Genomic DNA, 85,144 nt, shown 5'->3' on the forward strand with positions numbered 1-85,144 from the left:
ATCCTTCTGGATGAGGCATCCCAAAATTACGGCGAATATTTTCTTTCGTATCTTTTCCGCGTTGATGCCCAATTACAGTTACAGGCATCCCTTTATACTTCGCAATGCCGCCGACAATCGCTGCATCATCGCCAAATAGACGATCTCCATGACATTCAAAAAAATCAGTAAATAAGTGCTCAATATAATCGAGCGTTGTCGGTCGTTCCGCATGACGAGCAATTTGAACACGGTCCCATACTTTCATATTGCCGTATATATCTTCCTCTAAATTTTCTAGCTTGTCTTCCAAAATACGAATCTCCTCACTGAAATCCATCTGGCTGTTTTTCGTATAGTCTTTCAGTTCACGAATCTTATTTCTTAGCTCAACAACTGGTTTTTCAAATTCTAGCTCTGCCATACAGCCATTTCCCCTCCTTGATGAACTTCTAAAATCTTGCGAAGCGATTCTCTCATATCATCACGATGCACCACAGCATCTAATTGACCATGTTCTAGTAAGAATTCTGCCGTTTGGAAATCTTCCGGTAGTTTCTCGCGCACAGTTTGTTCAATTACACGTCTACCAGCAAATCCGATTAGTGCCCCTGGTTCTGCAAGATTATAATCACCAAGTGAAGCGAAACTCGCTGAAACCCCGCCCGTCGTTGGGTGAGTCATAACAGAAATAAATAATCCTCCTGCATTACTATGCTTTTTCAAAGCTACGCTTGTTTTTGCCATTTGCATTAAACTTAATATCCCTTCTTGCATACGGGCACCACCCGAAGCAGTAAAGATAATAAATGGAACTTGTAAGTCGTATGCCTTTTCAACCGCACGGGCAATTTTTTCTCCTACAACAGAGCCCATACTCCCCATTCGAAAACGAGAATCCATTACTGCAACAACAACAAGCATGTCATCAATTGTTCCTTCACCAGTTACAACCGCTTCGTTCAATTCAGTCTTCTTACGATCGCTCTCTAGTTTCTCTTCATATCCTGGAAACCCGAGTGGATTTAATGAAACCATTTCTTTGTCATACTCCCGGAATGACCCTTCGTCCAATATACTATCAAGACGTTCCCATGCATTCATAGGATGATGATATCCACAATTCACACATACTTTTAAATTTTTTAGAAGCTCTTTTGTATACATGATTTTTTTACATTTCGGACATTTTGTCATAACGCCATCTGGTACATCTTTTCGTACTTGTTCTGAAGGTATTGCAGCGTACTTTTTCTTTTTCACGAATAAATCTCTTAGCACAATTTGACCCCCTTCGTTGAGAGCTAAGGTTAGCGTAAGAAGAAAATTGGGCTAACACCAAAGTTTGATGTTAGCCTTATCTTCTCAATCTGTCTAATAACCTCACTCTTTACGTTTAACTTTAACCGCTACGCGATAGAATGTTTGTCATAACGTGTCATGGTCATTTCGACAAATTTTATACATTACGAGTGAAACTGTATATTCTCTACTAATTCATCGTAAATTTTTAGTGCATCATTTTCTTGTTTTCCTTCCAAAGTAGCGTAAAGCTTTCTATACATATCGATAGAATCTCCTGAAACTTTACAAGAAAGAGTTGATACGTAATCATTTACGATCATCCAAATGCGATATAGTAAATAATTATCGACTTGTTCAATAAGTGTTTTAAAGAACGTTTGATGAAGCGTCGGAATCGAATTTTCATTTCCTTCAAGCACTTGATGTAATTTACTTAGCACTTTAGAAAACGTTTCTTTCGGTAAATTACATACAATTCGGATCATATCTTTCTCAAGCAATCGTTTTGTTTGTAATAAATCACGAATTGTTTTCTCATCTTGCAGCAAGAACGGAGCAATCAATTGTACAAGACCGTTATCGTAAAAGTTTCGAATAAACGTCCCTTCACCACGTCTCGTTTCAATTAACCCTACCAGTTCTAAAGCACGCAACGCTTCTCTTACAGAGGAACGCCCTACATTTAAACGTGAACTTAACTCACGCTCAGACGGTAAACGATCCCCTGCTACCAATCCATCCTCTTCCATAATGGAACGGATTTTCTTTACAATTTCGAGATATACTTTTGTATTTGATGATGTCAATGGAAATTCCTCGCTTATTCTTTACCAATCAGCGCTAATTGTTTTGTTTTCTCAGCAACTTCATTTGGATCCACTTGACGGCGAGCTACTCCTGTCTCCATCGCAGCTTTCGCAACGTAAGCTGCCACTTGAGGCGCTACACGCGCGTCAAACGGTGCTGGAATGATATAGTCTGCATTTAACTCATCTTCTGCTACAAGCTCAGCAATAGCCTGTACAGCTGCCATCTTCATTTCTTCGTTAATTTGTGTCGCATGTACGTCAAGTGCACCGCGGAAAATACCAGGGAACGCTAGTACATTATTTACTTGGTTTGCGAAGTCAGAACGACCTGTTCCAACAACAGCTGCGCCCGCTGCTTTTGCCAATTCTGGCATAATTTCTGGAACTGGATTCGCCATTGCAAAAATAATTGCGTCGTCATTCATTGTACGAACCATCTCTTCTGTTAATGCACCTTCTGCAGATACACCAATGAATACGTCCGCACCTTGTACAACATCAGCTAAAGAACCTTCGATACGATTCTTATTTGTATATTTTGCAACTTCATCCTTCACCGGATTCATACCTGTAGGACGACCCTCATAGATCGCGCCTTTACGATCACACATAACAATGTCGCGTACACCATAGCGATATAAAAGTTTAATAATTGCAATACCTGCTGCACCTGCGCCATTTGCGACAACTTTAATGTCAGACATTTTCTTTCCAACTAGTTTTAGCGCGTTCACAAGACCTGCTACTGTTACGATAGCTGTTCCGTGTTGATCATCATGGAAGATAGGAATATTTGTTTCTTTTTTCAAACGTTCTTCAATAATGAAGCAGTTTGGTGCTGCGATATCCTCTAAGTTAACGCCGCCAAAAGTTGGCTCCATTAATTTTACAGTTTCAACAATTTTATCTACATCGTTTGTATTTAAGGCAATTGGGAATGCATCTACACCAGCAAAGCTCTTGAATAGTACAGCTTTACCTTCCATTACTGGAAGAGATGCTTCAGGTCCAATGTTACCAAGACCAAGCACAGCCGTTCCATCAGTCACAACTGCTACCATATTTCCCTTCATCGTATATTCATATACCTTACTTTTATCGTCATAAATTTCTTTACAAGGTTCTGCAACCCCTGGAGAATATGCAAGACTTAAATCTTTTGCATTTTCTACTTTTACTTTTGATACAGTTTCTAATTTTCCTTGATGCACTTTATGCATGTGAAGTGCTTCTTCACGAAGTGTTGACAAACTATCCACTCTCCTCAAATTATTCTAGCTGATATCAATTTCTCCAAGTGGTCTGACCACGAACACTACTACTATAATAATCGAAGTGTAGGGAAATTGTCCATTATATTTTCACAACCACATTTTCTTCCCCGACAATTTCACGAAGTGCTCCTAAACATTCTTCACTTGGATGGATCGATAAACTCCGAGATAATTGTACCATTTTATGTTCCTTTTCATAATAAATTAGTACTTTCGCAAAACCCGAATAGTCAAACAATATTTTAGTAACCTGATTTAATAGCTTTTTCTCGTACTGAGACGGCAATTTCACGTAAACAGATGCATCTTTCTTTTCTTCATACACATCCATTTCTTCTAACGGATATAGTCCATTTACAATCCATTGCAACTTATGATTTCTAAGCTCAATCATGCCGTCAACTAAAACAATTGCTCCTTCTTGTAACCTATCTGAGAAATGTATATATGTTTCGGGGAAAAGAACTGCTTCCATTTCATCATTTTGATCACAAAATGTAATAAACGCCATCTTCTGCAACTTTTTCGTACGAATCACTCTTACACTTGTTATATACACGATCGCTCTTTGTACCTTTTTCTTATGCCGCATCGCCTGAGCGAGAGATGGAATTTCTAATTCTTTCGCTAACTTCACATACTGCGCCGTCGGATAGCTCGATAAATAAAAACCTAGTGCTTCCTTTTCTTTATTTAACTGTTCAATAAAAGAAAGCTCTTCTCCTTGTACGTATTTTGATTTTGGAACAGCATCTCCTAAATCACGTGCAAGATTTGCGTATTCTACCGCTCCTTTAAGACTTTTCCACAAATTCGTTCTCGAAACACCAAAATCGTCAAAACATCCAGACCAGACGAACGCCTCTAAATTTCGCTCTGTCACAAATTTTGATGGCATGCGAAGACAAAATTCAAATAAATCTTCAAACATTTTTTTCTCTCGTTCTTCGAGTAATGCTGTCACTGTAGCCATTCCGATGTTTCGAATGGAAAGTAAACTGTAACGTATCGCATTGCCTTCTATTTGAAAATTGTAACCACTTCTCTGAAGAGATGGCGGCAAAACATGAAAACCTTTCCGCTTCGTTTCTCGTATATACTGCACAATCTTATCTTCATTTCCAATTGCACTCGATAATAGTGCCGTCATAAATTCCAGCGGATAATTCGCTTTTAAGTAAGCAAGCTGATATCCAATCATACTGTAGGCTACTGCGTGACTTCGGTTAAAACCGTAATTCGCAAATCTTACAATTAAATCGTAAATTTTCTCAGCAGATGTCTCGTCATAACCATTTTGTAAACAACCTTGCACAAAATGCTTACGTTCCTGATCTAAAATATCACGATTTTTTTTACTCACTGCACGGCGTAATAAATCTGCTTCTCCAAGCGAGAATCCCGCTAACTTCGATGCAATTTGCATAATTTGTTCTTGGTATACAATGACACCGTACGTTCTTTCTAGAATTGGCTTTAAGTCTGGATGTAAATATTCAATTTTTCTTTTTCCGTGCTTTGATTCAATAAAGGTCGGAATTTGTTCCATCGGTCCCGGTCTATATAACGAGTTAACAGCGACAATATCTTCAAATTCATTCGGCTTTAACCCGCGAAGTACATTTCGCATACCACCTGATTCAAGCTGGAATACACCTGTTGTATCCCCTCTACCTAACAATTGGAACGTCTTTTCATCTTGAAGTGGTAAATTTCTTATATCAATCTGTGTTCCCGTTTTTTCCACGATAAACTTTATAATATTTTCAAGTAACGTTAAATTACGTAATCCTAAAAAGTCCATCTTGAGCAACCCAAGTTCTTCTAATGCATCAGCTGGGTATTGCGTAACATACACATCGTTATGCCCTTCTTGAATCGCAACACTTCCGGTTAATGGCTCTTGGCTCATAATAACGCCAGCTGCATGAATAGATGTATGACGTGGTAAGCCTTCTACACGTTTTGCAATTTCAAACACACGCTCATGCAGAAGGTTTCCTTGTATAAACTCACGGAGTGATTGCGATTCCTCATATGCATCTTTTAACGTTATACCAAGCTTTGATGGGATAAGTTTTGAGAATATGTCAATATCTCGCGGCGGAAGCCCCATTACACGCGCAATATCTCTAATTGCCGCTTTCGCTGCCAGCGTCCCGAACGTTACAATTTGAGCAACACGAAGCTGACCATATTTATCTTTCACATATCGAATCATCTCATCACGTCTTATATCCGGAAAATCGATATCAATATCTGGAAGTGTCACACGCTCGGGGTTTAAAAATCGTTCAAATAATAGATCGTATTCAATTGGATCAATATCTGTAATTTCTAATACATAAGAAACGAGTGAGCCAGCCGCGGATCCACGCCCTGGTCCTGTTAAAATATGATTTTCATGCGCATACTTCATAAAATCCCATACGATGAGGAAATAATCACTAAATCCCATACTAGAAATCACATTTAATTCATGGTTCAAACGCTTTATATGCATTTCTTTCGGCGTACCATAACGTTTCTGCAATCCTTCTTCACAAACGCGGCGTAAATACATATCATTCGTCTCGTTAACTGGAACAGGAAATTTCGGTAATTGATTTACATGGAAAGGAATTTCTACTTGGCAAATTTCTGCAATTTTTATTGTATTTTGAATCGCTTCCTCAGCATGCGAAAATAGTGCTTCCATTTCATCCGTTGACTTTAAATAATACTGATCCGTTTTCATTCTCGGCCTATCTGGATCAGTCATTTTCGTTCCACTTTCAACGGATAATAAGCATTCATGAACAAGTGCGTCACTTTGATTGATGTAGCGTACATCGTTCGTTGCAACGACTGGAACATTTATCCTACTCATAAATTCAGGTAATTTCTCTTGCAGAACCAATTCATCTTGAATCGCATGATGCTGCAAACTCATATAAAAATTGCCAAACATGCTTTGATACATGCGAGCTACTTCTTCAGCCTGACTCTCTTTGTCTTCTAATAATAATTGTTCAATTTCCCCATCTTTACCTGGTGAAATGGCAATTAATCCTTTCGCATAATGGGCAAGCCACTTTTTCGGAATACCTTCTTTTGACTTCGTCATAATGCTACTAGAAATCTTTAATAAATTTTGATAACCTATTTCATTTTCCGCAAGTAAAACAAGCGGATAAGATTTTTCTTCTTCTTCACTAAAAATAGCAGCCGTTAAGCCGATAATAGGATGTATGCCATGTTTCTTACATGCTTTATAAAACGGAATAACGCCATACATAACATTTTCATCCGTAATAGCAAGTGATGAAAACCCAAGCTCTTTCGCTCTGACTACAAGCTCATCAATTTTACAAGCACTTTTTAATAAACTAAAAACGGTTTGACATTGTAAATGCACAAACTTCACTGTTGTACCCTCTCTTTACCTATTTGACTACTTTTATTATAGGTGAAGAGGAAAGCGGAAATCAAAACATACTTCTTATACTTTGTCCATATATATGAAGAAGAAAGGAGAATGACGATGGATGTAAGAGAACATACTTTTTTCTCTCTGCTTATTATTAGTTACTTTATTGCCTTTGGGGTTATACTTGGCGGTTCATTAATTGGTGGATTTGGTGCATTTCTTATCGGAAAACCAACTCTAACTTACATTAATCAATTCGCCCAAAATTTAAGAATTTGGGCACTCGTTGCAGCGATTGGCGGCACATTTGATACTTTTTATAGCTTTGAAAGAAGTTTCTTTGGCGGAGATATGAAAGATATCGTAAAACAAATTCTCCTTATTTTTTTCGCAACGGGTGGTATGCAAACGGGTCTTACTATTATTAAATGGCTAACGCAGGAACATGTATGAGAGTACCAAGTGCCAATACAGCAAAAAGATGGTATTTAGTTTTAGCTGGTGCTGCTGTTGGAGGCGTGTTGAGCTGGTTTATTTTTTTGTACATATACGGTGTTTTTCAAGAAGAACAAGCTATTAAAATAGCAGAACAAAAAGAAATTATAGAAAAACAAGAAGCAAAGCTCCACGTCCTTCTCGAAGATCAAGAAAAATTGAATACTGAAAATAAACGGCTCTTAACCATTCAAGAGATTAAAATAAAACTTATAAATCGAGAAAAATACGATTTAGACAACCTTACACTTGAAAATATGACTACATCTATCCATAATGACCTCCAACATCTTTTAACGAAAAACATTCAAAGTATAGCCAAAAATAAAGACCTACTCAAAAAGGTAATCGAAAACAAAACGTACAAACATTACGATCGGCTATACCGTTTCAAAGTCGATACAATATCTTTTGATACAGTGCTTGAAATTAGCATTACGATAGAGAAAGAAAAATAAAGAAGGAGGGCTTTAGCGCCGCTCCTTCTTTTCGTTTTCATATATAATCTCTTATCTACACAGCTCACGTAAATCAGCAAAAAGACGATCCGCTTCTTCCCAAGAAGATGCTTTTGCACCAGAAGCCATCGGATGCCCTCCGCCATTATATTGCATTGCTAATTTATTTATCACTGGTCCTTTTGAGCGAAGACGAACACGAATCACGTCATCTTCCTCTAAAAATAGAACCCACGCCTTTAATCCATCAATATTACCAAGTGCTCCAACAACACCAGATGCCTCAGAAGGAAGTACATCAAACTTTTCTAATACTTCTTTCGTTAATTTAATGTAAGCTGCTCCTTCTTCTACCATCGTAAAGTTTTGTAAAATATAGCCGTTTAAACGAGCAATCTTTTCTTTCGTCTTATACATTTCGTTGTATAAATCTGTGAATTTCACATCCATATCAACAAGCTCACTCACGTAACGAAGTGTTTTTGCTGTTGTATTCGGGAATAAGAAACGACCTGTATCCCCAACAATACCTGCTAAAATAAGACGAGCTGCTTCTTTCGTTATCTGTAATCCTTTATCTTTTCCATAACTGTAAAACTCATAAATCATTTCACTTGTAGAACTTGCTGTCGTATCTACCCACGTAATATCTCCGTACGGATCTTCATTCGGATGATGGTCAATTTTAATTAACATCTTCCCTTTTGCATAGCGTTGATCGTCAACACGTTCTTGGTTCGCAGTATCACATACGATAACAAGTGCATTTTCATATACACTATCTTCAATATCATCCATTACTCGTAAGTATGCTAGTGACGGTTCATTGTACCCAACCGTATAAATATTTTTCTCTGGAAACGATTCTTGTAGAATGGTACTAAGACCGCCCTGTGAACCTAACGCATCTGGATCTGGACGTACATGACGGTGAATAATAATTGTATCAAACTCTTTAATAGCTCCTAAAATTTGCTCATGCATATGTATAATCTCCTTTTTACTCAACTTCTTCACTTTATCTTCCATTATAACGGAAAGTATTTCATACATGCGAACAATTGCTTTATAATAAAAATTAGAAAGTTTAGATATTTCTTTTTTCTCCACTATTATTTTTCATAAAGCGATGGGAGTGTGCATTATGCCAGTATTAGTCTTCTGTATTATCGTCTCATTTATGTTGTACCTCTTCTACAAAACAAAATACTTTCGTACAAACCGCCCAATGGAGAAAGGTTGGCTCTCAGGAAAATCTGCAATGGCACTCGGTTCATTCGTCTTATTCTTCGGGATAAACCAATTCTTTTTAGACCTTTCAACCGCTCGTATTATCGTTGGTGTCTTATTTGTTCTATTTGGTAGTGCAAGTGTATTTAATGGATTTCGCCAATATAAACATTTCTTACCATTAGCAGTGGAAGAAGCTGAATCTGCCTGAAGAAACGTAAAAAAGCATCAACATTGTGATGCTTTTTTACGTCCCCTAACTTTTAAAATCATATATGCAACAAACGCAGAAGGTATATTGAATGGGTTGCCTTGCACATGAAAATGTAATTGTTCTTCCTCAAAAGACATTTTTTCATATAGTTCTCGCTGAGATAATCCTGTTCGTTTCTTTTTTTCATGTAATCCTTGTAAGTATAAATATTGAAACGGTATCATCACAAGAAAGTAAAATAGTGCGATACTACCAAAAAAGAGTACTGTTGATGACATAATGCATACCACCTTCCAGAAATCCATTTTATTACAATTAAATTATACCATAGTCTAGAATCTAAATGAATTAATATTCTGTTTTTTTATCACACAATTGTCTCTCCCCATAATTCTTCTTCAGCATACTGAATATATCGCCGAATAAAACTTCCGGGATTCTTTTTAATCGGTTCAATATCAAGTCTTAATGGTATTTTTCCGGCCATATAAAAGATTCTTGAAGCGGTCCCAAGTCGAATGGCTGCTTCCGAAATATTTTCCCCATATCCCATCATGAAGTTCCCCCATACTTCTTCTAACTGTCTCGAAGCAATTAAATGCAATCTTGGAACACCAATATCAAACTCTTTATACCCAAATCCACATTCATCAAAATCGAGTAAATACCAATCCTCTTTATCTACAAGAACATTGCCAAAATGCATATCGCCATGAACAAATTGTTTTTCTCCTAGTTGAGTTGAATTTGTAAGTTCTTGTATTCTTTCTGCAATTCTCAAGCATTTATTTTTTTCCGCATAAGATAAAAACGAAGTATGTAATAAACGTTGTAAAGGCTCGTGAATTGTCTTTTTCTCGCTATATATAGGCCTTTCATAACCTCTCCAAGTTTGCGGCATTCTTTTGAGCACTCCATTTGTTTTTTCATGAAACATTCGCATTAATGATCCAAGCTTTTCATAATCTTTATCCTTTGGTTCTAAAATTTCACTTCCGTTTATAAACCTAAAGACAACAAAATACTGGATATTTCCTTCATCTTTCATAATAGGTGTGATTAAATCACCACTTTTATTGACAACTACTTCTGGTACTAACATTTGTTTTTGTATCGCTATTAACCAATGTATTTCAGCTTCTATTTGCTCGGCTGTATAACGTCCCTCTCTATACTGCCTCACTACAAATTTATTTTTGTCCGATTCGAATATATATGTTTGATTTTCTCCCCCATGCAATAATGAAACTTCCGTAAGACGATTTAAATTATATTGCTTACATAACTGCTCTTTAGTGTGAAAATCCATTCTTTTCCCCCTAGTTCATATAGTGAAGCATCGTTTCCCTATCCAATTACACGATTGTTATCTCTTAATGATTAGTAGCGTAATCGACTAACAGCTACTTTTCTATCCGTATTGATACATATCCTGCTATTTTTTCACTTCTCTACCTGAACTCTTGCGTAGCTTAAATAATAATTTCAAAACCAAATAAAACAAAATAAAGTTAACAAAAAAGCCTAATGGATTAAAAGAAATTTCCCATCCGTCATAATAAATGAAATTTTCTACTGGTATACCAAAGTAAAGAAAATCGCTCTTATTTTCTCCAGTTATAGGAATAAAGGAACAAATAATAGCGAAAATCAAACTTACTACATACAATTTCTTTTTCTTTGCATCCATTCTTCTATGTGTTAACACATGAAAAGTTATTGCAAATACTACCCCTAAAAAGAGAACTATTACTCCCATTCGACACCTCCACAATTATTGTTCAAGCATCTTCAAGTGATTGCATGCCCATACTTATAAATATGAAACAGAACGTGATAGATTCAGTTGCTAACTAAATTTAAAAACTCCCTACTGTAGCGTTCTTAAAAAAAATGGAACAAACCAAAGCGGCTTGCTCCATTTTTTTATTTATCGATTAACTGCACCATAAGTAATGCTTTCCCGACAACATTACCTTCATGATGTACTTCTACATCCACCTTACCAAATTTACGTCCAATTTCTAATACTTTCGGATGAACCGATACAACATTGTCAATTTGAACTGGTTTTACGAAATAAATTGTTAAGTTCTCAACAATTAAGTCGCTCTTCTTTTGCGCACGAATAACGCGATTCGTTGCTTCCGTCACAATCGTTGCAAATACACCGTACGATAACGTTCCGATCGAGTTCGTCATTTGCGGCGTCACTGAAAATTGATATAGATGTTCATTTTTCGCTTCTTTCGGCGTCATAAATTGATTCGTTACAATATCATCAATTGTTTCGCCGACTTGTGGTTGACGCTGAATCATTTGCAACGCCTGAAGTACATCTTGACGGCTAATAATACCTTGCAACTTATTTCCTTCATCAACAACAGGAAGTAACTCAATACCTTCCCACACCATCATACGTGCCGCAGCCGCGACAGACATTTTTCCATTTACCGTAATTGGATGCCTTGTCATTACTTTATCAATTGGTGTTTCTTTTGCAACACCAATCATATCCTTAGAAGTCACAATACCTAATACCTTTTTATTTTCATCAACAATTGGATACCTTCCGTGCATCGTCTCTTCGTTATATGCATGCCATTGCTGCACTGTATCATTTGGTTTTAAATATAACGTTTCTTCAATTGGCGTTAAAATATCTTCAACGAGTACAATTTCTTTCTTAATAAGCTGATCGTAAATCGCACGGTTAATTAACGTTGCAACTGTAAATGTATCGTAACTACTTGAAATAATCGGCAGTTTTAATTCATCTGCTAATTTCTTCACATGATCTTCCGTATCAAATCCGCCCGTAATTAACACCGCAGCTCCAGTTTCTAACGCTAATTGATGTGCATTCGTACGATTACCGACAATAAGTAAGTTTCCAGCTTCTGTATAGCGCATCATCGCTTCTAATTTCATTGCCCCGATTACGAATTTATTTAACGTTTTATGTAGTCCTTCTCTGCCTCCAAGTACTTGACCATCGACAATGTTAACGACTTCTGCATATGTCAGCTTTTCAATATTTTCTTTCTTCTTTTGTTCAATTCGAATTGTTCCGACACGTTCAATCGTACTAACATACCCTTTATTTTCTGCATCTTTAATTGCACGGTAAGCTGTCCCTTCACTTACACTCAAATCTTTCGCAATTTGCCTTACAGAAATTTTATGCCCTACTGGTAGGCTATTAATATGTTCTAAAATTTGGTTATGCTTGGTAGCCAAATGGTTTCACCATACTTTCTTTTCCCTAAATTCTTCATGTGTTGTATTTTCAGTATACTATATTTTCAAAACTGTTACACTCTCTCTTTGTATATCTGTACTATTTTTTTTATAACAAAATACGTCTTACATTACACTGCTTCTTCTATTACAACAATGTAATGGTATTGTCATCTCGTTCGATAGTTTGTCCAGCCACTTCCATATACAATGAAGACAAGAAATGAAACAAAGGAGCGAATACATGATGAAAAAATTATTAGAAGTTGTAGGTGCTGTATTTTTAGCTTTCGCAGACGGGAAAAAAGTTGCAATGGAATTAAATGAAACACCTGAACAACCACTTCCAAAAAGAAAAGAATCATCAAAACAAGTACAACCTTTAAAAGCTGTTCTACACACATAAAAAACCCTTCACTTGTCTTTTCAAATGAAGGGTTTCTTTTTTATAGTGTAATACTTTCTCCAGCTTCTAATACTTTCCCTGTACCATTTTGTAGCTTTTCTACAAATTGATATGGATCTTGTTCAATTACTGGGAACGTATTGTAATGCATCGGTACAACAGTTTTCGCCTGAACCCATTTTGCTGCTAAAATAGCATCTTCTGGTCCCATTGTGAAATTATCACCAATTGGTAAAAATGCTACATCAATGTTATGTAGTTCCCCAATTAATTTCATATCAGAGAATAGAGCAGTATCTCCTGCATGGTACACAGTTTTTTCTTCTGCTGTAAATAAAATACCTGCTGGCATACCTGTATATGTAATCGTCTTATTTTCTTCATCAATATAACTAGAACCGTGGAATGCTTGTGTAAACTTCACTTTTCCGAAGTCAAATTCATGTGAACCACCAATATGCATCGGATGTGTATTTACACCTTGCCAACTTAAAAAAGTCGCTAGTTCAAACGGTGCCACAACAACTGCGTTATTTTTCTTCGCAAGCTCTACTGTATCTCCAACATGATCACCATGTCCGTGCGATAAAAGAATCGCATCTACTTTTACATCTTCAGCCTTTAAATCTGTTTTCGGATTGCCCGTTAAAAATGGATCAATTAAAATCACTTTTCCATTTGTTTCGATCTTTACAACTGAATGCCCATGATAAGATACTTTCATTATTACATTCCTCCCTATTCACATTCTCACTTTTTATTCTACATGATTTTTCAATTCCCTGTCTTTTCTAACATCTATTTACTTGTCATAACACTTTCCTACGATGTAAAGTTATATTTGTAATTAAATATCTCGGGGGTGCCAATCGATGAATGCTAGATTAGAAAATTTAATGCAATGGCTAAAAGAAAAAAACGTAGAAGCTGCGTTCTTAACTTCTACACCGAACGTCTTCTACATGACAAACTTCCACTGTGAACCACACGAAAGACTTCTTGGTATGTTTGTATTCCAAGAAAAAGAGCCTATTTTAATTTGTCCTAAAATGGAAGAAGGCCAAGCACGTAACGCTGGCTGGGCACATGAGATTATCGGATTTACTGATACTGACAGACCATGGGATATGATTGCAAAAGCAATTAAAGACCGCGGTATCAATGCAAACGCAGTTGCGATTGAAAAAGAACATTTAAACGTAGAGCGCTACGAAGAATTAACAAAACTATTCCCAAATGCAGCTTTCAAATCAGCTGAAGAAAAAGTTCGTGAACTTCGTTTAATTAAAGATGAAAAAGAACTTTCTATTTTACGCGAAGCAGCTAAAATGGCGGACTACGCTGTTGAAGTTGGTGTAAATGCAATTAAAGAAGATCGTAGCGAGCTAGAAGTATTAGCAATTATCGAACACGAATTAAAAACAAAAGGCATACATAAAATGTCATTCGATACGATGGTATTAGCAGGTGCAAACTCTGCTCTTCCACACGGTATTCCAGGTGCAAACAAAATGAAACGCGGCGATTTCGTACTATTTGATTTAGGCGTAATCATTGATGGTTATTGCTCTGACATTACACGTACAGTAGCATTTGGTGACATTTCTGAAGAACAAACTCGTATTTATAACACTGTACTTGCTGGACAACTACAAGCGGTTGAAGCATGTAAACCTGGTGTTACACTTGGCGCAATCGACAACGCTGCTCGCTCTGTTATCGCAGATGCAGGTTACGGCGACTTCTTCCCACACCGCCTTGGTCACGGACTTGGAATTAGCGTACACGAATATCCAGATGTAAAAGCTGGTAACGAGTCTCCATTAAAAGAAGGTATGGTCTTCACAATCGAGCCAGGTATTTACGTACCAAACGTAGGTGGCGTTCGTATTGAAGATGATATTTACATCACAAAAGACGGATCAGAAATTTTAACGAAATTCCCGAAAGAATTACAATTTGTGAAGTAAGAAAAAAGGCAGCGTGATTGCTGCCTTTTTCTATTTCTCTACTATTTCAAATTTCTCTACAATCATTTTCGCTGGATAACTTTCAAGCGTTTGAGAAGACCATACTTTTATTTTATCCCCTGTTTTTAACTGTTTATATGCACCTTTATCTTTAAAACTCAAAACTATATGTGATGGATACTCTTTATTCATTTGTTGTTCTATATAATTTTGCAACTCTATTTTTGTTTCAAACGTTTTATCACTGACGAAAAATACCGTATCATTTCTTACTATGACATACCCTTCTTCAGGTACTTTTTTTACTACTACTTGTTTTGTAGTACACGCTGATAATATGATTAAAAATACACTTAGAAACATAAAGCTTTTCATATGCCTATTCATTTTTAACTCCCTACTCTAGGCTATTTCAAATTTAACACCATCTTCTCCTCATACTTATCATCCCATTTAATCAAAACCTCTATCGGTTCATCTTTAGATAGAGGCGCACAACTGACACAAGATGATTTCATTTCAATCTTTGCTCCTTTATGATTTTCTGACGTTTGTGTCATTGTGCTAAAGGCTCCATTAATAGCAATCTCTAAATTTTTAAATTCTGTATTTCCATCTCCGCCCTTATATTGAAACGTAAACATTCCATCTTCACTGTCATCCTTAATATACCCTTTATATTGTCCCGTCCAACTTTTGCTCTCGCTAGAAAAAGTAACATACGAAATCGAACAACTCCCTAAAAAGAAAATAGTAATAAAAAAGAATAATACTCTCTTCATCATGCCCCTCCATTCAAAAGCACTTATTTATTGTCTATTTCTTTCTCCTATTATATTATAAAAATACAGAATTTTCTAAAATAGGAGGTTTATATGTTACAACAACAGTTAGAAGAAATCCGTAATAATAATTACATACTGGATAACAAAATTAACATTGATTCTTTAAGTTCTAATATGCTTGAGCACATCGGTGTTACTGATAGCTATTTAAGGGATAAACTTATTTACTCTACTTTTTACCATCTCATCAAAAAGGACTATATTTCACACACAAACTTACAGAAACTATTATTAGAAAGCATCAGTGAAAAATATTTATTGTATAAGATTCATTCGGATGACGAAGATGCGGTATTTACCCGTGCATTTACAACATTATTAATTGCACTCATTATTGATGCTGATACAAATCATAATTTCTTATCACAGAATGATATTTTAACTGTAAAAGATCAATTAATTCTATATATGAACAACGAGCATGATTTCCGCGGATATGTGCAAGACCACGGCTGGGCACATAGTATCGCTCACGCTTCTGATACATTTGAAGCGCTTGTTCGTAGTCCTAAACTGGAAACTTTATATTACGAAGAAATATTACAAACTTTATTAAACAAAGTTTGTGTCCATTCTATTTATTACAAATATGAAGAAGACGAGCGCCTCGTTTATCCGATTGTCGCAATGCTACAAAATGGTCTAAAGGAAGAGGTACTCCTATTAGCCCTTCATGAATTAGTAGCTCAATTACCCGTCAAAAAACAGACATTACATACTGAATCGTACGAGTACCTATACGGAAATATAAAATCTTTCTTACGTAGTTTGTTTTTCCGACTACGCACACTGTCTATATGTGAAAAAACCGAATGCAAAATTGAAAAATTGCTGCAAGACCTTCCAAAATATTATTAAAAAAAGAAGGCCACTTAGAAAGTGCCTTCTTCTATTTCACTAATATTTAATTGAAATTTCACGATCCAAACTGAGAAAAGGTGGACAAGAAGCGCAAACGCCATACATGCTCCGCTTAAAAAAGTTAGTATAGGATGCGAATACACGTGCCCTAATCCATAAGATATCGCCACGAAAAACATTGTTATGTAAATATAAATTGCTCCATGTATTTGCCTCATATGAACCTCCTTTTCCCATATTATAACATAAATTTTCTGATTATTCACATTAATAGACTGTAATTAATATTTCTCAACTGTTACACCTCTAACAGCAGCCTTAATATATGGTGCTCCTTGTAAACTTTGTAAATCCTCTGTTTTCCCTGTTACAACTACACCGTATATTGGTAGGTCTTTTGGTTTTGTGTTTTTTATTTCTTTATAGTTTGCCCTAAAAAATTCGTGATATCCCCTTTTATTTTCACTTAAAGATATCCAAATACAGCTTTTCTAAATGTTTATTATAATAAAAAGCACATCTATTTTGATGTGCTCTACACATATACTTTAGTAACATATGAATCATTTTTTGAAACAAAAACTCCCACTCATCTCTCCCCACACTATAGTTATAACTTAGTTGCCATAATAATTGAACGAGGATAAAACCCCACCTTTTCATAAAACGATACAGCTTTATTTCCGTACACTACTGTTAATTCAATTTCATCGATCTTCTTCGCTTTAAACCATTCCACTGCACTATTCATTAATTTTAAACCAAATCCGTTTCTTCGATATTTTTCATCAACGAATAAAACTTCAATCTTTCCGTTTACACTTTTACTATACGCTATACAAAATCCTAATATATTATCTGTTTCCGCCTCAACTAATAATTCAATTCTATATTCTCCATACTTTGAATTCTGTTTATAATTTTCAATACGTTCCTCAAATGTCATTCTTGGATAATCACCAGAAAAATGTTTTGATGTATTGTTATGATATTCATGCAATTTATTTAAAGGTTCTCTTATTATTTCTATTTCATCGAGAGTGATATATTTATTACTAATCATCATCCTACAGCATCTCCAATAATATATATTCCAACCAAAAAGAAGACCATTTTACGGTTATAAAATGCCAATCTATTATTTCATCACGTCCTTCACAACATCTTGAATCATAACGACTTCTGTTTTCATATCAACAGACGGTACTTCCTCATCGATACATTCATACCAAAATTCCAAATGCTTTTTATCAATTTCATGATGAGAATTTTCGACAAGAGCCCCACCTTCTCCTTGCACAGAATACCAATATAAGTACTCTTCTCCATCTCTTATTTCCCGGAAAATTGTCTCAACGTACATCTTTTCGTCGTTTAGTGTCAAAAGCACTTCTTTCATATTGTCATTAAGAAGCCGCATCCATTCGTCTACACGATGACTTTTACCTTGTTTCACTTTAAATCTCGTTAACTCCACATTCATTTTTATTCCCCCGTTTTCTTCCGTACAAACAATCTATATTCTATTGGATTATGAAAACTTAATTTACGAGCTAATTTTTGCGAAGGAATATTATCTACATAACAATCCCAGCACGGTGTAATATCATTTTGCATGCAATGTTCAATAAACCGCGTTGCAACAGCTTGGGCTAATCCTTTCCCTTGATATGCTTCATGCGTCACAATATCAATTTCAGCAAATCCATTCCCATTAAATATCGAAACACATTCAGCTACAATCATCCCATCTTGTTCTATACAAAATCCAAAACCACCGTTCAAAAACGTTTCTTTTGATCCCCAATATTCTTTGTAGTACTCCTCTGTAAATTCATTACTTCGTTCTATATCACTTTTATCAATACGCTTCACTTCATATGTATTTTTATTTGCATCTTGTGTTCGCTCTTCAAAGATTTCTCTTTGGAATTTCATTCGTGGCATATTCCGAAGTACATTACTAAAACGCCCTTCAATCATCATTTCCCACTCTTCACTTGAAGCGAATAGTGTAAATCTCTTCTCTGTTTTTTCAATAGCCATTTTTAAATACATCAATAAATCTTCATTATAATTTTGATCATCCGTATGACCAAATAAATAATAGATACCGTTAACTGTACGAATTAATCCTGCTGTTAACTTCTCGTTGGCAAAAATCTCACCATCTATCATTTGGTCACATACCGCATAAGCAAACGTCGTCGTTCTTGTATTACTTTCCAAAATCGGAATGATTTTTCTATACTCGGCTACAGATAATTTTTTCATAACTGCTCCACTTTAATCGTATCAGCTTCTATATTTTCAAAACAAAGATTTACTGTTCTCTTTAATGCTCTCGTTCTATGAATCGTACACGCTGGAATTAAAATAGAATCATTCGGCTTTAAAACTGCTGTTTCTCCATCTTCAAAATCGATAAGCAATTCTCCCTCTAGCACAATGAATAATTCATCCGAATTAGAATGATAATGCCAATCATATTCGCCAGTAAATACAGCGATTCGTAAGCAATGATTATTTACATTTGAAACGACGAAGTTTTTATGTTGATCTTGAATGTCCTTTGTTAACTCTAATAAATTCACAGTCTCCATATTTCGTCTCATCCTTTCATTAATCGTTCTTCTGAAAAACTAGCTTAGTCTCCACCACCACCGCAATCTCCTCCACTATCACTTGAGCTGCTACAATCGTTGCTACTGTAGTCACCGAATCCACTTGATGAGCTTGCATAATAAGACGAATTTCTTTTCTTTTTTTGTACTTTTTTTCCACTATTCTTATTAGTTGATAGTAATGTTCCAAACACTAAAACATGTACTAAAATAGCTACCATAAAAAAAAGAATAAGTACAAATACATGTAAAGATAAATTTGAAACTGGTAACTTAATTAAGTTAATAAAAATAATACACATGATAATAAAATACATAACATTCGCCGCATCTATTAAACCACTTGCAATTTTAGACCTAGGCTTCTTTTTCGTAACTACTAACTCATGTTTACTCCTTATGACTCCTCTTTGTTTTTTGTGCTTCCTCCGCTTACTTTTTCTTCCCAATCTATTCCCTCCCTCCCAAAATTTATTTAATTCTAAATTATCACAATTACCACTCATTAAGCATAATACATAACAATTTTTTCATAAAAAAAGACCCTCCTCATAAAGGAAGGTCTCAAATGTATTTCTATTATGATAAAGCAGGAGCTTTTTCAAGGAGCTCTTTCGCATCAGCGTATTGTAAGCCGTGCGCTTCTGCAACTGCTTCGAATGTTACATATCCATCTAATGTGTTAATACCTTTTAATAATGCAGTGTTACCTAAGCAAGCATCTTTGTAGCCTTTGTTCGCAATTTGTACTGCATATGGTACTGTTACGTTTGTTAATGCAAGAGTTGATGTACGTGGAACCGCACCTGGCATATTAGCAACTGCATAATGAACAACGCCATGTTTTTCGTAAGTTGGGTTGTCATGAGTTGTAATACGATCAGTTGTTTCGAAAATACCACCTTGGTCAATCGCGATATCTACAACGACAGAACCTGGTTCCATTGATTGAATCATTTCTTCTGTTACAAGTTTTGGCGCTTTTGCACCTGGAATTAATACCGCACCAATTACAAGGTCAGATTCTTTTACAGCTTCTGCAATGTTGTATGGATTAGACATTAACGTTTTTACTTGGTTACCGAAAATATCATCTAGTTGACGAAGACGTTCTGCACTTAAGTCGATGATTGTTACATCTGCACCTAAACCTACTGCAATCTTCGCTGCGTTTGTACCAGCTTGACCACCGCCGATAATTGTTACTTTGCCGCGTTTTACCCCTGGAACGCCTGCAAGTAAAATACCTTTACCGCCTTTGTTTTTCTCAAGGAATTGTGCACCGATTTGAGCAGACATACGACCAGCCACTTCACTCATAGGTGCAAGTAATGGTAGTGAACGATTGTCTAATTGTACTGTTTCGTATGCAATTGATACAACTTTGTTATCAATTAATGCTTTCGTTAATTCTGGTTCTGGAGCTAAGTGTAAGTATGTGAATAAAATTAAACCTTCGCGGAAATAGCCGTATTCACTTGCAACTGGCTCTTTTACCTTCATAACCATATCTTGATTCCATGCTTCTTCAGCAGTTTCAACAAGTTTCGCACCAGCTTGTACGTATTCTTCATCTGTAAAGCCAGATCCTAAACCTGCTCCTTTTTGAACAAAAACTTCATGACCATTTTGTACTAAATGTACTGCTCCCGCTGGCGTCATTGCCACGCGGTTTTCATTGTTTTTAATTTCTGTTGGAATACCGATACGCATGATTAGTTCCCCCTTGAGTTATGAAATGACCCCTGAATCATTTTTTAAAGCGCTTTCTACGCTCTTATATTTTAACATAATATCTCAATATTTGACAAAAAAATAATACAAGTTTTCCGATAGATTTAATCTTACATGAAAGGACAGTATTATCCGCACCTCTTTACATACAGGATAAACTGTCCAATTATTCGAAACTTCACTTTATTTTTCTCTATCGGTGTCTATGAATAACATCTACTGCACCAGTTACTTCAATAATTGTGCCAGTAATCATATCGGAATCGTCTTCACATAAAAACGAAATCGTTCTTGCGATATCTTCACCTGTTCCAGATCTACCAATTGGTGTGTTACGTTCTTTCAACTGACGTGCTTCTTGAATTGTCGCTTCTTTCATATCACCAATAATATCACCAGGACATACCATATTTGCAGTAATACCATATTCTGCTTCTTCATAAGCAACTGTTTTCGTCAATGAAACAAGTCCTACTTTCGCTGCTGCAAAAGCTGAACGATAAATCCATCCTGGTGCGCTATCTGCCCCTTGGAATCCGTAATTAATAATACGGCCAAAGTTCTGTTTTCTCATAATCGGAACGACAAGTTTCAACAAATGAAATACCGCTGTTAAATTACCCTGAATCATTTCATTCCATTCGTCTTCTTCATAATCGACTAACTTTTTTCGTTCAAATACATATGGACCAGCATTATTAATTAAAAAGTCAATTTTGCCAAAACGGCTTACCGCTTCTTCTACCATTTTATGTAAATCTTCTTTTTTCGTGACATCCGCTTGCACGAATTGTAGACGCTCTTCCATATTTTTATATGTTTCTTTCATCGTTTCCATAGCAGCTATATCGCTATGATATGTTACTGTTACTGAATAGCCTTTAGCCAATAATTTTTCTGTTACTTGCTTTCCTAAACCTTTCGTACCGGCTGTAATGAGCGCATGTCTCACAAAACTGCCCCCTTTTAAATTGCTATAGTTCATATGTAACAAGTTCTCGCACCAATTACAACTAAAATGAATTGAAACAGAGTTTTCGAAATTCTGTAACGTTTCCGACAAGCACATTACCAAAATTTGTTTTATAATAAAGTTGTAAACGGTAATAAAAATGATTGGGAGGAATTTACTATGAATAATACATATACAAATATTTTAATCGCGGTGGATGGTTCTAAAGAAGCAGAAAAAGCCTTTAAAAAAGCAATTCAAGTCGCAAAACGCAACAATGCAACATTAACTATTGCTCATATCGTTGATGTAAAAGCATACTCAGCAGTAGAAGCTTATAGCCGTGCAATTGCTGAACGTGCAAATCTATTTGCAGAAGACTTATTAGAAGACTACAAAAAAACTGCGCTTGAAGCTGGCCTTGAAAAAATTGAAACTGTATTAGAATTTGGTAATCCTAAATCAAAAATTTCAAAAGAAATCGCTCCAAATCATAAAGTAGATTTAATTATGTGTGGTGCAACTGGTTTAAATGCTGTTGAACGTTTCCTAATTGGTAGCGTCTCTGAACATATTATTCGCTATGCGAAATGCGATGTCCTTGTTGTTCGTGGTGATGAGGAGCAAGGCGATCTTTAATTTATAAATAAAACACCAAGTCCAGATGGGCTTGGTGTTTTTCATTTCACATACTTCACTATAAACACAAGACAAACCACAACAACAATAACAATTGCCAACACATATGGCGGTAAGAACTTCAAAGACCATAATGCCATCATGATCGTCGCAACGGTTAAATAAGATTGCCTTGCATCTTCTGTCATCTTTTTACGAAGGAAGAATACATACAAATAACCGATTGGCGGTGTGATAAAGCAAAGAACATATATAATTTTAGATTTTAAATACCATTTTTGTTCTCTGAGTTTCTTTATGTCTTTTTCTATTCTCTTATGCTCTCTCGCTTCTTCTACAAGAGGCTCTTCCTCTTCTCCTCGCCTTTCTTTCATATAAGGAAGAAAATGCATGAAAAAATAATATGCAAATACGAACGCTCCAAATCCAATATTTAATCTTTCTAACGGAATATGCTCACTAAAAAAGACAGCAGTAAGCACTAAAGACAAACAGTAAGTCATCATCCAAAAGGAACGTTTTCTCTTTTTTCGTTCCATTTCTTTTTTATCTTGTACATGTTTTCTTTTCGAAAGCCATATTGAAATACAGCAATCTACTATAAATAGAGTAAAGATAAATATCCCAACGTGTACTGTTTCTACATCCTTAAATGAAAACATATTTGGGAATGCTACATGTAATACAATTAATGTGTACAAAATTAGCCCTATAAAATAAATACGTCTCATTTTCCAACCCTTTCTTATTTCCTAACATTACATTAACATACATTTTTTAGAAATAGCCGGACAAAATATATATGTTTAAAAAAGGAGGATGCTATATGGATGATTCTGAACGTATTATTTTAGATGTGAATGGAAAAGAAATTGAAATGTTAGAGACAATCCGTGAACATTTTAAAGAGACACACGGAATTGAACTAAGTAATGGTGCATTACTACGGGATTTAATGGATATTGAATATATTCGAATTACGGAAGATCGACATAAGTATGATTCATTTTAAACTGTAAAAATCACAAAGAAGGTACACTTCCCTCTACTAAGGTTAGCGTACCTTCTTTCCTATCAATCAACTTCCCACAAACTCTCCAACTAATCCTTTCGCCTTCTCCAAAGCTTTTTCAATTTGCTCAAAACCTGTCCCGCCAGCACTATTACGACGCTTTACAGCCGCATATGGTGACAGCACTTCATACAAATCTTCTTCAAATAGCGAGCTCATTTCTTTATATGTTGCAAGTGGTACATCTACTAAATAAATTCCTTTTTGTGTGCAGTGTAGCACTAGCTTCCCAACAATTTCATGAGCTTGACGGAACGGTAGTCCTTTGCTTGCTAAGTAATCAGCAATTTCTGTTGCGTTAGAGAAATCTTGCGTCACAGCTTGCCCCATCTTTTCTTTGTTTACAGTCATCGTTTCTAGCATGCCTGCCATAATATGGAGGCAGCCTTCTACTGTTTTTACTGTATCAAACATTCCTTCTTTATCTTCTTGCAAGTCTTTATTGTATGCGAGCGGTAATCCTTTCATGACTGTAAGTAAACTAAATAAATTACCGTACACTCTGCCTGTTTTACCGCGGATTAGTTCCGCCATATCTGGATTTTTCTTTTGTGGCATAATGCTGCTTCCGGTTGCGTATTGATCGCTCATTTCAATAAACTGAAACTCTTGGCTGCTCCATAAAATAAGTTCTTCGCAAAAGCGTGATAAGTGCATCATGAGGATAGATGAGTTACTTAGGAACTCCAGTATGAAATCACGATCGCTTACTGCATCTAAGCTATTTTCATAGATTCCATTAAATCCAAGAAGCTCCGCGCTATATTCTCGATCAATCGGGAATGTTGTCCCAGCTAACGCTCCTGCTCCTAACGGAGAAATGTTAATACGCTTTAACGAATCTTCATAACGATTCACATCGCGCTCTAGCATCCAAAAGTAAGCGAGAATATGATGAGCGAATGAAATCGGCTGGGCACGCTGTAAATGCGTATAACCAGGCATAATTGTTTCAATATTATTTTCTGCTTGATGAACAAGAACAGTTTGCAATTGTTTTGTAGCTTTTATAATATGTTCTACTTTTTCTTTTAAATATAAATGCATATCAGTCGCTACTTGATCATTACGACTTCGGCCAGTATGAAGTTTCCCGCCTACTTCACCGATTTTTTCAATTAACATCTTTTCGATATTTAAATGAATGTCTTCCGCTTCAACTGAAAAATGCAATTTATTTTGTTTCGCTTCTTCTAATAAATATTGAAGACCTATCTTTATTTTCTCTGCTTCTTCTTCCGTAACGATGCCTTTCTTTGCTAGCATCGTTACGTGTGCAATACTTCCGTTAATATCTTGATTTACTAATTGTTGATCGAAGGAGATGGATGCTCCGAACTCTTCAACCCATGCTTCCGCTTCTTCTGTAAAACGTCCGCCCCAAAGTTTGCTCACGCTTCCACCTTCTTTTGATTCACTTGGCTGTATACTTTTGTTGGTAAACCGAATAATGAAATGAACCCAACAGCTGCATCATGATTAAACTCGTCCTGAGCAGTATATGTTGCTAGTTTTTCATCGTATAAAGAGTACTCAGATTTACGCCCTTCTACAATCGCATGGCCTTTAAATAATTTTACACGCACTGTACCTGTTACATTCTTTTGCGTTTCTTGTAAGAAAGCGTTAAGTGCTTGTTTTAAAGGTGAGAACCATAAACCGTTATAAATAAGTTCTGTTATTTTCTGCTCAATCATCGGTTTAAAGTGCGCTACTTCTTTTACAAGTGTTAAATCTTCAAGTTCCTTATGCGCCGTAATTAATGTCATTGCTGCTGGGCATTCGTATACTTCACGTGATTTAATACCGACAAGACGATTTTCGACGTGATCGATACGTCCAACGCCATGTTTTCCAGCAAGTGCATTTAACGTTTTAATAAGTTCTGAAAGTGGATAGGCAGTACCATTTAAAGTAGTGGGTACGCCTGCTTCAAAACCAATTTCTACAAACTCGGGTTTATTCGGTGTATCTTCTAATGCCAATGTCATCTCATATGCATCTTCTGGCGGCGCTGCCCATGGATCTTCTAAAATGCCACATTCATTGCTACGTCCCCATAAGTTTTGATCGATTGAAAATGGGCTATCTAAATTAATCGGAATTGGTACATTGTTTTCTTTTGCATATGCAATTTCTTCTTCACGTGACCATTTCCATTCACGTACAGGCGCAATCACTTCTAAGTAAGGATTTAACGCTTGAATAGAAACTTCAAAACGAACTTGATCATTCCCTTTCCCTGTACATCCATGTGCAACTGCAGTCGCTCCTTCTTGTTCTGCAATCTCTACTAATTTCTTCGCGATAAGCGGACGTGATAACGCTGAAACGAGAGGGTATTTCCCTTCGTATAACGTGTGCGCTTGCATCGCCATCAATGCATATTCATTTGCAAATTCCTCTTGAACATCAATCATATATGATTTAATTGCACCTACTGAAAGTGCCTTTTCTTTTACAAATGCTAAGTCTTTACCTTCCCCTAAGTCTAAACAAAGCGCGATAATATCATAATTCTTCTCTTGTAACCATTTAATTGCAACGGAAGTATCAAGACCCCCAGAATATGCTAATACAACTTTCTTCTTCTCCATTTTGCATCCCCCTAAAGAATAAATATTCATTTTCTTTTATAATAATTCACACTTTAACACCTTTTACAAAATGTATCAAGAGTCATTTTCAAATTTTTTCAAACAATTTCGTCGAACTTCTTTCTGTTTTTTTGTACAATATAAGCAGGAAAACGGGGGTGAACTTATGGAAAAGTATTTCTTATACGATGATCATCTAGGAATTGAAATTCCGCATTTACGAGAAGATTGGGAAGATATCCCCGAAAAAATGCAGCATGCTATTTTATTGAAATGGGAACAAGTTCGCGGAAAGATTCCGGATCGAATAAAAGAACTCGAGTACTCTATTAATGCAAAACAGCATCATTTAAATAACGAAGAAGACTTCGAAATTTCTTGCAAACTGAATTCAGAAATTGCCGATCTTGCTTCCATCATTAACGATCTTTGGCTTTGGTATCGACTCACTCAAAATGTATCTGAGGGAAAAGCACACCAATAAAAAAAGCATGCCCCTCAATTACTTTGGGTCATGCTTTTTTGTCGTAACACGATTTACAATATACTTCTTGCGCTGTTTTCGCCAAGCACACATCAAACGGGCCAACTAATATACTTCTTTCTTTCGGCAACTTTACAAAAGCGACGAGCTCTTCTTCATATTGAATCTTTTTCTGACATGAAACACATGTTAATTCTTTTCTTTTAAACATGTCTTTTAGCATATTCTCACTTCCCCTTTCATCCATCTATATTAATATACTCTCATAATAGTTAAGACTTGTAAAAAAATGACACATTCCAAAGTGAACGATTCATATACTATGTACAAAAGGAGGTTCAAACTTATGCGTGCTTTCGTTATTATCGCTTTAACTTTTTTAAGTGTAATTAGCTGGGATGCGTTTTTTAAAGATAAAAGTGATGATAAGAATACAACTGAATAAAAACTCTTCTTTTCTTACTTATTGGACAAACTAAAAAAACTGTCCAATTCTGCAAAATAACTTAGGCTTTTCTACAAAAATATTTAAACATAACAATTTTTGTAGATTTCCTCCGTTTATTGTCGGTTTCCATCCGCATACATTTTTTGAAAGTATGATATAATAATATAAATCTTGAAGGAAGGGATTTTGATATCATGATCGCTCGAAGGAGCATGTGGCATCGTATTGACGAATCATACACGTAGCGTATTTTTCAGCTCAGATACTTTAGTCTAGCGAAAAAAATACGAGAGTGGGGAAATTATGATTGCCCGAAGGATAATTTGGCAAAAAAAAGACTCTTCTTACACATAGCGTTTTGTTTAGGGCTTAATTGTTACTAGCTAAACAAAACAAAGAAGAGCAGGATTGCTAAATGAAGAATCCTACTCCACGTTTTGTTTAGTCGTTTTAAGACTTAAACTAAAACGAAAGTAGGGAGAATTGATGGACGAGAGGATTATTCGTTATTTCTTCAGCGACATATAGCGTAGTTAGTTTTTTTCGTAAACTAACTGAAGCTACATGTGAGCTCGTAGTTAGTTTACAACACAAAAAGGACTACTAACTACGGAAAGAAGGAATAACGATGAGGAACATCCAAAGTCGACAAATTATTAAAGAAGTTTTTATGGTTTTAATCGGTTCATTTATTTTAGCAGCAGCGCTATATCACATTCACTTCCAAAACCACTTAACAGAAGGTGGCTTTGTAGGTATCGCACTATTCATCCAAAATTTTTATGATATTTCACCATCTATTTCAACTGTAATGATGGATATCCCAATTATTCTACTATGTGCTTCATTGTTAGGTAGAAAAATGGTTGGCTATTCATTCTTAGGTTCAATTTCATTCGGAGTATTTTATTCTCTTATGGAAAATTATTCTCCATTTACGGTCGATTTATCAAACAATTTATTTATAGCTGCAGTAGTTGGCGGTGCGTTAGCTGGTATTGGACTCGGTTTTATATTGCGATTTGGCGGTGCAACCGGCGGAGACGACATTTTAACAATTGTATTAAGTAAAAAAACACGTTTTACAATTGGGCAAATTTTCTTCGTCTTTGACGCGATTGTTCTTGCGCTTTCATTATATTATTTAAATTGGACAGAAATTGCTTTTACTATTCTTTCGATTGCCGTACAGGCAAAAACATTGGATTTAATTTATTATCCAAAAACAGAAAAAGCAGAAGAAAAGCAACCAGTATCTATTCCAATGTCCAAAAAGCATGCAACAAATTAAAAAGCGAAAGGCTTCGGCCTCTCGCTTTTTTTACGCTCTTTTTTCCTTCTCGACTATATGACGCACTTGATAAAATCTATTTGCAAATTCAGTAACGTTTCTCGTTAAACGATAATTCACTGTAGATCCGATTGCCATTCCAATTACCGGAATACCCTGGAATAATTTACGACGAAGAGCATAAATCGAAAATGTTTTCAAAATTTGTTTTAGCACAACTTCAGTAGAAGCTGGTTGCAACACCGCTTCGTCTCCTTCATAGAAGAACGAATCTTCTTGCTCTAGCTCTTGCAGTAAATTGTACCATGCGTATTGCTGAAGTCTTCCTGGTAGTAAGGATGCATGAAAGACCTTTAATGCAAGCATCATTTCATAAGGCTTGTTCACATCATGCCCAAATGATGTTGCAATAAGTTGGACAGCCTTCACATTTAACGCAATCATAACCGGAAAATCAGCTGTTAATAATAATAAACCTCCAGCACCCGTCGCTCCGCCTTGTACGAATGAATATAAACGATGTCGTGCTGTTTGCTGCTCTGCTATGTATGTTAATTGATCAATAGATAATGCTTTTAAATCCTCTAGTTGCTCAATTGATTCATCGAATAATCTCGACGTTCCTAAAATACGATTACGCGCCTCTAACTGCGATTGAGAACTTTGAATCAATGCATGCAAATGAAAGAGCCATCCATCTGCTTTCGTAAAGAAATCTTTTCGTTTTTTCTCAGGTAATTTCGCAATTGTACTATGCACCCATTTATCAAACACTTTTTGAAAATCAGTCGCTTCTTGCTCAACTAATTGCAATTCCCATTCTTTTATATTGTCTAAAATGGCTTGTTCTCGCTTCGATCGCATCGTAACAACCACCTCGTTCGATTTTTTTCTATTGTAACATATTTCTGCTTATTCTTTGCAAATATGCTTGTCTATCTTTATTCACACACCATTTTTTCATGACATAAAATATTAGCAAAAAGGATGAGATGAATCAGATGAATCTATCCAATATAAAAAAAGAATATAACGCAGTATTTAGCTTAGGACAAAACTGCTGGCCTGCTTGGGCATTATATCAATTCGAATTATCACCATTTTTTGGTGTTATCGATTTTATGCTAAGCCCTTCATTAGAAAAAGTGAATGTATTATTACAAAATCGATTTGACCGTTTTTTACAGTTCGAAAACTTATCCTTCATCTCATTTTGGGATGATGGTGCGAAATTAAGACTCCGTGACAACCTATATGAAATTGACTCTTGCCACGACTTTAAAACAGATGTAAACACACCAACTTCTTGGCCTTCTTATACAGAAATTAAGTTAAACTATGAGCATCGAATTAATCGTTTTCTAACTACAATTGACACAGCACAATCCATATTGTTTATTCGAACTGGAGGAACATACGAAGAAGCACGTTCCTTGGAACACATTTTATCTCAAATCGTTACACATACATTCTCCGTCCTATTATTAATCCCTGAAGATGTACCAACTATCATCCAAGAAGATTGGGGATTACAAAATATTTGTGTTATAAAATGCCCTATTATGGATGTATTTCAGTACAATGAAGCATTTTGGAGCAACTTATTTGATGGGATTACGATTAGACCATATTCTTAAATACATGACACCTTTTACTACAAAACACATTATAATCTTCCTTATACAAAATAAATAAGGAGTGATTGTATATGTATCCACGTGCAAAAGCTTTTGGTCTTGCTATACATCACGGTCGCCTTCTCGTACAAGAATATCATACAGCAGATGAAACGTTTTACCGACCTCTTGGCGGATCAATTGAACTTGGTGAAGAATCAGCACATACCGTTATTCGTGAATTTCAAGAAGAGCTTCATGCAGAAGTAGAAATCACCAATTATTTAGGCTGCTTAGAAAACATCTTTCATCTTAATGGAGAAATTGGTCATGAAATCATTCAGCTATATTCTTTACGCTTATTAGATACATCACTATATGAAATGAAAAAAATGAATATACAAGATGAGCAAACAGTATCATATGCGAAATGGATTCCCATTACTGCATTCATTCAGGGGAAGAAAGTATTATATCCAGATGGAATTTTAAACTATATCCAAAAGAAAAAAGACGAGATCCTGTAGGATCTCGTCTTTCTTTTCATATATTAACCAATGTTTCCAAGACGTAGTACGTCACGAGCGATCATAACTTCTTCGTCAGTTGGAATTACGATAATTTTTACTGGAGAGTGTGGGAAGCTGATGAATGCTTCTTCACCAAATACGTTATTACGTTTTACGTCGAAGTATACGCCCATGTACTCAAGGCCTTCTAATACGCGCTCACGAATAATTGCACTGTTTTCACCTACACCAGCTGTGAAGATGATTGCGTCTACACCTTTCATACGAGCAGTGTAAGAACCGATGTATTTGTGGATACGGCTTACGAATACATCAAGTGCTACTTTCGCACGGTGGTCGCCTTCTTCTTCTTTCGCAATGATGTCACGTAGGTCACTAGAGTAACCAGTAAGACCTAACATACCACTCTTCTTGTTTAATACGCTAACTACTTCTTCTACTGTTTGGCCTGTTTTTTCCATGATGTATGGAATTAACGCAGGGTCAATGTTACCAGAACGTGTACCCATTGTTACACCAGCAAGTGGAGTGAAGCCCATAGAAGTATCGATAGATTTACCGCCTTCTACTGCTGCGATACTTGCACCGTTACCTAAGTGACAAGAAAGTAAGCTTAAGCTTTCAAGTGGACGACCTAATAGCTCAGCCGCACGCTCAGTTACATATTTATGAGAAGTTCCGTGGAAACCGTATTTACGGATGCCGAACTTTTCATAGTACTCATATGGTAAGCTGTATAGGAATGCAGATTCCGGCATTGTTTGGTGGAATGCTGTATCGAATACTGCTACTGCTGGTACGTTTGGTAATACTTCTTGGAATGCTTTAATACCAACAACGTTTGCTGGGTTATGAAGTGGTGCTAAATCGCTTAATTCTTCGATATCTGCTAATACTTCATCAGTAATTAAAACAGAGTCAGCAAATTTTTCGCCGCCGTGAACAACACGGTGACCGATACCGCCAATCTCATCTAGAGATTTAACGATTCCGTTTTCAGTTAATTTGTTAAGAAGCATATTAACTGCTACTGCGTGATCTGGAATATTTGTAACTTCTTTTTGTTTTTCGCCATCTACAGTAATAGTGAAGATACTATCTTCTAAACCGATACGTTCTACTAAACCTTTTGTTAATACTGTTTCACTTGGCATTTCAAATAATTGGAATTTTAAGGAAGAGCTTCCTGCGTTAATCGCGATGATTTTTGACATCTAGTCTTTCGCCCCTTTTTCTCTTGGTAGTTGTGTGGATCTGTCCACAAACCGCTCGATTTTATCTGATCAAATTTACTAAATATGAAAACGTTTCATCATTAGCAAATTTTATACTCACGATTTTAATTTAAACATCGTCCGACATATATTTCAAGTGAAAAAATTGTAACACCAAGAAAAAATATATATTACAGATTTCAAAAAAATTCAGTTTAATCTAGTATATATTTAAAAATATGACATATCATATAAAACTGTACTACATGAATTACTAATCCTGTTACATATACCTAGCCTTATTTATGCGTTGCAAACCAAGTATTTAATTGGTCCATAATGTCCTCCATCGCCTTCATGTTGGAGAATTTAGGTAACTCCACTAATAACGCCTGTTTTGGCATTGTTACACTAGGGCCTTTCTTTTGGAGAACAAATATACTTTTTGCATTTTTCTCGTTTTTAAACATGGAAACAGGTAGCTGTAATAACCCCTGAATAAAGCATGTTTCTTTAATAAATGCATGTAGTTTTGGTGCTTGATCACTTTCAAAAATGAAGTTCGGTACTAAGAAGAATAAGTACCCGCCTTCTTTCGTATGTTTCACACTTTGTTCAATAAATAGGTGATGTGCATACGACATTCCTTCATCTGCTTTTAACTTATATTCACTTGCACCTATTTCATTTGGATAATAACCAATGGGTAAATCTGAAACGACTGCATCAACCGGATCGATATAAAGTGGTGCTAGTCCATCTTGATGGAAGAATTCGATTGCATGCTTTTGTAAATTCGCATTTACTAAAGCAAGTTTAATTAGCACTTCATCCACTTCTACACCAAACCCACTCATTGTTAGTCCTTCTTTGGCGCTATTAAACACTGTAGTCATTAAGTTACCTGTTCCAATTGCAGGGTCTAACACAGTAATTTCATTTTGACATTGCATAAACTTATGGAATAAGTAGCTCATGAACATTCCAACTGCATCAGGCGTCATTTCATGATTCGCTTGTACGCCTTCTTTCATTCCTTTTAAGATGGCTAACTGAAATGCTTTACGAATTTCTTCACTTTTATATGTTTCTTCATTAAACGTACTATATTCACGATTCAGCCTTTCAATTGCTGATTCAGATAATTCCTCTTGTAAAATCGCTCCTTCAAACAAGTTATCACCTGTTTCTACAAGCGCCTCTAAATATGTTACATCTAATTCTTTACGTAAAACTACCGCAGAAGAATCAAAAATAGAAAATAATGTTTCTACTGTCTGACTCACGTACATTCCTCCTTCTCTCTTTTACACATAACTTATATCATACCATAATCTAATTTTTTCCCAAAAGAAAAAGCGACCTCTTTTTAAGAGCTCCCTTTTTAGTGATGTATGATGTAACGTCTTCTCTCGTATATCGATTCCATATAACAATATACGAGAGAAGACGACCTCTTACAAAGAGATCATCTTCCTTCACATTATTTTGCCGATTTTGCTGCTTCTAATGCTGCTTCATAGTTTGGATGGCTTGTACCTTCGCTTACGTACTCTGCGTAAACTACTTTGTCGTTGCTATCTACTACGAATACTGCACGAGCAAGTAAACGAAGCTCTTTCATTACTAAGCCGTAAGCTTCACCGAATGAAAGGTCACGGTGATCAGAAAGTGTTACAACATTTTCTAAACCGTTTGCTGCACACCAGCGTTTTTGAGCGAATGGTAAGTCAGCGCTAATTGTTAATACTTTCGCGTTTTCAATACCTGCTGCATCTTGGTTAAAACGACGTGTTTGTGCATCACACACACCTGTGTCGATTGAAGGTACAACACTAATTAATTTTACTTCACCTTTGTATGTCTCTAAACTTACTGGAGATAAGTCATTTGCTAATACTTGGAAGTTTGGCGCTTGATCGCCAACTTTAACTTCTGTTCCAACTAAAGTCATTGGGTTACCTTTAAAAGTTACGTTTGCCACTTGAAAATCCTCCCTTATTTAAACAAAATATGTACAATGTAAATGATAGTTTGTCCCTATCGATAATGCAAATAAAATCGCTTTATTTACAAAAAAATTAAAGAAGCTAATCCATTGATCAGCTTCTTTATTCGTTAAATTTGAAATTCAGGATCGTCTTCTTTTCGTTTATCCATCATTTCTTTCACTTTATCAACAGCTTGTGGCGCTAATTCAATTATTTTATCGATGACGTGTGTTTGCTTATCTAAATGCAACACTTTTACACCTTCTCCATTTATAACAAGAAAAGCAACAGGATTAATAGAAACTCCTCCTCCACTTCCCCCGCCAAATGGATGACGGCCTGCTTGTTCTTTACCAAATTCACTTCCACCAGCGGCAAAGCCGAAACTAACTTTCGAAACGGTTAGAATTACACTTCCATCAGCAGCTTTAATTGGATCGCCTACAATTGTATTTACATCAGTCATTTGTTTTAAATGCTGCATTGCGGTTGTCATTAAACCTTGAATTGGATGGTCCATTCTATATCCCCCCTATGCTTGAACAGATTTTTCAGTCGTACCAGATCTTTGTCTTCTCATAAATACGAGTAATTTTATTCCTGTTTTTATAGCACGAAATATGCGAAAAGATGCCGTTAATTCACATCTTGATGCAAATCCTTTCCCTTGAAAAACAGGAGTAATTTCAAATTCTGGTACATCGACAATATGCATATATTGTCCTATAACTCCAGCAGCCATTCCTTTTGTCCCCCATGCATATCCAGTGACAATTCCAGTGCTAGCTGCGTCGCCTGCTCCAATTTGTGTGTGCCATTTCCAACCATTGATTTTCACTCGTTTGAGAAAATCTTTAACAATAGTATGAACTTCTTGCAGCTTTTTTATCAGTTCCCCCATACTATCCAGTTGCGCTATAATTTTATTCTCTAATCCGCCGTCCTCTTCAGCTTTCTCAATCTTTTGCCCTGTCTTCTTCTGTTGCTTTTCAATTCTTTCCAACACATCAAATGTATAGCGAATCATCCATATTTTCACTTGAAACAAACATTGCTTTTCCATTTCTGAATATAAAAATGTCACTTTAAGCTTTATTTTCGACAATAGTATAAGCAAAATAAAAAGGAGAAGAATTATTATTCCAATTACGAACCACTTCATACGTATCATCCTTTCACTCCGTACCCATTATCGACAAGTTTATTCATCGTTAAACAGAATTCTATAAGATTGAATATAAAAATTTTTCTAAAAATAAAAAGGTATTTTGACATTTTATATCGAAATATATTATTTGAACATATCGTCAGGGAACGTATTCTGATGATATGTAGCTCGAAGAACAGAAAATTTAACTGCAGTGGAGGGATACATAATGGCAGATCGTCGCAATTTATTTTTCTTTTATGGTGATGACAAAGCAACACTCGTTGAAAAAATGAACCCAATCTATCGTATTTTAGAAGAGAATGGATTTACCATATTAGATCATCCAAAAAATGCAAACGCTATCGTCAGTGTTGGAGATGATGCAACTTTCTTACAAGCCGTTCGTAAAACTGGTTTTAGAGAAGATTGCTTATACGCAGGGATTTCTACGAAAGATGAAACTTCTTTCTACTGCGATTTCCATATTGATCACGTTGATACAGCCCTTCAAGAAATTACAAAAAATGAAATTGAAGTGCGAAAATACCCAACAATTCAAGTAGATGTAGATCACGGTACATCTTTCCATTGTTTAAATGAGTTCTCATTACGTTCTAGCATCATTAAAACATTCGTTGTCGATGTTCACGTTGATAATCTACATTTCGAAACATTTAGAGGGGACGGTTTAGTCGTTTCTACCCCAACAGGAAGTACAGCTTACAATAAATCATTACATGGTGCAGTTGTCGATCCACTGATTCCTTGCTTCCAAGTAAGCGAGCTAGCATCATTAAATAACAACACATACCGTACGCTCGGTTCACCGTTCATTTTAAATCACGAACGTACATTAACTTTAAAACTAAGACCAGACGGTAATGATTATCCTGTTATCGGTTTGGATAATGAAGCGCTTAGCATTAAACAAGTAGAAAAAGCTGTTGTACGCTTAAGCGATAAACAAATTAAAACAGTTAAATTAAAAAACAATTCCTTCTGGGAAAAAGTACAGAGAACGTTTTTATAGCATGAAAAAACCGCTGAATTATGAAATCCCATAATTTGGCGGTTTTTTATTTTTCTCGCTATCGGCCACTATTGTTAGCTTTTGTTGGTAAGTTGATATATTTTCACACGTCTTTCCTATACACAATCTTCCCATCAATTACAGTCATCGCTGCTTGTACTTCTCTTATTTCTTCCGCCTCTATTTCAAAAATATTGCGGTCTAATACCGTAAAGTCCGCTTCATATCCTTTTGTAATTTGTCCTCGCTTCGCTTCTTTTCCGATTGCATAGGCACTTCCTGTCGTAAATAAAGAGATCGCCTCATATACCGTTAATCTTTCTTCCGGCATATAACATACACCGTCAATAAAACTTCTGCGTGTAACAGCGCTATATATGCCTAAAAACGGATTTACTTGTTCAATTGGCGCGTCAGATCCACCGTTGCAGTGTAATCCTGCTTCTAGTAACGTCTTCCACGCGTATGCATAACGAAGACGATGCTCGCCTAGTTTTTCAATAACTGATGGGAAGTCTGATGACAGAAAGACGGGCTGAATATCGATAATAGCCGGCAAATGTTTCATTCTTTCAACCAACTCTTCACGAGCTAGCTGACAGTGAATAATGCGGTCGCGTAATCCTTCTGCTGGTGGATATAATTCAAGTGCATCAATGACATATTCAAGAGATAAGTCACCGATTGTATGAATTGCTACTGGCATATGTAAATCTCGTGCTTTTTTCACTAACTCTGCAAGCTCTTTGCGCGAGAAAATTGCAACTCCATTTGTTTCTTGCGCATCTTCATACGGTTCACTTAATAAAGCTGTTCTTCCGCCAAAAGAACCGTCTGAAAAAATTTTCATCGCACCAAACTCAATATAGTGTTCATTTTCATATTCTTTTCGTTCCTGTGCTACTTCATGGTGAACGAGTAAATGTGCTTTAAATGGCATTTTCTTTATAACATGAGAAAACGCATTGTGCGTTTTTCTAAAGCCACCGTAATAATTTAAATCTTCCGTATGCCCACCAACGAGACCATATTGCCAACAGTCTTTAATTGCTGTTTGCAAAGCCCTTTGTAAATAAGCTTCATCAATTTCAGGCTGCACATGTTTAATTAACTCTTGCCCTTGTTCATATAAAAGCCCGGTTAACATATTTAATGAATCACGGCCAATTTTCCCGCCTTTCGGGTCTTGCGTCGCTTCTGTTATGCTCGCTTCTTGCAATATGTATGAATTCACCCATGTAACGTGACGACAAACTCGCTTTAATAATATTGGATGTTCTTTAGAGATTTCATCTAAATCACGTACATGAACTTGCTTTGTATCTGTAAAATTATTTTCATTCCAGCCTTCTCCAATAATCCAAGAACCTTTTGGAGCTTCTTCTACTCGTTTCCGAACGAGAGTCAGCACTTCGCTGTAAGATGTACAATTTGATAAATCTAGACGAAGTAACCTCTCTCCATGCCCAATAAGATGCATATGACTATCAACGAGACCTGGAATCATTGTTTTCCCTTCTAAGTCACACAACTTCATGTCTGAATATTGACTTTCTAGCTCTTCCTTACTCCCAGCATCAACAATCATACCGTTTTCAACATAAATAGCTTCTACTTTTTCATTCTCTTCTCGCATCGTGTAAATGGTGCCTCCATACCAAATTTCTCCCATATGCTTATCCCCCTTTTCTCTTTAGTCTACGAAATTCGTTCGTATATAAAAAGCACCATTTCGATTAAAAATGGTGCTTTTCCAAAAATTATTTTTGTTCAGTAGTAGACGTTGTAATTTGCCATTCAATGCTAAATTTATCTTTTAGTTGTCCGTATGCTGGGCTCCAGAACGTTTCTTGAAGTGGCATAATAACTTCGCCACCTTCTTGTAACTTTTCGAATACTTCTTTTGCTTTTTCTGCATTACTAATGTGAATTGCAATTGTTACTTGAGATCCGATTGCATGCCCTTGACCTGGGAATGTATCAGAAATCATAAGGTCCGTATTCCCAACTTTTAAAGTGGCATGTAAAACGCGCTCTTTCGCCTCAGCTGGAATCGGATATTCTGGATTTTCAGGCATGTCACCAAAAGTTTGCATGACTTCTACTTTTGCATCTAACGCTTCTTTATAAAACTGTACAGCTTCTTGCCCACTACCATCTAAAACTAAGTACGGATTAATACCTAAAATCATACGGACACCTCTTTTTTTAATTTATAAAATCGAACTTATGTTCGCTTCTATAATACCATACGTTTTACAGTGCATTCAACTATTTTCGAAATTATTTTGAAGGAATCTCCATCTCTTGTTTTCTAAGTTCAATACGGCGAATTTTTCCGGAAATCGTTTTTGGTAGTTCATCTACAAATTCAATTTTACGAGGATATTTATATGGTGCAGTAAGTTCTTTGACGTGTTGTTGGAGTATTGGAATTAATATTTCTTCGTTCTTTTCTATATTCTCTCTTAATACGATAAATGCCTTCACGACACTTCCGCGAATTTCATCAGGGCTTGCGACAACTGCGCACTCTCTTACGTAAGGATGTTTTACAAGCGCGTCTTCTACTTCAAACGGCCCGATTGTATAACCAGAGCTAATAATAATATCATCACCACGCCCTTCAAACCAGAAATAACCGTCTTCATCTTTCTTCGCTTTATCGCCAGTAATATAATAATCACCGCGGAATTGCATCGCTGTGCGCTCATCATCTTTATAATATTGTTTAAAGAGGGCTGGCGTTTCAATGTGAACTGCGATATCACCAACTTCGCCCACTTTTACTGGAATACCTTCTTCATTTACGATATCAACGTGGTTACCTGGCGTTGGTTTTCCCATTGATCCTGGTCTAATATCCATCCCTTTCATTACACCAACAAGCAATGTATTTTCCGTTTGCCCATAGCCGTCTCGTACTGTAATATGAAAGTGCTTTTGGAACGTTTCAATGACTTCTCTATTTAACGGCTCACCTGCTGATACAGCGCTATGTAACGCTTCTAAATTGTACTGGCTTAAATTCTCTACTTTTGCCATTAATCTATACTCAGTCGGCGTACAACAAAGCACATTCACCTTATTATCGTCTAATAAATTTAAATATGTTTTCGGTTCAAATTTACCGTTGTATACAAATCCTGTCGCTCCTGATCCGAGAGTTGCTAAAAACGGGCTCCAAATCCACTTTTGCCAGCCTGGACTAGCCGTCGCCCACACAACATCATCCTCTTCAATTCCGAGCCAATTTGGAGCGCTCGTACGTAAATGTGCGTATGCCCACGCATGCGTATGAACAACACCTTTTGGGTTTCCTGTCGTCCCTGACGTGTAAGATAAAAAGACCATATCTTCTTTATCTGTCTTCGCCATTTCTAGCATATCACTTTCTGTTTCTAACGCTGTTTTTAAATTAATCCATCCATCTACTGACTGCTCGCTCAGAACGAATTTTTGAAGAGATTCCATAGCTTCTATATCATCAAACTGTCCAATGTATGGTTCATAGCTTACGATTGCTTTCACTTCCCCATGTCCAATGCGATATTCGATATCTTTTTTGCGTAACATTTCCGAACTCGGAATTACTACAAATCCTGCTTTAATCGCAGCGATATACGTCATGTACGCTTCAATTAAGCGCGGCATCATAATGAGAAGCTTGTCCCCTTTTTGCAGACCACTCTTTATAAAAGCGTTTCCAATTTTATTCGCACCTTGCATAAGCTCAGCGTATGTAACTTCTCGTCTATTCCCTTTATCATCTTGCCAAATTAAAGCAAGCTTATCTTTATCCCCTATATATTTCTCTATTTCAGAAACTAAATTATAAGACAGCGGCGCCAACAATTCCTCTCTTTTCATAAACATCCTCCTTTTTCTTTATGCCTCCCTTATATAATAAAGAATTTTCTGTCTATTTTGAACCCTCTTCTTTTGACAAATTTTTTATGTCTATGTCGAAATGAATGTATACCGATGCAAACAACAAAAAGAAAGAGCGGGAGAACCCGCTCTTTCTAAGCCATCTTATATGGGATTATTTTTGGAAACCGCCTAATTGTTGCTCAGCTAGTGAAACTAGACGTTTAGTGATTTCACCACCAACAGAACCGTTAGCGCGAGCTGTTGCATCTGCTCCAAGTTGAACACCAAACTCTTGAGCGATTTCGTATTTCATTTGGTCTAATGCTGATTCAGCACCAGGAACCGCTAATTTATTTGTGCTACGTGACATGTTATATCACCTCCTTGTGAGTATAGAGTGTGATAAATAACATGACTTCATACACGATTTAGATATGGTAATTTATGGTTTTAGAAAAGTTCTTCGAATTTTTCTTCTTCCGCCACTACTTCTACCGTTTGTAATACCATTGTTTCTTTGTTCGCTACAGCTTCATCGATTAATGGTGTGAAATCATATTTCGCTTCAAAACGATTTGCTTTTTCACGCTTCGGCTTCGTCGCTGGGCTTGCTGGTGTGAATACTGTACAGCAATCTTCGTACGGACGAATTGAAATATCATATGTGCCAATTTCTTCAGCGATTTTAATAATTTCTAATTTATCCATCGTAATAAGTGGACGAATAACTGGATAATTTGTTACTTCGTTAATCGTGTGCATACTATCTAACGTTTGGCTTGCTACTTGTCCAAGACTTTCACCAGTCGTAATTGCAAGTGCATTACGCTCCTCTGCAATACGCTCTGTAATACGCATCATCATACGGCGCATAACTGTCATTGAATAGCTAGATGGAATTTCTTTATTAATCGTTTTTTGCACTTCTGTAAATGGAACAAGGTGAAGTGTTACACGTTTACAGTATTTCGTTAGCTCTTGTGCTAAATCGATTACTTTTTGTTTCGCACGCTCGCTTGTGAAAGGTGGGCTATGGAAGTGAACTGCTTCCACTGATACGCCGCGTTTCATCGTTAAGTACGCTGCTACTGGGCTATCGATACCACCAGAAAGAAGTACCATTACTTTTCCACCAACGCCAACTGGTAGACCGCCAGCTCCCATACGCTCATCGCACATGATGTAGCTGTAACCACTGCGAATTTCTACACGTACATTTACATCTGGATTATGAACATCTACTGTAATATCTTCAGTATTTTCTAGAATGTGTCCACCAATCTCAGGTAATAATTCCATCGTTCTCATCGGGAAATGCTTATAAGAACGGTGTACAGTAATTTTAAATGTTTTTACATCACCTTTTACTTGTAAGAAAGCTGCTAATGCACCTTTTTTAATATCTTCTAATTCTGACGGTACTTTCATCGCTAAGTTAAACTTATGAATACCAAATACGTCTTTTAATCTTTCAGAAATTGCTTCATGATCTTCACCATTTAATTGGATGTACATACGGTCATGCGTTGCATCGATTTTAATATTTGGGAATTTTTTCAGTTTGAACTTCACATTATCTTTTAATGTGCTTACAAATTTAGAACGGTTCTTACCTTTAGTTGTCATCTCTCCATAACGAACTAAAATATATTCATATGTCATCATATTCCTTTACCTCATCACTTCATATAATTTTGGCATTGTTTCTTTCACAATACCTTCAAATTGTTTTACTTCTTCCATCGTGTTTTCTGGTGCCAAACTAATGCGAATAGCACTTGCAGCAGCCGCATGCGGTACTCCCATTGACACTAACACTCTGCTCACTTCATTTGCTTTTGAAGAACAAGCAGACTTTGTTGATACATATACACCGTGTTCTTCTAAAGCATGAACGACCACTTCTGGTTTTAAACCTACAAATGATACATTTAAAATGTGCGGTGCTGCGTATGCAAGCGACGTATTAATCGTTACATCTTCCATCTCTTTAAAGAAACGAACAAGCTCTGCTTGTAAACTTTGCAAATGAGCTACCTTTTCTTTCACTTGTTCCATTGTCATGCGAAGTGCTTTCACCATCGCTACAATACCAGGTAAATTTTCTGTACCAGAGCGATACTTCAGCTCTTGTTGACCACCTGATAAAATTGGATCTAACCTTACACCATCACGTACATAAAGAAGACCCGTTCCTTTTACACTGTGGAATTTATGTCCAGATATTGAGCAAAGATCAATATGAGAAGCATATAAATTAAGCGGTACTTTTCCTATCCCTTGTACATGGTCCACATGGAATCTTACTTTCGGATAATTCGATAATAACGTTCCAATTTCAGCAACAGGCTGAATTGCTCCAGTCTCGTTGTTCACGTGAATAATTGACACAAGAATCGTATCTTCACGAAGTGCTCGTTTTACATCCTCTACCGATACAACACCATGCTCATTAACCGGTAAATACGTTACATCAAAACCGAGATCTTCTAATTGTTTATATGCTTCAAACACAGACGCGTGTTCAATATTTGTTGTAATGATATGTTTACCGCGCGAACGATTCCTCATCGCTATCCCTTTAATCGCAAGGTTATTCCCTTCCGTTCCACCTGATGTGAAAATAATCTCAGAAGGTTTAACGTGAAGAAGCTGCGCTGCAATTGTTCTTGATTGTGTTAATAGACGCTCTGCCTCTCCTCCAAGCGAATGAATAGAAGAAGGATTCCCAAAATATTTCCCTGCAACCGTTACGTACGATTGAAGAGCTTCTGGATATGGCTTTGTCGTCGCACTATTATCAAAATAGATCATCGTTCTTCCCCTTTCAGCGCTGTCACATCATATAATCATATCACAAATACGTGTCATTACGCTAAGACTACTAAAAGGTTCCGTTATATTTTAAAACGAATAACCTTACTGTATTCCGCTATTCATTATAGCAACATCGTCCTCAAATTTACACAAAAAAACAAACCCTTATGAAAGGGTTTGTTCATTGTCTACATATTCCGCTATTTTTTGAACAACGCCAGGCTCAAGTTGCTCTAGCACAGAAGCCGCTTGTTCTAAAGCTGCATCGTACTGATATTCACGGAATAATTTCTCCGCATAATTTAAGCTCTCTGCAAGGTTCTCATCATGACTGCGGTAACGATTACCGTATTGAATTAATTTTTCAACTAAATACGCTTGTCCAATTAACTCTTCTGTCATTTCAGCTACACCATTAACAGTTGTGTACGCTTCTTCTAAACTGCTATTCACAGCATTCATATTTAACGGCTTCACTTCTAATTGCTCGTATACAGCTTGCATTGCCATTTGTCCTCTTTTTAAATCTTCCATAATACTTTCTGGAAGACCCGGCAAATTCGACTTTTGCATAAAGCGTTTCGTTTCGAAAATAGTATTTCGCATTTCTTGTAACTTCTCGCGCGCTTCAAATTCTTCTTTGCGCATCGTTTGCAACATTTCTTTATATTCTGCATGAAGTACTTTTAACGTTTCACATTGCTCATAAACCTCTTCTAGCTCCTCACGAATGATAGAGAAGGCAATATCTTGTTCCGCAACGCGTAATTGCAGCATTTCAAAACGTTTCATTAAAATGTGCATTTGCTTTTCAATTACTTTTTGAGACTCAATGTCCTTATCTTGTAACTGATAACTTTGTTTCACGAGCTGTGTTTCTGCTTTTGTTTCAATCGTTTCATTACGAATTTCTTCTAAGTCTTCATAAACAGAAAGTGTTTTTTGTTCCACATAATGTCTCGCACGTACTTCTTGTTCCAGTTGATCGTAGAAGCCATCTAAACGAGTTTTTAAGTTTTCTACTTTTTCAGCCGCTTCCGTTATATGAAGCTCCTGTATATCCATTAAACATGTTTGTAGTTGTTTCATCATATCGCGATATTCTTTAGGGATTTCCAAATACTCTAATACATAACCTTGTCTTACCATATCATTATGTCCGTGTAATAAATCTTCCAGCTGAACTGGTAACGTCGCTTGACACTCTACCAATAAATCTGGAATTTGGTGAATAATGATTTCTAAACCTGCTAAACCTTCTTCCAAACTAATAACAATTTCTCTTGCTTTTAAATAGTCACCATTATTTGTTGCTTCTTCAAAGCTTTTAAATTTCTCAGATTCAGCGTCTAGCATCTCTTCAATTTTCTGCTCTGCTGCTCCATACATATGTCTATGAGCAAGAACACTCTTCTTCATACTACGATATGTATCACGTAACTCTTCAATTTCCGAGCTATTCTTTTCATGGCTTTCTAACAATTGCTGTAATTCATTTAAAATGCCTGTAATACGATTATCAGCGTCATCTAAACCACTTATGGATTCATTCATCGCATGCTTTGCTTTTCGGAAGGAGAATTGCGAGGCGAATTTTCGCGCTTGCGCTAAATCTTTGTCAGCTTTCGGAAGGGTTGTTGATACAATTTCATCCCATTCTTCACGCCATTTACCAAACAGTTCTTCTGTTTGACCCGTCATATTTAAATCTTTTACCCGCTTTAGTTCATCTGCCACAGGCTTATCTTTTATCTCTTGTTTCCACTGCTCAAGTGCTTCAATATCTTTATATGAACGATTTCTTATCACAAGCTCTATCATGAGCAGCACTAGAATAGAGCTTACTACAATGATAACGATCGTCAGGATAGAATCCATGCAAAAAAGCCTCCTAGTTATATCTCTTTTTTTGTCCGTTCCGTTTATGAAATGGAAGGCATTATGTATAAAAAGGGAATTCCCCTATATTTAACAACTAACAATGTACTAATCATACCATGTAATGGCTTGTTTTTGACCTAGTTTTTTTTAAAATTTCATGTTTCTTTCAATGCAATTGTAATCTTTCTCAATATTCCGTTTGGATTACCTCTCATCATGAAATGAATGTAATAAAGGGCCTTCTTCCATATGAGATGCGAAATAAATTTTGCGCACAAGTGGTGGTTCAATAGAAATTGCATGCACATTTCCTTGCCTTACCGCTTGCCCTACTGACATTTCTGGAAGTAACGTAATACCAAGTCCAACACCGACCATCGCAAGCATCGGTTCTGTATAAGAAGTTTCAAATGCAATGATCGGTTTCGCACCTATCCCATGAAACGTATTCGTGATCATTTTCCTTACATCACAGATTTCTGGATATACGATTAACTTTTCATTTTGCAAGTCTTCCATCTGGATTACTGTTTTCTCTTTATAAAGATGATCATTTGAAACGACACAAACAATTTTTTCTTCTCGTATTTCTTTTACACACACAGCGCCTTCTACTACTGAATCGATGAACATTGCTTCAATCTTTCGGTCTTTAAAGAGTCCCATTAATACTTTCGTATGCTCAATTCTCCATTCTACTTCGAACCCGTCACCTAATACATCATTACATTTTGATATATAATGTGCTGCTAAACTCGGCAATATGCCGATGGAAATTTTCCGCTTCTCTTGAAAATTCTTCATTTCGGCTTTCACTTCATGTATGCGTTCCAAAATCGGTAACATTCTTGTTATAAATAACTCCCCAGCCTCTGTTAATTCCACTCCTCGCGCGGAACGCTTCAGTAAAGTAACATCTAAATCCGCTTCTAACCTTTGGATTTGTTTACTAAGCGCCGGCTGGGAAATATGTAAAATCTTACTCGCCTTTGATAAACTTCGCGTATTCTTTACTTCAATAAACGATCGTACTGCCTCCAAATCCATCGTACACACCTCTAACAAAAAGTTATAACTGTCATAAAAAATCGATATTTCCTTCTATAAACAATTACTCTTTATACTTATTTCATCAACTTACTATAACGAAATGTAAAGGGGAAAGATACTCTTGGATAAAAAACAAATGCTACTTGGATCCCCCCTATGCTTACTTGCCGTAACTGCTTGGGGATTTATGTTTCCTGTCATGGCAAATGCCCTGCAGTTTATCGATCCGTTCTTCTTCACAACTATCCGGTACGGATCAGCAGCTATTATTTTTCTTATTTTACTACTCATCACTGAAGGGAAAACTTCACTCCGCTTAGAGAAAAGAACACTTTCTTTATTCTTTTACGGAACGGTCGGTTTCGCTGGGTATGGTTTTCTCATTTTTTACGGTCAACAACTTGCCGGACCTGCCGGAGCCATCCATGCCGCGATGATTCAATCTCTTATGCCACTCATCGCTTTATTATTGCAGTGGATAACAAAAAACAAACGCCCACAAAACTATACATTCCTTTGTATGTTCGTTGCATTGCTCGGTGTTATGCTTGTCATTTCAAAGGGAAATATGCACTTATTATTTGGAGCTGCCAGTCACCTCTCAACAAATATACTTATGCTGTGCGGCGTTACTTGCTGGGTCATTTACACGAACGGTGGTGCTCGTTTTCAATCTTGGTCACCACTTAGATACACGACGTTAACTTGTTTATTCGGCTCGATTTCACTCATCGTTATCGTCTCTTTCTTCACTTACACAAACGTCATTACTGTACCGTCACTACGTACAATTATGAACGTTCGTTTTGAACTCTTGTATATGTCGATTATTGCAGGTGTTATCGCTGTATTTTGCTGGAACACAGGAAATCGCTATATTTCATCTATTAACGGCATATTATTTATGAATTTAGTTCCTGTACTTGCACTTATCGGTTCCATCTTTCGAGGTTATACAGTCGACAAAGTTGAAATTGCCGGAGCCTCATTAACAATTATCGCGCTATTATGCAACAATGTATGGCAAAGAAAAGAAAGCACAAAAATCCCCACCTCAGTTCGTTAGGTGGGGATTTCTCACATATGAACAGCTCTTGGCCATTCCTGATACATATTCGTTATACATAATGTTTGTTCCATCCATTGTTCAATTTCTTTCGTGTACATTTCTAAGAAAAATGTCTCAGACGGAAAAGAATGCAGCACTTCTGATATATATTGCGGATATAAAAACGGCATATTCATCATGCCTTTTAATTGCGTCATAAACATTGTAAAAGATACCTTCTTAAACTCCTGTTTCATTTGTCCCTGTCTAATTACTTGCTCTATATAGTATCTTTCTTTAGAAAAATAAACGGTCATCACTTCGCGAATTAATGTCGTATCAAGCGACAGCTCTCGGTAGAAGAAACGTGTCAGTTCCCTATTTTCAAATTGATATCGTAAAATCCCGCGCACTGTTTGCACCATCACATCTTTAGCCGACAAATATTCTCTCTGTTCAAAGGACGTTTCAATCACATGAATATACCCTTCTAAAAAATTAGTAATAAGCTGCTCTAATAGGCCTTGCTTTCCAGCAAAATAATATGAAATATTCGCTACATTCACATCCGCTCGCTTTGCAATGTCTCGCACCGACGTTCCATCATAACCTTTCGTGTTAAACAACGATATTGCCGCATCAATTACTTTTTGTTTCGTCTGTTTCATGCGCTCACTTCCTCTCACTGAACAGCTATAGTTTAAATTTCTTGACTTTTAAGACAAATTCCTTTAATTTTCTATCGACAAAGTCATGTGAAATACATCGTATTTTGCTAATATTTTACACATCTCGATAAAAAAGGAGCTGTTTCCATGTTTACTAAAGAAAGTTACGCAGGATCTCGTGTGCAGCAATATGAGACGGTAATTAAACAACTGGATGCATTATTAACCGGCGAATTAAACGTAGTCGCAAACTTATCAAATGCGTCCGCATTATTAAACCAATTTTTAGACCGTGTGAATTGGGTTGGCTTTTATGTAACAGAAGGAAATCAGCTTGTTCTTGGACCATTCCAAGGAATGCCTGCTTGCGTGCGCATTCCATTTGGACGAGGCGTTTGCGGCGTTGCAGCTGAAACGAAAACAACGCAGCTTGTAGCAGACGTTCATCAATTCCCAGGACACATCGCTTGCGACAGTGCTTCAAATTCAGAAATCGTCGTACCAATCGTGAAAGAAGGAACTGTCATTGGTGTACTTGATATTGATAGCCCTGAAAAAAATCGTTTTGATGAAGTAGATCAGCGCTATTTAGAAAAGTTTGTGGAAACACTCCTAAAACATATTTAAAAAAGAAAAGAGCGAGTTATCGATTGCGTACATCACGTACGAAACCGATAGCTCACTCTTTTTTTATTGATTACTAACTGTAGATATTTTCTTTAACGCTTGCTCTAAATCAGAAACGATATCCTCCCACGATTCTAAACCGACTGATAAACGTATTAAATTATCATAAATACCCATTTCTCGTCTTAACTCAGCTGGAATCGCAGCATGCGTCATCGTTGCCGGATGCTGAATTAACGTTTCTGTATCTCCTAAGCTTACCGCAATTGTAATAAAGTGAAGGTCATTGATAAACGCTTGCGTCTCTTCTTTTCCGCCTTTAATTGAAAAAGAAATTACACCGCCGCCCCGTTTCATTTGGCGAGATGCTAACTCCCCTTCTGGATACCAAACACCTTCTACCGCATCATGATTTTTTAGGAACGATACAATTTTTTCTGCATTATCACAATGACGGTCCATTCTTACCGCTAATGTCTTTAATCCGCGTAACAATAACCACGCATCAAACGGTGCCATAATACCGCCGATATCTTTTCGCATCGGGCGAATTTTTTCAGCTAACGCTTTCGTTTTACAAATCGTTACACCCGCCACAACATCACCGTGACCGCCAATATATTTTGTCGCGCTATGCACAACTGCGTCACAACCAAGTTCAAGCGGTCTTTGTAAATAAGGTGAACAAAACGTATTATCAACAATGACAAGTAATCCATTTCGCTTCGCAACCCGAATTACTTGTTTTAAATCGATTAATTTCATCGTTGGATTAATCGGTGTTTCAACGAAAATAAGCTTTGTATTTGGGCGAATCTTATTTTCAATATCAGCCTCTGTCTCCATATCACAAAACGAATGCGTAATCATAAATTTCTCTTCTAACACTTCTAAAAATCCGTACGTACACCCATATAATCCATTTGAACAAATAATATGATCTCCAGCTTTTAGAAAACCAATTAACGTTGCTGAAATAGCTGCCATACCAGATCCGAAAGCAAGAGCTTCTTCTCCTCCTTCTAACACCGCCATACGTTCTTCAAATAATTTTACAGTTGGATTTCCAAGTCTTGAGTAAATATAAGATGGATCTACTCCCGTAAAACTCGCCTCTCCTTGCTGCGCAGTCTCAAATGTAAATGTAGACGTTTGAAATAACGGTGGTGTTAAACTTCCTTTATGTTCCTCAGATGTATACCCGTGATGAATTAACGCTGTCTCCATATGCTTCTTTTTCATAAAAACATCCCCCTTATGTTTTTATTGCCGCATATTCATCCATAAAAATTTGATGAACGTTTTCCTTCATTTTATGTAAGCGTTTTATTTGTGTTTCTATCTCTTCTTCTATATTGTTTTAAATTCCTTCTTATATTAATTCCCAAAATTTTTATGCATAAAACAAAAACGTACTCGCTTGACGAAACTCTGGGTAAAAGATATAATAGCGTTTGTGTAAAATAAAAAGGCAGCCTTGTAATGTGAGTTTATCGTTTGTATTTTGTTCCTCTACGGAGGTGTATCTCGTAACTCCCTGCTGCTGGAGCGAAGGTACATGAAAACAAAATGCCCGTAAATATCGATTACGTCTGTTTTTATTTTACGTAAATAAAAACATTTTTAAAGGAGGAGTCAACTATGGCTCGTTATACAGGTCCAGCTTGGAAACTGTCTCGTCGTCTTGGAATCTCTCTAAGCGGCACAGGAAAAGAATTAGAAAAACGCCCTTACGCACCAGGTCCTCACGGTCCTAACCAACGTAAGAAACTTTCAGAATACGGTTTACAATTACAAGAGAAACAAAAACTTCGTCACATGTACGGCATGACTGAGCGTCAATTCCGTCGCACATTTGACCAAGCAGGTAAAATGCCTGGTAAGCACGGCGAAAACTTCATGATCCTTCTTGAAGCTCGTCTTGACAACTTAGTTTACCGTATGGGCTTAGCTCGCACTCGTCGTGCAGCTCGCCAATTAGTAAACCACGGTCACATCATGGTTGATGGCGCTCGCGTAGATATCCCATCTTACCGTGTAAAACCTGGTCAAACTATCAGCGTTCGCGAAAAATCTAACAACCTTGTTGTTGTTAAAGAAGCGATCGAAGTTAACAACTTCGTACCAGAATACTTAACTTTCGATGCTGATAAATTAGAAGCTACTTACACTCGTCACGCTGAGCGTTCTGAGTTAGCAGCTGAAATCAACGAAGCATTAATCGTAGAGTTCTACTCTCGTTAATCTCGGTACTCTGAAAAGAGTATTATTAAAAGCCTTAGGAACCTTGTTTATCAAGGGGCCTGGGCTTTTTTTATTAAATATAGCCGGTATATGTATAAAAAAGGAACAATGTAACAAAATAAAACTTAGCCCTCTCTCTAAAATTTCATCCATTTTTATCCACATTAATAAAAACCTACCCCATAATTCATTTTTCTTTGCTGTACTCTCCTTTTGTTAACATTATTTTTACAACGTATTTATTTGTACATAATCTATACCTTCCCTTTTTCTATTCACATTCAACTTAAAAACCTCTTCATCACCAGATATCCGAATGAGATTATAAAACTTAATGAAAGATTACCTTTTTCGCTAAATAATTAGAATATTACATTTACAACCACTTCCTTAAATTGGTATTATTTTTCTTGTAAGGGGAGGGAAAGTCCATGTCTTTAAATATGTATCTCGGTGAAGTACAAGCTCAAACAGAAAGTATGAACGCTTTCTGTAACGCTACTATTCAAGGAATGGAACAAATCATTCATTCTATTGACGCTTTTGCATTGGATACTGTTCTACAGGGACAAACATATAGCAGTGCAAAAGCATATTTCTTACAAACCTTTCGTCCGTTAGCACAAGGAATCATTTTGAAGAATTAATCCTTCAAAATGATGCCTTTCCAAGAGACTTTCAATCACAGGTAGCTTCTACAGATGTTATCGAACAGGAGATAATAGAACAAATTCGAGAAATCGATCGAATGATAGCAAGTACAGAAGCGCTCAACCAAACTATGTCGATCCCAGGTATGGACGCTATGGTAAATCTTTTTACTGTCATGAGGCAAAAACTGCAAGAAAAATTAGAACATCTATATGAATTTAATTATACTTCTAGTAATAATTATGATACTGCACTCCAACTAGCCGCTAGCATTGCGACAGGTTTGGCGGAAGTACAAAGCGGAAAAGGTTTTAGTCCCGCCAGTGGTACATTTAGTACACAAGGGTTGAATATGGAATGGATAACCTCTATTCAAAAAATTGCAGAGGAAAGAGTTCAAGAAGCCGAAATAAAAAAAGAAATTGAAGAAAAAATGGCTTTGCAGGAACAAGAAGCTAATAGACCGTGGTACGAAAAAACAGCTATTGGCGCTTGGGAATTCTTCCAAGGAATTTGTAATTCAGCCGCTGAAAATTTTACAGGCGCAGAATTACCAATGGGCAATGAATTAGAAAACAAAACAACCTTTCAAGCCGGAAATCTTGTGGGTAATTTTGTATCAGGGGTAGGATCTATTTTTGAAATTTTGGGCGGTATAGCTATTGTAACAGGATCAAATGTTGGAACCGTATTGTTAGAAGGAGTAACTTTCGGGGCAGCATCACCAATTGTTATCCCAGCTGATTTAGCTCTTACAACCGCTGGAGCAGGTGTTGCTACACATGGTACATTTGTATGGTATAATACCGTTCAAAATAGTATCGATACTTTGCAAAGGTTCCAGTCTTCTTCTGAGGGTTCCTCTAAAAATCTTTTAAAAGATGGTAAGTTTGTCGAATCTGATTTAGAATTAAAATATGCGGAATATTGCGTTAGAAAAGCAAAAGACGGTAAAATACCTAAAGATAGATTGAACTGGAAAGAAGCGAGTGATTATTGGACAAAAGATTCACCTATGGCAAGAGGAAATAAGTTTAATAAAACTGCTCAAGACAACGAGTGGTACCCACATGATGAGCTTCATTTAAGTAATGGTAAAAGATTAGATTCATATGACCCACGTAAAGGAGAAATCGTTTCTAGAAAAGCAACAGATTTCGAAGATATTGATATTAAAACTTTTGAAAAATATTTGAAAGAAATGAAAGATAAATATGCTGTTGGAACTAAAATTCGTTCAAATAAATATGAGAGAATAGATGGAAAGTTACTAGAAGGAAGACATATTTTAGAGATTCCAACATCTAATAAAAAATTCAAAAAAATAGATGAATATATCAAGCTAGCAAAAGAAAAATATGATATTGATATTAGATTTAGGGAGGAATAATTGATGGCGTATGATTTAGAACCCGAAATTAAAGAGGTACTTGAGAAAATTGATTTTATTCAGAGATATAAAGCATTATCAAAACAATTTCCAGATAGAGAAAACACATTTGAAAACTATGAAAACGAAAAAGTAATTGCAGTATTTGAGTCTCTTGGCTATAAAGCTCGTTTTATGAAAAAAGAAAACTTTTTTATTGTTGGTGAGGTCAAGAATAAAAACATCTATACTTTTAGATTTAATATTAGTTTAAAACATGGCCTTGTTGAGTTTATTTGGTCTGCACGACATAATGGTGCAATAAGAGCTGGAGATCCATGGGCTATGTTTGTAGCAATATTATCAAATGATACAGAAAAAATACTTCGTCCATGCTTCCACAGTTACGATGAACTCAAAGAAATCATGAAAATCGCCTTTGAAATGTACGAAGATTTCAAGCGAGAATTAATTCCTATTTATTCATAATTTCACCTTAAAAATACATGAAGTAATGACTAAAAAACAAGGACAGACTTAAGGTTTTAGGAGAATTAATTATGAACTTAAAATTAAAACCTGAAATAGAAACAGCACTTAAAAAAATTGACTTTGTTAATAGATACACAGAACTTTCTTCTTTTTCGAGAGAAAATTATGATGCCGAAGAAATCATTCCTAATCCCAATATTGAAGAAATTCAACAAATACTTGAAAAGCTAGGTTATAAATCAGTTTATGATAAAAAAGAAAAGTTTTTAAAAGTTGGAGAACTAGGTGATAAAAAAGAAAATTTATTTTATTTTAATATTGGTATTAAAGTAAACGTTCTGGATTTTACTTGGGTAGTTTATCATAATGATGAACTAAGATTAGGTAGTCCATGGAGTCTATATTCAAGACTTTTAATTTCTCCAGATACTAGAATTAAGCCCGTACTATTTAACGATTATGACAGCTTAGAAAAAATTTTAAAAATTGCTTTAGGTATGTATGAAGATTTTAAACAAGAATTAATTCCTATTTATTCATAATTTTATATATAAGAAAAGCAATCTTATCCTATATATAAAAAAAGAAAATCCGACTCACAAGAGCCGGATTTCTTCATGTATCTAACATGTATACTGTTTTATTTGATCTAATATTAAAAATTAGGGAGGAGTAATTATTGGCGTATTCATTACAACCTGAAATACAAGCCTGCCTTACAAAAATTGATTTTATTAAGAGATATAAAGCATTATCAGAAAAATTTTCCGATAGAACAAATACATTTGAAAACTATGAAAATGAAAAAGCTATTGAAGTATTCGAGTCTCTTGGCTATAAAGCTCGTTACAATAAAAAAGAAGACTTTTTTATTGTAGGAGAAGTAAAAAACAAAGATGTCTACACCTTTAGATTCAACATCAGCTTAAAATATGGTGTTGCTGAATTGATTTGGGAAGCATGGCATAATGGTGAAGTTAGATCTGGAGACCCTTGGGACATATTTATAAGATTGTTATCAAATGACACGGAAAAAGTACCCGTGCTATATTTCCACAGTTACGATGAACTCAAAGAAATCATGAAAATCGCCTTTGAAATGTACGAAGATTTCAAGCGAGAATTAATTCCTATCTATTCATAATGTAAAAAGCTACCGAAGACAACTAAAACAGTTACTTCGAGTAGCTTTTATTTATATATATTAAAGTTATTTATTTTCCTCTTTCTGAACATATACATAAGCATCTTTCTGCTCTTTATGTACATCAACCTTCGAATTCTCTGCAAGCTGACCCGCGTTTAGCAAAGAAAAAATAATGAGCGCTTCTAGTGACATTTTGTTTTACCACTCCTTTCTAGTTGTTATACATTTATCATACCGCTTACATGTGATTTCCGTATGAACTCGAAAAGGAGATTACAACAAAAAGGTTACAGAAATATGAATGCACGCTATAATAACCATTAAATAGGAGGTCGATTCATTTTGACAATAAATCAAATGGTTCAATTGGGTAGTGCATGTATGTTCTTTATTACTTCTGCGCTTATTAATTGGTATCAGGGGAGTAATTTGATAGATGATCCCGATGAATGGAAATATAGCGCTAAGTTTACGAATTATTTTAAAGGCACCGTTTCAAATTACGAAGATATTTATCAAATCGATTTCTTTATATATGCGGCAAAATTTTATCCAACAGCATTTATTGTTATGCTCATTAGCTTACTTTATATGCTCGTATTAATTCTTCATATTCTATTTACAAGAACTCGTAAGGTAATCTAAATTCATACATAAAAACCCCGAATCATAAACTTTTCAGCCTACAATTCGGGGTACTATTTGTTTACATTCGTTTCTGATTAGTAACGAATTAAGAAATATTTCTTTTTACCGCGGCGAATGATTGTGAATTTACCTTCGATGCGGTCGTTTTCTGTTACAACGTAGTCTAATGCTTGTGTGCGCTCACCGTTTACGTAAATTGCACCATTCGTTACATCTTCACGTGCTTGACGTTTTGATGGAGAGATTTTGCTTTCTACAAGTAAGTCGATTAATACTGTATCTTCTGCAGTACGTTCTACAGATGGTACGTCTTTGAATCCTTGCTCGATTTCGCTTGCAGTCAGTTCTGCTACAGAACCGCTAAATAATGCAGCTGAAATTTTAATCGCTTGCTCTAATGCTTCTTCACCGTGAACAAGTTTTGTCATTTCTGCACCTAATGCTTTTTGTGCTGCACGTTTTTCTGGTGCTTCAGCTACTTGCTTCTCAAGCTCAAGAATTTCTTCATGAGATAAGAATGTGAAGTATTTTAAGTATTTAACAACGTCGCGGTCATCTGTGTTGATCCAGAATTGGTAGAACTCGTAAGGAGTTGTTTTCTCTGGGTCTAACCAAATTGCGCCGCCTTCTGTTTTACCAAACTTCGTACCGTCTGATTTTGTAACTAGTGGAATTGTTAAACCGAATGCTTTCGCATCTTCTTCTGATTTACGGATTAATTCAAGACCAGCTGTAATGTTACCCCATTGGTCACTACCACCGATTTGCAAGCGGCAATTATGGTTTTGGTATAAGTTTAAGAAGTCGTATGATTGTAAAATCATGTAACTAAATTCAGTGAATGAAATACCAGTATCTAAACGAGATGCTACTGTATCTTTTGCTAACATATAGTTTAAACCGAAGTTTTTACCGATATCGCGTAAGAATGAAATGACATCTAAGTTACCAAGCCAGTCATAGTTGTTAGCCATTGTTGCTGGGTTGTCCACGTTTTCGAACTCTAAGAAGTTTGAAAGTTGGTTTTTAATGCTTTCTGTGTAGTAAGCAACTGTATCTTTCGTATTTAACGTACGCTCTGCTTTTTTACCACTTGGATCACCGATCATACCAGTACCACCGCCAACAAGTGCAATCGGTTGGTGACCAGCTAATTGGAAACGACGTAACATTAACACTGGTAACATATGACCGATGTGTAAGCTGTCCGCTGTCGGGTCGAAACCACAGTATAATTTAACGCTTTCTTTTTCTAACAATTGCTCAAGTCCCTCAGCATCTGTTTGCTGATTAATTAGACCGCGAAATTCAAGATCTTGTAAAATACCCATATCCTACATACTCTCCTTTAAGTTCATTACTGGCGTGAAGGTTGAAAACATAAAAAAATCGCCCCTTCAAATAAGGGACGATTTTGATTATCGCGTTACCACCCTAGTTGCAGGCCAAAAAAGCCTACCACCTTATTTACATAACGGCTTAGCACCGTCTTTTCCCTTTTGAATACCATTCAATCGAAAAAAGATGCTCTAGGGGCGTAATTCGCGATCATCTATGTGCTGATTTTCACCGGCCATCAGCTCTCTAAAACAGGGAAATGATCACTACTTCTCCCTTTCCACGCTCAATTATTCATATACTTTTCTTTATACCATCATTTATATAGGCGTGTCAAATAGAGGTCGGGTTTCTCTTCTTCCCAATCCTTTACAACGTCACAAATAGTATCGTAACAAGAGAAAGAATTGGAACCCCAACTAATAACGATACGTGAAACACAACCGATAAATCATTCCCAATCGTCGCCTCCACAGGGTCTTTCGCTGGAGAACCAAGAAATCCAATTAATCGGTCGAAGCGACTTACCGTTTTTGGAAAATCTGGTATTTCTACATGATCACTATCTAAATGCTGCTTTAATTTATATTCACTTTTAAAGGGATTTTCGCTCAATTTCATCCACCTCCAGCAATTGTTTCAATTTTTTCATCCCGTTATGGAGTCTCGATTTCACTGTTCCAATCGGAATGTTTAATATCTCCGCAATCTCTTTTTGCTGCATATCATGATAATAAGAAAGAATAAGGACAGCTCGCTGTTCTTCCGGAACTTTCAAAATCGCTTCTCTTACTGTCAGCCGATCTTCGTGAGAAAACTCCTTTTCCTGAATCGGCACTAAAAACGGCAAAAGCGTACGCCACTTTTTTCTTCTATTTAATTTATTAATCATTAGACGATAACCGATTTGAAATAAATACGTTTTTATTTTACCTTTTTCAAGTTCATACATATGTTTTTTACGCTCTAACGTCAAAAATGTATCTTGCACGAGATCGATACTTAATTGTTCATCTCGGTTAAATCGATATAAAAATGTGTATAGCGCTGGTTTGATTAAAACATATAGTTTTTCCCCAGCCTGCTTATCTCCATTTTGATACGCAAGCATGAGCTCCTCCTCAATCCCAATCTGCGCCATGATTTTTGATCTCCTTTATTCCTTTTAACGTTAATGAAATGCGGGAAATTAAATATACACTTGCTACAATAATCCATACTTGCGATTGATTCGTAAAAAATTGAACATATGGGTTTTGAATTGTCTGTCCGGTTGAAACTAAAATATTTAATGCTTGCACACATATACATGCATACACTGCCAGACAAGCCGAAATCGTATCAAATACATTCCAGCGAAAATACACTTTTGTTTTTGTAAAATCAATTTTATATCCTTTTTTCCGTACTATATGTTTTCTATCAAACGGAATAATGATTGAAAACATAACAATCATCATGATCCCGGCTGTAATCATTGATACTTTAAATCCGATTGGCATCGGTAATAGTAAACCACAAGAAAATACGACTATAATTCCAAGTAAAGCAAAAGTAAGAAGTAATTTATTAGACATAAAAAAGCCTCCCTCATCTATTCTTTCATAAGTGTATACAGACGAGGAAGGCACTTCGTTCAAATATTATTTTATTTTTTTAATAATCTTCGCAGGATTTCCGCCAACTACTACATTCTCCGGCACATCTTTCGTTACAACGGCGCCAGATGCGATCACCGCATTGTCTCCAATTGTTACACCAGGATTAATAATCGCTCTTCCGCCAATCCATACGTTATCACCAATTGTTACTGGTTTTCCGTATTCTGATCCGCTTATGCGCTCTATCGGATCAAGCGGGTGCGTTGCTGTATAAATGTGAACACCTGGAGCTAACATACAGTTCACTCCGATTGTTACTGGACATACATCTAAAATGGTACAGTCAAAGTTCGCGTAAAAATTTTCACCCACGTGAATGTTATAGCCGTAATCACATCTGAAAGAAGATTCAAGATGAATGTTATCTCCAGTCGTTCCGAATAGTTCTTTTACGATTTCGCTACGCTCTTTTAATTGTACTTCTGGCGTTTCATTTAATTTTCTCGTTAATATACGAGCTTGCTCCCTCTCTTGAACTAAAACTGGATCAGCTGGTATGTACATTTCACCTAGTATCATCTTTTCTTTTTCTGTTTTCATTTTATTATCCCCTTTAACTTATATATATAAGTTCATGATATCACAAAAAAGAAAGGTCTGAACATATTACTTGTTCAGACCTTTCTCTCTTAATCTTCCATCGTTGATAAGTCACCTGTTGGTAAGTTTAACTCCCACGCTTTTAATACGCGGCGCATAATTTTACCACTTCTCGTTTTCGGTAATTTATCTCTAAATTCAATTTGTCTTGGCGCTGCATGAGCTGCTAGACCTTTCTTTACAAATTGACGAATTTCTTCTTTTAATTCTTCAGATGGTTCGTATCCTGCTCGAAGCGCGATAAATGCTTTAATGATTTCTCCGCGCACTGGATCAGGAATACCAATTACACCGGCTTCTGCAACAGCAGCATGCTCGATTAATTTGCTTTCTACTTCAAACGGACCAACGCGCTCACCTGATGTCATAATTACATCATCAATGCGTCCTTGGAACCAGAAGTATCCATCTTCATCCATATAAGCAGAGTCACCTGATACGTACCAATCTCCTGGCATAAAGTAAGATTCATACTTTTGCTTGTTATTCCAGATTCCACGCATCATCGCTGGCCAACCTTTACCAATTGCTAAGTTACCCATTGTGTAAGGAGGCACTTCATTTCCTTCATTATCAACAATCGCTGCTTTCACGCCTGGAATTGGTTTCCCCATTGAACCTGGACGGATTTCCATACAAGGGTAGTTACAAATAACTTGTCCACCTGTTTCTGTCATCCACCACGTATCATGAATGCGAAGTCCAAATGCGTTCATACCCCAGCGAATTACTTCTGGATTTAACGGTTCACCAACGCTTAATACGTGGCGCACTTGTGATAAATCATATTTTTTAATTGCGTCTTGTCCAGCACCCATTAACATACGGAACGCCGTTGGTGCACTGTACCAAACTGTTACACCGTAATCTTGCAGCGCTTCATACCAAGCTTCTGGACTAAAGCGACCACCTAAAATAACATTCGATGCTCCGACTAACCACGGTGCGAAAATACCGTAAGCTGTTCCAGTTACCCAGCCTGGGTCAGCTGTGCACCAATATACATCATCTTCTTTTAAATCTAATACCCATTTCGCCGTTTGATAGTGTTGAACCATTGCGTTCTGCGCATGAAGAACACCTTTTGGTTTACCAGTAGAACCAGACGTGTAATGTAGAATCAAACCGTCTTCACGGCCTAACCATTCAATATGTAATTCTTTTGAAGCTTGTTCAAATAAAGGATTGAACGCTACCGTTTTACCGCCTTCTTCTACATGATCTCCAACAAGGAAGACTGTTTTTAAAGCAGGTAAATCATTTAATGGTACGCGCTCTAACAATTCAGGCGTTGTAATTAACACCTTCGCTTCGCTATCTTCTAAACGATCGCGAACTGCGCCTTCCATAAATGCTTCAAATAGCGGACCAACGATTGCCCCTAATTTCACTGCACCAAGAAGTGCGAAATATAACTCTGGGGAACGCGGCATAAAAATAAAAACGCGATCGCCTTTTTCTACATCGCCATAATTTTTCAGGACATTTCCTGCTTTATTAGAAAAATCCTTCATTTCCTTAAATGTATACTTCTCTTTTCTCGATCCATCTTGATAATAAAGGGCTACTTTATTCTTTCGATCGGATTTCGCATGCTTATCAATTGCCTCATACGCCATATTTACTCGGCCTGTTTCATTCCAAGTAAAGTTTTTATTAACCTCTTCCCAGTTAAAATTCGCGTATGCCTCATCATAATTCGGCAAATTATTTTCTCCTTTAATGACAGGAAGCGTTTCTACTTTCATACTTTACATCCCCCTCCTATGTATTCTATTATCTATTATAATAACATTATTTAAAATTTTCAGTATATTTGTTGGTTTTTAGACAAATTTTTAATGACAAATTTCGATTCACATCGCATATATTATAAAGTACGATATTAATAGATTCACAAACCCTCAAGGTGGTGAGCAATACATTGATTCATAAAAAAATATATAATGCTAGAAATTTAAAAACAGCGAAGGGCACTTTAATTATTGAAGGTCCTGTCTCTACACATAACTTAGAAATGTATGAATTTCATCCAGATTTAGTTGCGTTTCGTCCTGCCGAGCAACAATATAAAGCAATTGTCGAAATTTCTAAATTGCCAGAAGCTCGTCTCATAATTGCTAGACATGACCAAACAATTGTTGGATATGTTACATACTTATATCCTGATCCACTTGAACGATGGTCAGAAGGAAAGATGGAAAACTTAATTGAACTTGGGGCGATTGAAGTTGTCCCTGCCTTCCGCGGTTGCGCTGTCGGAAAGAACTTATTAGAAGTTTCAATGATGGACGATTATATGGAAGATTACATTATATTGACGACTGAATATTATTGGCACTGGGATTTAAAACAAACAGGCTTAAATGTTTGGGAGTACCGAAAAGTAATGGAAAAAATGATGAATGCTGGCGGGTTACAATGGATGGCTACAGATGATCCTGAAATTTGTTCACATCCTGCTAACTGTTTAATGGTCCGCATCGGTAAACGCGTTGATACGGATTCTATTCAAGCATTTGATCGTCTACGTTTTCACAATCGTTTTATGTATTAATAAAGGGGGCAACTGGAATGATTGTAGAAGAAATTATGAATCAAGATGTGGTGACATTACATCCAAACGATACAATCGAAACAGCAATCCGAACGATACGCACGAAAGGCATTCGGCACATTCCAATTGTCGATCAAAATAATCATGTAGTAGGCATTATTTCTGATCGGGATGTAAGAGATGCAAGTCCGTCTATTTTAGATGAACAAGTTTCACTCGATATGCTGAAGCAACCACTTGAACTTATTATGAAACATCCTGTTATGACTTGCCATCCTCTCGATTTCGTTGAGGAAATTGCTACTTTATTTTTTGAAAATAAAATTGGCTGTCTTCCTGTTACAAAGGCTGGGAAGTTAGTTGGAATCACTTCTGAATCTACTGTACTGCACACGTTAGTGAAATTAACAGGAGCACATCAACCGAGTTCACAAATTGAAATTCAAGTGAAAAACGAACCTGGTATTCTCGGAAAAGTCGTTGCTATTTTTAGTGAGTTACAAATCAATATCGTGAGCGTTCTCGTCTATCCAGCAAAAGATGAGAATGATAAAGTACTCGTTTTCCGCATCCAAACGATGAATCCGCTAAAAGTGATCGATGCACTTGAGGCAGAAGGCTACCGCGTATTATGGCCGAACATTATGGGGATGCAAGCATGAGTAGCGCGTTTATTTATTCGGATGACTTTCGGGGCTATTCATTTAGCCCTGATCATCCTTTTAACCAACTGCGCGTCACACTTACGTATGATTTATTACAAAAGGGTGGTTTTATCTCTCCTTCCCAAATCATCTCACCACGGATGGCTACAGATGAAGAGATCGCCTACGTTCATACAGAGGAGTACATAAATGCGGTAAAACGTGCTGGAGAAGGTAAGTTAGAAAAATCAATTGCGATGACATATGGACTCGGAACAGAAGATACACCAATGTTTCCAAATATGCACGAAGCAAGTGCATTACTCGTTGGCGGTACGTTAACTGCTGTCGATGCTGTTCTTTCCGGGAAAGTAAAACACGCGCTTAATTTAGGTGGCGGCTTACATCACGGCTTCCGCGGCAAGGCATCTGGTTTTTGCATTTATAACGATAGCTCTATCGCAATGAAGTATATTCAGAAAAAATACGGTTTACGTGTTTTATATATTGATACAGATGCTCATCACGGTGATGGCGTACAGTGGTCGTTTTATGATGACCCTAACGTATGCACCATTTCACTGCATGAAACTGGTCGCTATTTATTCCCTGGAACTGGCGCTGTAAACGAACGTGGACAAGGTAATGGTTATAGTTATTCTTTTAACGTTCCACTCGATGCTTTTACAGAAGATGAATCGTTCTTAGAAGCATATCGAACTGTTGTAAAAGAAGTTGCAGCGTACTTTAAACCGGATATTATTTTAACGCAAAATGGTGCTGACGCACATTATTATGACCCACTTACACATCTTTGTGCGACAATGAATATTTACCGCGAAATACCGAAGCTCGCTCGTGAAATTGCTAATGAATATTGCGACGGTCGCTGGATCGCTGTCGGCGGCGGTGGCTATGATCACTGGCGCGTCGTTCCAAGAGCTTGGGCACTCATTTGGCTCGAAATGAACAACATCCAAAACATCTCAGGTTATCTCCCTCCAGAATGGATTGCAGCTTGGAAAGGACAAGCAGAAACAGAACTTCCCCTCACATGGGAAGATCCAGACAACATGTATAAACCTATCCCCCGTAAACCAGAAATTGAAGAAAAAAACGCATTAACTGTAGCGAAATCCCTTGAAATTATTCGGAATAATATGAAAAAATCTTTATACTAAACGAAAAGGAGGCTCGTTTTTGAATAGCCTCCTTTTATTTATTGTCGTTTTCTGTCGGTAAGTCGATATATTTTAATAATCGCTGATATATTTCGAGTTGCGCCGATATATTTTGATAATCGCTGATATATTCCGAGTTGCGCCGATATATTCTAATAATCGCTGATATATTTTTATTTCATAACAGTCTGACCCAACTTTCATGAGAAAAGGACGTGATATTATGTGGACACAACATATAATCAACACGAAACGTGGCACATTTGAACTTTTTACAAAGGGAAATGGTGAACCGCTTTGTATTACACATCACTATTCACAATTTAATGAAACTGGTGATTACTTTGCGGATGTTTTCACTGCTACGCATCGTGTGTTCCTCATTAATTTACGAGACGCTGGTAACTCTGTAAAAGCCAATTCAGAAAAAGAATTACGTATGATTGAAACGATTCACGATTTAGAAGCTATACGAGAAGCTTTACAACTTCCAACATGGCATTTCGCTGGCCACTCAACAGGCGGTATGCTTGGACTTTTATATGCGATTACATATCCAAATTCCTTACAATCATTAGTCGTAGCAGGAGCTGCAGCAAGTAACTATACCGAAACACCATTTTGCATTTATCACCCAGCACATCCACAGTTTCATTATATGCAAAAACTCATCGAAAACTTAAAAAGCCCTCACCTTACAAGTGAAGAACGAAAAGAACTATCTACTGAGAGAACAAAATTATCATTGTATAAACCAGAAAACTACAACTCTTATTTTTGTAAACCAATCAACAAAACAATGTCCATTAGCCGGATGAATGCTTTCGCCAATGAATATCCTTCATTTGATTTAAGAGAGTATTTACCTTCCATCCAAACAAGGACACTTATTATATGCGGAAGATATGATGTGCAGTGTCCAGTTCAATATTCCATCGAGATACATGAGGGTATATGCGATTCTACTTTTGTGACATTTGAGGAGAGCAACCATTATCCTTTTTTAGAAGAAGCGCCCCTGTTTACTTCTACTACTCAAATATTTTATAAATCGTTACGCCAGTACCGTTATTATTAAGGAAAGCTCACAGTCTCTATAAGACTATGAGCTAAATTTTCAGAAGAAATATTTCGTACTATATAAAAATAAAAGATAAAAGGAAAAGAGTACTAAACCTACATCAAGCAATACTGACTTTGTATCCCCTCCTTTTAAACCTATCGTAATATTAAAAATACTTCTAACTATCCAACCTAATACTAAAAATAACCAACCGAAATGATCATTTGTATAATCTTTATCATAAAACATTTGTATTGCACCAATAATTAATAAAATAATTATAATATTAGTTCCAATCCTTAAGACCTTGTTTGATTTATTATCTTGTAATGTATCTCCCAAAATGTAGCACACCCTCTCATGCTCTACTATGTTTTATCTCTCTTTATATCTTAACATAAATTACCTATTATTTCCTTTTAACAAATAACATAAAAAACCTGCCAATTACTCGGCAGGTATATTACACGTTAAAACGATAACCAGCTCCCCATACTGTTTCAATATATTGCGGGTGAGCAGGATCTCTTTCAATTTTTTCACGTAGCTTTCTAATGTGGACGACAACAGTGGCTAAATCACCAGCGGAATCTAATCCCCAAATGCGTTCAAATAACTGTTCTTTATTTAATACTTGGTTTGGATGTGTGACAAAGAATGTTAATAGATCAAATTCCTTCGTTGTAAACGCCACTTCTTCATTGTTTATAAAAACTTTTCTCGCTCGTTGATCGATAGAAATTCCGTGAATATATAACGTATCACGTTGCTTACTTACATTTCCTAATAATCTTTCATAACGGGCAATATGTGCTTTTACTCTTGCGACTAATTCACTCGGGCTAAACGGTTTCGTTATATAATCATCCGCTCCTAATCCGAGTCCGCGAATTTTATCTATATCTTCTTTTTTTGCTGAAACAAGTAGAATCGGAATATCTTTTACAGCACGTATTTGTTTACAAATTTCGAATCCGTTCATTTTCGGAAGCATAATATCTAAAATAATTAAATCATAGTCTTCTTGCAAGGCTGTTTGTAAACCTATTTCTCCTGAATGCTCTACATCAACTTGGAAATCATTAATTTCTAAATAATCTCGCTGTAATTCTGCAATACTTACTTCATCTTCTATTAATAAAATTCTTTTCAATTTACTCACCACATTCCTCTACTTTTTCCAATGAGAAGAAAATGCTTGTGCCTTTACCAAGCTCGCTTTCCGCCCAAATTTCCCCGCCATGTTCTTCAACAATTTGCTTCGCTATTGCTAAACCAAGTCCACTTCCACCTGTGCTAGAATTCCGCGATTGCTCTGCACGATAAAAACGTTCAAAGATATACGGCAATGTATCAGATTCTATACCTGATCCGTTGTCCATCACTTTCACAATAACTTTATTATTATCACTCGATACTGTTACAGTAATTTTCTTCTCTTCTTTATCCATGTATTTCACACTATTATGAATTAAATTTGATATAACTCTATTAATCTTTTCGCAATCAGCCGTTACATATAGTGGTGATGCATGTAATTGTAAGTTAACTTCTATACCTTCTTTAATTAAATCCATCTGCATCTCTTCTATTAATTCTTGCATAAACGTATTTAATTCAACTGTTTCAAACTGGAATGGAACCCGATTCAAATCGAGCTTCGAAAACAAAAAGAGTTCATCAATGAGTGTGTCCATATGTTTTGCCTTCGTATGGATAGTTGTTAAATACTTATCCATTTTTTCTGGCGTATTTGCTACCCCATCTTTTATACCTTCCACATATCCGATAATAGAAGTAATTGGTGTTTTTAAATCATGAGATATGTTTGAAATGAGCTCTTTTCGATTTTCTTCATACTGTGTTTGCACTTCAATCGATTCTTTTAACTTCTTCCTCATTTCTTCAAATCCTTGATTTAATTGCCCGATTTCATCATGCGATGTAACTGGAATTTGAAAATTTAAATCCCCTTCTTTTATTTTCTCAGTCGCATCTTTCAATACGAAGATTGGTTTTATTACACTTCTTGAGACGAGGTAACTTAATAATCCAATAAGCAAAATGGCTAACAGTAAAAGTGATACGAACAAAATCGGAAATAACTTTTGTGTAAGATCTACAAATGAACTTTGTCTTTTTAGTACAAATATACTTCCTTCTTCATCCCCGGGAAAATAAAAATCAAATTTTACATATCGATAAAATGTATCGCCTAGTTCCGTTGTACCACGACTATTAATATTTGCTGATTCAAATTTCGGAAGGGCTTCTTTTAAAGATATACTTTCAAATATTTTTGTAGCATAAGAAATGGTTTCTCCCTTTCTTACAACTATTTTCACACCTTCTTTTTCAAGTGATGAAACGAACGATTCATCTAATAGTTGTGATTGATTTTTCTTTGCCGCTAATTTCAATTCCATATACGTATTCTCTTCTTCTGGAGTAAGCGGCTTTTGAATATAGGAACTTTTATAGAAATTTTTCACTGATTCAAAGTCTCCTGTTATGGAAAAAACAATTAAAAATCCCGCGACTAATATGAGCGTGATAGAAACGAGAATAACAGCGATATAAGAGAATAAAAATCTTGTTTTAATAGACATATGTTACATCCTCACTTTAACAAACCTTGTTACTCATAAGCATAAAAATATATGTTCAAATACTCAAGCGATTTTATAGTAATTTTAGCGTCAGTTTATAAAAATTTAATGTTCTTCTTTTACAGTTGAAATGAGGAGGTTGAAATTCCATGTTCAAAAAAACAGTAAGTATGATATGTTGCGTAATTTTTTTGCAAGGTTGCTCACAAGAACAAGAAGTTAAAAAGGAGATGACAAACATGGAGACATCGCTACTAGCAGCTACTGAGAAACAAGAAACGAATACTGTTATATCGTTACTCAAAAAAGGGGCTGACATAAATATAACGGACAGTAAAGGACGTACTCCTCTTATGATTGCTACATACAAAAATGATGTAAAAACCGCAAAAGCGCTTATTGAAGCAGGGGCTGACGTAAATATCCAAGACGATATGAAAAACAATCCCTTTCTATACGCCGGTGCAGAAGGTTACTTACATATTTTAAAACTAACGATTGATGCTGGCGCAGATCCATCACTTACGAATCGTTACGGCGGAACAGCTCTTATCCCTGCCTCAGAACATGGCTATATCGATGTTATTAACGAACTCCTCACCCGGACATCTGTTGATGTTAACCATGTAAATAATCTCGGATGGACTGCTTTAATGGAAGCGATCGTACTAAGTAACGGAAACGAAACACAACAACAAGTCATTCGCCTTCTTATTGAGCACGGTGCAGATGTAACTATTCCAGACAACGATGGTGTCACCCCGTTAGAGCATGCGCGTGCTCACAACTTTGAAGAGATAGAGAAGATTTTGTTAGAAGGACGTAAGTAAAAAAGCTAATTTTTGCCTTCCTCCCCCGCCCTATGCTACATTTAACCCGTTACTTCAATATTAATAAGGTGGGAATATACATGAACAAACCTAAAATTGGGATGATTGGACTTGGAAGTATTGCGCAAAAAGCCTACCTTCCAACACTTACAAAAGAAACAGATTGGAATTTTGTAGGGGCGTTTACACCTAACGCTGAGAAAAGAAAACAAGTTTGCCAGCAATACCGCATGCAAGACTTTCATTCTATTGAAACGTTAGCTTCAGAATGCGATGCAATCTTCGTTCATAGTTCAACTGCTACACATTATGAAATCGTTTCTGAACTTCTGAAAAAAGGAATCGACGTTTATGTTGATAAGCCGCTAGCAGCTACAGTAGAACAAGCTGAGAAACTAGTCGAGTTGAGCGAAAAGCATAACCGAAAATTAATGGTCGGATTTAATCGCCGATTCGTTCCTATGTATGTTGCGGCAAAAGAGCAAGCTCACAATATTTCTTGGGTTCGAATTGAAAAGCATCGTACAAATAAAGTCGGGCCATATACGTACGACTTTACTATGTTAGATGATTACTTACATATTGTAGATACTGCCCGTTGGTTAGCTAACGATGATCTTAACGTCGTTCATAATATGATGCAAATGAATGAAAAGAATGAACTTCTTTACGGACATCATACATATACAACGCCAAGTGGACTGTTGCTTTCTACAGCAATGCATCGCCATGCTGGTACAAATTTAGAACAAATCGAACTTGTAACGACAGGCAAAATCATTCGCGTAAAAAATATGAACACATTTGAAGTTGAGCAGGATAATTCAGTTTCTCAAATTGGTTCACCATCATGGGATACAACGTTAAAACAACGTGGTTTTGAAGATGCTGTTCATCATTTTATTGAATGTGTACATGGAGATACAAAACCTGCTGTAGATGGATTAGAAGGATTAAAAACGCAGCAACTGTTGCAATCTCTACTAGATAATGTAAGCAAAAATTAAAACGGATACATTTTTCAGAATTTACTTTCATTCCCATTCCCCCTTTATTTCTGTCACAAATTTCTATAGAATATGTTGATAGGAATTATAAATTTCATAATGAATCGTGGAAAGGATGGGATTAACACATGTGGAACGAGTTTAAAAAATTCGCATTCAAAGGGAATGTAATCGATTTAGCTGTCGGGGTTGTAATCGGTGCTGCATTCGGTAAAATCGTTAGTTCTTTAGTAAAAGATATCATCACACCATTACTTGGTATGGTATTAGGTGGCGTTGACTTTACAGATTTAAAAATTACATTCGGTAAATCATCTATTATGTACGGTAACTTCATCCAAACTATTTTTGATTTCTTAATTATTGCAGCGGCTATCTTTATGTTCGTTAAAGTATTCAACAAACTAACATCTAAGAGAGAAGAAGAAAAAGAAGAGGCACTTCCGGAACCAACAAAAGAAGAAGAACTTCTTGGCGAAATTCGTGACTTATTAAAGCAACAAAATTCTTATAAAGATAGAGCATAATTGAACGGATAAAAAGGCATGTCCCCAAGGGGACATGCCTTTTCTATATGCTATAACGTTTCCGAATTCATATGAATAAATAAAATAATACCAGCAACCATAAGTACCATGACACTACCTGCAAATAGCGTAATACCGATAAACATTAAACTTGTGCTCATATCCACTGATACACTTTCAATAAAAATAGAAATTACATACGTGATAAGGGCAATCCCTGCAAGAATACTTCCTGGAACTAATCGCTTTAAGCCATTTTGTTTTAACGTCATATATGCAAAAATAGCAGTCATACAAAGCGTAATTATCCAAAGAACGATCATCTCTTCTCCCCCCTCACAAGCCTTTTCTTTCTATTATACATGACATTGCCCTACAATAGTTAAATTTGCACTTATGTGACATATAACAAGGAATCATACAATCTATAGAGAAGTCTTCCAGATAAGCTATATACTCGGGAGGATTTCAATTGGAAGATGATATTGTAGGATACTTTAAACAAGTAGAGCGATTCGATTATATTACAATCGACTTAGACAAAAAGTTTTTTTATATTGAAGTTGTGCAATTAGAAACAAATATAACTTTGCTAAAAATATCACTTAACTTAGACAAGGATGAAACTATTATTGCGGGCAATGTGAAACAATACGATCCTTCTAGATTAGAACAACTAATACAAAGTTTTAAACGTACTGCACAAACATGCCTTGAACATAACTTACGAAGTCCTGAAGAACTTTTTGCATTTTGGAAAGGAAATTGAACGTTAGAAATAAATGGATATTTTTCATATAAATTAATATAATTACCATATATAAATATTATTTATAAAGGGAGTGTTCGTAATGATTTGGATTTCACTAATCGTATTAGCCTATTTCATCATCCTCGTCCCAATACAGTATAACTATATTAAGATGCTCAAAGAAAAGCAGAAAAAAATGAATGTGTCACAAAACGAACTATATGACAACATGTCTTATGAAGAATCCCAAATACACTATCATTATCAAAGTAACGTATTTACAATACCTGCTTCGCTTATCGCAAGTATTATTTATAGAGTGAAACATGCAGCATAATATGTACGCTGTAAAATTATTGTTTGAATCTGTTCATTCTGGTGAACCTGATCCTACAAAAATTGATGAGCATTATGAAGAAAATCACGATACACTTTTTGAAGAAAGTATTATTCTTGTTAAAGCCAGCAGTTTGGAAGAAGCTCCTGCACTAGGTGAGCAAATCGCTATACAGTCTGAGCATACGTACGTTAATATGTACGATGAGCAAATAACATGGAAGTTTCGAAAAGTGTTGCATGTGTTTGAATTAGACGATACACCATTTGAAACTGGAAAAGAATTATACGCAAGATTTTTACATGTTAAAAAAAATGAAACGGTGGATTCCATAGTAAAAGCATACTATCCTGAATATGAATAAAAGCTCACAGCAATCGCTGTGAGCTTTTTTATACTTACTTCGTTGAATCTCTAAATTGGATACGGTGAGGTAAGATAACAGTGTGATCTTCCACTTTTTCTTTGTTCATATACTTTGTTAATAGACGCATTGCTACTGCACCGATATCATACATTGGTTGTACAACTGTTGAAAGTTGTGGACGAACCATTAATGCAAGGCGTGTATTATCGAAACCAAGTACTTCTACATCAGTTGGTACGTTTAATCCAGCGTCTTGTGCTGCATGGATTACACCTAGTGCCATTTCATCAGAAGATACGAAGATCGCTGTTGGCTTGCCATCAAGACCCCAAAGCTTTTCGAATGCCTCGATACCTGAATCATATGTGTAATCTCCATCGATCACAAGATTTTCATCATATGAAATACCTGCTTCTTCTAGAGCTTTTTTATAACCTTGTAACTTCTTCGCGCTTCCTGCTTTATCAATGAAAGGACCAGAGACGAAACCGATACGCTTATGTCCTTGCTCAATAAAGTGCTTCATTGCGTCGTAAGCTGCTTGTGTATAATCAATATTTACTGATGGCGTTTCATTTTGCTCATCAAATGAAGCTGCTAATACGATTGGTACTGGAGACTTTTTGAATTCTTCAATGTGAATGTCTGTAATATCTTCACCCATGAAAACAATTCCGTCCACTTGCTTTCCAAGCATCGTATTTAATAAATGGAACTCTTTCTCTTTGTTTTGGTCAGAGTTACTTAAAATGATGTTATATTTGTACATTGTTGCGATATCTTCAATTCCACGTGCAAGTTCTGCATAAAACGTATTTGAGATATCAGGAATAATAACACCTACTGTAGTTGTCTTCTTACTTGCTAGTCCACGTGCTACCGCATTTGGGCGGTATCCTAAACGATCAATTGCTTCTAATACTTTCTTTCTTGTTGTAGGCTTTACATTTGGGTTACCGTTCACAACGCGTGATACGGTAGCCATTGAAACGTTCGCTTCACGCGCTACATCATATATTGTTACGTTCATCTCATCGCACACTCCTTCTATTTTTGTTATCTATTTTTATGTATCGGTTACTTGAATGAAAAAAAGACATCAACTCTATTTGCAGATGCCACCAATCGTCCCGAGTTCTTCCTTTTACTAATGATACGATAAAAACGCAGGCTCATACAATATTTTCCCGCAAAAGTTTCGAAAAAATTCGCTTCTTTTCTCGTATTTTCGTATTTTTTATGAAAAAAAGGGCATTTTTTGTAAAAATATAGATATCTCACAAGTAGAAACCTTATTTTAAGCCATACGATGGTAAATGAAATTTATATCGGCGATTTTCCGAATATATCGATCGCAACTCGAAATATATCAGCGATTTTCCAAATATATCGACCACAACTCAAATTATATTAGCGATTTTTTAAATATATCGACTTACCGACAGAAAACAACAACGCTCGTCATTTGATGCTCTGGATTTGGAGGTGTGCGGCACCCTGTAGAATGCGTTACATCGACAACGACAAGGGGAAATAGGTTTCTTTCTTTAAAATTAGTACAGAGGAAATGTGAAGCGTATTACACGTCGCTCTTTCCTATCGAACATTTTCACTTACCATTAAAAAAAGACAGTTTAAACACTGTCTTTTTTACAAGAAGGAAACAAACGGTTTATCGCTGTTTTTCTCTTTTATAATAATTGCCTCGATTTTACTCTCAGACTTTACCTGCAATTGCACTTTCGCATCTTTAGGTAATTTTTCTAACATACTTTGAGCAGCCAATTGAGTAAGAGCCATTAATTCTGTTTTACCGTTATATTTAATAACAATATTCATATTTAATGTATCCATTTGATTTTTCTTATAAAAAACTTTAGCATTTACTGGGATAAAATCTCCAGTAGAAAAACCTTTCATTGCATCAGCAAAGTCAGCTATTTTTTTATTATCTTCCCCATGTGCTTTTGTAAATTCATCAGAAGGATATGAATACGCTTGCTCATCGATCGTACTCCAATTTCCAAGGTTCGTATTATTCTTTTGAACGGTAGCACTAGCAATATATGTACCATTTTTTAAAGAACTCGTACTTTCTTGCTTAAAGATCGCAAACGTAATTGGAGATTTGTTATACTTGTCATTTTTATTGATAGCTTCTATAAGTTGTCCAGCAACTTCAGTACCCTTAGACATTGCTTCTTCATTTGATACAGTTGACGACATTGCTAACCCAATCACAACACCAGATAAACTTAATTCATTTGAATTCTGTTTCCCGAAATAGTCTTGCTCTATAATATTTGTCAAAACTGGCGCTTCCACTTTCGCGACTAGCTCATCAACTAACTTCTCAGGGATATACTGATTTAATTGTAGTACGTGATTTTCTGTATCAAATTGCTCTTTTGCAATATTCATTAACCCATTTTCATACTCTGCTAAATCTAATTTAGAATTTGTTTTTATATTAGCTGTATTGATAACCTTTTGTTCTTTTAAAGGAATTACAGTTCTATAATAATCTTTAGAAACAGCAGTTCTCGGAATCATACTTTTTTCTTTCGTATCTTTCTGTATAACTTCATCCTTCTTACTAATCGTATCATTACTACAAGCTCCTAGTAATAAACTTACGACCGCGAAGGATAATGCCATTTTCTTCATTACTTAAAACCTACTTTCAACAATCTAGTTATTTAATTTGAACTAATAACAGTGTACCATTAAATATATTTCAACAAAAACAAAAAAAAGAAGCAAGCACCTTTAGCTTGCTTCTTTTTACTTAATATTCTCTTCTAAAGCGGCTTTTTTAATGTTCCAATGAGACGTATTCCATACTACCATCCCATCTTTTATGTATAACACTTGCGGTGATTCATGTTTAATGCTGTACTGCTCCGCAACACGATTCGAAACATCTCTCGCATCCTGTACGTATAAGTAATACGCTGGTACCGCTCTTTCTTCACTACAATACGCTTGAAATTCTGTATAGGCACCATGACTAATCGGGCATGTCGTACTATGTTTAAAAAGAACATAAGGTTCGTTTTTTTCTACTAATACTTCAAGCTCTTCAATTGTTTCAACTTTTGTCATATTCATCACGATTCACCTCTCATACGAAGTCTAGAGCGCTTCTCTTTCTTTTCAGCTTTTTTCTCAAGTCTTTCTAATTTACGCTCTTCTTTTTCAACCTTTTTCTCTTGTCTTGACGCACGATAATGGTTGTATACTTCAATTGCTGCGCTACTCCACTGTACAACTTGCGCTACTTTATCCGCATTATTTTCAATTTCGTCCGTAACAGACTCTGATACATTGCGAAGTTTCGTATTTAAAGAATGGATTGTCGTTCCAATTCCATCTACACCAGATACTACTTTATTTAACGATTGTGACTTCTGTTGAATGTCATCAGCTAACGCATTTGTTTTATGTAATAATTGCTCCGTCTCTACGCTAATCCCTTGCATTTGCTTTTCTAAACCTTCTAACGTGCTTGCAACGTTTTCTAACGTCTTCTGAACCGATAACAACGTTCTGCATACATACACTACTAATACAGCGAAAGCAACCGCGATAATAGCCGCACTTACATATAAAAGAACTTGCATTTCATCACTTCCTTTATCTTTTTCTTACTTTCTCCTATTATACAATCATTTTCCGTTTCGTTCTAATCCCTATCTTTTCATTAGAATTTTCATACTTATTCGTTAACTTTAACATAAATGATTCAACAAATTCCACTAAGTAGGTTACAATAGAGGAGGATACATAATTAGTAGGGAGGCTTTACATATGAAAGATCCACGCATTGAAAAGTTAGCATACAATTTAATTAACTACTCTATCCGCTTACAAAAAGGCGAAAAAGTATTAATTGAAAACTTTGGCTTACAAAAAGAACTTGTAACTGCACTTGTAAAAGAAGCATATGCAGCTGGTGGTTTCCCATTCGTTTCTTTAAAAGATCATCAAGTAGATCGCTCTTTATTAATGGGTGCTACTGAAGAACATTTTGAACAAATCGCTGCATATGAAGCAAGCGTAATGAAAGATATGGACGCTTATATCGGTCTTCGCTCTGGCGATAACATTAACGAACAAGCTGACGTACCAAGTGAAAGAATGCAAATTCACGGTCAAACAGTTGGTAAAAAAGTTCATAGAGACATCCGTGTTCCGAAAACACGCTGGGTTGTGCTTCGCTACCCAAATGCTTCTATGGCGCAGCTTGCTAAAATGAGCACTGAAGCTTTCGAAGACTTCTACTTCGAAGTTTGTAACTTAGACTATGGCAAAATGGATAAGGCGATGGATAGCCTTGTTACATTAATGAATAAAACAGACAAAGTTCGCCTAACTGGTCCTGGAACTGATTTAACATTCTCTATTAAAGACATTCCAGCTATTAAATGCTCTGGTCATTTAAACATTCCAGACGGTGAAGTATATTCTGCACCAGTTCGCGATTCTGTTAACGGTACAGTTTCTTACAACACACCATCTCCTTACAACGGTTATACATTTGAAAATGTACAACTTAAGTTTGAGAACGGTCAAATCGTTGAAGCAACTGCAAACGATACAGAACGCATTAACAAAATTTTCGATACAGACGAAGGTGCACGCTACGTTGGTGAGTTCGCAATCGGCGTAAACCCATACATCTTACATCCAATGGGAGACATCCTATTCGATGAAAAAATCGATGGCAGCTTCCACTTCACTCCTGGACAAGCTTACGACGATGCATGGAACGGCAACAACTCGAACATCCACTGGGATTTAGTATGCATTCAGCGCCCTGAATACGGCGGCGGTGAAATTTACTTCGACGACGTACTAATCCGTAAAGACGGACGCTTCGTTGTGCCTGAATTAGAAGCTTTAAATCCAGAGAACTTAAAATAATAATAAAAATGCTCGGGATGTTCTCCGAGCGTTTTTTTAATACTGTAATAACTCTTTCGCAACATCTTCTGGCACTTTAAAACTCATTTTCTTATTTTTCATTTCAACTTCAACATACGGGACATCTTTATACACTGTCATCGTACCAATTTCATCTAATTCCTTTTTACCTTTACTCGACTCCGATAATTTTGGTGTATCTTCTTGATACATTTTAAGTGTTTTCCCTTGCGGAGTATCTAAAGGAGCCGACTGCATTTCCCACTTATCCATTTGCATTGCTTCAAACAGCTTTTCAATTTCTTTCTTATCGGTAATTACTTTTTTATCACTTGAATCTGTAAGTGATTCAATCTCAACCTTTTGTGCCTTTTCTAAGTTCATATTAGCCTTTTCCTTCTTCTCACTACACCCTATTAAAAGAACGGATGCGGTTAGCAGAAGTAAAAATAACGTAAGTACCTTTTTCATTTCTAATCCTCCTAACTACATAGAGCTACTTTTTTCGTTTTTTGTTTGCTGAAAATGAAAATAATATAAAAGCGCCACTGCAATAGTACCTATTAATATCGGTACATATAAGGGCAGATCCCATTTCATATATCCCCTAGTGCAAATAACAATCACCAGCAATATTTCCAAACAAAACAAAGGTTTTACATATTTCATTTCTTACCTGCCATTTCTATTTTTACATTTGGATTCTCTTTCTCAATAAGCGCCAAAAATTCATTCATATCTTGCGGCATCGCAACCATATGTACTTTATACGCATTCGTCGTAATTTCAAGATTTTTCCCAACTTGGCGAATGATTCTTATCTCTTTCAATACGATATCGTCATTTAAAATACCGTACTTTAATACACCATTTTCTACTTTATGCTGTTTAATAAATACTTCCCAAACGAGTGGTACATTTACAAGGAAGCATAAACCCATTCCAATTAACGCTGACATCCACTGTTCTTTATTTACGATAATCATGACGAGTGGATATACAAACATAAAAGCTAACGTGAGACAAACGAAAATGACTACTGACTTACTTCTTTGAATCGGAAAGTTCATACACGCACCCCCTCACCTAAATTATACCACTTTTTCCTATTTTAGTTCGTGAAAAAAGGCCATTTCTGAATGACCTTTTACACAATGTACCTATAAAATTTCTTATCTACCTCTAACACTGGAAAATTTTTCGGCAACTCGTCTATACTCACACTTTGAAAACCATTCTTTTCATAAAAGCGATGCGCTGCTAAAAATTTCAGTGTCGTTCCTAAGTAAATATCTTTCAGCTTTTTATTCTCAGCCCACGAAATTGCTGTTTGGAGCAACTTGTATGATGCGCCCCACTCTTTTCCGCGAAATTCTTTTTTTACGAACATTTTTCTTAACGCTACTTGATCGTTCCCAATATCTAATAAAGCTACTGTTCCAACTACTTTATCATTATAAGTTGCTACCCAAAAGTTCCCATGATTCCTTTGATAAAATGTTCCTATTTCAAGCAAGTCTGGCTGCTCTTCTTTCGTAATGGAGACATTGTACTCTTTTTGCTGAATATGGACGATAAGATCTACTACTTCATCTTGAAACGTACTTTCATACGGAATAATGCGTATCTTCTCGTTCATCGAATCTCCTTCCATTCTGAAGCTAGCAAACTATATACAGCGATATCGTGAAAATGATCGTATAGCCATTCATCATCTCTTAAAATACCATCTAACGTAAAACTTAAACGCTCTGGAATAGCACGGCTTTTCACATTTTCAACACCGCATCTAATTTCCATTTTATTTAATTTTAAATTCTCAAATGCATAGTGAAGTACAGCCTTTACGCTACGCGTCATAATGCCTTTACCGCCAGCATCTTCTGCAAGATAATATCCAAGACTTGCCGCTTTCTTCCCCCAACTTACCGGGTGAATGCCTACCATCCCAACGAGCCTTCCTTTATAACGTATACCACTTTCAAAACCGTCGCCCTCTGCAAACTTCTTTAACCACATCGGACAAATCTCATCATACGCATCAGCAGATTTTACCCCATCTACCCAAGGAAGCCATCTTCGTAAATGATTACGGTTTTGGTCTATTAATTGATATAGTTCCTCTTTATGATGCTTCTCTAATAACTGTAATTCGATTTCATCGTCTACTCGAAGTGTGAACATGTTTTTTAGCTCCCTTTTAGTTTTCTTATTATTCTAACACTTATAAGTGTAAATTGTTAAATATTCACACTTTCCCCCGATTTTATTTGTATAAAACTAGAAGAATACACTACACCTGTAACAACTAATATCATTCCTACAGATTGTGCTGGCGTTATATTTACTCCTTCAATAAAAGAAATAATCATTGTAACAACAGGCACTAGATTAAAAAATAAAGACGTTTTTGCTGCTCCAATTTGAGCGATTCCATTATTCCACCATAAGTAACCGAGCACGCTCATTCCAATTGCCATAAAAAGAATCGCTCCCCAAGCTAACAAAGGAATTTCCAAAACTGGTACTATATTTTTTTGAGTGAAAGATATGATCATAAAGGCAATAGCGCCAATAGTCATTGTGTATGTTGTCGTTTGTATTGGACTACTAGTTTTAATAAACTTTCTGCCTAGTATACCGTATAACGCCCAGCAAATATTCCCTAATAAAATATAGAAATCTCCTTTTGAAAATGATAAGTTTTGTAGTATCGTAAACGAACCTTGTGTCAGTACAAAAACAACACCAAGTAATGCAAGTAACATCCCAATACCTTGGCGTTTTATAATTTTTTCTCTTAAAATAAAACTTGCTAACAGCGTCGTAACGAGCGGATTCGTCGCCATAATCAGTGCACCATTCATAGCTTCTGTATGTTTCATACCTAAAAAGAAAAAGAAGTTAAAACCGAATACCCCAACAATACCTAGCAAAAAGTAATAAGCCTTATTCTCCCTCCATACCTCTACCTCAAAATCTTTTCGTATTTTTAACAAACATAACATCACAAATGCAGCAATTCCAAAGCGCCATGCTGCTATATGAATTGCTTCGAAATACTGCACAGCATATTTCGAAGCATTAAATGTCCCACCAGTGAAAATCGCAAATCCAAGTAACTGAGCGTATACTTTATTTTTCATTGTTAGCCTCCGAATTTTCCCCTTCTAGAAAACCGTAATAAATTTCTAGCTTCTCCTCCGTTAGCTGAACAACTTTTTGCAATTGTTCCTGCTGTTCTTTTAATCTCTCTAAGTGAGTTGTTAAAATTAAAATTCTCTTTTTTACTTTCGCTGGTACTTCCTCTTTTCTCTGCCTAATTTCCTCTATAATACATCCATCACTTGCAAACTCAGCCATCTCTTCTAATGACATTCCAGTTTGTTTTAACGAATATAAAAATTTTAAAAGGCGTACATCACCTTCTGTATATTGGCGGATCCCACTATTTCGCGTTGGTGGTGGTAATAATCCTAATTTCTCATAGTAACGCAAAGTATGAATGCCCATCCCAGTTAACTCTGCTACTTCACCAATTTTATACATGTTCTCTCCCCCTTATTTTTACATTTCCATCTTACAATCTAGAGTTAACTCTATGTCAATACGTAAATAAAAAAACAGCTATATATGATTGATATCTAGATATCAATCATATATAGTTAAAGTATGGAAAAAAATGATAATTTTATAATTCAATTACGTAAAGGTGTTTTTGATCTCGCTATTTTGTCTTTAATAAGTAAACAACCTATGTACGGATACGAAATTACAAGTGCATTACAAAATATCCCTGTATTTCATATCCCAAACGGTTCGATTTATCCTATATTAAATCGAATCACGAAAAACAATTGGGCTGTTTCCTATTGGGAAGAGTCCGGTGATGGTCCAAAAAGAAAATACTATCGAATTACAGACGAAGGGAGAGAAATTTTAAATAGTCGCTTACATGATTATGATGCAGTGTACCATGCTCTAATGTTACTAGCTAAAGGAGAGGATAAAAAATGAACAAGGAACAATTCTTTGCAAATGAACTCATTACTTCTTTCTTACAGGATTTCGACAAAGGTTTAATGAACTTACCTATCTCAGCAAGAGAACAACATGTGCTAGAGATCAAATCAGATTTATATGAAAATGCATTAAGTAAAGAAAGTGAAGGGGGACCATTAGCAAGCATCCCTTCACAAGTGATTGAAGAATTTCTTCCTCCAAAAGAATTAGCAAAGGAAATTGCAGTAGAATATACAGACGTTATTCAGACTGCTCAGCAATCTACAAATACATTTATCAAATACTTTACTGGGTTCTCAATCGCTCCACTCGGTGCTCTATCAATGCCTATCGCACTAGGTTTTATCAATATTTCAGCTAATTTACCATTTCTATTAGCCTTTATCGCAAGCAACATTTGGTTCATCTGTAGAGAAAACCATTGGAATACAAAGCAATTAAAATTTTTAAAAACAATGATTTCCTTTAGTACTAGCGTTTTAATCGCACTTCCATTTGCATTTTTCGCGATTCGAATTATAATAACAAAACAATTCGATATGTTTTCATTCTATTATTTAATTGGATATGTACTTTTTAGTTCACTATATATCTTTTTATTAAAACAACTATACAAAAAGAAAGAACAATACCAACATATCAACGCTTTTTAAAATATATCGAACACAACAAAAAAGACGCACAGCCACAGCTATGCGTCTTTTCTATTACTTCTCTGCAACTTGAACTTCTTTTACGTAAGCTGCTTCGAATTTTTGGATGTCTCCTGCGCCCATGAAGATTAGAACGCCGTTTTTATGTTTCTTTAATACATCCGTTGTTGTATCTGTAATTAGTTCTGCACCATCAATACGCTTTTGCAGATCTTCGATTGTTAATTCACCTTTGTTTTCACGTGCTGATCCGAAAATATCACATAAGTATACTTGGTCAGCTTTGCTTAAGCTTTCAGCGAACTCATCTAAGAACTTTTCTGTACGTGAGAATGTGTGTGGCTGGAATACAGCGACAACTTCACGCTCTGGATGTTTTTGACGAGCTGCTTCAATCGTTGCATTAATTTCTGTCGGATGGTGTGCGTAGTCATCGATAATAACTTGCTCTCCCATCGGCTTTTCATTAAAGCGACGTTTTACGCCTTCAAAAGTTGTTAGCTGATGCTTAACTGCTTCTACATCAACGTTTTCATAATGGCAAAGCGCGATTACTGCTAATGCATTTAATACGCTGTGGTTGCCGTATCCTGTAATTTTGAACGTGTCATAGTACGTATTACGAACGAATACATCGAAAATAGTACCATCTGTTCTCTTTTGAATGTTACGTGCTTGGAAATCATTATCTTCTCCAAATCCATAGAAAATAACAGGTACTTTCGCTTGAATTTTTTGAAGTTCTTCATCATCTCCACATGCAATAATGCCTTTTTTCACTTGCAATGCCATCTCTTGGAATGCACTGAATACATCATTGATATCTGTGAAATAATCTGGATGATCAAAATCAATATTTGTCATAATCGCATAGTCTGGATTGTAAGACAAGAAATGACGACGATACTCACAAGCTTCAAATACAAAATACTTACTATTTTCTACCCCATGCCCTGTTCCATCTCCAATAAGGTAAGATGTAGGGTGTGCACCTTGCATTACATGGGCTAACAAACCAGTTGTTGATGTTTTTCCATGCGCACCAGTTACAGCAACACTTGTGTATTGGTTCATAAGGTCACCTAAGAAATGATGGTAACGATGTACTGGGATGTTTAATTCTTTTGCTGCTACAATTTCTTCATGCGTATCAGGAAATGCATTTCCTGCAATAATCACTTGTCCTTCTTTTACATTATTTTTATCAAAAGGAAGGATCGAGATATTGCGCTTTTCCAACGCTGTTTGTGTAAAGAAACGCTTTTCATAATCAGACCCTTGAACAGTATGCTTCATGTCATGAAGAATTTGCGCTAATGAACTCATTCCTGTTCCTTTAATTCCTACAAAATGGTAAACTGTCATCTTAAAGAACCTCCAACATTTCGAACTAATACAACGGCCTATCTATAAGACAGTATATGAATCTTTTCTTATTTTGGTAATCATCATACATTTTTGATGTAGTGAAGTTATTCTTCCCTTCACTTATCAGGATAAACTCGTACGTACTTCTTTTTTATGTCCATAACAAATCCATTATAGCAAAAAAGAAGCCGCTATACTATGATAACAGAAAAACTGATAGGGTCAATCACCTATCAGTTTTTCTCTCTTTTACATATCTTCTCTTTTTTCTAATTGAACACGCTCTAGACGTGGGTTTGGACGATATTTACGCCCAGCTTTCGCTTCTGGTTTTCCATTTAATTCTACGTTATCACCAGTAAAGCCAATATTCATTTTTAATAAGCTACTTCCTACTCCGTATATATCAACAGGTACGTTTTGAGCTTCAAATTCACGAATACGCTTCTCATCAAATCCACCAGTTACAACGATGTCTACATGCTGGAATCCTTCTTCATCAAGTGCTTTACGAAGTGCGAATACAAGCGATGGGTTTACACCACGTGGATCGAATGTTCCAAGTACTTCTGGGTGGCGAATGAAGTATTGATCAATCATCGTGCGCGACGTATCTACACGTACACCTTTTAATGTTGATCCAAATTCACGCGCTACGCGAAGTGCATCTGTAATGACATCATTGTTGTAATCAATTAATACAACTAATTCATCTTCTGGGAATTTCTTATGATATGCTTTTGCCGCTTCTACAACATCACCATTAAACATTTGAATTAATGCGTGAGGCATTGTCCCCATACCACTTCTGCCCCACCATTCATTCATCGCATGCGTCGCTTGTGCGCTCATACCGCCGATGTATGCTGCATAACCGTCGCCAGCTTGTTGTGTATAATGATCGTCACGGTCTCCCATGAAAATAACTGGTTTTTCTTTATCTACGCTACGCGCAGCTTGGACAACGTTATATACGTTTGTCGCAACTGATGTACGACGAGCTAGAATCCCATCAATGACACCTTCTAAAAATCCGAAATTTTCATAAGGACCATGAATTGTTAACACTGTTTCAAACGGACTAATTTTATCGCCATCTTTTAAAGAGTTAATTTCAAGTTCCTCAGGATTTTTAGCGAATGTTTGTAGCAACGCAATTACTTCATCTGTTCCGCAAAGAACTGCATTTTCCTTTTGGAAAAATTGCATCGTTACAACACTTTTCGGGCGAAATTCTTCAATGATTTCTCTAGTCTTTAAAAAGTAAACGGCAGAGAACCAACCTTCTCCAACGCGTTCGTCAAATTTAAATGTTCTATTTGTTAGTCTATTTATTTCACCTTTTAATTTTAATTCAATTTCTTTCATGTCGCTTTACTCCCTACTTTACTATCCAACATTTTCTCTTAGTATACAGCAAAACCGTTTACTATACATTTGTTTCCTGCATAGCAGCGAATTCATCCTCAGAAATAAGGACATCTCTTGGCTTCGTTCCTCTTGCTTCAGAAATAATTCCTTGCGACTGCATCTCTTCAATGAGACGTGCCGCACGATTATAACCGATGCGGAATTTTCGCTGTACAGAAGATGTGGACGCTCCCCCTTGTTCTACAACAAATTGACATGCTTCGAAGAACAATTCGTCTTCCGACTCAGCCTGTTCTGTTTTCGCTAATAAATCCTCTTGCTTAAATAAGTAATTCGGCTTCATTTGCTTTTTCACATGATCAACTGTCTTTTCAATCTCATCATCCGATACATATACACCTTGTACACGAACAGGCTTAGATGTACCGTTCCCTAAGAATAACATATCACCACGGCCAAGTAATTTCTCCGCGCCACCAATATCGATAATCGTACGCGAATCAACTTGAGATGATACAGTAAACGCAATACGCGTTGGAATGTTTGATTTAATTAAACCTGTAATAACATCTACAGATGGTCGCTGCGTCGCTACTAATAAATGAATACCACAAGCACGTGCTTTTTGCGCAATACGACAAATCGCTTCCTCAACATCACCAGGTGCTACCATCATTAAGTCGGCTAACTCGTCAATGACAATAACGATATAAGGTAATGTTTCTCCCGGAATTTCTCGTTCACTTACAATCGTGTTGTAGCGAGTTAAATCACGAGCACCTGCATGCGCAAACAATTCATAACGGCGCTCCATTTCTTCAACTGCCCACTTTAATGCAGCTGTCGCAGCTTTTACATCCGTAATAACAGGTGCGACAAGATGAGGAACAGAATTGTATGGTGCAAGCTCAACCATCTTCGGATCAATTAACATTAACTTCACTTCATGTGGTTTCGCTTTATATAAAATGCTCGTTAAAATTGCGTTAATACACACACTTTTACCAGAACCTGTTGCACCCGCAATAAGTCCGTGTGGCATTTTTCGAATATCCGTTACAATTGGATCTCCTGAAATATCAAGCCCTAGCGCAACCGTAAGCGGTGATTCGCTCTTTGTAAACACAGGACTTCTTAAAATTTCACGAAGAAATACTGGCTTACTTTCTTTATTTGGAACTTCGATTCCAATCGCACTCTTCCCTGGAATCGGTGCTTCAATACGAATATCTTTCGCTGCTAAGCTTAACTTAATATCATCACTTAAATTTGTAATTTTATTTACTTTCACACCTGGGTCTGGCTGTACTTCAAAACGAGTTACTGCTGGACCTTGCGATACATTAATAACATGTGCGCCAACATGGAAATTATTAAACGTTGTATCTAATAATTCTTTCTGTTCATCCAACCATTCTGTATTATCTAACGCTGCTTGCTGCGGAATCGATAGCAATGTTAATGGCGGAATTGCATATGTCGGTGGTGTTTGCAATACATTTCGCATATCGTTCTCTCTTTGATTTACAACATATGCTTTCTCTTGTACTTCCGTACTTGAAATTGGCTTTTGTACTTGCTCTACCACTACTTGCTGCACTGGGCGTTCTTCCACTTGTGGTTCTACTGCCACTTGTTGCACTGGTTTTTCTTCCACTTGTGGTTCCACTGCCGCTTGTTGCACTGGTTTTTCTTCCACTCGTGATTCTACCACCACTTGTTGCACTGGTTTTTCTTCCACTCGTGATTCTACCACCACTTGTTGCACTGGTTTTTCTTCCACTTGTGGTTCTACTACCATTTGTTGCATTGGCTTTTCTTCCACTTGTGGTTCCACTGCCGCTTGTTGCACTGGTTTTTCTTCCATTTGCGGTTTCACTACTTCTTGTTGCACTGATGTTTCTTCCATTTGCGGTTTCACTACTTCTTGTTGCACTGATGTTTCTTCTACTTGTTGCACAGGCTTATTCTCTACTCGTTCACTCTTAGAAGATTGCATTGCATTCGCTCTAGCCGCATGTCTTTCCATTAATCGCGTTCTGTCTTGTTTCAACATAACAACATTAAATGGTACGTGACGCTTTTTCTCACGTTTTGGTTCTTCTTTTTTTACAACTGGTTGCTCTTCTGCGACCGGTGTTTCTTCTACAACTTGTTGTTCTTCTGCAATCGGCGCTTCTTCTTTAACTTGTTGTTCTTCTGCAATCACTGCTTCTTCTTCAACTTGTTGTTCTTCTACAATCGCTGCTTCCTCTACAACTCGTTGTTCTTCTGCAACCACTGCTTCTTCTTCAACTTGCTGTTCTTCTGCAATCGCTGCTTCCTCTACAACTTGTTGTTCTTCTGCGACCGGTGCTTCTTCTTCAACTTGTTGTTCTTCTACAATCGCTGCTTCCTCTACAACTCGTTGTTCTTCTGCAATCACTGCTTCTTCTTCAACTTGTTGTTCTTCTATAATCGCTGCTTCCTCTACAACTTGTTGTTCTTCTGCAATCACTGCTTCTTCTTCAACTTGCTGTTCTTCTGCAATCGCTGCTTCCTCTACAACTTGTTGTTCTTCTGCAATCACTGCTTCTTCTTCAACTTGTCGCGCTTCCGCAATCGGCGCTTCCTCTACAACTTGTTGTTCTTCTGCAATTAAAACATCCGCAAAGCTTTGAACATCTTTCTTCGTTTGTTCATCAGCCTCAGCAACATGTATGAATTCATTCTTTTGTTCTATTGCTTCATTTAACACCATTTCTTGCTGCGTTTCCTCAAGTGCTACAGGTTCCGCTTCTTCTGGCGCTTCTGTTTCTGCAATTACTTCCACTTCTTCTGACTCTTCTGCTTCTGTAATTACTTCCACTTCTTCTCGCTCTTCTGTTTCTGCAATTACTTCCACTTCTTCTCGCTCTTCTGTTTCTGCAATTACTTCCACTTCTTCTCGCTCTTCTGCTTCTGTAATTA

99 protein-coding genes, 2 pseudogenes and 1 other annotated feature (1 of these 102 only partly in view) are annotated in these 85,144 nt (G+C 36.4%); of the genes and pseudogenes, 34 read left to right on the forward strand and 67 right to left on the reverse strand.

Translation table 11 applies throughout. The features are described from left to right. The 5 genes from accA to dnaE all read right to left on the reverse strand — a co-directional run. On the reverse strand, positions 1 to 403 hold the start of the coding sequence (accA, locus tag AC3WVA_RS04455; protein WP_098880536.1) for an acetyl-CoA carboxylase carboxyl transferase subunit alpha. 572 nt of this gene lie to the left of the window's left edge; only the first 403 of its 975 coding nucleotides appear in the window; its start codon is at positions 401 to 403; the stop codon falls past the left edge of the window. Beyond that, on the reverse strand, positions 391 to 1,260 hold the full coding sequence (gene accD / locus AC3WVA_RS04460; RefSeq protein WP_048531638.1) for an acetyl-CoA carboxylase, carboxyltransferase subunit beta: 870 nt from the start codon (positions 1,258 to 1,260) through the stop codon (positions 391 to 393). The genes accA and accD overlap by 13 nt, the downstream gene beginning before the upstream one ends. A 185-nt stretch (positions 1,261 to 1,445) precedes the next feature. Further along, positions 1,446 to 2,090, reverse strand: coding sequence for a FadR/GntR family transcriptional regulator (locus AC3WVA_RS04465; RefSeq protein WP_048531640.1), 645 nt, complete (start codon positions 2,088 to 2,090; stop codon positions 1,446 to 1,448). 14 nt (positions 2,091 to 2,104) lie between these two features. Next, positions 2,105 to 3,313 (reverse strand): NADP-dependent malic enzyme, encoded by a 1,209-nt coding sequence (gene ystJ, locus AC3WVA_RS04470; RefSeq protein ID WP_162230577.1) that lies wholly within the window; start codon positions 3,311 to 3,313, stop codon positions 2,105 to 2,107. A 133-nt stretch (positions 3,314 to 3,446) separates the two neighbouring features. Further along, positions 3,447 to 6,773: a DNA polymerase III subunit alpha gene (dnaE, locus tag AC3WVA_RS04475; RefSeq protein ID WP_492321795.1), complete on the reverse strand. Its 3,327-nt coding sequence runs from the start codon at positions 6,771 to 6,773 to the stop codon at positions 3,447 to 3,449. 42 nt (positions 6,774 to 6,815) lie between these two features. On the opposite strand from dnaE, the gene ytrH reads away from it, so the two are divergent. Further along, positions 6,816 to 7,229 carry a sporulation membrane protein YtrH gene (gene ytrH / locus AC3WVA_RS04480; RefSeq protein ID WP_116746256.1) on the forward strand — a complete coding sequence of 138 codons (414 nt, stop codon included), beginning with the start codon at positions 6,816 to 6,818 and terminating at the stop codon, positions 7,227 to 7,229. After that, positions 7,226 to 7,729: a sporulation membrane protein YtrI gene (gene ytrI / locus AC3WVA_RS04485; RefSeq protein ID WP_048531646.1), complete on the forward strand. Its 504-nt coding sequence runs from the start codon at positions 7,226 to 7,228 to the stop codon at positions 7,727 to 7,729. Before ytrH ends, ytrI begins: the two co-directional genes overlap by 4 nt. 51 nt (positions 7,730 to 7,780) lie before the next feature. Here ytrI and AC3WVA_RS04490 read toward each other — a convergent pair whose 3' ends face one another. Then, positions 7,781 to 8,713: a DHH family phosphoesterase gene (locus AC3WVA_RS04490; RefSeq protein WP_098880534.1), complete on the reverse strand. Its 933-nt coding sequence runs from the start codon at positions 8,711 to 8,713 to the stop codon at positions 7,781 to 7,783. A gap of 160 nt (positions 8,714 to 8,873) precedes the next feature. Between AC3WVA_RS04490 and AC3WVA_RS04495 the strand changes: the two genes are divergently transcribed. Beyond that, on the forward strand, positions 8,874 to 9,170 hold the full coding sequence (locus AC3WVA_RS04495) for a YtpI family protein (RefSeq protein WP_098344564.1): 297 nt from the start codon (positions 8,874 to 8,876) through the stop codon (positions 9,168 to 9,170). Between the two features lie 17 nt (positions 9,171 to 9,187). On the opposite strand, the gene AC3WVA_RS04500 is transcribed toward AC3WVA_RS04495, so the two are convergent. The 4 genes from AC3WVA_RS04500 to AC3WVA_RS04515 all read right to left on the reverse strand — a co-directional run bounded on the left by AC3WVA_RS04500 (position 9,188) and on the right by AC3WVA_RS04515 (position 12,413). Further along, positions 9,188 to 9,451 (reverse strand): DUF3949 domain-containing protein, encoded by a 264-nt coding sequence (locus AC3WVA_RS04500; RefSeq protein WP_142320917.1) that lies wholly within the window; start codon positions 9,449 to 9,451, stop codon positions 9,188 to 9,190. Positions 9,452 to 9,540: 89 nt separating this feature from the next. After that, positions 9,541 to 10,482, reverse strand: a complete 942-nt coding sequence (locus AC3WVA_RS04505; protein WP_098344562.1) for a phosphotransferase enzyme family protein — start codon at positions 10,480 to 10,482, stop codon at positions 9,541 to 9,543. Positions 10,483 to 10,608: 126 nt separating this feature from the next. Continuing rightward, positions 10,609 to 10,932 (reverse strand): hypothetical protein, encoded by a 324-nt coding sequence (locus tag AC3WVA_RS04510; RefSeq protein WP_141539567.1) that lies wholly within the window; start codon positions 10,930 to 10,932, stop codon positions 10,609 to 10,611. Between the two features lie 167 nt (positions 10,933 to 11,099). Further along, entirely contained in the window at positions 11,100 to 12,413 is a 1,314-nt protein-coding gene (locus AC3WVA_RS04515) for a CBS domain-containing protein (protein WP_000201587.1), read from the reverse strand. 244 nt (positions 12,414 to 12,657) lie between these two features. Between AC3WVA_RS04515 and AC3WVA_RS04520 the strand changes: the two genes are divergently transcribed. Then, positions 12,658 to 12,819 (forward strand): hypothetical protein, encoded by a 162-nt coding sequence (locus AC3WVA_RS04520; protein ID WP_492321796.1) that lies wholly within the window; start codon positions 12,658 to 12,660, stop codon positions 12,817 to 12,819. A gap of 40 nt (positions 12,820 to 12,859) precedes the next feature. Here AC3WVA_RS04520 and AC3WVA_RS04525 read toward each other — a convergent pair whose 3' ends face one another. Then, positions 12,860 to 13,543 (reverse strand): metal-dependent hydrolase, encoded by a 684-nt coding sequence (locus AC3WVA_RS04525; protein WP_098880531.1) that lies wholly within the window; start codon positions 13,541 to 13,543, stop codon positions 12,860 to 12,862. Between the two features lie 148 nt (positions 13,544 to 13,691). On the opposite strand from AC3WVA_RS04525, the gene pepQ reads away from it, so the two are divergent. Then, complete coding sequence (gene pepQ, locus AC3WVA_RS04530; protein ID WP_048531663.1) at positions 13,692 to 14,789, forward strand: Xaa-Pro dipeptidase; 1,098 nt, start codon at positions 13,692 to 13,694, stop codon at positions 14,787 to 14,789. A 30-nt stretch (positions 14,790 to 14,819) separates the two neighbouring features. Here pepQ and AC3WVA_RS04535 read toward each other — a convergent pair whose 3' ends face one another. Both AC3WVA_RS04535 and AC3WVA_RS04540 read right to left on the reverse strand, forming a co-directional pair. Beyond that, positions 14,820 to 15,176, reverse strand: coding sequence for a DUF3221 domain-containing protein (locus tag AC3WVA_RS04535; RefSeq protein WP_088314966.1), 357 nt, complete (start codon positions 15,174 to 15,176; stop codon positions 14,820 to 14,822). Between the two features lie 20 nt (positions 15,177 to 15,196). After that, complete coding sequence (locus AC3WVA_RS04540) at positions 15,197 to 15,574, reverse strand: hypothetical protein (RefSeq protein ID WP_492321797.1); 378 nt, start codon at positions 15,572 to 15,574, stop codon at positions 15,197 to 15,199. Between the two features lie 90 nt (positions 15,575 to 15,664). Here AC3WVA_RS04540 and AC3WVA_RS04545 point away from each other — a divergent pair, with 90 nt between their 5' ends. Further along, positions 15,665 to 16,492, forward strand: coding sequence for a DUF2785 domain-containing protein (locus tag AC3WVA_RS04545; protein ID WP_492321798.1), 828 nt, complete (start codon positions 15,665 to 15,667; stop codon positions 16,490 to 16,492). Between the two features lie 14 nt (positions 16,493 to 16,506). Here AC3WVA_RS04545 and AC3WVA_RS04550 read toward each other — a convergent pair whose 3' ends face one another. The 9 genes and pseudogenes from AC3WVA_RS04550 to AC3WVA_RS04590 form a co-directional block, all read right to left on the reverse strand. Further along, positions 16,507 to 16,713 (reverse strand): hypothetical protein, encoded by a 207-nt coding sequence (locus AC3WVA_RS04550; protein WP_001248905.1) that lies wholly within the window; start codon positions 16,711 to 16,713, stop codon positions 16,507 to 16,509. A gap of 63 nt (positions 16,714 to 16,776) precedes the next feature. Further along, positions 16,777 to 16,926: pseudogene (locus AC3WVA_RS04555) on the reverse strand (anti sigma factor C-terminal domain-containing protein); the annotation flags it as partial. Positions 16,927 to 17,105: 179 nt separating this feature from the next. Further along, positions 17,106 to 17,561, reverse strand: coding sequence for a GNAT family N-acetyltransferase (locus AC3WVA_RS04560; RefSeq protein WP_098520816.1), 456 nt, complete (start codon positions 17,559 to 17,561; stop codon positions 17,106 to 17,108). A 72-nt stretch (positions 17,562 to 17,633) separates the two neighbouring features. Continuing rightward, on the reverse strand, positions 17,634 to 17,978 hold the full coding sequence (locus tag AC3WVA_RS04565) for a DUF6176 family protein (RefSeq protein ID WP_098520817.1): 345 nt from the start codon (positions 17,976 to 17,978) through the stop codon (positions 17,634 to 17,636). A gap of 2 nt (positions 17,979 to 17,980) precedes the next feature. Next, positions 17,981 to 18,769 (reverse strand): GNAT family N-acetyltransferase, encoded by a 789-nt coding sequence (locus AC3WVA_RS04570; protein ID WP_492321799.1) that lies wholly within the window; start codon positions 18,767 to 18,769, stop codon positions 17,981 to 17,983. Continuing rightward, positions 18,766 to 19,098: a cupin domain-containing protein gene (locus AC3WVA_RS04575; RefSeq protein ID WP_098344553.1), complete on the reverse strand. Its 333-nt coding sequence runs from the start codon at positions 19,096 to 19,098 to the stop codon at positions 18,766 to 18,768. The genes AC3WVA_RS04570 and AC3WVA_RS04575 overlap by 4 nt, the downstream gene beginning before the upstream one ends. Positions 19,099 to 19,142: 44 nt before the next feature. Further along, the gene (locus tag AC3WVA_RS04580; RefSeq protein ID WP_492321800.1) at positions 19,143 to 19,568 is read right to left on the reverse strand and encodes a hypothetical protein; all 426 of its coding nucleotides are present in this window, start codon (positions 19,566 to 19,568) and stop codon (positions 19,143 to 19,145) included. Positions 19,569 to 19,698: 130 nt separating this feature from the next. Continuing rightward, the gene (ald, locus tag AC3WVA_RS04585; RefSeq protein ID WP_001219405.1) at positions 19,699 to 20,832 is read right to left on the reverse strand and encodes an alanine dehydrogenase; all 1,134 of its coding nucleotides are present in this window, start codon (positions 20,830 to 20,832) and stop codon (positions 19,699 to 19,701) included. Between the two features lie 214 nt (positions 20,833 to 21,046). Then, positions 21,047 to 21,838, reverse strand: coding sequence for an SDR family oxidoreductase (locus AC3WVA_RS04590; RefSeq protein WP_349302751.1), 792 nt, complete (start codon positions 21,836 to 21,838; stop codon positions 21,047 to 21,049). Between the two features lie 147 nt (positions 21,839 to 21,985). Here AC3WVA_RS04590 and AC3WVA_RS04595 point away from each other — a divergent pair, with 147 nt between their 5' ends. Next, positions 21,986 to 22,444, forward strand: a complete 459-nt coding sequence (locus AC3WVA_RS04595; RefSeq protein ID WP_001066672.1) for a universal stress protein — start codon at positions 21,986 to 21,988, stop codon at positions 22,442 to 22,444. 41 nt (positions 22,445 to 22,485) lie between these two features. Here AC3WVA_RS04595 and AC3WVA_RS04600 read toward each other — a convergent pair whose 3' ends face one another. Next, on the reverse strand, positions 22,486 to 23,175 hold the full coding sequence (locus AC3WVA_RS04600; protein WP_048531689.1) for a hypothetical protein: 690 nt from the start codon (positions 23,173 to 23,175) through the stop codon (positions 22,486 to 22,488). A gap of 95 nt (positions 23,176 to 23,270) precedes the next feature. Between AC3WVA_RS04600 and AC3WVA_RS04605 the strand changes: the two genes are divergently transcribed. Next, entirely contained in the window at positions 23,271 to 23,456 is a 186-nt protein-coding gene (locus AC3WVA_RS04605; RefSeq protein WP_000342764.1) for a hypothetical protein, read from the forward strand. A 66-nt stretch (positions 23,457 to 23,522) separates the two neighbouring features. On the opposite strand, the gene argH is transcribed toward AC3WVA_RS04605, so the two are convergent. Continuing rightward, complete coding sequence (argH, locus tag AC3WVA_RS04610; RefSeq protein ID WP_098520821.1) at positions 23,523 to 24,911, reverse strand: argininosuccinate lyase; 1,389 nt, start codon at positions 24,909 to 24,911, stop codon at positions 23,523 to 23,525. Beyond that, positions 24,908 to 26,113 (reverse strand): argininosuccinate synthase, encoded by a 1,206-nt coding sequence (locus AC3WVA_RS04615; RefSeq protein WP_000412329.1) that lies wholly within the window; start codon positions 26,111 to 26,113, stop codon positions 24,908 to 24,910. Before AC3WVA_RS04615 ends, argH begins: the two co-directional genes overlap by 4 nt. A 166-nt stretch (positions 26,114 to 26,279) precedes the next feature. Here AC3WVA_RS04615 and AC3WVA_RS04620 point away from each other — a divergent pair, with 166 nt between their 5' ends. Further along, positions 26,280 to 26,597: a hypothetical protein gene (locus AC3WVA_RS04620; protein ID WP_048531695.1), complete on the forward strand. Its 318-nt coding sequence runs from the start codon at positions 26,280 to 26,282 to the stop codon at positions 26,595 to 26,597. Between the two features lie 28 nt (positions 26,598 to 26,625). Here AC3WVA_RS04620 and AC3WVA_RS04625 read toward each other — a convergent pair whose 3' ends face one another. After that, complete coding sequence (locus AC3WVA_RS04625) at positions 26,626 to 26,820, reverse strand: hypothetical protein (protein ID WP_048531696.1); 195 nt, start codon at positions 26,818 to 26,820, stop codon at positions 26,626 to 26,628. An 853-nt stretch (positions 26,821 to 27,673) separates the two neighbouring features. Between AC3WVA_RS04625 and AC3WVA_RS04630 the strand changes: the two genes are divergently transcribed. After that, positions 27,674 to 28,336, forward strand: a complete 663-nt coding sequence (locus AC3WVA_RS04630) for a YitT family protein (protein WP_001244531.1) — start codon at positions 27,674 to 27,676, stop codon at positions 28,334 to 28,336. 30 nt (positions 28,337 to 28,366) lie between these two features. On the opposite strand, the gene AC3WVA_RS04635 is transcribed toward AC3WVA_RS04630, so the two are convergent. Next, positions 28,367 to 29,200, reverse strand: a complete 834-nt coding sequence (locus AC3WVA_RS04635) for an EcsC family protein (RefSeq protein WP_048531704.1) — start codon at positions 29,198 to 29,200, stop codon at positions 28,367 to 28,369. A 137-nt stretch (positions 29,201 to 29,337) separates the two neighbouring features. Between AC3WVA_RS04635 and AC3WVA_RS04640 the strand changes: the two genes are divergently transcribed. Then, the gene (locus tag AC3WVA_RS04640) at positions 29,338 to 29,973 is read left to right on the forward strand and encodes a DUF1796 family putative cysteine peptidase (protein ID WP_048531706.1); all 636 of its coding nucleotides are present in this window, start codon (positions 29,338 to 29,340) and stop codon (positions 29,971 to 29,973) included. A gap of 71 nt (positions 29,974 to 30,044) precedes the next feature. Then, complete coding sequence (locus AC3WVA_RS04645; RefSeq protein ID WP_098344549.1) at positions 30,045 to 30,479, forward strand: NUDIX hydrolase; 435 nt, start codon at positions 30,045 to 30,047, stop codon at positions 30,477 to 30,479. A 23-nt stretch (positions 30,480 to 30,502) separates the two neighbouring features. On the opposite strand, the gene ackA is transcribed toward AC3WVA_RS04645, so the two are convergent. From ackA to AC3WVA_RS04670, 5 genes are all read right to left on the reverse strand, one after another. Then, positions 30,503 to 31,696 carry an acetate kinase gene (gene ackA, locus AC3WVA_RS04650; protein WP_048531711.1) on the reverse strand — a complete coding sequence of 398 codons (1,194 nt, stop codon included), beginning with the start codon at positions 31,694 to 31,696 and terminating at the stop codon, positions 30,503 to 30,505. A 299-nt stretch (positions 31,697 to 31,995) separates the two neighbouring features. Then, a complete protein-coding gene (locus tag AC3WVA_RS04655; protein WP_492321801.1) occupies positions 31,996 to 32,982 on the reverse strand; it encodes a class I SAM-dependent methyltransferase in 987 nt (328 codons plus the stop codon). 197 nt (positions 32,983 to 33,179) lie between these two features. Then, complete coding sequence (gene tpx / locus AC3WVA_RS04660; protein WP_000024525.1) at positions 33,180 to 33,680, reverse strand: thiol peroxidase; 501 nt, start codon at positions 33,678 to 33,680, stop codon at positions 33,180 to 33,182. A 134-nt stretch (positions 33,681 to 33,814) separates the two neighbouring features. Beyond that, positions 33,815 to 34,207 (reverse strand): GerW family sporulation protein, encoded by a 393-nt coding sequence (gene ytfJ, locus AC3WVA_RS04665; protein ID WP_000350001.1) that lies wholly within the window; start codon positions 34,205 to 34,207, stop codon positions 33,815 to 33,817. Between the two features lie 12 nt (positions 34,208 to 34,219). After that, positions 34,220 to 34,858 (reverse strand): DUF2953 domain-containing protein, encoded by a 639-nt coding sequence (locus AC3WVA_RS04670; RefSeq protein ID WP_098344548.1) that lies wholly within the window; start codon positions 34,856 to 34,858, stop codon positions 34,220 to 34,222. Between the two features lie 205 nt (positions 34,859 to 35,063). Here AC3WVA_RS04670 and AC3WVA_RS04675 point away from each other — a divergent pair, with 205 nt between their 5' ends. Further along, positions 35,064 to 35,867: an NAD kinase gene (locus AC3WVA_RS04675; protein WP_098344547.1), complete on the forward strand. Its 804-nt coding sequence runs from the start codon at positions 35,064 to 35,066 to the stop codon at positions 35,865 to 35,867. A gap of 103 nt (positions 35,868 to 35,970) precedes the next feature. Here the strand turns inward: AC3WVA_RS04675 and AC3WVA_RS04680 are convergent, their stop codons facing one another. From AC3WVA_RS04680 to AC3WVA_RS04715, 8 genes are all read right to left on the reverse strand, one after another. Further along, a complete protein-coding gene (locus AC3WVA_RS04680; protein WP_492321802.1) occupies positions 35,971 to 37,539 on the reverse strand; it encodes an amidohydrolase in 1,569 nt (522 codons plus the stop codon). 88 nt (positions 37,540 to 37,627) lie between these two features. Beyond that, positions 37,628 to 38,059 carry a VOC family protein gene (locus tag AC3WVA_RS04685; protein WP_098344545.1) on the reverse strand — a complete coding sequence of 144 codons (432 nt, stop codon included), beginning with the start codon at positions 38,057 to 38,059 and terminating at the stop codon, positions 37,628 to 37,630. A 91-nt stretch (positions 38,060 to 38,150) separates the two neighbouring features. Next, complete coding sequence (gene mbcS, locus AC3WVA_RS04690) at positions 38,151 to 39,737, reverse strand: acyl-CoA synthetase MbcS (RefSeq protein ID WP_098880517.1); 1,587 nt, start codon at positions 39,735 to 39,737, stop codon at positions 38,151 to 38,153. A 175-nt stretch (positions 39,738 to 39,912) separates the two neighbouring features. Continuing rightward, positions 39,913 to 40,110 (reverse strand): alpha/beta-type small acid-soluble spore protein, encoded by a 198-nt coding sequence (locus AC3WVA_RS04695; protein WP_000091639.1) that lies wholly within the window; start codon positions 40,108 to 40,110, stop codon positions 39,913 to 39,915. Between the two features lie 80 nt (positions 40,111 to 40,190). Then, entirely contained in the window at positions 40,191 to 41,405 is a 1,215-nt protein-coding gene (thiI, locus tag AC3WVA_RS04700; RefSeq protein WP_048531737.1) for a tRNA uracil 4-sulfurtransferase ThiI, read from the reverse strand. Between the two features lie 6 nt (positions 41,406 to 41,411). Further along, positions 41,412 to 42,554 (reverse strand): cysteine desulfurase family protein, encoded by a 1,143-nt coding sequence (locus tag AC3WVA_RS04705; protein WP_098880516.1) that lies wholly within the window; start codon positions 42,552 to 42,554, stop codon positions 41,412 to 41,414. A gap of 168 nt (positions 42,555 to 42,722) precedes the next feature. Then, on the reverse strand, positions 42,723 to 44,435 hold the full coding sequence (gene ezrA, locus AC3WVA_RS04710) for a septation ring formation regulator EzrA (RefSeq protein WP_098344543.1): 1,713 nt from the start codon (positions 44,433 to 44,435) through the stop codon (positions 42,723 to 42,725). A 207-nt stretch (positions 44,436 to 44,642) separates the two neighbouring features. Then, positions 44,643 to 45,485, reverse strand: coding sequence for a LysR family transcriptional regulator (locus tag AC3WVA_RS04715; RefSeq protein ID WP_098880515.1), 843 nt, complete (start codon positions 45,483 to 45,485; stop codon positions 44,643 to 44,645). A gap of 124 nt (positions 45,486 to 45,609) precedes the next feature. Here AC3WVA_RS04715 and AC3WVA_RS04720 point away from each other — a divergent pair, with 124 nt between their 5' ends. Continuing rightward, a complete protein-coding gene (locus AC3WVA_RS04720) occupies positions 45,610 to 46,554 on the forward strand; it encodes a DMT family transporter (protein WP_492321803.1) in 945 nt (314 codons plus the stop codon). Between the two features lie 11 nt (positions 46,555 to 46,565). Here AC3WVA_RS04720 and refZ read toward each other — a convergent pair whose 3' ends face one another. Then, positions 46,566 to 47,204 carry a forespore capture DNA-binding protein RefZ gene (gene refZ / locus AC3WVA_RS04725; protein WP_048531755.1) on the reverse strand — a complete coding sequence of 213 codons (639 nt, stop codon included), beginning with the start codon at positions 47,202 to 47,204 and terminating at the stop codon, positions 46,566 to 46,568. A 147-nt stretch (positions 47,205 to 47,351) separates the two neighbouring features. Here refZ and AC3WVA_RS04730 point away from each other — a divergent pair, with 147 nt between their 5' ends. Beyond that, positions 47,352 to 47,831 carry a GAF domain-containing protein gene (locus tag AC3WVA_RS04730; protein WP_098344540.1) on the forward strand — a complete coding sequence of 160 codons (480 nt, stop codon included), beginning with the start codon at positions 47,352 to 47,354 and terminating at the stop codon, positions 47,829 to 47,831. 63 nt (positions 47,832 to 47,894) lie between these two features. Here AC3WVA_RS04730 and megL read toward each other — a convergent pair whose 3' ends face one another. Then, entirely contained in the window at positions 47,895 to 49,073 is a 1,179-nt protein-coding gene (gene megL / locus AC3WVA_RS04735; RefSeq protein ID WP_492321804.1) for a methionine gamma-lyase, read from the reverse strand. 399 nt (positions 49,074 to 49,472) lie between these two features. Here megL and rpsD point away from each other — a divergent pair, with 399 nt between their 5' ends. The 5 genes and pseudogenes from rpsD to AC3WVA_RS04760 all read left to right on the forward strand — a co-directional run bounded on the left by rpsD (position 49,473) and on the right by AC3WVA_RS04760 (position 53,731). Continuing rightward, a complete protein-coding gene (gene rpsD / locus AC3WVA_RS04740) occupies positions 49,473 to 50,075 on the forward strand; it encodes a 30S ribosomal protein S4 (RefSeq protein WP_001970982.1) in 603 nt (200 codons plus the stop codon). Positions 50,076 to 50,506: 431 nt separating this feature from the next. Further along, positions 50,507 to 52,116: pseudogene (locus tag AC3WVA_RS04745) on the forward strand (LXG domain-containing protein). A gap of 3 nt (positions 52,117 to 52,119) precedes the next feature. Further along, a complete protein-coding gene (locus AC3WVA_RS04750) occupies positions 52,120 to 52,584 on the forward strand; it encodes a hypothetical protein (protein WP_000312819.1) in 465 nt (154 codons plus the stop codon). Between the two features lie 71 nt (positions 52,585 to 52,655). Further along, complete coding sequence (locus AC3WVA_RS04755; RefSeq protein ID WP_098344537.1) at positions 52,656 to 53,129, forward strand: hypothetical protein; 474 nt, start codon at positions 52,656 to 52,658, stop codon at positions 53,127 to 53,129. Positions 53,130 to 53,266: 137 nt separating this feature from the next. Continuing rightward, on the forward strand, positions 53,267 to 53,731 hold the full coding sequence (locus AC3WVA_RS04760) for a hypothetical protein (protein WP_098344536.1): 465 nt from the start codon (positions 53,267 to 53,269) through the stop codon (positions 53,729 to 53,731). A gap of 66 nt (positions 53,732 to 53,797) precedes the next feature. Here AC3WVA_RS04760 and AC3WVA_RS04765 read toward each other — a convergent pair whose 3' ends face one another. Continuing rightward, positions 53,798 to 53,926 (reverse strand): hypothetical protein, encoded by a 129-nt coding sequence (locus AC3WVA_RS04765; protein WP_000050944.1) that lies wholly within the window; start codon positions 53,924 to 53,926, stop codon positions 53,798 to 53,800. Between the two features lie 150 nt (positions 53,927 to 54,076). Between AC3WVA_RS04765 and AC3WVA_RS04770 the strand changes: the two genes are divergently transcribed. Beyond that, positions 54,077 to 54,379, forward strand: coding sequence for a YjdJ family protein (locus tag AC3WVA_RS04770; RefSeq protein WP_098344535.1), 303 nt, complete (start codon positions 54,077 to 54,079; stop codon positions 54,377 to 54,379). 77 nt (positions 54,380 to 54,456) lie between these two features. On the opposite strand, the gene tyrS is transcribed toward AC3WVA_RS04770, so the two are convergent. The 6 genes from tyrS to acsA form a co-directional block, all read right to left on the reverse strand. After that, complete coding sequence (gene tyrS, locus AC3WVA_RS04775; protein WP_046956195.1) at positions 54,457 to 55,713, reverse strand: tyrosine--tRNA ligase; 1,257 nt, start codon at positions 55,711 to 55,713, stop codon at positions 54,457 to 54,459. Positions 55,714 to 55,783: 70 nt separating this feature from the next. Beyond that, positions 55,784 to 56,012 (reverse strand) — a binding site (T-box leader). A gap of 77 nt (positions 56,013 to 56,089) precedes the next feature. After that, the gene (locus AC3WVA_RS04780) at positions 56,090 to 56,335 is read right to left on the reverse strand and encodes a hypothetical protein (protein ID WP_001293785.1); all 246 of its coding nucleotides are present in this window, start codon (positions 56,333 to 56,335) and stop codon (positions 56,090 to 56,092) included. Then, the gene (locus AC3WVA_RS04785) at positions 56,316 to 56,861 is read right to left on the reverse strand and encodes an RNA polymerase sigma factor (protein WP_098344534.1); all 546 of its coding nucleotides are present in this window, start codon (positions 56,859 to 56,861) and stop codon (positions 56,316 to 56,318) included. Before AC3WVA_RS04785 ends, AC3WVA_RS04780 begins: the two co-directional genes overlap by 20 nt. Then, positions 56,842 to 57,297 (reverse strand): hypothetical protein, encoded by a 456-nt coding sequence (locus AC3WVA_RS04790; protein WP_098344533.1) that lies wholly within the window; start codon positions 57,295 to 57,297, stop codon positions 56,842 to 56,844. Before AC3WVA_RS04790 ends, AC3WVA_RS04785 begins: the two co-directional genes overlap by 20 nt. Before the next feature lie 66 nt (positions 57,298 to 57,363). Beyond that, entirely contained in the window at positions 57,364 to 57,921 is a 558-nt protein-coding gene (locus AC3WVA_RS04795; RefSeq protein ID WP_098344532.1) for a maltose acetyltransferase domain-containing protein, read from the reverse strand. Positions 57,922 to 58,010: 89 nt separating this feature from the next. Then, the gene (gene acsA / locus AC3WVA_RS04800; protein WP_000862042.1) at positions 58,011 to 59,729 is read right to left on the reverse strand and encodes an acetate--CoA ligase; all 1,719 of its coding nucleotides are present in this window, start codon (positions 59,727 to 59,729) and stop codon (positions 58,011 to 58,013) included. Positions 59,730 to 59,905: 176 nt separating this feature from the next. Here acsA and acuA point away from each other — a divergent pair, with 176 nt between their 5' ends. From acuA to AC3WVA_RS04820, 4 genes are all read left to right on the forward strand, one after another. Further along, complete coding sequence (gene acuA, locus AC3WVA_RS04805; protein WP_000581396.1) at positions 59,906 to 60,538, forward strand: acetoin utilization protein acetyltransferase AcuA; 633 nt, start codon at positions 59,906 to 59,908, stop codon at positions 60,536 to 60,538. Between the two features lie 17 nt (positions 60,539 to 60,555). Further along, positions 60,556 to 61,200, forward strand: a complete 645-nt coding sequence (locus AC3WVA_RS04810) for an acetoin utilization AcuB family protein (protein WP_098881665.1) — start codon at positions 60,556 to 60,558, stop codon at positions 61,198 to 61,200. Next, entirely contained in the window at positions 61,197 to 62,363 is a 1,167-nt protein-coding gene (gene acuC / locus AC3WVA_RS04815) for an acetoin utilization protein AcuC (protein ID WP_098344530.1), read from the forward strand. The genes AC3WVA_RS04810 and acuC overlap by 4 nt, the downstream gene beginning before the upstream one ends. A 202-nt stretch (positions 62,364 to 62,565) precedes the next feature. Then, positions 62,566 to 63,441, forward strand: a complete 876-nt coding sequence (locus AC3WVA_RS04820; RefSeq protein WP_492321805.1) for an alpha/beta fold hydrolase — start codon at positions 62,566 to 62,568, stop codon at positions 63,439 to 63,441. Positions 63,442 to 63,480: 39 nt separating this feature from the next. On the opposite strand, the gene AC3WVA_RS04825 is transcribed toward AC3WVA_RS04820, so the two are convergent. The 3 genes from AC3WVA_RS04825 to AC3WVA_RS04835 form a co-directional block, all read right to left on the reverse strand. After that, positions 63,481 to 63,768 (reverse strand): hypothetical protein, encoded by a 288-nt coding sequence (locus tag AC3WVA_RS04825; RefSeq protein ID WP_000502935.1) that lies wholly within the window; start codon positions 63,766 to 63,768, stop codon positions 63,481 to 63,483. A 121-nt stretch (positions 63,769 to 63,889) separates the two neighbouring features. Continuing rightward, entirely contained in the window at positions 63,890 to 64,579 is a 690-nt protein-coding gene (locus AC3WVA_RS04830) for a response regulator transcription factor (RefSeq protein WP_001986686.1), read from the reverse strand. Between the two features lies 1 nt (position 64,580). After that, a complete protein-coding gene (locus AC3WVA_RS04835) occupies positions 64,581 to 66,035 on the reverse strand; it encodes a sensor histidine kinase (RefSeq protein ID WP_098881662.1) in 1,455 nt (484 codons plus the stop codon). Positions 66,036 to 66,184: 149 nt separating this feature from the next. Between AC3WVA_RS04835 and AC3WVA_RS04840 the strand changes: the two genes are divergently transcribed. The 3 genes from AC3WVA_RS04840 to mscL all read left to right on the forward strand — a co-directional run bounded on the left by AC3WVA_RS04840 (position 66,185) and on the right by mscL (position 68,399). Next, positions 66,185 to 66,865 (forward strand): ankyrin repeat domain-containing protein, encoded by a 681-nt coding sequence (locus AC3WVA_RS04840; protein WP_098344527.1) that lies wholly within the window; start codon positions 66,185 to 66,187, stop codon positions 66,863 to 66,865. An 80-nt stretch (positions 66,866 to 66,945) separates the two neighbouring features. After that, complete coding sequence (locus tag AC3WVA_RS04845) at positions 66,946 to 67,872, forward strand: Gfo/Idh/MocA family protein (RefSeq protein WP_098520831.1); 927 nt, start codon at positions 66,946 to 66,948, stop codon at positions 67,870 to 67,872. A gap of 128 nt (positions 67,873 to 68,000) precedes the next feature. Next, positions 68,001 to 68,399 (forward strand): large-conductance mechanosensitive channel protein MscL, encoded by a 399-nt coding sequence (mscL, locus tag AC3WVA_RS04850; RefSeq protein ID WP_098520832.1) that lies wholly within the window; start codon positions 68,001 to 68,003, stop codon positions 68,397 to 68,399. 50 nt (positions 68,400 to 68,449) lie between these two features. Here the strand turns inward: mscL and AC3WVA_RS04855 are convergent, their stop codons facing one another. Further along, entirely contained in the window at positions 68,450 to 68,722 is a 273-nt protein-coding gene (locus AC3WVA_RS04855; protein WP_048531801.1) for a DUF3917 domain-containing protein, read from the reverse strand. Between the two features lie 149 nt (positions 68,723 to 68,871). Between AC3WVA_RS04855 and dhp61 the strand changes: the two genes are divergently transcribed. The 3 genes from dhp61 to AC3WVA_RS04870 all read left to right on the forward strand — a co-directional run bounded on the left by dhp61 (position 68,872) and on the right by AC3WVA_RS04870 (position 69,851). Further along, positions 68,872 to 69,168: a protein Dhp61 gene (dhp61, locus tag AC3WVA_RS04860; RefSeq protein ID WP_087957210.1), complete on the forward strand. Its 297-nt coding sequence runs from the start codon at positions 68,872 to 68,874 to the stop codon at positions 69,166 to 69,168. Positions 69,169 to 69,250: 82 nt separating this feature from the next. Further along, a complete protein-coding gene (locus AC3WVA_RS04865) occupies positions 69,251 to 69,487 on the forward strand; it encodes a DUF3949 domain-containing protein (protein WP_098520833.1) in 237 nt (78 codons plus the stop codon). A 1-nt stretch (position 69,488) separates the two neighbouring features. Next, on the forward strand, positions 69,489 to 69,851 hold the full coding sequence (locus tag AC3WVA_RS04870) for a DUF4288 domain-containing protein (RefSeq protein ID WP_141539572.1): 363 nt from the start codon (positions 69,489 to 69,491) through the stop codon (positions 69,849 to 69,851). 34 nt (positions 69,852 to 69,885) lie between these two features. Here AC3WVA_RS04870 and ccpA read toward each other — a convergent pair whose 3' ends face one another. The 4 genes from ccpA to AC3WVA_RS04890 all read right to left on the reverse strand — a co-directional run bounded on the left by ccpA (position 69,886) and on the right by AC3WVA_RS04890 (position 73,477). Then, positions 69,886 to 70,884: a catabolite control protein A gene (gene ccpA / locus AC3WVA_RS04875; RefSeq protein ID WP_048531809.1), complete on the reverse strand. Its 999-nt coding sequence runs from the start codon at positions 70,882 to 70,884 to the stop codon at positions 69,886 to 69,888. A 620-nt stretch (positions 70,885 to 71,504) separates the two neighbouring features. Next, positions 71,505 to 72,521 carry a CamS family sex pheromone protein gene (locus AC3WVA_RS04880; RefSeq protein WP_098344522.1) on the reverse strand — a complete coding sequence of 339 codons (1,017 nt, stop codon included), beginning with the start codon at positions 72,519 to 72,521 and terminating at the stop codon, positions 71,505 to 71,507. 117 nt (positions 72,522 to 72,638) lie between these two features. After that, on the reverse strand, positions 72,639 to 72,965 hold the full coding sequence (gene ytxJ, locus AC3WVA_RS04885) for a bacillithiol system redox-active protein YtxJ (protein WP_048531822.1): 327 nt from the start codon (positions 72,963 to 72,965) through the stop codon (positions 72,639 to 72,641). Then, positions 72,965 to 73,477 carry a DUF948 domain-containing protein gene (locus tag AC3WVA_RS04890; protein ID WP_048531826.1) on the reverse strand — a complete coding sequence of 171 codons (513 nt, stop codon included), beginning with the start codon at positions 73,475 to 73,477 and terminating at the stop codon, positions 72,965 to 72,967. The genes ytxJ and AC3WVA_RS04890 overlap by 1 nt, the downstream gene beginning before the upstream one ends. 187 nt (positions 73,478 to 73,664) lie before the next feature. Here AC3WVA_RS04890 and AC3WVA_RS04895 point away from each other — a divergent pair, with 187 nt between their 5' ends. Continuing rightward, positions 73,665 to 74,780 (forward strand): aminopeptidase, encoded by a 1,116-nt coding sequence (locus tag AC3WVA_RS04895; RefSeq protein WP_000654739.1) that lies wholly within the window; start codon positions 73,665 to 73,667, stop codon positions 74,778 to 74,780. Positions 74,781 to 74,816: 36 nt separating this feature from the next. On the opposite strand, the gene AC3WVA_RS04900 is transcribed toward AC3WVA_RS04895, so the two are convergent. The 7 genes from AC3WVA_RS04900 to AC3WVA_RS04930 form a co-directional block, all read right to left on the reverse strand. Further along, positions 74,817 to 75,251, reverse strand: coding sequence for a hypothetical protein (locus AC3WVA_RS04900; protein WP_098344521.1), 435 nt, complete (start codon positions 75,249 to 75,251; stop codon positions 74,817 to 74,819). Positions 75,252 to 75,266: 15 nt separating this feature from the next. Next, a complete protein-coding gene (locus tag AC3WVA_RS04905) occupies positions 75,267 to 75,449 on the reverse strand; it encodes a hypothetical protein (RefSeq protein ID WP_098344520.1) in 183 nt (60 codons plus the stop codon). Continuing rightward, entirely contained in the window at positions 75,446 to 75,850 is a 405-nt protein-coding gene (locus AC3WVA_RS04910; protein WP_098344519.1) for a PH domain-containing protein, read from the reverse strand. The genes AC3WVA_RS04905 and AC3WVA_RS04910 overlap by 4 nt, the downstream gene beginning before the upstream one ends. Before the next feature lie 77 nt (positions 75,851 to 75,927). After that, positions 75,928 to 76,419, reverse strand: coding sequence for a GNAT family N-acetyltransferase (locus tag AC3WVA_RS04915; protein WP_071756959.1), 492 nt, complete (start codon positions 76,417 to 76,419; stop codon positions 75,928 to 75,930). Continuing rightward, complete coding sequence (locus AC3WVA_RS04920) at positions 76,416 to 76,964, reverse strand: GNAT family N-acetyltransferase (RefSeq protein ID WP_071756958.1); 549 nt, start codon at positions 76,962 to 76,964, stop codon at positions 76,416 to 76,418. The genes AC3WVA_RS04915 and AC3WVA_RS04920 overlap by 4 nt, the downstream gene beginning before the upstream one ends. Before the next feature lie 56 nt (positions 76,965 to 77,020). Further along, positions 77,021 to 77,926, reverse strand: coding sequence for a DMT family transporter (locus AC3WVA_RS04925; RefSeq protein ID WP_098520834.1), 906 nt, complete (start codon positions 77,924 to 77,926; stop codon positions 77,021 to 77,023). After that, positions 77,916 to 78,329 carry a MerR family transcriptional regulator gene (locus tag AC3WVA_RS04930; protein ID WP_098520835.1) on the reverse strand — a complete coding sequence of 138 codons (414 nt, stop codon included), beginning with the start codon at positions 78,327 to 78,329 and terminating at the stop codon, positions 77,916 to 77,918. Before AC3WVA_RS04930 ends, AC3WVA_RS04925 begins: the two co-directional genes overlap by 11 nt. Positions 78,330 to 78,452: 123 nt before the next feature. Here AC3WVA_RS04930 and AC3WVA_RS04935 point away from each other — a divergent pair, with 123 nt between their 5' ends. Further along, positions 78,453 to 78,797 carry a PadR family transcriptional regulator gene (locus AC3WVA_RS04935; RefSeq protein WP_000414144.1) on the forward strand — a complete coding sequence of 115 codons (345 nt, stop codon included), beginning with the start codon at positions 78,453 to 78,455 and terminating at the stop codon, positions 78,795 to 78,797. Further along, entirely contained in the window at positions 78,794 to 79,456 is a 663-nt protein-coding gene (locus tag AC3WVA_RS04940; protein WP_098881656.1) for a DUF1700 domain-containing protein, read from the forward strand. The genes AC3WVA_RS04935 and AC3WVA_RS04940 overlap by 4 nt, the downstream gene beginning before the upstream one ends. 54 nt (positions 79,457 to 79,510) lie before the next feature. Here AC3WVA_RS04940 and murC read toward each other — a convergent pair whose 3' ends face one another. The 3 genes from murC to AC3WVA_RS04955 all read right to left on the reverse strand — a co-directional run. Continuing rightward, positions 79,511 to 80,821 carry a UDP-N-acetylmuramate--L-alanine ligase gene (gene murC, locus AC3WVA_RS04945; protein ID WP_098344517.1) on the reverse strand — a complete coding sequence of 437 codons (1,311 nt, stop codon included), beginning with the start codon at positions 80,819 to 80,821 and terminating at the stop codon, positions 79,511 to 79,513. 252 nt (positions 80,822 to 81,073) lie between these two features. Then, positions 81,074 to 82,192, reverse strand: coding sequence for a nicotinate phosphoribosyltransferase (locus AC3WVA_RS04950; protein WP_048531838.1), 1,119 nt, complete (start codon positions 82,190 to 82,192; stop codon positions 81,074 to 81,076). 61 nt (positions 82,193 to 82,253) lie between these two features. Continuing rightward, on the reverse strand, positions 82,254 to 85,144 hold a 2,891-nt coding region (locus AC3WVA_RS04955; RefSeq protein WP_492321806.1), incomplete at its 5' end, for a DNA translocase FtsK.

Source organism: Bacillus sp. EB106-04-02-XG92, assembly GCF_058791995.1.

Coding starts and splice junctions, on each gene's coding strand:
- AC3WVA_RS04715 (WP_098880515.1), bottom strand. CDS start 45,485: ATGGATTTGGAGGCAGTACGATCGTTTATTGAAGTAAAGAATACGCGA.
- AC3WVA_RS04935 (WP_000414144.1), top strand. CDS start 78,453: ATGGAAAAAAATGATAATTTTATAATTCAATTACGTAAAGGTGTTTTT.
- murC (WP_098344517.1), bottom strand. CDS start 80,821: ATGACAGTTTACCATTTTGTAGGAATTAAAGGAACAGGAATGAGTTCA.
- AC3WVA_RS04620 (WP_048531695.1), top strand. CDS start 26,280: ATGGAAAAGTATTTCTTATACGATGATCATCTAGGAATTGAAATTCCG.
- AC3WVA_RS04645 (WP_098344549.1), top strand. CDS start 30,045: ATGTATCCACGTGCAAAAGCTTTTGGTCTTGCTATACATCACGGTCGC.
- AC3WVA_RS04795 (WP_098344532.1), bottom strand. CDS start 57,921: ATGAAAACAGAAAAAGAAAAGATGATACTAGGTGAAATGTACATACCA.
- ackA (WP_048531711.1), bottom strand. CDS start 31,696: ATGTCAAAAATCATCGCGATTAACGCAGGAAGCTCTTCCTTAAAATTC.
- AC3WVA_RS04565 (WP_098520817.1), bottom strand. CDS start 17,978: ATGAATGTGGAGTTAACGAGATTTAAAGTGAAACAAGGTAAAAGTCAT.
- AC3WVA_RS04930 (WP_098520835.1), bottom strand. CDS start 78,329: ATGTATAAAATTGGTGAAGTAGCAGAGTTAACTGGGATGGGCATTCAT.
- AC3WVA_RS04545 (WP_492321798.1), top strand. CDS start 15,665: ATGTTACAACAACAGTTAGAAGAAATCCGTAATAATAATTACATACTG.
- AC3WVA_RS04625 (WP_048531696.1), bottom strand. CDS start 26,820: ATGCTAAAAGACATGTTTAAAAGAAAAGAATTAACATGTGTTTCATGT.
- AC3WVA_RS04675 (WP_098344547.1), top strand. CDS start 35,064: ATGGCAGATCGTCGCAATTTATTTTTCTTTTATGGTGATGACAAAGCA.
- AC3WVA_RS04895 (WP_000654739.1), top strand. CDS start 73,665: ATGAAAGATCCACGCATTGAAAAGTTAGCATACAATTTAATTAACTAC.
- AC3WVA_RS04790 (WP_098344533.1), bottom strand. CDS start 57,297: ATGTCTAATAAATTACTTCTTACTTTTGCTTTACTTGGAATTATAGTC.
- AC3WVA_RS04575 (WP_098344553.1), bottom strand. CDS start 19,098: ATGGAGACTGTGAATTTATTAGAGTTAACAAAGGACATTCAAGATCAA.
- AC3WVA_RS04855 (WP_048531801.1), bottom strand. CDS start 68,722: ATGATCGTTCTTTGGATAATTACGCTTTGTATGACTGCTATTTTTGCA.
- AC3WVA_RS04910 (WP_098344519.1), bottom strand. CDS start 75,850: ATGAACTTTCCGATTCAAAGAAGTAAGTCAGTAGTCATTTTCGTTTGT.
- thiI (WP_048531737.1), bottom strand. CDS start 41,405: ATGATGACATATGAATATATTTTAGTTCGTTATGGAGAGATGACAACT.
- tyrS (WP_046956195.1), bottom strand. CDS start 55,713: ATGGGTATTTTACAAGATCTTGAATTTCGCGGTCTAATTAATCAGCAA.
- AC3WVA_RS04600 (WP_048531689.1), bottom strand. CDS start 23,175: ATGAGACGTATTTATTTTATAGGGCTAATTTTGTACACATTAATTGTA.
- AC3WVA_RS04865 (WP_098520833.1), top strand. CDS start 69,251: ATGATTTGGATTTCACTAATCGTATTAGCCTATTTCATCATCCTCGTC.
- AC3WVA_RS04870 (WP_141539572.1), top strand. CDS start 69,489: ATGTACGCTGTAAAATTATTGTTTGAATCTGTTCATTCTGGTGAACCT.
- AC3WVA_RS04540 (WP_492321797.1), bottom strand. CDS start 15,574: ATGATGAAGAGAGTATTATTCTTTTTTATTACTATTTTCTTTTTAGGG.
- ald (WP_001219405.1), bottom strand. CDS start 20,832: ATGCGTATCGGTATTCCAACAGAAATTAAAAACAATGAAAACCGCGTG.
- AC3WVA_RS04495 (WP_098344564.1), top strand. CDS start 8,874: ATGCCAGTATTAGTCTTCTGTATTATCGTCTCATTTATGTTGTACCTC.
- AC3WVA_RS04550 (WP_001248905.1), bottom strand. CDS start 16,713: ATGAGGCAAATACATGGAGCAATTTATATTTACATAACAATGTTTTTC.
- AC3WVA_RS04730 (WP_098344540.1), top strand. CDS start 47,352: ATGTTTACTAAAGAAAGTTACGCAGGATCTCGTGTGCAGCAATATGAG.
- ytxJ (WP_048531822.1), bottom strand. CDS start 72,965: ATGAATATGACAAAAGTTGAAACAATTGAAGAGCTTGAAGTATTAGTA.
- AC3WVA_RS04500 (WP_142320917.1), bottom strand. CDS start 9,451: ATGTCATCAACAGTACTCTTTTTTGGTAGTATCGCACTATTTTACTTT.
- AC3WVA_RS04940 (WP_098881656.1), top strand. CDS start 78,794: ATGAACAAGGAACAATTCTTTGCAAATGAACTCATTACTTCTTTCTTA.
- AC3WVA_RS04920 (WP_071756958.1), bottom strand. CDS start 76,964: ATGTTCACACTTCGAGTAGACGATGAAATCGAATTACAGTTATTAGAG.
- AC3WVA_RS04595 (WP_001066672.1), top strand. CDS start 21,986: ATGAATAATACATATACAAATATTTTAATCGCGGTGGATGGTTCTAAA.
- AC3WVA_RS04535 (WP_088314966.1), bottom strand. CDS start 15,176: ATGAATAGGCATATGAAAAGCTTTATGTTTCTAAGTGTATTTTTAATC.
- AC3WVA_RS04820 (WP_492321805.1), top strand. CDS start 62,566: ATGAGAAAAGGACGTGATATTATGTGGACACAACATATAATCAACACG.
- AC3WVA_RS04560 (WP_098520816.1), bottom strand. CDS start 17,561: ATGATGATTAGTAATAAATATATCACTCTCGATGAAATAGAAATAATA.
- AC3WVA_RS04750 (WP_000312819.1), top strand. CDS start 52,120: ATGGCGTATGATTTAGAACCCGAAATTAAAGAGGTACTTGAGAAAATT.
- AC3WVA_RS04905 (WP_098344520.1), bottom strand. CDS start 75,449: ATGAAATATGTAAAACCTTTGTTTTGTTTGGAAATATTGCTGGTGATT.
- ytfJ (WP_000350001.1), bottom strand. CDS start 34,207: ATGGACCATCCAATTCAAGGTTTAATGACAACCGCAATGCAGCATTTA.
- AC3WVA_RS04810 (WP_098881665.1), top strand. CDS start 60,556: ATGATTGTAGAAGAAATTATGAATCAAGATGTGGTGACATTACATCCA.
- acsA (WP_000862042.1), bottom strand. CDS start 59,729: ATGAAAGTAGAAACGCTTCCTGTCATTAAAGGAGAAAATAATTTGCCG.
- AC3WVA_RS04615 (WP_000412329.1), bottom strand. CDS start 26,113: ATGGAGAAGAAGAAAGTTGTATTAGCATATTCTGGGGGTCTTGATACT.
- AC3WVA_RS04685 (WP_098344545.1), bottom strand. CDS start 38,059: ATGATTTTAGGTATTAATCCGTACTTAGTTTTAGATGGTAGTGGGCAA.
- AC3WVA_RS04915 (WP_071756959.1), bottom strand. CDS start 76,419: ATGAACGAGAAGATACGCATTATTCCGTATGAAAGTACGTTTCAAGAT.
- ccpA (WP_048531809.1), bottom strand. CDS start 70,884: ATGAACGTAACAATATATGATGTAGCGCGTGAAGCGAACGTTTCAATG.
- rpsD (WP_001970982.1), top strand. CDS start 49,473: ATGGCTCGTTATACAGGTCCAGCTTGGAAACTGTCTCGTCGTCTTGGA.
- pepQ (WP_048531663.1), top strand. CDS start 13,692: ATGAATGCTAGATTAGAAAATTTAATGCAATGGCTAAAAGAAAAAAAC.
- AC3WVA_RS04670 (WP_098344548.1), bottom strand. CDS start 34,858: ATGATACGTATGAAGTGGTTCGTAATTGGAATAATAATTCTTCTCCTT.
- AC3WVA_RS04840 (WP_098344527.1), top strand. CDS start 66,185: ATGTTCAAAAAAACAGTAAGTATGATATGTTGCGTAATTTTTTTGCAA.
- refZ (WP_048531755.1), bottom strand. CDS start 47,204: ATGAAACAGACGAAACAAAAAGTAATTGATGCGGCAATATCGTTGTTT.
- AC3WVA_RS04510 (WP_141539567.1), bottom strand. CDS start 10,932: ATGGGAGTAATAGTTCTCTTTTTAGGGGTAGTATTTGCAATAACTTTT.
- AC3WVA_RS04640 (WP_048531706.1), top strand. CDS start 29,338: ATGAATCTATCCAATATAAAAAAAGAATATAACGCAGTATTTAGCTTA.
- AC3WVA_RS04765 (WP_000050944.1), bottom strand. CDS start 53,926: ATGTCACTAGAAGCGCTCATTATTTTTTCTTTGCTAAACGCGGGTCAG.
- mbcS (WP_098880517.1), bottom strand. CDS start 39,737: ATGAAAAGAGAGGAATTGTTGGCGCCGCTGTCTTATAATTTAGTTTCT.
- AC3WVA_RS04525 (WP_098880531.1), bottom strand. CDS start 13,543: ATGAAAGTATCTTATCATGGGCATTCAGTTGTAAAGATCGAAACAAAT.
- AC3WVA_RS04785 (WP_098344534.1), bottom strand. CDS start 56,861: ATGGCGCAGATTGGGATTGAGGAGGAGCTCATGCTTGCGTATCAAAAT.
- AC3WVA_RS04680 (WP_492321802.1), bottom strand. CDS start 37,539: ATGGGAGAAATTTGGTATGGAGGCACCATTTACACGATGCGAGAAGAG.
- ezrA (WP_098344543.1), bottom strand. CDS start 44,435: ATGGATTCTATCCTGACGATCGTTATCATTGTAGTAAGCTCTATTCTA.
- AC3WVA_RS04950 (WP_048531838.1), bottom strand. CDS start 82,192: ATGAAAGAAATTGAATTAAAATTAAAAGGTGAAATAAATAGACTAACA.
- megL (WP_492321804.1), bottom strand. CDS start 49,073: ATGAAAAAGAAGCATATGGAGACAGCGTTAATTCATCACGGGTATACA.
- AC3WVA_RS04605 (WP_000342764.1), top strand. CDS start 23,271: ATGGATGATTCTGAACGTATTATTTTAGATGTGAATGGAAAAGAAATT.
- AC3WVA_RS04755 (WP_098344537.1), top strand. CDS start 52,656: ATGAACTTAAAATTAAAACCTGAAATAGAAACAGCACTTAAAAAAATT.
- ystJ (WP_162230577.1), bottom strand. CDS start 3,313: ATGCATAAAGTGCATCAAGGAAAATTAGAAACTGTATCAAAAGTAAAA.
- AC3WVA_RS04630 (WP_001244531.1), top strand. CDS start 27,674: ATGAGGAACATCCAAAGTCGACAAATTATTAAAGAAGTTTTTATGGTT.
- AC3WVA_RS04520 (WP_492321796.1), top strand. CDS start 12,658: ATGATGAAAAAATTATTAGAAGTTGTAGGTGCTGTATTTTTAGCTTTC.
- AC3WVA_RS04835 (WP_098881662.1), bottom strand. CDS start 66,035: ATGTCTATTAAAACAAGATTTTTATTCTCTTATATCGCTGTTATTCTC.
- AC3WVA_RS04570 (WP_492321799.1), bottom strand. CDS start 18,769: ATGAAAAAATTATCTGTAGCCGAGTATAGAAAAATCATTCCGATTTTG.
- AC3WVA_RS04925 (WP_098520834.1), bottom strand. CDS start 77,926: ATGAAAAATAAAGTATACGCTCAGTTACTTGGATTTGCGATTTTCACT.
- AC3WVA_RS04705 (WP_098880516.1), bottom strand. CDS start 42,554: ATGATCTATTTTGATAATAGTGCGACGACAAAGCCATATCCAGAAGCT.
- AC3WVA_RS04505 (WP_098344562.1), bottom strand. CDS start 10,482: ATGGATTTTCACACTAAAGAGCAGTTATGTAAGCAATATAATTTAAAT.
- acuC (WP_098344530.1), top strand. CDS start 61,197: ATGAGTAGCGCGTTTATTTATTCGGATGACTTTCGGGGCTATTCATTT.
- AC3WVA_RS04695 (WP_000091639.1), bottom strand. CDS start 40,110: ATGTCACGTAGCACAAATAAATTAGCGGTTCCTGGTGCTGAATCAGCA.
- mscL (WP_098520832.1), top strand. CDS start 68,001: ATGTGGAACGAGTTTAAAAAATTCGCATTCAAAGGGAATGTAATCGAT.
- AC3WVA_RS04590 (WP_349302751.1), bottom strand. CDS start 21,838: ATGAACTATAGCAATTTAAAAGGGGGCAGTTTTGTGAGACATGCGCTC.
- AC3WVA_RS04490 (WP_098880534.1), bottom strand. CDS start 8,713: ATGCATGAGCAAATTTTAGGAGCTATTAAAGAGTTTGATACAATTATT.
- AC3WVA_RS04880 (WP_098344522.1), bottom strand. CDS start 72,521: ATGAAGAAAATGGCATTATCCTTCGCGGTCGTAAGTTTATTACTAGGA.
- ytrI (WP_048531646.1), top strand. CDS start 7,226: ATGAGAGTACCAAGTGCCAATACAGCAAAAAGATGGTATTTAGTTTTA.
- AC3WVA_RS04900 (WP_098344521.1), bottom strand. CDS start 75,251: ATGAAAAAGGTACTTACGTTATTTTTACTTCTGCTAACCGCATCCGTT.
- AC3WVA_RS04890 (WP_048531826.1), bottom strand. CDS start 73,477: ATGCAAGTTCTTTTATATGTAAGTGCGGCTATTATCGCGGTTGCTTTC.
- AC3WVA_RS04845 (WP_098520831.1), top strand. CDS start 66,946: ATGAACAAACCTAAAATTGGGATGATTGGACTTGGAAGTATTGCGCAA.
- AC3WVA_RS04635 (WP_048531704.1), bottom strand. CDS start 29,200: ATGCGATCGAAGCGAGAACAAGCCATTTTAGACAATATAAAAGAATGG.